At 63.0% G+C, this 85,450-nt stretch carries 73 protein-coding genes, 1 tRNA gene and 2 riboswitches (1 of these 76 running past the window's edge); of the genes, 18 read left to right on the top strand and 56 right to left on the bottom strand.

Annotated elements, in window-relative coordinates; all coding sequences use genetic code 11:
- Window positions 1–670: 670 nt before the first annotated feature.
- The 10 genes from AWB79_RS03265 to flgB form a co-directional block, all read right to left on the bottom strand.
- Window positions 671–1,423, bottom strand: coding sequence for a flagellar brake protein (locus tag AWB79_RS03265; RefSeq protein WP_061165889.1), 753 nt, complete (start codon window positions 1,421–1,423; stop codon window positions 671–673).
- A gap of 293 nt (window positions 1,424–1,716) precedes the next feature.
- Window positions 1,717–2,766, bottom strand: a complete 1,050-nt coding sequence (flgJ, locus tag AWB79_RS03260) for a flagellar assembly peptidoglycan hydrolase FlgJ (protein WP_061165888.1) — start codon at window positions 2,764–2,766, stop codon at window positions 1,717–1,719.
- Window positions 2,767–2,779: 13 nt separating this feature from the next.
- Window positions 2,780–3,907 (bottom strand): flagellar basal body P-ring protein FlgI, encoded by a 1,128-nt coding sequence (locus tag AWB79_RS03255; RefSeq protein WP_061165887.1) that lies wholly within the window; start codon window positions 3,905–3,907, stop codon window positions 2,780–2,782.
- 6 nt (window positions 3,908–3,913) lie between these two features.
- On the bottom strand, window positions 3,914–4,609 hold the full coding sequence (locus tag AWB79_RS03250) for a flagellar basal body L-ring protein FlgH (RefSeq protein ID WP_061165886.1): 696 nt from the start codon (window positions 4,607–4,609) through the stop codon (window positions 3,914–3,916).
- A 75-nt stretch (window positions 4,610–4,684) separates the two neighbouring features.
- Window positions 4,685–5,473, bottom strand: coding sequence for a flagellar basal-body rod protein FlgG (gene flgG, locus AWB79_RS03245; protein ID WP_061165885.1), 789 nt, complete (start codon window positions 5,471–5,473; stop codon window positions 4,685–4,687).
- A gap of 36 nt (window positions 5,474–5,509) precedes the next feature.
- Window positions 5,510–6,262, bottom strand: a complete 753-nt coding sequence (flgF, locus tag AWB79_RS03240; RefSeq protein WP_061165884.1) for a flagellar basal-body rod protein FlgF — start codon at window positions 6,260–6,262, stop codon at window positions 5,510–5,512.
- A 37-nt stretch (window positions 6,263–6,299) separates the two neighbouring features.
- A complete protein-coding gene (gene flgE, locus AWB79_RS03235; RefSeq protein ID WP_061165883.1) occupies window positions 6,300–7,553 on the bottom strand; it encodes a flagellar hook protein FlgE in 1,254 nt (417 codons plus the stop codon).
- A gap of 47 nt (window positions 7,554–7,600) precedes the next feature.
- Window positions 7,601–8,263 carry a flagellar hook assembly protein FlgD gene (locus AWB79_RS03230; RefSeq protein WP_269767914.1) on the bottom strand — a complete coding sequence of 221 codons (663 nt, stop codon included), beginning with the start codon at window positions 8,261–8,263 and terminating at the stop codon, window positions 7,601–7,603.
- Between the two features lie 88 nt (window positions 8,264–8,351).
- Window positions 8,352–8,777: a flagellar basal body rod protein FlgC gene (flgC, locus tag AWB79_RS03225; protein WP_061165881.1), complete on the bottom strand. Its 426-nt coding sequence runs from the start codon at window positions 8,775–8,777 to the stop codon at window positions 8,352–8,354.
- Window positions 8,778–8,796: 19 nt separating this feature from the next.
- The gene (flgB, locus tag AWB79_RS03220; protein ID WP_061165880.1) at window positions 8,797–9,276 is read right to left on the bottom strand and encodes a flagellar basal body rod protein FlgB; all 480 of its coding nucleotides are present in this window, start codon (window positions 9,274–9,276) and stop codon (window positions 8,797–8,799) included.
- Between the two features lie 268 nt (window positions 9,277–9,544).
- On the opposite strand from flgB, the gene flgA reads away from it, so the two are divergent.
- The 5 genes from flgA to flhA all read left to right on the top strand — a co-directional run bounded on the left by flgA (window position 9,545) and on the right by flhA (window position 15,461).
- Window positions 9,545–10,888, top strand: coding sequence for a flagellar basal body P-ring formation chaperone FlgA (gene flgA / locus AWB79_RS03215; RefSeq protein ID WP_061165879.1), 1,344 nt, complete (start codon window positions 9,545–9,547; stop codon window positions 10,886–10,888).
- Between the two features lie 172 nt (window positions 10,889–11,060).
- Window positions 11,061–11,396, top strand: a complete 336-nt coding sequence (flgM, locus tag AWB79_RS03210; protein ID WP_082862251.1) for a flagellar biosynthesis anti-sigma factor FlgM — start codon at window positions 11,061–11,063, stop codon at window positions 11,394–11,396.
- A 106-nt stretch (window positions 11,397–11,502) separates the two neighbouring features.
- The gene (locus AWB79_RS03205; protein WP_061165966.1) at window positions 11,503–11,937 is read left to right on the top strand and encodes a flagellar protein FlgN; all 435 of its coding nucleotides are present in this window, start codon (window positions 11,503–11,505) and stop codon (window positions 11,935–11,937) included.
- A gap of 213 nt (window positions 11,938–12,150) precedes the next feature.
- The gene (gene flhB / locus AWB79_RS03200; RefSeq protein ID WP_061165878.1) at window positions 12,151–13,359 is read left to right on the top strand and encodes a flagellar biosynthesis protein FlhB; all 1,209 of its coding nucleotides are present in this window, start codon (window positions 12,151–12,153) and stop codon (window positions 13,357–13,359) included.
- Window positions 13,356–15,461: a flagellar biosynthesis protein FlhA gene (flhA, locus tag AWB79_RS03195; RefSeq protein WP_061165877.1), complete on the top strand. Its 2,106-nt coding sequence runs from the start codon at window positions 13,356–13,358 to the stop codon at window positions 15,459–15,461. The genes flhB and flhA overlap by 4 nt, the downstream gene beginning before the upstream one ends.
- Here flhA and AWB79_RS39305 read toward each other — a convergent pair whose 3' ends face one another.
- The 7 genes from AWB79_RS39305 to AWB79_RS03155 form a co-directional block, all read right to left on the bottom strand.
- Window positions 15,462–16,451 carry a DUF7946 domain-containing protein gene (locus AWB79_RS39305; RefSeq protein ID WP_157695683.1) on the bottom strand — a complete coding sequence of 330 codons (990 nt, stop codon included), beginning with the start codon at window positions 16,449–16,451 and terminating at the stop codon, window positions 15,462–15,464.
- 106 nt (window positions 16,452–16,557) lie between these two features.
- Window positions 16,558–17,946, bottom strand: a complete 1,389-nt coding sequence (locus AWB79_RS03180) for an L-serine ammonia-lyase (RefSeq protein ID WP_061165874.1) — start codon at window positions 17,944–17,946, stop codon at window positions 16,558–16,560.
- Between the two features lie 21 nt (window positions 17,947–17,967).
- Entirely contained in the window at window positions 17,968–19,071 is a 1,104-nt protein-coding gene (locus AWB79_RS03175; protein WP_061165873.1) for an alginate lyase family protein, read from the bottom strand.
- Between the two features lie 127 nt (window positions 19,072–19,198).
- Window positions 19,199–22,129, bottom strand: a complete 2,931-nt coding sequence (gcvP, locus tag AWB79_RS03170; protein WP_061165872.1) for an aminomethyl-transferring glycine dehydrogenase — start codon at window positions 22,127–22,129, stop codon at window positions 19,199–19,201.
- 58 nt (window positions 22,130–22,187) lie between these two features.
- Window positions 22,188–22,568, bottom strand: a complete 381-nt coding sequence (gene gcvH, locus AWB79_RS03165; protein WP_061165871.1) for a glycine cleavage system protein GcvH — start codon at window positions 22,566–22,568, stop codon at window positions 22,188–22,190.
- 55 nt (window positions 22,569–22,623) lie between these two features.
- Entirely contained in the window at window positions 22,624–23,748 is a 1,125-nt protein-coding gene (gcvT, locus tag AWB79_RS03160; RefSeq protein ID WP_061165870.1) for a glycine cleavage system aminomethyltransferase GcvT, read from the bottom strand.
- A gap of 116 nt (window positions 23,749–23,864) precedes the next feature.
- Window positions 23,865–23,994, bottom strand: a riboswitch (glycine riboswitch).
- 24 nt (window positions 23,995–24,018) lie between these two features.
- Window positions 24,019–24,133: riboswitch (glycine riboswitch) on the bottom strand.
- Between the two features lie 86 nt (window positions 24,134–24,219).
- Window positions 24,220–25,266 (bottom strand): oxidoreductase, encoded by a 1,047-nt coding sequence (locus tag AWB79_RS03155; protein WP_061165869.1) that lies wholly within the window; start codon window positions 25,264–25,266, stop codon window positions 24,220–24,222.
- A gap of 161 nt (window positions 25,267–25,427) precedes the next feature.
- Here AWB79_RS03155 and AWB79_RS03150 point away from each other — a divergent pair, with 161 nt between their 5' ends.
- The gene (locus AWB79_RS03150) at window positions 25,428–27,515 is read left to right on the top strand and encodes a UvrD-helicase domain-containing protein (protein ID WP_061165868.1); all 2,088 of its coding nucleotides are present in this window, start codon (window positions 25,428–25,430) and stop codon (window positions 27,513–27,515) included.
- Between the two features lie 73 nt (window positions 27,516–27,588).
- Here the strand turns inward: AWB79_RS03150 and AWB79_RS03145 are convergent, their stop codons facing one another.
- A complete protein-coding gene (locus AWB79_RS03145) occupies window positions 27,589–28,485 on the bottom strand; it encodes a c-type cytochrome (protein WP_061165867.1) in 897 nt (298 codons plus the stop codon).
- 331 nt (window positions 28,486–28,816) lie between these two features.
- On the opposite strand from AWB79_RS03145, the gene AWB79_RS03140 reads away from it, so the two are divergent.
- A tRNA-Arg gene (locus tag AWB79_RS03140) sits at window positions 28,817–28,892 on the top strand.
- Between the two features lie 123 nt (window positions 28,893–29,015).
- Here the strand turns inward: AWB79_RS03140 and AWB79_RS03135 are convergent.
- Window positions 29,016–30,029 carry a Rieske 2Fe-2S domain-containing protein gene (locus AWB79_RS03135; RefSeq protein ID WP_061165866.1) on the bottom strand — a complete coding sequence of 338 codons (1,014 nt, stop codon included), beginning with the start codon at window positions 30,027–30,029 and terminating at the stop codon, window positions 29,016–29,018.
- Window positions 30,030–30,221: 192 nt separating this feature from the next.
- Here AWB79_RS03135 and AWB79_RS03130 point away from each other — a divergent pair, with 192 nt between their 5' ends.
- Window positions 30,222–31,316, top strand: a complete 1,095-nt coding sequence (locus AWB79_RS03130; RefSeq protein ID WP_061165865.1) for a GGDEF domain-containing protein — start codon at window positions 30,222–30,224, stop codon at window positions 31,314–31,316.
- Window positions 31,317–31,359: 43 nt separating this feature from the next.
- On the opposite strand, the gene AWB79_RS03125 is transcribed toward AWB79_RS03130, so the two are convergent.
- From AWB79_RS03125 to flhF, 3 genes are read right to left on the bottom strand one after another with little or no spacing between them, the layout of a single operon-like run.
- Complete coding sequence (locus AWB79_RS03125; RefSeq protein ID WP_061165864.1) at window positions 31,360–32,091, bottom strand: RNA polymerase sigma factor FliA; 732 nt, start codon at window positions 32,089–32,091, stop codon at window positions 31,360–31,362.
- Between the two features lie 18 nt (window positions 32,092–32,109).
- Window positions 32,110–33,027, bottom strand: a complete 918-nt coding sequence (locus AWB79_RS03120; protein WP_061165863.1) for a MinD/ParA family ATP-binding protein — start codon at window positions 33,025–33,027, stop codon at window positions 32,110–32,112.
- Window positions 33,020–34,795 carry a flagellar biosynthesis GTPase FlhF gene (flhF, locus tag AWB79_RS03115; protein ID WP_061165862.1) on the bottom strand — a complete coding sequence of 592 codons (1,776 nt, stop codon included), beginning with the start codon at window positions 34,793–34,795 and terminating at the stop codon, window positions 33,020–33,022. The genes AWB79_RS03120 and flhF overlap by 8 nt, the downstream gene beginning before the upstream one ends.
- A 291-nt stretch (window positions 34,796–35,086) precedes the next feature.
- Here flhF and AWB79_RS03110 point away from each other — a divergent pair, with 291 nt between their 5' ends.
- The 4 genes from AWB79_RS03110 to AWB79_RS03095 all read left to right on the top strand — a co-directional run bounded on the left by AWB79_RS03110 (window position 35,087) and on the right by AWB79_RS03095 (window position 38,570).
- A complete protein-coding gene (locus tag AWB79_RS03110) occupies window positions 35,087–36,778 on the top strand; it encodes a thiamine pyrophosphate-binding protein (protein WP_061165861.1) in 1,692 nt (563 codons plus the stop codon).
- Between the two features lie 78 nt (window positions 36,779–36,856).
- Complete coding sequence (locus tag AWB79_RS03105) at window positions 36,857–37,120, top strand: PepSY domain-containing protein (RefSeq protein WP_061165860.1); 264 nt, start codon at window positions 36,857–36,859, stop codon at window positions 37,118–37,120.
- A 4-nt stretch (window positions 37,121–37,124) separates the two neighbouring features.
- Complete coding sequence (locus tag AWB79_RS03100) at window positions 37,125–37,649, top strand: cytochrome b/b6 domain-containing protein (protein ID WP_061165859.1); 525 nt, start codon at window positions 37,125–37,127, stop codon at window positions 37,647–37,649.
- Between the two features lie 135 nt (window positions 37,650–37,784).
- A complete protein-coding gene (locus tag AWB79_RS03095; RefSeq protein WP_061165858.1) occupies window positions 37,785–38,570 on the top strand; it encodes a MipA/OmpV family protein in 786 nt (261 codons plus the stop codon).
- 74 nt (window positions 38,571–38,644) lie between these two features.
- Here the strand turns inward: AWB79_RS03095 and AWB79_RS03090 are convergent, their stop codons facing one another.
- Window positions 38,645–39,790, bottom strand: coding sequence for a branched-chain amino acid ABC transporter substrate-binding protein (locus AWB79_RS03090; protein ID WP_061165857.1), 1,146 nt, complete (start codon window positions 39,788–39,790; stop codon window positions 38,645–38,647).
- Between the two features lie 110 nt (window positions 39,791–39,900).
- Window positions 39,901–43,836: a trifunctional transcriptional regulator/proline dehydrogenase/L-glutamate gamma-semialdehyde dehydrogenase gene (gene putA, locus AWB79_RS03085; RefSeq protein WP_061165856.1), complete on the bottom strand. Its 3,936-nt coding sequence runs from the start codon at window positions 43,834–43,836 to the stop codon at window positions 39,901–39,903.
- Window positions 43,837–44,147: 311 nt separating this feature from the next.
- On the opposite strand from putA, the gene AWB79_RS39300 reads away from it, so the two are divergent.
- Window positions 44,148–44,303, top strand: coding sequence for a hypothetical protein (locus AWB79_RS39300; protein ID WP_157695682.1), 156 nt, complete (start codon window positions 44,148–44,150; stop codon window positions 44,301–44,303).
- Window positions 44,304–44,360: 57 nt separating this feature from the next.
- Here the strand turns inward: AWB79_RS39300 and AWB79_RS03080 are convergent, their stop codons facing one another.
- Both AWB79_RS03080 and hemE read right to left on the bottom strand, forming a co-directional pair.
- Window positions 44,361–46,601, bottom strand: a complete 2,241-nt coding sequence (locus tag AWB79_RS03080; protein ID WP_061165855.1) for a primosomal protein N' — start codon at window positions 46,599–46,601, stop codon at window positions 44,361–44,363.
- 459 nt (window positions 46,602–47,060) lie between these two features.
- Complete coding sequence (gene hemE, locus AWB79_RS03075; RefSeq protein ID WP_061165854.1) at window positions 47,061–48,158, bottom strand: uroporphyrinogen decarboxylase; 1,098 nt, start codon at window positions 48,156–48,158, stop codon at window positions 47,061–47,063.
- 182 nt (window positions 48,159–48,340) lie between these two features.
- Here hemE and AWB79_RS03070 point away from each other — a divergent pair, with 182 nt between their 5' ends.
- Window positions 48,341–49,186 carry a transporter substrate-binding domain-containing protein gene (locus AWB79_RS03070; protein WP_061165853.1) on the top strand — a complete coding sequence of 282 codons (846 nt, stop codon included), beginning with the start codon at window positions 48,341–48,343 and terminating at the stop codon, window positions 49,184–49,186.
- Window positions 49,187–49,188: 2 nt separating this feature from the next.
- Here the strand turns inward: AWB79_RS03070 and AWB79_RS03065 are convergent, their stop codons facing one another.
- The 27 genes from AWB79_RS03065 to AWB79_RS02935 form a co-directional block, all read right to left on the bottom strand.
- Entirely contained in the window at window positions 49,189–50,136 is a 948-nt protein-coding gene (locus tag AWB79_RS03065) for an alpha/beta hydrolase (RefSeq protein WP_061165852.1), read from the bottom strand.
- Between the two features lie 623 nt (window positions 50,137–50,759).
- A complete protein-coding gene (locus tag AWB79_RS03060; protein WP_061165851.1) occupies window positions 50,760–52,490 on the bottom strand; it encodes an AMP-binding protein in 1,731 nt (576 codons plus the stop codon).
- 278 nt (window positions 52,491–52,768) lie between these two features.
- Entirely contained in the window at window positions 52,769–53,194 is a 426-nt protein-coding gene (locus tag AWB79_RS03055) for a F0F1 ATP synthase subunit epsilon (RefSeq protein WP_061165850.1), read from the bottom strand.
- 75 nt (window positions 53,195–53,269) lie between these two features.
- On the bottom strand, window positions 53,270–54,664 hold the full coding sequence (atpD, locus tag AWB79_RS03050; protein WP_061165849.1) for a F0F1 ATP synthase subunit beta: 1,395 nt from the start codon (window positions 54,662–54,664) through the stop codon (window positions 53,270–53,272).
- A 38-nt stretch (window positions 54,665–54,702) separates the two neighbouring features.
- The gene (gene atpG, locus AWB79_RS03045; protein WP_061165848.1) at window positions 54,703–55,587 is read right to left on the bottom strand and encodes a F0F1 ATP synthase subunit gamma; all 885 of its coding nucleotides are present in this window, start codon (window positions 55,585–55,587) and stop codon (window positions 54,703–54,705) included.
- A 62-nt stretch (window positions 55,588–55,649) separates the two neighbouring features.
- A complete protein-coding gene (gene atpA, locus AWB79_RS03040) occupies window positions 55,650–57,191 on the bottom strand; it encodes a F0F1 ATP synthase subunit alpha (RefSeq protein WP_061165847.1) in 1,542 nt (513 codons plus the stop codon).
- Between the two features lie 57 nt (window positions 57,192–57,248).
- Window positions 57,249–57,791, bottom strand: coding sequence for a F0F1 ATP synthase subunit delta (locus AWB79_RS03035; RefSeq protein ID WP_061165846.1), 543 nt, complete (start codon window positions 57,789–57,791; stop codon window positions 57,249–57,251).
- Window positions 57,792–57,793: 2 nt separating this feature from the next.
- Window positions 57,794–58,264 carry a F0F1 ATP synthase subunit B gene (locus tag AWB79_RS03030; protein WP_061165845.1) on the bottom strand — a complete coding sequence of 157 codons (471 nt, stop codon included), beginning with the start codon at window positions 58,262–58,264 and terminating at the stop codon, window positions 57,794–57,796.
- Window positions 58,265–58,400: 136 nt separating this feature from the next.
- A complete protein-coding gene (atpE, locus tag AWB79_RS03025; protein ID WP_007180033.1) occupies window positions 58,401–58,670 on the bottom strand; it encodes a F0F1 ATP synthase subunit C in 270 nt (89 codons plus the stop codon).
- Between the two features lie 94 nt (window positions 58,671–58,764).
- Window positions 58,765–59,616 (bottom strand): F0F1 ATP synthase subunit A, encoded by an 852-nt coding sequence (gene atpB / locus AWB79_RS03020; protein WP_061165844.1) that lies wholly within the window; start codon window positions 59,614–59,616, stop codon window positions 58,765–58,767.
- Window positions 59,617–59,793: 177 nt separating this feature from the next.
- Window positions 59,794–60,351 (bottom strand): ATP synthase subunit I, encoded by a 558-nt coding sequence (locus tag AWB79_RS03015; protein WP_061165843.1) that lies wholly within the window; start codon window positions 60,349–60,351, stop codon window positions 59,794–59,796.
- 224 nt (window positions 60,352–60,575) lie between these two features.
- Window positions 60,576–61,712, bottom strand: a complete 1,137-nt coding sequence (locus tag AWB79_RS03010; protein WP_061165842.1) for an SLC13 family permease — start codon at window positions 61,710–61,712, stop codon at window positions 60,576–60,578.
- Window positions 61,713–61,722: 10 nt separating this feature from the next.
- The gene (locus tag AWB79_RS03005) at window positions 61,723–62,628 is read right to left on the bottom strand and encodes a ParB/RepB/Spo0J family partition protein (RefSeq protein ID WP_061165841.1); all 906 of its coding nucleotides are present in this window, start codon (window positions 62,626–62,628) and stop codon (window positions 61,723–61,725) included.
- A gap of 45 nt (window positions 62,629–62,673) precedes the next feature.
- Window positions 62,674–63,453 (bottom strand): ParA family protein, encoded by a 780-nt coding sequence (locus AWB79_RS03000; RefSeq protein WP_061165840.1) that lies wholly within the window; start codon window positions 63,451–63,453, stop codon window positions 62,674–62,676.
- Window positions 63,454–63,530: 77 nt separating this feature from the next.
- Window positions 63,531–64,196 (bottom strand): 16S rRNA (guanine(527)-N(7))-methyltransferase RsmG, encoded by a 666-nt coding sequence (gene rsmG, locus AWB79_RS02995; RefSeq protein ID WP_061165839.1) that lies wholly within the window; start codon window positions 64,194–64,196, stop codon window positions 63,531–63,533.
- Window positions 64,193–66,157, bottom strand: a complete 1,965-nt coding sequence (gene mnmG, locus AWB79_RS02990) for a tRNA uridine-5-carboxymethylaminomethyl(34) synthesis enzyme MnmG (protein WP_061165965.1) — start codon at window positions 66,155–66,157, stop codon at window positions 64,193–64,195. The genes rsmG and mnmG overlap by 4 nt, the downstream gene beginning before the upstream one ends.
- Before the next feature lie 158 nt (window positions 66,158–66,315).
- Window positions 66,316–67,083, bottom strand: a complete 768-nt coding sequence (locus AWB79_RS02985; RefSeq protein WP_061165838.1) for an ABC transporter ATP-binding protein — start codon at window positions 67,081–67,083, stop codon at window positions 66,316–66,318.
- A complete protein-coding gene (locus tag AWB79_RS02980; RefSeq protein WP_061165837.1) occupies window positions 67,083–68,867 on the bottom strand; it encodes a branched-chain amino acid ABC transporter ATP-binding protein/permease in 1,785 nt (594 codons plus the stop codon). The genes AWB79_RS02985 and AWB79_RS02980 overlap by 1 nt, the downstream gene beginning before the upstream one ends.
- A gap of 4 nt (window positions 68,868–68,871) precedes the next feature.
- Window positions 68,872–69,927 (bottom strand): branched-chain amino acid ABC transporter permease, encoded by a 1,056-nt coding sequence (locus AWB79_RS02975; RefSeq protein ID WP_061165836.1) that lies wholly within the window; start codon window positions 69,925–69,927, stop codon window positions 68,872–68,874.
- A 157-nt stretch (window positions 69,928–70,084) separates the two neighbouring features.
- A complete protein-coding gene (locus AWB79_RS02970; protein WP_061165835.1) occupies window positions 70,085–71,257 on the bottom strand; it encodes an ABC transporter substrate-binding protein in 1,173 nt (390 codons plus the stop codon).
- A gap of 281 nt (window positions 71,258–71,538) precedes the next feature.
- Complete coding sequence (locus AWB79_RS02965; RefSeq protein WP_061165834.1) at window positions 71,539–72,717, bottom strand: ABC transporter substrate-binding protein; 1,179 nt, start codon at window positions 72,715–72,717, stop codon at window positions 71,539–71,541.
- A gap of 511 nt (window positions 72,718–73,228) precedes the next feature.
- Window positions 73,229–74,200 (bottom strand): branched-chain amino acid ABC transporter permease, encoded by a 972-nt coding sequence (locus tag AWB79_RS02960; RefSeq protein ID WP_061165964.1) that lies wholly within the window; start codon window positions 74,198–74,200, stop codon window positions 73,229–73,231.
- Complete coding sequence (locus AWB79_RS02955) at window positions 74,200–75,084, bottom strand: branched-chain amino acid ABC transporter permease (RefSeq protein WP_061165833.1); 885 nt, start codon at window positions 75,082–75,084, stop codon at window positions 74,200–74,202. The genes AWB79_RS02960 and AWB79_RS02955 overlap by 1 nt, the downstream gene beginning before the upstream one ends.
- A gap of 96 nt (window positions 75,085–75,180) precedes the next feature.
- The gene (locus AWB79_RS02950) at window positions 75,181–76,398 is read right to left on the bottom strand and encodes an ABC transporter substrate-binding protein (protein WP_061165832.1); all 1,218 of its coding nucleotides are present in this window, start codon (window positions 76,396–76,398) and stop codon (window positions 75,181–75,183) included.
- A gap of 75 nt (window positions 76,399–76,473) precedes the next feature.
- Window positions 76,474–77,235, bottom strand: a complete 762-nt coding sequence (locus tag AWB79_RS02945; protein ID WP_061165831.1) for an ABC transporter ATP-binding protein — start codon at window positions 77,233–77,235, stop codon at window positions 76,474–76,476.
- On the bottom strand, window positions 77,232–78,011 hold the full coding sequence (locus tag AWB79_RS02940; RefSeq protein WP_061165963.1) for an ABC transporter ATP-binding protein: 780 nt from the start codon (window positions 78,009–78,011) through the stop codon (window positions 77,232–77,234). The genes AWB79_RS02945 and AWB79_RS02940 overlap by 4 nt, the downstream gene beginning before the upstream one ends.
- Before the next feature lie 363 nt (window positions 78,012–78,374).
- On the bottom strand, window positions 78,375–80,051 hold the full coding sequence (locus AWB79_RS02935) for a GMC family oxidoreductase (protein ID WP_061165830.1): 1,677 nt from the start codon (window positions 80,049–80,051) through the stop codon (window positions 78,375–78,377).
- 137 nt (window positions 80,052–80,188) lie between these two features.
- Here AWB79_RS02935 and AWB79_RS02930 point away from each other — a divergent pair, with 137 nt between their 5' ends.
- A complete protein-coding gene (locus tag AWB79_RS02930) occupies window positions 80,189–81,091 on the top strand; it encodes a LysR family transcriptional regulator (RefSeq protein WP_061165829.1) in 903 nt (300 codons plus the stop codon).
- Window positions 81,092–81,207: 116 nt separating this feature from the next.
- Entirely contained in the window at window positions 81,208–81,738 is a 531-nt protein-coding gene (locus AWB79_RS02925) for a class IV adenylate cyclase (RefSeq protein WP_061165828.1), read from the top strand.
- Here AWB79_RS02925 and AWB79_RS02920 read toward each other — a convergent pair.
- Window positions 81,696–82,199, bottom strand: a complete 504-nt coding sequence (locus AWB79_RS02920) for an Lrp/AsnC family transcriptional regulator (RefSeq protein ID WP_061165827.1) — start codon at window positions 82,197–82,199, stop codon at window positions 81,696–81,698. The genes AWB79_RS02925 and AWB79_RS02920 overlap by 43 nt on opposite strands.
- 248 nt (window positions 82,200–82,447) lie before the next feature.
- A complete protein-coding gene (locus AWB79_RS02915; RefSeq protein WP_061165962.1) occupies window positions 82,448–82,678 on the bottom strand; it encodes a DUF3717 domain-containing protein in 231 nt (76 codons plus the stop codon).
- Between the two features lie 217 nt (window positions 82,679–82,895).
- Between AWB79_RS02915 and AWB79_RS02910 the strand changes: the two genes are divergently transcribed.
- Together AWB79_RS02910 and AWB79_RS02905 are read left to right on the top strand one after the other, a co-directional pair.
- Window positions 82,896–83,582: a response regulator transcription factor gene (locus tag AWB79_RS02910; protein WP_014192702.1), complete on the top strand. Its 687-nt coding sequence runs from the start codon at window positions 82,896–82,898 to the stop codon at window positions 83,580–83,582.
- An 80-nt stretch (window positions 83,583–83,662) separates the two neighbouring features.
- Window positions 83,663–85,117, top strand: a complete 1,455-nt coding sequence (locus AWB79_RS02905) for a sensor histidine kinase (RefSeq protein ID WP_061165961.1) — start codon at window positions 83,663–83,665, stop codon at window positions 85,115–85,117.
- Between the two features lie 51 nt (window positions 85,118–85,168).
- Here the strand turns inward: AWB79_RS02905 and AWB79_RS02900 are convergent, their stop codons facing one another.
- On the bottom strand, window positions 85,169–85,450 hold the 3' portion of the coding sequence (locus AWB79_RS02900) for an SET domain-containing protein (RefSeq protein ID WP_061165960.1). Its footprint extends 189 nt past the window's final position; only the last 282 of its 471 coding nucleotides appear in the window; its start codon lies off the right edge, out of view; its stop codon occupies window positions 85,169–85,171.

Raw genomic sequence — 85,450 nt, 5'->3', positions numbered from 1 at the left:
CTGTTGATACTGAGTTCTTTCGTGCATCGCAACACCTTATACGAAACAGGTGTTGCACTTCAGATTTGAGGCCGCCCACCAAAGAAAGCAGCTTTCTAGACCCGGAGTGCTCCAAACGGGCTCGTAGTCCTCGTTCTGATTGGCCCGGCCTCTCAGTGTCTCCCTCGAAGGTCTGACGCAAAGTGGATCGCGCACGGTCTGACGAGCTAGAACGTCAAAGTGGCTGGTTCAGCGCCAAATAGCACCGGCACAGCGCTACGCGCTGCCGCTGGGTCTGCAAGGGAAACCGTCGGTGAGCAAATGCCGCGCGATGGCGGCGTTAGTAAAGAAGCGCGCGCGGACCCGATTGACCGGTCGGCGGCGCGCAGCGCAGCGCCGGAGCTATCAGGCGCTGCACCAGTCAGTTAAACGGTGCGATGTGGCAGTGGGTCCGCGATCCAAGCCCGGTGGGGCCTATGAGGGCGACACTTAGGCGAGGGCCACGGGGAAAGAATAAGTGTGGCCAAATTGCGTGTGACCGCGGGCCTGAAAAGCTGCTTTCTTTGGTGACTTTCTTTGCAGCAGCAAAGAAAGTTACCCCCGCCCCGGGGAGGGGCAGTGCTAATAGACCGACACGAATTCAGGATTTCACGATATCCGAATCCAGCGACATGCGAAGCGCCAGCAAAACCTACTTCGCCAATGACCGCCGTTTCATTTCGAGCTGAGTAATCAGCCGCTGCAGCGTATTTTCCGCCGATCCCGGCATCGAAGTGAACTTGAACCCAATGGTATATCGACGATCACCCTTGGCGTTAGTCGATTCCCGATGCGAAACCAGCATCATATCCACCGTGACCTTGCCGTTCGCGCTGAAGTGCAATTCAGCATCCTGCAACACGATGCCCATTTCCAGATTCGCCACACGCTCATCCGTCGTGCGCAGCGCAACGCCACCCAGCGAAAGGTCATGCACCTCGAAACGGAAGCGTTCCCCATCCGGCAAGGTGCCCGAGCAAATATACGGATCCAGCACCGGCGCCTCGACACGGAAATACTCGCGACGCTGCATGTAATACAGCACAGACGGAAACTCCACCTCGAACGCGGGCCGGCCATCGAACACCGTCTCGCGAGGCGTCGGCGTCGTGAATTCCACACGCACGCCCTCCGGCGCCGCGTGAAACACCAGCCTGTTCGATGCAAGCACGCCACGGTTCTGTTCCGCAACGCCGCCCCAGTCGAAAGTAAAACGATGCGCAGTCACATCGACGTCGAGCAGACGCGTGACGATCTGACCGTCGCCATATTGCGCCGTAAGGAAATCGCCGCGATTCGCGAGATTCCGCAGCGCCACGCCGATTTCCAGCGGATTGCGCCTGCCGAAATCCACGTTCGGTGCAATGTCCTCGTCGGCAACGTCATGCTTGTGATTGGTGTTCATGGTGCTAGCCGTGTTCAATGTGCTCGCACGCCGTTCAAATCCCCGAACATCGTGCGTCGATCCGGATCGATATTGATCCGGCACTTCGATTATTCAGGTTAGCGGCATACCACTTTAAAAGTTTAGGGTCGCCCGGCGAAAAATGTATGTGGTGCGCCGTCCCCATGCACGTAAAACGTTTGCCGTCAAAAGTCCGATCAATCGCATTTTGCGCGTCGCGAAAACGCGCGTGCGACCGGCTCTTCAGCAAGAACGCGGCCGCAATCATCCGGCGAATACGATGCGCCTCGTCGTCAGACGATCTGGCGCATGATCGAAATCAGCTTCTTCGCGTATTGCGGGTCGGTCGCGTAGCCCGCCTTCTGCATGCCGTGCGCGAAGCCCGCGACGTCGCGCGAAGCCTGGATCACCGGCGCATAGCGCGGATTGTTCTTGATGACGCTCGCGTAATCGGTGAGCGCGTCCTCGTACGAATCGTAAGCGCGGAATTTCTCCACGACCTTCTGCGGCTGGCCGTTCACGTATTCCGTGGTGACGGAATTCACCGTCTTGCCGGTCCAGTCCTTCGTCGCTTTCACGCCGAAAATGTTGTGGCTCGACGTGCCATTCGCGTTCTTGATCTCGCGCTTGCCCCAGCCCGATTCCAGCGCCGCCTGACCGATGATGAAACGCGCCGGAATGCCCGTCGCCGCGCTCGCGGCCTGCGCCGGCACCGCGAGCTTGTCGACGAATGCGTTGACCTTGTCCGAGCCGTTGCCGCGCGCCGGCGGCTCCAGCGAATCCGCCGCCGAATAACCCCTGCCCGCGAGCGTCGCCTGGCTCTTGTTCGCCTGAGCCGCCGCGTAGGCTTTCGCCATCGCGTTCATCGCGGCGAGGTTGCCCGCGTTGCCGTCGATATCGCCGCCGCCCCCCGACATGCCGCCGAGCGCCTGCATCGCGTTCATCGCGCCCGAACCGCCTGCCGCGTTCGAGCCGGTCTGCGCGCCCGAGTTGCGCATCAGCTGCTTGAGCATCATGTCCGCGACGCCAATGCCCTTCGACGACATCTGCTGCGACAACTGCTGATCGAGCATCGCCGTGAACGACTTCGTATCGTTCGATTCGAACGGGCTGTCCGACGGCGTCGCGTCGCGCATGCTCTTCAACATCATCTGCGTGAAGACGGCGTCGAACTGCTTGGCCGCTTCCTTCAAACCTTGCTGCGGATTCGCGCCGGCCTGCGCGCGCAATGCGTCGAAGCCCTGTGTATCGAGCGCGAAACGGTTCGACAGGTTCGACAAGCCGCTCGTCGTATCGGTCGATGCCAGCGCGGCGCTGGCGATGCCGGTCGTGTTCGAGTTCATGAGCCTTCGTCCCTTAGATGATTTCGAGGTCGGCGCGCAGCGCGCCGGCGGCCTTCATCGACTGAAGGATCGAGATGAGATCCGCCGGCGTCGCGCCGAGCGCGTTGAGCGCCTTCACGACATCCGCCAGATTCGCGCCCGCGTTGAGCATCTTGAGCGCGCCGCTGTCCTGCTTGAGCTGAATCGACGACTCCTTCGCCGCGACCGTCTGGCCGTTCGAGAACGGACCCGGCTGGCTCACCGCCGTCTTCGTGTTGATGACCACCGACAGATTGCCGTGCGCCACGGCGCAGTTCTGCAACGTGACCATCTGATTCATCACGATCGAACCGGTGCGCGCGTTGAGGATCACCTTCGCGGCGGCCTGCGCCGGACGAACGTCGATGTTCTGCAGCTCCGCCATGAACGACACCTGCTGGCTTGGGTCCTGCGGCGCGCGCAACTGGATCGTGCGGCCGTCGAGCGCGAGCGCCGTGCCCATGCCGAACTGGTTGTTCACTGCCGCGACGATGCGCTGCGTCGTGTCGAAATCCATCTCGCGCAGTTCCATCTGCATCACGCCGCCCTGCTGCTGCAGCGCCGAAGGCACCGCGCGCTCGACGATCGCGCCCGCCGAAATGCGGCCGACCGCGAGCTGATTGACCTGCACCTTGCTGCCGTTCGCACTCGCGCCCGCGCCGCCGACGACGAGATTGCCCTGCGCCATCGCATACACCTGACCGTCGGCGCCCTTCAGCGGCGACATCAGCAGCGTGCCGCCGCGCAGGCTCTTCGCGTTACCGAGCGACGAAACCGTCACGTCGATCGCTTCGCCCGGACGCGCGAACGGCGGCAGCGTCGCGGTCACCATCACGGCGGCGACGTTCTTCAACTGCATGTTCTGCGTGGTCGCCGAGTTCACCGTGATGCCGAGATTGCCGAGCATGTTGGTGAGCGACTGCGTGGTGAACGGCGTCTGCATCGTCTGGTCGCCGGTGCCGTCGAGACCGACGACGAGGCCATAGCCGATCAGCGGATTGTCACGCACGCCCTGGAACGACACGAGGTCCTTGAGGCGCTCGGCGTGCGCCTGATGCGCGGAACCAATTGCGACGAGCGCAGCGGCGAGCGAGAACGAAACGAAACGGAGAAGCGGATTCATGATCGGTCAGAACGGCGCGACGTTGAGGAAGAAGCGTTGGAGCCAGCCCATGTTTTCCGCTTCGTCGATATAACCCTTCGCCGAGTATTCGATCTTCGCGTCGGCGACTTGCGTGGAGAACACGGTGTTGCTGCCCGAGATGGTGGTCGGATTGACGACGCCCGAGAAGCGCACGAATTCGTTGCCCTGGTTGATGAGCATCTGCTTCTCGCCGCTCACCATCAGGTTGCCGTTGGACATCACTTCCGTGACGGTCACGGTCAGCGTGCCGCTGAACGTGTTGGCCGCGCTCGCGCCGCCCGCCGCGGTGAACTTGTTGGCGCCGGTCGCCGACAGGTTCGTGTTGTTGAACAGGCCGCCGAAGATGCCCGGCGTCGTCGGCACCGCGAACGAGGCGTTGCCGCCGCGATTCGTGTTCGCCGCCGACGACTTCGTCGCGTTGACGTTTTCCGAGATCACGATGGTCAGAATGTCGCCCACGTTGCGCGGACGCTGGTCTTCGAACAGCGGCCGTCCGGCATAGCCCGCGTTGTAGATCGCGCCGGGCGAACGCGTGCCGACCGGCGGTTGCGGCGGACGCGCGGTCATCGGCTGCTGGACGATCGGCTCTTTCGGCACGAGACCGCATGCGACGAGCGCCGCACCGAGCGCAGCAACCGAAGCGAGGCGCGAAACCCGCGCGGCGAGATGAAGTGACGACATCGTGATAACTCGTTTGAAGCGAAATGAGCGTTAGTGTGACGCCATCATCGCGATTCCTATCCGTCGAATAGAGGGTTAAACCTGCATCTGCGAGAGCGTCTGCAGCATTTGATCGGACGTCGTCACGGCCTTGCTGTTGATTTCGTAGGCGCGCTGCGTCTGGATCATGTTGACCAGTTCCTGCACCACGTTCACGTTCGACGCTTCCACATAACCCTGTTGCAGCGAACCCGCGCCGTTCAGTCCCGGCTGCGACACGTTCGGCGCGCCCGAGCTGCCCGTTTCCGAGAACAGGTTCTCGCCGCGCGCTTCCAGACCGGCCGGGTTGATGAAGGTCGCGAGCTGGATCGCGCCGACCGTCGTGCTGGCGGTGCTGCTCGGCTGCGTGATCGACACCGTGCCGTCCGAGCCGATGGTGATCGAGGTCGCGTTCTGCGGAATCGTGATCGCCGGATTCAGCTGATAGCCGCTCGACGTGACGAGCTGGCCCTGCGCGTTGGTCTGGAACGAGCCGTCGCGGGTGTAGGCCGTCGTGCCGTCGGGCATCGTCACCTGGAAGAAGCCCTGGCCGTTGATCGCGACGTCCTTCGAATTGCCGGTCTGCTGCAGATTGCCCTGCGTGTAGAGACGTTCAGTTGCGACCTGCTGCACGCCGGTGCCGAGCTGCACACCCGACGCGAGTTCCGTTTGCTGCGTCGAGTTTGCGCCCGGCTGGCGGGTGGTCTGATACAGCAAATCCTCGAACACCGCGCGCGAGCCCTTGAAGCCGTTCGTGCTCACGTTGGCGAGGTTGTTCGAGATCGTGTCCATTTGCGCTTGCTGCGCATTCATGCCGGTCGCGGCGATGTAGAGAGAGCGATTCATGTTCTTTCGTGTCCGATGTAGCCCGCGTGCGCGGCTTTAGGAGAAATTGAGCAGCTTGTTGGCCGACTGTTCGTTCTGGTCGGCCGATTCCATCAGCTTGGTCTGCATCTGGAATTGCCGGGCGTTGGTGATCATCGAGACCATCGCGGAGACCGGGTTCACGTTGCTGCCTTCGAGCGCGCCGCCGGCCACGACGACATTCGGGTCCGCGTCGGCGGGGTCGCCGCTCGCGGTGCGGAACAGGCCGTCGTCGCCACGCGTGAGCGACGCCGGATCGGGATTCACGAGCTTCAACTGGTCGACGACCGCGATCGCCGTCGGCGGGTCGCCCGGGATCAGCGCGGAGATCGTGCCGTCCTTTCCGATCGTCACTTCCGCGCCTGGCGGAATCGACAGCGGACCGCTGTTGCCGAGCACCGGCAGATTGTTCGCCGTGACGAGCTGGCCGTTCTGATCCACATGCAGATTGCCCGCGCGCGTGTAAGCCTCGCTGCCGTCAGCCGCCTGCACCGACAGCCAGCCCGGGCCCTGCACCGCGACGTCGAGCGGATTGCCGGTCTGCTGGATCGGGCCTGCCGAGTAGTCCGCGTTCGGCGTCGACGAGAGCACGAAAGTGCGCGTCGTGCCATCGGCGGACTGGTTCTCGAACGACATCGGCACCTGGCGGAACGCCGCGAGCTGCGCCTTGAAACCCGTGGTCGACGTGTTCGCGAGGTTGTTCGCCACGACGGCCTGCTGCTCGAGCGCCTGGCTGGCGCCGGTCATCGCGGTGTAGATCAGACGGTCCATGAATCGCTTCCTTCTAGCCTATGCGTGCGGACGTTGCTTACAGATTGATCAGCGTCTGGTCGACGGTCTGCTGCGTCTTGATCGTCTGCGCGTTCGCCTGATAGTTGCGCTGCGCGGTGATCAGATTCACCAGTTCGCTCGTCAGATCGACGTTGGAGTTTTCCACCGCGCCGCCCTGCAGCGTGCCGTGGTTGGTCGAGCCGGGCACCGACACCTGGGGCGCACCCGAAGCCGCGGTCTGCGCGTACACGTTGCCGCCGAGGTTCTGCAGGCCGTTCTGGTTGTTGAAGTTCGCCAGTGCGATCTGGCCAAGCGCCTTCGTCTCGCCGTTCGAGTAGTTACCCGTCAGCATGCCGTCCGTGCCGACCGTGAAGCCGGTCAGCTCGCCCGTGCTGTTGCCGTCCTGATGCAGGTTGTTGATGCCGCTCTTCGCGCCGTACTGCGTCGTGCCGGTCAGGTCGAGCGTCAGCGTCTGCTTGGTGTTGCCGGTCGGGTCGGCGCCGTTCGGGATCGTGAACGTGAAAATGCCCTTGTCCGACGAGCTCACGCCGGCCGTGGTGTTCGCCGTCGTGCCGTTCAGCGTCCCGCTCGAATCGAACGTGATCGAGCCGAGATCGGTCTTTTGCGTGACCGGATCGCCGTAGCCCGCCCATGCTTCCCATTGGCCGGTCGTCGTCTTCTGGAAATAGACGGATACCTTTTGCGTGCCGCCGAGCGTGTCGTACGTGTCGACCGAAGTCGACGCGTTGTACGTGTTGCCGTTGGTCGGATCGAAGGTCATCGTCTGATCGGCGTCCTGCGAGTTCAGGTTGAACTGCGCAGTGATCTTCTTCGTCGCGGTCGGCGAGATGTTCGCGGTCGGCACCGTCAGCGGCACCGTGCTCGCGCTGTTCACCACGCCGCTCGAATCGGCCGCGTAACCCATCAGCTGCATGCCCGACGAGTTGACGATCTTGCCGCTGTCATCGAGATGGAACACGCCGTTGCGCGAATAGACGATCGAGCCGTTGTTCGACAACTGATAGAAACCGTTGCCGTTGATCGCGACGTCGAGCGCCTGGTTGGTCGTCGTGATCGTGCCTTGCGAGAACTGCTGCTGCACTTCGGACAGACGCGTGCCGATACCGATCTGGTTGCTGACGGCCGTGGCCATGGAGTTGGCGTACATGTCGGCGAACTGCGCCGCGCCCTGCTTGAAACCGACCGTGTTCGCGTTCGCGATGTTGTTGCCGATGACGTCCAGGTCGCTCGATGCGGCGCCCAGACCGCTCAGTGCTTGTTGATAGCTCATGTGATGTATCTCCGTGACGAGATCGCGCTCGTCCTAAAAACGTTGACTTAAAGGATCGAGGCGACGCTCGACAGCGCAACCGTGGAACCGTTCGAGAGCTTGAGGCCCGGCGCGCCGCCGGACATCTGCACGACGCTCTGCACCTGCGAGGCCGCGAGCGTCGTGGCCGTCGCCTGCTGGCCGTTGATCGTGCCCTGCGCGGTGATCGTGTAGCTGCCGTCGGCGAGCGTGTTGCCCTTCGAATCGACCGGCGTCCAGCCCGTGACCGGCACGACGCCCGCGCCTTGCGCGCCGAGATCGAGCGTGTTGACGATCTGGCCCGACGAGTTCTTCACGACGATCTGCAGGTCGCTGACATCGTTCGCGAGCTGCACGCCGAAGCTCGACGACGCGCCGCTCGACACCGTCACGTTGCTGCCCGCCGCGAGCACGTTCGAGCCAATCAACAGCGCGGCCTGCGTCTGCTGGCCGGCGGAAAGCTGCGTCGCGAGCGAGGACAGCGAGGTGTTCAACTGGCCGATGCCCGTCACCGTGTTGATCTGCGCGAGCTGCGAGGTCATCTGCGAGCTGTCGGCGGGATTGGTCGGGTCCTGGTTCTTCAACTGCGTGACGAGCAGCGTGAGAAAGGTGTTCTGCAGATCCGACGCCGACTGCGTGCCGGTCGCGGAGCTCGACGAAGACGTCGACGAACTCGACGACGCGCCGTTCATGGTGTCGAGCAGCGTCTGCGAGACGGTCGTGCCGTTGCTGCCGATGGTTGTGCTGGAGGAGCTCACGTTGTGTTCCTTGAAGTCTCTATCAGGTGCCGATGGTCAGGGTCTTGAGCATCAGCTGCTTGGCGGTATTGAGCGTTTCGACGTTCGCCTGATAGGAACGCGACGCGGAAATCATGTTGACCATCTCCTGCACGGGATCGACGTTCGGCATGGTGACGTAGCCGTCCGCGTTGGCCGCGGGATTGCTCGGGTCGTAGCTGGTTTTCATCGGGCTCGGATCGTCGACGACTCCGGTCACCTGCACGCCGCCGACCTGCTGGCCCGACGCGGTGCGCGCGCCGCCGAGCGGGTCGACCGCGAACACGACCTGCTTGGCCTTGTACGGCTGGCCGTCCGGGCCGGTCGTGCTGTCCGCGTTGGCCAGGTTCGACGCGGTGACGTTCAGGCGCTGCGCCTGGGCCGACATCGCCGAGCCGGCGACGTTGAAGATGTTCATCAGGGAAGGCATGGTTTCTCTTTGGCCTCGTTCAACTGTTCGACGTGATCGCCGAGAGCATCGATTTGATCTGCGACGACAGCACGGTCATGCCCGCTTCGAAGTGCAGCGCGTTGTCCGCGAACTGCACGCGCTCGGCGTCGAGATCGACCGTGTTGCCGTCGAGCGAAGGCTGGCTCGGCACGCGGTAGGCGAGCTTGCCGTAGTCGTCGCTCGAACCGCCCGATGCACTCAAGGTCGAAGTGCCGCTCATGTGGCCTTTCGCGGTCACGGCCATGCCGCCGCTCGTGCTCACGCTGACGGGCTGCGCCATCTTGAGCGTCGTGTTGTTCGTGGCGCCGCCGCCCTGCTTGAGCGCGCCCGCGAGCGCGCTCGAGAAGTCGACGTCGCGCGCTTTGTAGCCGGGTGTGTCGGCGTTGGCGATATTCGACGACAGCAATTCCTGCCGGTAAGCGCGCACATCGAGCGCTTCACGGCCAAAGGCGAATTCCTTGTCGAGTCTGTCTAGCATTCCGGTTTCTCCTGTCGGGCAACGCCGAGGCCTTTTTGCATGACACGCATCTTAGGAGCGCCGGGCAAGAACTAATCCGACGAATAACCGGGAAACGGGGCCTCTATTCGACGCTTCCGCGCGGCGGGCACTCACTAGAATTCGTTTTTGTGGCCGATGGCGGGCGTTTTTTCCGCAAGCTTCGGCCGATGCAGTCGCCGCGCAGTCCACGGCGCTTTTGAATCTGGAGACGTCGCGTGTCAGATAGGCGGCGTGAGGGAGAGATGGGATGAGCAGGTCGGCGAAGCGTGCATCGAACCCTACGGCTCGCGCCGCAGCGACGTTCGCACGCCGCACGTGGCGCGCCCTCGCGGGTGTGTCGCTGTTCATGAGCGTCGCGGCGGCTGCGTATGCGCAGTCGAGCGACGGCATGATCGTGATTCCGGGCAACGCGGAGACCAATCCCGCCGCCGCGGCCGACATGGCGAAAAGCCTCAATGCGCCGGCCGCGCGTGCGTCCACGCCGGTCGCGACTGCTGTCGCGCCGGCTCCCGTGCGTTCGAGCGGCTATCGCGCCGCGACGAAAGCAGCCGATGCCGCCATGCGCAACGCCGCGCTCGATCTCGAAGCCCGCGCGGACGCGGCCGATGATTCGATGAACGACGCGAGCGGCATGATCGTCATTCCCGGTCCGGCTCAGGCGAAGCCTGCGCGCGCGGTTGTGGCCCAGGCTCCGGCTCCGGCTCCGGCTCCGGCTCCGGCAATTATCAAAGTCCCCGCTGCATCCGCATCGCGCGATGTGATGCCGGTCGTCGTCACCCGCGATGACGCCGCCGCCTCGCGCACCATGAATACGCGGCCCGTCGCGGCCGGCACGGCGGTTCCCGCCGCGAACGCCGCGTCGCCGATGCGGCGCGTGAGCTTCAATCCGTCGTCGTCAGCGGCAACGGCCGCGACGCCCGCCGCCGCGACATTGCCGCCAGCGCCCGGAACGGCCGCCACGCCCGCAACGATGCAGGACGGCGAATCCATCCGCGTAGCCGCGCTGAATTTCCTTCAGCAGCAAGCCGCCGGATTGCCCGGCAAGGTCGAGATCACCGTCACGCCCGTGTTTCCGCGCGGCTTGGCCGCGTGCTCGTCGCTCGATCCGTTCCTGCCGACCGGCGCGCGCCTCTGGGGCCGCATGACGGTCGGCGTGCGCTGCGTCGGGGAGCGGCCGTGGACGCTCTACGTGCAGGCGCGCGTCTCGATCAACGCCACCTACTATCTGGCCGCGCGCGCCATCGCGCCGGGCGAAGTGCTCGGCCAGGCCGACCTGATCGCCCGCGACGGCGACATCACCGCGATGCCGCAGGCCATCGTCACCGATCCGGCGCAGGCCGTCGGCGCAGTCGCGCTGTCGCGCGTGCCGGCCGGCCTGCCGCTGCGCACCGACATGCTGCGCGCCGCGAGCTCCGTCGCGATCGGCCAGAACGTGCGCGTGGTCGCCGGCGGCTCGGGTTTCTCCATTTCCGTCGAAGGCAGCGCGATGAACAACGCCGCGCCCGGCCAGCAGGTCCGTGTAAAAACCGCCGGTGGGCAGATCATCACCGGCATCGTGAAAGACAGTCAGACCGTAGAAGTTTCGCTGTAAAAACAGCGATTTGTTCGCCCCCCCACGTTTGTTTCATTTTGTTGCAAATGTGCTCGAAGCCCGCCAGATAAGGCTTTTAGCGCGATGAGCACGGCGAGCGACAGTTGGCGGTCCATCGGCAGGGTAAAGTTTTCAACACCCGTCGCCGTTAAAGGACTCAACACGTTCGGGAATGGACATCGTGAAGATCGAATCGAATAGCAACACCACTCTGGCAAGCCTTCAAGACAACCTGCCGCGCGCGTCGCAAAGCGACGCCAAGGCGGCCGCGAGCACGACCCAGCAATCGGGCGCGAGCCCGGCGCAGAACTCGACGGTGAACCTGTCGTCGTTGTCGAGCGACCTGCGCGCATCGAATGGCTCGGACATCGACACGGCGAAAGTCGATTCGATCAAGGCGGCGATTCGCGACGGCAGCCTGAAGATGGACACCAGCAAGATCGCCGACGGCATTCTGAACACCGCCCGCGACCTGCTGCAAACGAGAACCCCGCCGACCGGCGGCTGAACGCAGTGATCCGGCCGCGCCGCTCAGAAAGCAGGCGCGCGGGCGGCGCAGCGGCGTTCATCGCACGGCGGCTTTTTGAAACCGCTTCTGCTTTATGAGCGATGCAATGAAAGACGCCCTGCTTGCCACCGTCACTGAAGAAGTCGCCGCCGTTCAGGCCTTCGAATCCCTCCTCGTCGACGAGGAAAAAGCGCTGATCGCCGCGCAGCCGCTTCCGGCGCTGCCCGGAATCGTCGAGAACAAGACCGTGCTGACCGAGCGCATCTCGGCGCTCGAAAAAGAGCGCGACGCCCAACTGGCGGCGCTCGGTTTCCCCACTGGCTTCGTCGGCATGGAAGCCGCCGCAGCGGGCGATGGCCCGCTCGCCGAGCAATGGGCCCTGCTCACCGCCGCCGCTCGTCGCGCGAAGCAAGGCAACAACAACAATGGCGTGCTGATCCGCACGCGCATGGAATACAACCGCAAAGCGCTCGCCGCGTTGCAGGTCGCGCCGTCGAAGGCCGGTTTCTACGGTCCGGACGGGCGCCTGCCGGGCACGTGATCGCTTTCGACGCTACAACCATAAAACGGCGCGTGCCTCATGCGGGGTATGCGCCGCTTTCGTTTCCCGCGCTTTCATCTACCGAATAACCCCCTTTTCCCCGGCCTTATCCGCCGATGGTCGCTCGACGCCTTCCGCAATAATCGGTTTCATCAAAAAGCGGCTCCGTGCCGCTTGCATGTGGAAACGATTGAAGGAACGGAGTAAGGCCCGGTGGCAGAAGAAAGCGATCTCGAAAAAACCGAATCAGCCACTCCCAAGCGCCTGGAAAAGGCGCGGGAGGAAGGCCAGGTTGCGCGTTCGCGGGAGCTCGCGTCGTTCGCGCTGCTGGCGGCGGGATTTTTCGGTGTTTGGGGCCTGTCGGGTCCGATCAGCCAGCATTTGCAGTCGATCCTGCGCGGCGCGTTCACCTTCGATCACGCGATGGTGCTCGACACGCACCAGATGATGATCGGCGCGGCGAACGCCAGCAAGGAAGGTTTGTTCGCCGTGCTGCCGGTGCTGCTGCTGACGGCCTTCGCCGCGCTGGCCGCGCCGATGGCGCTCGGCGGCTGGCTCATCACCACCAAGCCGCTCGCGCCGAACTTCGGCCGGCTGAATCCGATCAGCGGCCTGGGCAAGATTTTCTCGGTGCAGGGCCCGGTGCAGCTCGGCATGTCGCTCCTGAAAACGATCGTCGTCGGCGGCATGGCGGGCTCGGCGATCTGGAGCCGCAAGGCCGAAGTGCTCGGCCTCCTAAGCAAGCCGATCAACCTCGCGCTCGCCGACGCGATGCACCTGATCTTCGTCTGCTGCGGTATGGCGATCGCCGGGCTGTTTCTCGTCGCGGCAGTGGACGTGCCGTATCAGCTGTATTCGCACGCGAAGAAGCTTCGCATGAGCAAGGAAGAAGTGAAGCGCGAGCACAAGGAAAGCGAAGGCGATCCGCACATCAAGGGCAAGATCCGCCAGCAGCAGCGGGCGGCCGCGCGTCGCCGGATGATGCAGGCGATCCCGACCGCCGATGTGATCGTCACCAACCCGACGCACTTCGCCGTCGCGCTGAAGTACGCGGACGGCGAGATGCGCGCGCCGAAGGTCGTCGCGAAGGGCGTGAATCTGGTGGCGGCGCGCATCCGCGAGCTGGGCCGCGAGAACAACGTGCCGCTTCTCGAAGCGCCGCCGCTGGCGCGCGCGCTGTATCACAACGTCGAGATCAACCGCGAGATTCCGGGCGCGTTGTACGGCGCGGTGGCGCAAGTGCTGGCGTGGGTCTATCAGCTCAAGCGCTACAAGGAAGATGGCGGCATCAAGCCGGACGAACCGTCCGATCTCGATGTGCCGAAGGAACTCGACAAGGGCGGCGTATCCGACGCCGACGCCGATCAGGAAGCCTCCGAAGTCCTGTCCGGCGACAACACTGACAATGGAGCCGCAGCATGAACGCGCGCGCTGGATTTTTCGCCAAACGCCCCGACGCGCTGGGTACGCAGAACCTTCGAGCCTTAGCCGGCCCGATCCTGATCTGCATGATCCTGGGCATGATGATTTTGCCCTTGCCGTCGTTTCTGCTGGACTTGCTGTTCACCTTCAACATCGCGCTGTCGGTGATGGTGCTGCTCGTCAGCATGTACACGCAAAAGCCGCTCGACTTCGCGGCGTTCCCGAGCGTGCTGCTGTTCTCCACGCTGCTGCGTCTTTCGCTGAACGTCGCGTCGACGCGCATCGTGCTGCTCGAAGGTCATACCGGTCCGGATGCGGCGGGTCAGGTGATCGAGTCGTTCGGGCACTTTCTCGTCGGCGGGAATTTCGCGGTCGGTATCGTCGTGTTCGTCATTCTGATGATCATCAACTTCATGGTGATCACGAAGGGCGCGGGACGTATCGCCGAAGTGGGCGCGCGCTTCACGCTCGATGCGATGCCCGGCAAGCAGATGGCCATCGACGCCGACCTGAACGCCGGCCTGATCAACGAGGAAACCGCGAAGAAGCGCCGCCAGAGCGTGGCGCAGGAAGCCGAGTTCTACGGTTCGATGGACGGTGCGTCGAAGTTCGTGCGCGGCGACGCGATCGCGGGCTTGCTCATCATGGTCATCAACGTGGTGGGCGGGCTGATCGTCGGCATGCTCCAGCACGACATGGACTTCTCGCACGCGGCGACCAACTACACGCTGCTGACCATCGGCGATGGTCTGGTCGCGCAGATTCCGTCGCTCATCATTTCGACGGCGGCGGGCGTGATCGTCTCGCGCGTGGCGACCGAGGAAGACATCGGCACGCAGCTGACCGGCCAGTTGTTCCAGAACCCGCGTGTGCTGATGATCACGGGCGTGATCATCGGCGTGATGGGACTGATTCCGGGCATGCCGCACTTCGCGTTTCTGCTGCTCGGCGGCGGCCTCGTGTACGCCGCGCGGTCGATGAACAAGCGCGCCGAGGCAAAGAAGAAGAGCGCCGTCACCGATGTCACGCCGCTCGCGGCAAGCGCAGCGGCTGCTTCGGCCGAGAATGCCGAAGCGAGCTGGGAAGATGTCGCGCTGATCGATCCGCTCGGGCTGGAAGTGGGTTATCGCCTGATTCCGCTCGTCGACAAGAACGCCGATGGCGAGCTGCTCAAGCGCATCAAGGGCATTCGCAAGAAGTTCGCGCAGGAAATCGGCTTTTTGCCGCCGGTCATTCATATCCGCGACAACCTGGAACTGCGGCCGAACGGTTATCGCATCGCGCTGAAGGGCGTGGAAGTGGGTGTCGGCGAAGCGTTCCCGGGTCAGTGGCTCGCGATCAATCCGGGCCAGGTTTCGGCCGCGCTGCCCGGCGCGCAGACGCAGGACCCTGCGTTCGGCCTGCCGGCGGTGTGGATCGACACGAATCTGCGCGAACAGGCTCAGGTGTACGGCTACACGGTGGTCGATGCGAGCACGGTCGTCGCGACGCATTTGAACCATCTGGTCGTCACGCATGCCGCCGAGCTGCTCGGGCGTCAGGAAGTGCAGGCATTGCTGGAGCGCATCGGCAAGGACACGCCTTCGCTCACGGACGATCTGGTGCCGAAAGTTCTATCGCTCACGACGCTGCAAAAGGTGCTGCAAAACCTGCTCGACGAAAGCGTGCCGATCCGCGACATGCGCACGATTCTCGACGCGCTGCAGGAACACGCGCCGAAGATGTCCGACGCCTACGATCTCACGGCGGCGGTGCGTCTCTCGCTGGGGCGCGCGATCACGCAGCAGTGGTATCCGGGCGCGGACGACTTGCAGGTGATGGGCCTCGATCCGACGTTGGAGCGTGTGTTGTCGCAGGCGCTTTCGACAGGCGCGAATCCGGGGCTGGAGCCCGGGCTCGCTCAGACGCTGATGAACTCGACGCAGAACGCGATCATGCGTCAGCAGAATCTCGGGCTTCCGCCGGTGCTGCTGGTGCAGCATTCATTGCGCGCGATGCTGGCGCGGTTCCTGCGGAGGAGCCTGCCGCAGTTGAAGGTGCTGTCGTATGCGGAAGTGCCGGATACGCGGAATGTGAAAGTGGTTAATTTGATCGGGGCGTGATTACTCCACGGCGAGTTCCGTTTCAAGCTCCGACGAGTCGGAAATATAAAGCTTGATGAGATTGCTCTCCGAGTCCAGGCCCGCCTTCGCGAGAAAGCGGATCGGGTTGGCCGACGCCATCGCTCGTACGTAGCGGTTGTTCGGCTGATTGAACACCGGATCGATCACGAGTGCAGCGATGCGTGCGGTGTCACCGTGTAGCGTGACTTTGCACGCGCCCGTTGCCATGTCGAACTCGGAGATGACGCCGACATATGGCGCGATCTCGGATATCGCAGTGTCTGCTTTCTCGAACGCGCGTTTGTGGTCCGAACTCAACGTCATGAACCGGTCTCCTTCGCTGTAGAGATCGATACGGCTGCAAGAGCGGTCGATGGGACTGAGCGCCTGACGCGCGGCAGGACGAAGAACATCGGTGAGCTTGTCGATGAGAGACACGAGCTTGTCAGCCACGCTTACGACACTCTCGGTACTCGCCTGATTGTTTCGCAGCGCAACCTGCAACGCATCATGGAAATGCTTCAAGCTTTCGTTGACGTATTTCGCTTGATCTTGTTCGCGGCGGGACGATAGTTCGTCGTATCTCACTTGAGCTTGCTCGCGGCGAGACAATATTTCGTTGACGTATTTCATTTGATCTTGCTCGCGTCGAGACAATACATACTGAACCACGACAGCAAGCACGGCGCCAAACGCACCGGACCAAAGTTCCTTGCTGATCGCCATACTTTTCACCATCGCCAAGACCTCGAAGCAGCGATGTTCCGCGACGGGAGAACAGACTACGCGGACATCAAGCGCTTCGAGACGAGTACTGATCTCTCCCGTCAGCAAGGCATTGGAGCACAACGCGAAGACGCGTGCTAAGCCCTGAATCGACTGCCCGAGCTGATTCAGATCTATCTCATGCGATGCGGCATCTTTGCCTTCGTATCGCACGCTGATGGTGGAAAGGCAGCGCCACTCCTTTACTTCGGTAACTTCAAACATTGCTTGTTCCGTCGATGACTCATGTCGTCATCCTAAGCAATGAATGCGGCGTGGGTAATCGGCCGAACGGCCGACTTGCGTCGAACGCCGCCCCGCTTATGTCCCTTCAACACTCCACAATATTCACCGCCAATCCGCCGCGCGAAGTTTCCTTGTACTTGGTCTTCATATCCGCGCCCGTTTCGCGCATGGTCTTGATGACCGAATCGAGCGAAACGTAGTGGGAGCCATCTCCGCGCATGGCCATGCGCGCCGCGTTCACGGCTTTCACCGAGCCCATCGCGTTGCGTTCGATGCACGGAATCTGCACCATTCCGCCGACCGGATCGCAGGTCAGCCCGAGGTTGTGCTCCATGCCGATCTCCGCGGCATTCTCCACCTGCGCCGGCGTTCCGCCGAGCACCGCGGCGAGCGCGCCGGCCGCCATCGAACAGGCGACGCCCACCTCGCCCTGACAGCCCACTTCCGCGCCGGAAATGGACGCGTTCATTTTGTACAGAATGCCGATGGCCGCCGCCGTCAGCAGAAAGTCGATCACGCCTTGTGTATTCGAGCCGGGAACGAACCGATCGTAATAGTGCAGAACCGCCGGAATGATGCCCGCCGCGCCGTTCGTCGGCGCCGTCACGACTCGTCCGCCGATCGCGTTCTCTTCGTTCACCGCGATCGCATAAAGGTTGATCCAGTCGATCATCGACAAAGGATCGCGCAGCGCCTGTTCCGGCTTTTCCGCCAGCGCCTTGTACAACTGCGGCGCGCGCCGCTTCACCTGAAACGGTCCGGGCAGATTCCCTTCTGCCTCGGGGTTGTTGATGCCGCATCCACGCGCGACACAATCCTGCATCACGTCCCAGATGCGCAAAAGCCCGCTGCGGATCTCTTCTTCGCTGCGCCAGACGCGCTCGTTTTCCCACATCAACTGCGCGATGGATTTGCCCGACTCCGCGCACATTTTCATCAGCTCGTCGCCGGTCTGGAACGGATACGGCAACTGCTCGTGCGCGGTCAGCACCGCCGTGTTCGCCGCGCCCGCCGTGACGACGAAGCCGCCGCCTACCGACAGGTACGTCGCTTCGCGCAACTCCGCGCCGCTTGCATCGAACGCGAAAAGCTTCATGCCGTTCGGATGCTCTGGCAGCGCCTGCCGATAGAACGCGATGTGCTCCTTGAGCGTGAACGGAATCTCGTGCGTGCCGAGCAGCGCGAGCGTCTTCGCCGTGCGCACCTGCCCGAGACGCGACACGATGCTCGATGCATCGACGGTGTCGGGCGCGTCGCCCATCAGGCCGAGCATCACGCCGCGATCGGTGCCGTGGCCCTTGCCCGTCGCGCCCAGCGAGCCGTAAAGCTCGCATTTCACCGAGGCCGTCGATGCCAGCAGCCCGTCGCGCTCGAGCCCTTGCGCGAACATCAGCGCGGCGCGCATCGGCCCGACGGTGTGCGAGCTCGAAGGGCCGATGCCGATCTTGAAGAGGTCGAATACGCTGACTGCCATGACATCACCTAGCTGGAAAGATTAACGCGCCGGCAGCGGCAGACACACCGCGAGCCACGCGGGCGGCGTCGGCGCGAGCCGCAGCGCCACCGGCGCGTAGCGGCCGTCGAGACGCGCCGCCAGATGAAAGAGTTCCGCCGCGTTCTTCGGGTCCCATTGACCCGAGTAACCCGGCAGTCCCGCCTCGCGACGCTTGGCGTCGAAAGGCACTGAAGACTTCACGAATTCGTCGTGCGTTTTGGTGCCGAGCGCATACGGTGTGAGCCAGTTGAGCGCTTCCGCGAGCGTCGCGCCCGATTGCGCGCGCTCCGGCAGCCAGTTGCGGTTATGCCGGCGCGCCGCGAGCGCGGCCGTCACGAGCGGCTGAAGGTCGTACGTGACATAGCGCAGCGCATCGCGTTCGGCGAAATCCACCGTCGAGCCATCCGGCGCGATGTTGTCGCCGATATGCTCGACGAACAGCCGCTGCGCCGCATTGATCATCTTGCGATCGTCGATGGTGAACGCGCCCATCGCCACCAGCTTCACTCGATGACTCTGCCAGTTGTTCCGATAGTTGCCCGTGAGCGGGCGCGGCTGCTTGTCCATATCGGCGATATAGCCGCTCACCATCTTCGTGATGAACGCATTCGCCGTGTTGCGCGTCTTCACCGGCAGCGCGCTCGCGGTGAGGTCGTACGCGAGGATCAGCGATTCGAAGTTCGTCTCGTCGATCGGATTGAAGCTCGGCTGATAAGTCGTCGTCCACGCGAACAGAAAGCGGTCGACCAGCCGCAGATAGCGCTCGTCGCCGGTCGCGCGCCACGCCAGCGCGGCATCGCGCATCAGGCCAAGATCCTTTTCCGCTGCGACGCTCTCGTCGTAGATGCCTTCGTGCGGCAGCGTGCCTTCCGTGTGCAGCTTCGCGCGCGGCTTCGGCTGGTCGTTGACGTGTGATTGCACCATCTTCACCAGCGCCCGCACTCCGGGATCGGCGTTCGTGCGCTCGCTCGTCTGCATTGCGGGCGCGGCGCAGAAATTCATCGCGGCCTGCGCGGACGATGCGGCGAGCAGCATCGCCCCGAGCATCGCTCGCGCCGCGCACGCGCGGCTCGTCCCTTTCACCTCTCGCACCTTGAACGCCATATGAACTCCCTGTTTTGGCTTTTTGGTCCGGGGTGAGATGTTAGCTGTTCTGGAACGTGCCGCAAAACCGCCCGACAATGCTTTACGCTTTCGGGCGGCCGTCTCTCAGGTTCTTGCGCCTGCCGTTTTACTCGTCCGTGTATTCCGAAATCGGCACGCACGAGCACATCAGGTTGCGATCGCCATACGCGTTGTCTGCGCGGCCGACCGGCGACCAGTACTTGCGCGTCACCAGCGATTTCAGCGGATAAGCCGCCGATTCACGCGTGTACTTGTGCTCCCACGCATCCGAAGCGACCACCGCCGCGGTATGCGGCGCGTTCCTCAACACATTGTCCTCGCGGTCGGCGCGGTCCTCTTCCACCGCGCGGATTTCCTCGCGGATCGCGATCATCGCGTCGATGAAGCGGTCGAGTTCTTCCTTCGACTCCGATTCCGTCGGCTCGACCATCAGCGTGCCGGGAACCGGGAAGCTCATAGTCGGTGCGTGGAAACCGTAGTCGATCAGGCGCTTGGCCACGTCTTCCACCGAAATGCCGCTCGATTCCTTGATCGGCCGCACGTCGAGAATGCATTCGTGCGCGACCAGCCCGCCCGCGCCGCTGTACAGAACAGGATAGTGCGGCGCGAGACGCTTCGCGACATAGTTCGCTGCAAGAATCGCGTTTTCGGTGGCGGCGGTGAGGCCGCTCGCGCCCATCATCGCGATATACATCCAGGAAATCGGCAGGATCGCGGCCGAGCCATACGGCGCCGACGACACCGCGCCGATACCCGCGTCATCGCGCTTGTAGCCGGTGGACGCCTGATTCGGCAGGAACTTCGCCAGATGCGCGCCGACCGCGACCGGACCGACGCCCGGTCCGCCGCCGCCGTGCGGAATGCAGAACGTCTTGTGCAGGTTCAGGTGCGAAACGTCGCCCCCGAACTGGCCCGGCGCGCAGAGTCCGACCATCGCGTTCATGTTGGCGCCGTCGACATAGACCTGACCGCCGTGCGCGTGCACGATCTCGCAGATTTCGCGGACATTGCGCTCGAACACGCCGTGAGTGGACGGATACGTGATCATGATCGCCGCGAGATTCGCCGAATGCTTTTCGGCCTTCGCCTTCAGGTCTTCGATATCGACGTTGCCGTTCGAATCGCACGCGACGACGACGACCTGCATGCCCGCCATCTGCGCCGACGCCGGATTCGTGCCGTGCGCGGACGCCGGAATCAGGCACACATTGCGATGCCCTTCGCCGCGCGACTCGTGATACGCGTGAATGATGAGCAGGCCCGCGTATTCGCCCTGCGAGCCGGCGTTCGGCTGCAGCGAAACCGCCGCGTAACCCGTGCACGCGACGAGCATCTGTTCGAGCTGGTCGATCATCGTGCGATAGCCGACCGTCTGCTCATTGGGCGCGAACGGATGAATCTGCGCGAACTCGGGCCACGTGACCGGCAGCATTTCGGAAGTCGCGTTGAGCTTCATCGTGCAGGAACCGAGCGGGATCATCGTGCGGTCGAGCGCGAGGTCCTTGTCCGCGAGACTGCGCAGGTAGCGCAGCATTTCGGTTTCCGAGTGATGTCGATTGAAAACCGGATGCGTGAGGAATTCGCTCGTGCGATGCAATTCGGCCGGCAGCGAATCCTGCGCGGCCTGATCGAGCGCGTCGATGTCGAAGGTTTCGGTTTTGCCCGCGACTTCCGCGAACAGCGCGAAGAGCTTGAGCAGATCGTCGCGCGTGGTGGTTTCATCGAGCGAGACGCCGACTTGCGTGGCGCTCACGCGGCGCAGGTTGATATGCGCCGAATACGCCGCCTGATGCAGCGCGGTCGTGTTCGCGCCGCTATCGATGGTGACGGTGTCGAAGAACGTCTTGTTCGCCACGGCATAGCCGAGCTTCTCGACGCCGGCCGCGAAAACGGAAGCCACGCGATTCACGCGCAGCGCGATGGTCTTGAGCCCGCGCGGGCCGTGATAGACCGCATACATGCTCGCCATGATCGCGAGCAGCGCCTGCGCCGTGCAGACATTCGACGTCGCCTTCTCGCGGCGGATGTGCTGTTCGCGCGTCTGCAGCGCGAGACGCAGCGCGGAATTGCCTTGCGCATCGACGGTCACGCCGACGAGACGGCCCGGCATCTGGCGCTTGAACTCGTCGCGCACGGCCATGTACGCAGCGTGCGGGCCGCCGAAGCCGACCGGCACGCCGAAGCGCTGCGTGTTGCCGATCGCGACGTCCGCGCCCCACTCACCCGGCGGCGTGATGAGCGTCAGCGCGAGCAGGTCCGCTGCCGCGACCACGTGGCCGCCCGCCGCGTGGATCGCTTCGGCCAGCGCGCGATAGTCGCGCACATCGCCGTTCGCGCCGGGATATTGCAGCAGCACGCCGAACGCGTTCGCGCTGGCGGCGTCCGCTGCGGGACCGACCTTCACTTCGATGCCCGCCGGCTTCGCGCGCGTCTTCACGACTTCGATGGTCTGCGGCAGCACGTCATCGGCGACGTAGAAGATGTTCGACTTCGGCTTGCCGACGCGTTGCACAAGCGTCATCGCTTCGGCCGCGGCGGTGGCTTCGTCGAGCAGCGAGGCGTTCGACATCGCCAGGCCGGTCAGGTCCATCACCATTTGCTGGAAGTTCAGCAGCGCTTCGAGGCGCCCTTGCGAAATCTCCGGCTGATACGGCGTGTAAGCCGTGTACCACGCCGGATTTTCGAGCACGTTGCGCAGGATTACCGCCGGCGTGTGCGTGCCGTAGTAACCCTGGCCGATATAAGTCCGGAACACCAGATTCTCGTCCGCCAGCTTGCGCAACGAAGCGAGCGCTTCCGCTTCGCTCTTCGGCTGCGTGAACGCGCCGAGCGGCAGCGTTTCCTTGCGGCGGATCGATTCAGGAATCACCGCGTCGATGAATGCCGCGCGCGACGCGAAACCGAGCGCGTCGAGCATGGCGCGCTGGTCCGCATCATCGGGGCCGATGTGCCGCTCGGCGAATGCGTCGTGACATTCGAGCGCGGCGAGTGACAGGGATGTGCGGTTCATCAGGCGATCCGGGTGTTCGAGCTTCATGTGAATTCCTGCGAATGGCGGTCCTTGCTTTCGAAGAACCGCCTTCGTCGATTAAAAGTTATTCGCCGATCGACTTGCCGTAACCTTCGGCATCGAGCAGCTTGTCGAGACCCGCGTCGGAGGACGGCTTGATCTTGAAGAGCCAGCTTTCGTAGGGCGCGCCGTTCACTTGATCCGGCGCGGAAGTCAGCGCGTCGTTCGATTCGATGACTTCGCCCGAAACCGGCGCGTAGATGTCGGATGCGGCCTTCACCGATTCGATCACCGCGATGGCGTCACCCGCCGCGACGGCCTTGCCGGCTGCGGGCAGTTCGACGAACACGATGTCGCCGAGCGCTTCCTGCGCGTGGTCGGTGATGCCGATGGTCAGCGTGCCGTCGGCTTCGGTGCGGACCCATTCGTGCGATTCGGTGTATTTCAGATCGGCCGGGATGCTCATTGGATGCTCCTTGCGTGGTTCTTTCTAGAGGTTCGTGATCGGTGGGCGCGCGCTGTCAGGAAAGTTCCACGAGAACCTTGCCGTTGCGCACGAACGGAAGTTTTACCACGCGCGCGGGAAGCTGTTTGTCGCGGATGACGACCTGAACGGTATCGCCCGTTTTGGTCTCGACGGGCACCCGTGCGAACGCGATGGATTCCTGCATCGACGGCGAAAACGTGCCGCTGGTGATCTCGCCCTCGCCGTGTTCGGTGACGACTTTCTGATGCGCGCGCAGCACGCCGCCCGCCTTGCCGTTTTCCTTGATGAGCACGAGGCCGACGAAATTCGCCTTCGACCCGTGCGCCTCGAGCGCGCTGCGGCCGACGAAATCGCGTTCCGATTTCAGATCGACGGTCCACGCCAGGCCTGCGTCGAGCGGCGAGACCTTTTCGTCCATGTCCTGGCCGTACAGATTCATTCCGGCTTCCAGGCGCAGCGTGTCGCGCGCGCCGAGACCTGCCGGCTTGATGCCCGCTGCAGCGAACCCGTTCCACAGCGCTTCGACCTGCGTCGCCGGCACGACGATTTCGAAGCCGTCCTCGCCGGTGTAGCCGGTGCGCGCGAGCATCAGCTCGCCAAATTGCGTGTTCGGGAAAACGACCGCGTTGAACGGCTTGATGTCCTGGGTTTGCGCACGCGTGTCGGGCAGCACTTGCCAGACTTTCTCGCGCGCGTTCGGGCCTTGCACGGCGATGATCGCGAGATCGCGGCGCGGCGCAATCGACAGGTTGAATTCGCCCTCGGCGTTCAACTGGCCGAACCAGGCGATGTCCTTCTCCGCCGTGCCCGCGTTCACGACGACGCGAAAACTTGTCTCGGAGAAGTAATAGACGATCAGATCGTCGATGACGCCGCCGTCGCCATCGAGCAGGCACGAGTAGAGCGCCTTGCCCGGCGTCGTCAGCTTGTCGACGTTATTGGCGATCGCGTACTTGAAGAATTTGCGGGCGGCCTCGCCTTCGAAATCGACGACGCGCATGTGCGACACGTCGAACATGCCGGCATCGGTGCGCACCGCGCGATGCTCGTCGATCTGCGAACCGTAGTTGACGGGCATGTCCCAGCCGCCGAAATCGACCATGCGCGCGTTGAGCGCGAGGTGGGCGGCGTGCAGGGGCGTGTGTTGAAGAGAAGTCATCGGGGCCTCGGTTCGCGAAACAAAAAAGGCCACGCAGCGCACTTTTAGCTCCTGCAATGCGCCTTTCGTGCTGCCGGAAGCAGCGCGCAAGGCTCATGCCGCGAGCGATTGCGATGCGTGACCCCTCTGTCCTCGGTACCTGAGAGATTGCGCGAACCGTGCTCTTGCTGACGGTTCGGCGCGCGCCCCTTCGGTGGGCAGCTGATCTTCGGACGAAAACCGCTGCCGCTCTCCAGAGTGCGAGGAAATCGACCCAAAAGAGTGAATTCCTCGACGCGGTCGGTCCTTTTGCCTGAGAGTTTGCGGGTATGCCCCTTCGGCGGCGCGGCCTTCGCTGTCGTTTCACTGGAACAACAGCAGCCACGCGCTCTCCCGACGCGTGCGGCAGAATTTACGCGACCGGATTGGCGTTGTCAAACGGATTCGGGCGCCTCCGATGGACAGCGCACACGCCCGCCGGACGGCGCTTTTCTACCCGATCCGCTGGAACGGAATGCTGCGCTTCTCCCGCTCGCTCTGCATCGCCAGTTCGATGATCGTCATCACGTCGACGGCGTCCTGCGCGCTCACCGGAAACGGCTTGCCATCCTGAATCGCCGCTGCCAGCGCGCGATAAAACTCGATATACGCGCCATCTTTCGTGGCGAATTCGTGACGCAGGTCCAGGTCGCCATCGACTTCGCGCAAAAGACCCGGCGGATTCTTGCCGAACTCCGGATTGCCCGGCCGCATGCCCGAACGCAACTGATCTTCCTGCGTGTCCAGCCCGTTCTTGACGTAGCTGCCGCGCGTGCCGTGAATCGAGAAACGCGGCGGATCGAGCGCCGTCAGCGCGCTCGCGTGCAGGATGACCTCGTGGCCATCGTAGCCGAGCACGAGATGCACGTAATCCGGCGCGTGCGCGTGATCCCGATGCGCCTTCACGAAGGCCGTCACGGTCTGCGGCGCGCCGAACAGCGTCAGCGCCTGATCGATCAGATGCGGCCCGAGATCGAACAGCAGACCGCCGCCGCGCTCGGCTTCCTCGCGCCAGCGCTGCGGCACCTTCGGGCGAAAGCGGTCGAAATGCGATTCGTAATGCGCGATGCGCCCGAGCCGCCCGCTTTCCAGCAGCGCGCGCACCGTCATGAAATCGCCGTCCCAGCGGCGATTGTGGAACGGCGCGAACAGCAGCCCTTTCTGTTGCGCGAGATCCGCGAGCGTGCGGGCGTCGGCGGCGGAGAGCGTCACCGGCTTGTCGACGACGACGTGCTTGCCCGCCGACAGCGCCCGATGCGCGAGATCGAAGTGCGTGTCGTTCGGCGTCGCGACAACGACGCATTCGAGGCCATCGACCGCGAGCAGCGCATCGAAATCCGGGACGATCCGCGCGTTCGGATAGTCGGCCTGCGCGCGCTCGGCCTGGCTGGTCGCGATCGCCGCGACTTCCGCGCGTCCGCAATGCTCGATGACGGGCGCGTGAAACGTCGCGCCGGCAAGGCCGTAGCCCATTACGCCGACTTTCAGTGCTGTGTCCATGCTGGCATCGTTCTGTCGTGATCGGTTCGATATTGTGGCACGCGCGCCCGCGCCGATCGACGACATGGGGCCAAAACCGCACCCGTCCCGGCGTGTTAACATCGCGCACTCCTCCATGCGCCGGCTGTTGCCGCGCGCCTCAGAATCCAAAGCCCAGAACGATGTCCGCAGGTCTGAACGCCGCGCAAAGCGAAGCCGTGCGCTATCTCGACGGTCCCTGTCTCGTGCTCGCCGGCGCGGGCAGCGGCAAGACGCGCGTGATCACGCAGAAGATCGCGCACCTGATCGAAGGAAAAGGCTTCGAGCCGAAGCACATCGCCGCGCTCACCTTCACGAACAAGGCCGCGCTCGAAATGCGCGAGCGCACCGGGAAGCTGCTCGAAGGCAAGACGCTGACGACGCCCGGCAAGGAAGGCCGCAAGATTCCCGTCAATCAGTTGACGGTCTGCACCTTTCACTCGCTCGGCGTGCAGATCATGCGGCAGGAAGCTGAGCATGTCGGGCTGAAGCCGCAGTTTTCCATCATGGATTCGGATGACTGCTTCGGCATGGTGCAGGAGCAGCTCGGCACGACCGACAAGGGCTTGATCCGCAAGATCCAGTCGATCATCTCGCTGTGGAAGAACGGCATGGTGTCGCCCGATCAGGCGGCCGTGCTCGCGAACAACGAGGACGAGCATCAGGCGGCGATCGTCTACCGGAGTTACGCGGCGACGCTGCACGCGTATCAGGCGCTCGATTTCGACGATCTGATCCTGCGCCCCGCACAGCTTTTCGCGGAGAACGAGCAGGTGCGCGACAAGTGGCAGAACCGGCTGCGTTATCTGCTGATCGACGAGTATCAGGACACGAACGCGTGCCAGTACGAACTGGTGAAGCTGCTCGCCGGTCCGCGCGCCGCGTTCACGGCGGTCGGCGACGACGATCAGGCGATCTACGGCTGGCGCGGCGCGACCATCGAGAATCTGGCGCAACTCGGCAAGGATTTCCCGAAGCTGCATGTCATCAAGCTGGAGCAGAACTATCGCTCGACAGTGCGCATTCTGACGGCGGCGAACAACGTCATCGCGAATAATCCGAAGCTGTTCGAGAAGAAGCTGTGGTCCGAGCACGGCATGGGCGACACGATCACCGTGACCGGCTGCAACGACGAAGAGCACGAGGCGGAATCCGTCGTGTTCCGCCTGTCGGCGCACAAGTTCGAGCGACGCGCGCAGTTTCGCGATTACGCGATTCTTTATCGCGGCAACTTTCAGGCGCGCATCTTCGAACAGGTGCTGCGGCGCGAGCGCATTCCTTATGTGCTGTCGGGCGGGCAGTCGTTTTTCGATCGCGCGGAGATCAAGGACATCATCGCGTATCTGCGGCTGATCGCGAATCCGGACGACGATCCCGCGTTCATCCGCGCGATCACGACGCCGCGGCGCGGAGTCGGCAACACCACGCTCGAAGCGCTCGGCGCGTTCGCGGGCGCGGCGAAGGTGTCGCTGTTCGAGGCGGTGTTCATGGGCGGCATCGAGGCGCGGCTGTCGGCGCGGCAGGTCGAGCCGCTGCGCACGTTCTGCGAGTGGATTCGCCGCCTGTCGGACCGCGCCGCGCGCGATCCCGCGACCGAAGTGCTCGACGACATGATGGAGGCCATCCACTACGAGTCGTATCTCTACGACGCGCACGACGAGCGCCAGGCGCAATCGAAATGGCAGAACGTGCTCGAGTTTCTCGAATGGCTCAAGCGCAAGGGCACGAAGCCCGACGCCGCGCCGGGAGCAGAGCAAACCGGTTACGACACCGCCGACGGTTTAGCCGATGAAGGCAAGAACCTGCTCGGCCTGATCCAGACAGTCGCGCTGATGTCGATGCTCGAAGGCAAGGAGGAAGATCCGGACGCGGTGCGGCTTTCGACGGTGCATGCGTCGAAGGGGCTGGAATATCCGCACGTGTTTCTGGTGGGCGTCGAGGAAGGCATCATGCCGCATCGCGGCGGCTCGGACGATGACGCGCCCATCGACAATTCGCGCATCGAGGAAGAGCGCCGGCTGATGTATGTGGCGATCACGCGGGCGCAGCGCAGCCTGCATCTGAACTGGTGCAAGAAGCGCAAGCGCGCGCGGGAGACGGTGGTGTGCGAGCCGTCGCGCTTCATTCCCGAGATGCTGCTCGACGATGCGCCGCCGCCGACGGCCGAGGAAAAGCCGCTGTCGCCGAAAGACCGCATGGCGATGCTGAAGGCGATGCTGCAGAAGGGCTGAGCCTCGCTTTTCGCCCGGCATGAAAAAACCCTGCGACGCTCGCGCGTGCAGGGTTTTTTTATCGATGCCCGGATTACTTCGCCGCGTTCGCCATGTAATCGACGGCCGCCTTCACGTCCGCGTCCGACGCGTTCGATCCGCCCTTCGGCGGCATCGCGCCCTTGCCGTGCAGCGCGTAGTTGTAGACGGTGTCCATCGGCTCCTTCAGACGCGGCGCCCACGCTGCCTTGTCGCCGAACTTCGGTGCGCCGAGCACGCCTGCCGCATGACACGCCTGGCAAACCTGTTCGTAAAGCGCCTTGCCGGCCTGCGCGGCGTCCGCGCTTTGCGCGCCAGCGGCCGGTGCCGCCGATGCTTGCGGCACCGATGCGAGCGCGGCGACCGCTGCAGCCGCTTGCGCGTTTTCGTTCGAACTCGCTGCGGCGGGCGCTGCCGCGCCGGATGCCGCTGCCGCGCTTGCCGCCGCGCCCGGTGCGGGCTGCGCCGGTTCAGCGAGCTTGCCGCCGCTGCCGTTCGCCATATAGACGACCGCGCGCGCGATTTCGAAGTCGCTGTAGTCGTCGGGACTGGTGCCGCCGCGCGCGGGCATGGCGCCCTTGCCGTTGAGCGCGTTGTGCAGCAGCGTGTCGTAACCTTCGCCGATGCGCGGGGCCCAGGCGCCTGCATCGCCGAACTTGGGCGCGCCCGCGGTGCCTGTCGCGTGACAGGCCGAGCACACGGCCTTGAATACTTCCTCGCCGGTTTTGTAGACGCGTGGCGCGTTGGCGTCGCGGACATCGACTTGTGCAACCGGCGCGATGCGCTCCTTCACCGATTGTTCGATGTCGGTGCCGGCGCCGGTACGCGTCGAGTTGTTCACATACACCGCGAGCAAAATGATGATGGCGACCGGGATGCCGAATCCCGCGATGACCGCGGCGATGAGTTGACCGGGCGTCTTGATCGGGGCTCCGTGGGGTGCTTCGCTCATGCTTGTCTCGTCTCCCGTTTTTTGGTGTGAGTCGGTTCAGTGACAGCGTGACAGCTACGGCATTGCATTGCGCACAGGCGCGCGCCTTGGGGAAAGGCACGGTCGATTATAGACGGAACACTTAACTGTCGGCGCGAGGCGGTCGGGGCGGCGGAACGGGCGTTTACCCGAATCGTGTGATGCTTGCGGAATCGTTCCACGTAGAGGCCGTAGCCCCGTGCGATGGACGAAGTCATGGAAAACAGGTATTCTCTCGGATTCGCATGGGCCTTGCCGCCGCCTTTCGGTCTTGTCACCGGGCGCGCTTTCCTCCGCAAAGCCCTTCTCAGATGCGCCCGTAGCTCAATGGATAGAGTACTGCCCTCCGAAGGCAGGGGTTGCTGGTTCGATCCCAGCCGGGCGCGCCAAATGATTCCTTAAGATTCGAAGCTCTTCCCGTCCCGCGCGCCGCGCGCGAATCGAATCGCGCGCGCCAAATTCGCTCGACACTCAAGCAACACCCGCTACCGCCCAACAGCCGGTAAAGAAATTCACGAAGAGCGAACACCCTCTTCGGAACTGTCAGGCACCGTGCCGTAGCCAAACCCCATCCCCGCCAGCCACCGGCGGTAAGCCACCGCCATCCGATCGCACCTCTGATGCAACTCCGCATCGAGATCCAGCGGCAGACGCTGAGGCCATTGCGACTCCACAATCGGCGTGTCCTGCATCAGGATCTCCATATTGAAGTCGTATAGCTCCTGATCGGAATGCGTCGCGTCATCCTCGTGAATGGAAACCAGCCACGCGCGCGTCTCCGCCTCCGTCACGGGCGACGCCGCCAGCATGATATGCAGCGCGCCCAGCCCGCCGCCCGCCATCTTCGTGAGGCTCGCGATCAAAGGCCGCTTCACGCGATACACATAGTCGATCATCGCGCCGCCGCCCTGCCCCGGAATGCCCGCAGGCTGCCAGTAACGACATCCGCGCGCCTCGAGCCCATCCTGTCGAACGATGACTTCGTAGTCGGGCACTTCCGTATGCGCGTCCTCGCCCAGAATGCCCACATGCACGAACGAAAAGTGCGCCATGTCCAGAAAATTCTCGACCACACGCGGCCCCGACGACCTCACCGTCTGTGGCGCGAGATTGATCCGTCGCGCGCCGGGAATCACGGCTTCGGGAAAGAAATCGAGGGGATAAGCGGGTTCATCAAAACACATCCAGATGACGCCGTATTTCTCCTCGCAGAGGTAAGTCGTCGCGCAAGCCCGCTTCGACGGCCGCAACGAAGGATTCGACGGAATCCGCAGACACTGCCCTTCGATGTCGTAACTCCAGCCGTGATACGGACACACGATCCGGTCGCGCATCACGTGCCCGAGCGACAACTGCGCGCCGCGATGCGGACAGTAATCGCGCCACACATGCGCCGCGCCGATGCTGTCGCGCCACACGACGATCCGCTCGTCCGCCACGATGAACCCGCGTGCGCCGCCTTCCGGCACGTCCACGCCATTGCACACCGGCAGCCATTCACCCGCCAGAGAAGTTCTTTCACGCATCGCCAATGAACGAGTAATAGATGTCCGAAAGAGGTTCTTACACGAAACACAGTGTCTTCGCAAAACGTTGCAAAATAGCGGATCGCTCGCTCGGTGAGACTCTATGCAGCACCATTTCGCCGATGCCATGCGACGGGGCCGCATTACATAACAGCACGAGAAAATAAAGAAATCACGATCCAGGGGTGCAGTATGGAGCAGGCGCATCAAGCGGACCGACGGGCCTATGCCTCGGCATTGTCCGGGCATCGGAATCCCGAACGCGAGCAGGCCACGCTGCGGGTCTGGATGGGCGCAGTGGTTCTTCTGGCCTACGGCATCTTCGCGTGGCTGCGCCCGTCGCACGATGCATCGATGGTCACGCGACTCATCGCGATCTATGTGACCTACGGTGTCATTACGCTGCTCATCGTGAGCCGCATGAAAGCGTCGTCCGGAAAGCGTCTCACCGTCACGACCATCGCCGATCAGGCGCTGCTCGGTCTCGCGCTCGGCTCAGGCGGCGCCACCGCGCTGCCGCTCATCTGGGTCATGTTCTGGTTTCTGATCGGCTCGGGATGTCGCTATGGCAAGCGCACGCTCGCCGTCTCGTGCGCGACCGCGTCGTGCGTGATCGCCGCGCTCGGCATCTGGCAGCCGTGGTGGAGCGAGAATCTGCCCGCGGCGATCGGCCTGGGACTCAGCGTGCTGGGCGCATCGGTGTATCTGAGCGTGCTCGTCGACCGCCTCGGCAACGCGAATCGCGATCTCGCGCGTCAGGCATCGACCGATCCGCTCACGGGTTTGTCGAACCGCTACGCGCTCGAGCAGATCGTCGATCGCGCGATGGCGACGCCCGAAGCCGGTGACCGGCAAGCGACCGCCCTGCTGCTGATCGACCTCGACGGCTTCAAGGAAGTGAACGACACCTACGGCCATGCGGTCGGCGACATGCTGCTGCAGTCCTTCGCGCAGACCCTCGCAAAACGCATGCGCAAGACCGACACCATCGCGCGTCTGGGCGGCGACGAATTCGTCGTGCTCGCGCATCAGGTGCGTGACCGCGCCGCCGTGCTCGCGGTAGCCGACAGCATTCACTCGGTGCTCGGCGCAATCACGTCGGTGCAGGAGCGGCCGGTGTCGGTATCGGCGAGCATCGGCGCATGTCTGCTTTCCAGCGCGACGGCCGCGCGTCAGTCGGGCATGACCGCCGTGCTGCGCGCCGCGGACCGCGCGATGTATCGTGCGAAAAGCCTCGGCGAAGGTAAAACGGTATTCGCCGAAACCCGCGACTTCGAAAGCAACTAAAAAAATGCCCGCATCGCTGCGGGCAAACCTCCTCGAATCTGAATCACGCCTCGACGCTGGTCCACGCCTGCTCGCGCAGCTTGGTACGCAGGCGCGCGACCGCCTGGCTGTGCAACTGGCACACGCGCGATTCGCTCACTTCCATCACCGCGCCGATTTCGCGCAGGTTCAGGCCGCGTTCGTAGTAAAGGCTCATCAAGAGCTTCTCGCGCTCCGGCAGCTTGTCGATGGCTTCGATCAGCGCGCCGCGCAGGCTGTCATCGAGCAGCGCGGACAGCGGGTCCGAACGGTCGACGCAATAGCGGTCGAGGAACGGCTCGTCGTCGGCGGAGCGGTCGAAGTCTTCGTAGTAGATCAGCTGGCTGCCGTGCAAGTCCTGCAGCATCGACTGATATTCATCGAGCGGCAGATTCATGTGCTCGGCGATTTCCGTCTCGCTCGCCGAACGGCCGAGGTTCTGCTCGACCTTGTGCACCGCCGATTCCACTTCGCGCGAAGTCTTGCGCATGCTGCGCGGCAGCCAGTCGTTGGCGCGCAGCTCATCGAGCATCGCGCCGCGAATGCGCTGGCTCGCATACGTCTCGAATTGCGCGCCCTGATCTTCCTTGTAGCGGCTCGCCGCGTCCATCAGGCCGATCATGCCGGCCTGGATGAGATCGTCGAGATCGACGCTCGCCGGCATCTTGGCGACGAGCTGGAGCCCCAGCCGGCGAACGAGCGGCGCATATTTCGTCAGCACGTCCGACTGTGAGAGTTTGCCTTGGGCGTTATACATCTTGGTCACCTATCTTGATCACATCGACGCCGTGCTGCTCATTGCGAAATCGTGAAGCGCAGCCGCACGTTGCGACGCCTCCCGCGCGCCCTTGATCGGGTCGCCAACTGGAATCTGCGTGTCTGCCTGTCCGCCCGCCGCCCGCATGTACGGCGCGGGGCGCATCGGCCAGTGCAGGAGCTCCGCCGCGATCGCGCGGTAGTCGCGTGCCGCGGCCGTGGCCGGGAACGCTTCGACTGCGCAGCGAGAAAGATCCTTCGCCCGAGCGACGCGCGCATCCTCGGACACATAACCCGCCTGCACGAGCGACACGGCCAGATACCGGCTCGCGACACCCGACAGGTTGTCGAACGCGACCGCCGCGTCGGCCGGGTTCTGCACGTGATTGATGAGCACGCGGAACTGGCCGATCGCATGGGCGTAGTGCAGGCGCTTCATGCACGCATACGCCTCGGTGATCGCCGACGCGGCCACCCGCGTCACAATCAGAAAGTCATGCGCCTGCGCCGCGAGCGACGAGAGCGCGCCATGTCGATCGAGTTGCGCATCGATCAGCACGATGTCCGCCGGGCCGTCGAGCAGCGCGCGGCATTGCGCGGCGTCATGGCTGATGCGTTCGTCGCGCGGCGCGGCGATCAGCGAGAAGCCGAACGGCGTGCGCTGGACGGCATCCGCGAGGGCGCGTCGTCCCGACATCACCGATGCGAGCGCGCCCGCGTCTTCGATGCCCGCGAGACGGCCGGCCGATCCCGCGTTGCTGTGCTCGTCGATCACGAGCACGTCCTTGCCGTGCACGGCGAGCGCCGCGCCCAGATTCACCACCGCCGACGTGCAGCCGATTCCCGCCGGCCCGCCCACGATCGCCACCACGCGCGCACCGGCGCGCGTGAGGAGACGTCGCAGACCTTCCGCCTGGTCGAGCACGAACTTATCCAAAGTGCACCCCATGCATTTCGGTGGAAGCGCGCGCGGAAAGCGCGGAGAGCAGCGCCGGCACTTCTTCTTCCTGCGGCACGAACGGCGAGCCGTCGCGCGGAATGCAGAACGCGCTCTTGATGAGGAATCGCTTGGTCGCGACGTACAGGTTCTCCGGCACCTTCTGGCCCGTCGATACGTAATGCACCGGCAGCTTGTAGCGGATGACCGTGTCGAGCACGCCGCCGAGATTGGTGGCTTCGTCGAGCTTGGTCAGAATGCAGCCCGCGAGCGGCGGCTGATCCGGCGCGCTCTTGTAGGCCTGCACGACTTCGTTGAGCGTGTCGCCGTGGCTGGTCGCGTTGAGCAGCAGAATGCGCTGCACCGGGTGACCCGCGCCGCACAGCATCGCGATCTGGTCGGAAACCATGCGATCGCGCTGGCTCATGCCGATCGTGTCGATCAGCACGATATGTTTGTTGCGCAGCTCGGAGAGCGCGAGCTGGAGATCAGCGGCGTCCTTCACCGCGTGAACCGATACGCCCAGGATCTTGCCGAAGATGCGCAGTTGCTCGTGCGCGCCGATACGGTAGCTGTCGGTCGTGAGCAGCGCGACCTTGCTCGCGCCGAAGCGCATCACGCAGCGCGCCGCGAGCTTCGCCGTGGTCGTCGTCTTGCCGACGCCCGTCGGGCCCATCAGCGCGAACACGCCGCCGCGCTCCATCAGCGCGTCTTCGCTGTCCATCACCGGGATGTTCGCTTCGAGCACTTGCTGCACCCACTCGAGCGCGCCTTCGACGCTTTCCATCTCCGGCATGTTGTCCATCATCATGCGCACGAGCTGCGCGGAGAAGCCGGCGGCGAACAGGCGCTTGGTCAGCGCGCCGCCCGTCGCGTTGCGGCGCTGGCGCTCGCCCCACAGCAAGCCGGAAAAGTGCTCTTCCATCATCTCGCGCATCGACGAGAGTTCGTTCATCACCGTTTCGTTGACAACCTGCTCCATGCGGGCGCGGATGGCTTCGGTGACGACGGCCGCCGCGTTTGCGGGCAGGCCTTCGAAGGCGTTTTCCTTCGCTGCCGGAGCGGCGCTCGCTTCAGGCGCGGCGGCTTGGGGCGCGGCTGCGTTGATCTTCTGCGCGGCGCGGCGTGCTGCGACCTGCGCGGCTTCGCGCGCCCAGTCCGGCGTTTCGACCTTCGGCTCCACGATGGGCTCAGCGCGCTTCGCCTGCTGGCGCATCGCGTACTTTCCCGTTTCCGGCTGCTCGGCGCGCGGTTTCGGCGCGCTCGCCGTCACCGGCACGCCCATGCCGCGCGCAATGGCGGCGGACGGCGTGAGCGGACGATTCGACGGCATCGATGCGTTCTGCGCGATGCGCTTCGCATGCTCGATCAGCCACGGATTCGAATCGGCCAGCGTGTGCGGCGCCTCATCGGCGGATGCTTGGTGTTCTTGCAGTTCGTCGTCTTCATCGGTGTCCGTGTTCGCGCCGAACACCGACGAGAACACGTCGCCGCTGGCGTACGGATTCGCGGCAGCTTGCCGGGCGGGCATCGCGGCGGCGGCGGCGGCGGCGGCCAGCGCGGCGCGCGACGAACCGCCGGAGCGCACGGCCTGTTCCTTCGCGGCTGGCGAAATCGAAGCGATATCGCTGTCCGCGACACCCACGATCTCGACGGAGCCATCATCCAGCGTGCGATTCGACAGCACCACGGCATCGGGTCCGAGCGCTTCACGAACCTGGCGCAATGCGTCGCGGCTGTTCGCGCCGATGAATTTACGAATGTTCAAACTTGCCCCCGATGAGGTATGAGACTGCGATCTTTGCGTAGCGGAAGCCACTGGCTTATTGCCGTGCCCGCTTTTCAGTGAAGCCATTATTGCGAACTTGAGCGTTCGCCCATCGCTGGATAAGGGGCGAGAAAAAGGGGTATTTCGGCTGATGGAAACGCGCGGCGTGTCGAGGACGCGAGGGTTCGTCGGAAAAAGATTCCGCTTCGCGCGTTTCCGTGCGTGTGCGCGAGGGCGTAAGCTTCAGGGTCATTTCCCGTGCAAAGCCGGACATTCAAAGGAGTTCTTCGCATGACGTCCGCTGTCCCTTCTTCGCAGGATCAAACCACCGGCGCGCGTCTCGTCGTCGACGCGCTCGTGCATCACGGCGTCGAGCGTGTGTTCTGCGTGCCGGGCGAGAGCTTCCTCGCCGTGCTCGATTCGCTGCACGACGAAACCTCGCAGATTCAGACCATCGTGTGCCGCCACGAGGCGGGCGCGGCGAACATGGCCGAAGCCGTCGGCAAGCTCACCGGACGGCCGGGCGTCGCCATCGTCACGCGCGGGCCGGGCGCCACGCACGCGTCGATCGGCGTGCACACCGCATTTCAGGATTCGACGCCGATGATCCTGCTCATCGGCCAATGCGCGCGCGAGCATATGGATCGCGAGGCGTTTCAGGAGATCGACTATCGGCGCATGTTCGGCCAGATGGCGAAATGGGTCGCGCAGATCGACGATCCGCGCCGCGTGCCGGAATACATGAGCCACGCGTTTCATCTCGCGACATCGGGCCGTCCCGGTCCGGTCGTGCTCGCGTTGCCGGAAGACATGCTGACCGAAATGGTCGATGCCGCGCCGCCCGCGCCGCGTTATCAGCGCGTGGCCGCTTCGCCTTCTTCCGCGCAGATCGAAAAACTCCGCGACCTGCTCGCGAATGCGAAGAAACCGTTCGTGATCGCGGGCGGCAGCGGCTGGACCACGGAGGCGACGCAGGATTTCGCGCGCTTCGTCGAGCAATGGCAGTTGCCGGTGGGCTGCGCGTTCCGCTATCAGGACACGCTCAACAACGAGCATCCGGACTATGCGGGCGATGTCGGTCTCGGCATCAACCCGGTGCTCGCCGCGCGCATCCGCGACGCCGACGTGCTGTTCGTGCTCGGCCCGCGCATGGGCGAATCGACGACGAGCGGCTATACCCTGCTCGACATCCCGAAGACGAAGCAGACGCTCATCCACGTTCATCAGGGCGCGGAGGAACTCGGGCGGGTGTACAGCGCGGATCTGCCCATCGTCTCCGGCATGCCGGAAATCGCGTCGATGCTCGCGGGCCTGAAGCCGCCATCGGCGATCGCATGGAGCGGCGAAGCCGAGGCCGCGCACGCCGCGTATCTCGAATGGCGCAAGCCGCGCCCCATGCTCGGCGACGTGCAACTCGGCGAGATCATGCGCCAGCTCGCGGAAACGATTCCCGCCGATTCGATCCTCACGAACGGCGCGGGCAATTACGCGACGTGGCTGCATCGGCATTATTCGTATCGGCATTTCCGCTCGCAGGTGGCGCCGACGAGTGGCGCGATGGGCTACGGCGTGCCCGCCGCCATCGCCGCGAAGTCGCTGTATCCGGATCGCACGGTGATCGCGCTCGCGGGCGACGGCTGCTTCATGATGTCGAGCCAGGAAATCGCCACGGCGATGCAGTATCGGCTGCCGGTGATTTTCATCGTCGTGAACAACGCGCAGTACGGCACGATCCGCATGCACCAGGAGCGGCACTATCCGAATCGGCAGCACGGCACGCAGCTCACGAATCCGGATTTCGCCGCCTATGCGCGCGCGTTCGGCGCGCATGGCGAACTGGTCGAGACGACGGACGCGTTCATGCCTGCGTTCGAGCGCGCGCGGAATTCCGGCCTCCCGGCCGTCATCGAAATCCGCATTCCGCAGGATCAGAGCACGCCGGGCGCGACACTCGAACAAATTCGCCAGCAAGGCAAGCGTTAGGGGACAAACTTTCAATATGCTTGCGACGCGCTCCCGGTGGCAGTAGAGTAACCAGTTCGAAAACACCGGGAGTTAGCGATGCTTAAGGTTTTGGCTTTGTCGTTGGCGTTGGGTTTCTCGGGCGCGGCGTTCGCGAAAGCGGATTGCACGGCGCATCCGAAGAGCGAGTGGATGAAGGAATCGGATGCGAAGGCGCAACTCGAGTCGCAAGGCTACAAGATCCGCAAGTTTAAGGTCGATGGCAATTGCTACGAGATCTACGGCCACGACAAGGACGGCAAGAAGGTCGAGATCTATTACGACACCAAGACGCTCGCCGTCGTGAAGTCGGAAGTGGAATAAGCCGATGTCCGCCCCGCGCGTGAAGGTCTGGGACATCTGGGTCCGGCTCACGCACTGGATCGTCGCAGCCATCGTGCTGTGGAATCTGTTCGGACCGACGGATTCCACGCATCGGCTGCTCGGATATGTCGCGGCGGGGCTGGTTGTCGCGCGCCTGATCTGGGGTTTCGTCGGTTCGAGCCACGCGCGCTTTTCCGCGTGGTGGCCGACGCCGTCGCATCTCGGCGAATACCTTCGCTCGCTCGCGAAGGGCAAGCCCATGCATCACGTCTCCCACAATCCGCTCGGCGGCTTGATGGCGCTCTTGCTCTGGTCTCTGATTCTTGCCCTTGGCGTGTCCGGATGGATCATGCGGCTCGACGCGTTCTGGGGCGAGGACTGGCCGCAGGAACTTCACACATGGCTATCCGTGGCGCTCGAGCTTTGCGTCTGCGTGCACGTCGGCGCGGCGGTGCTGATGAGCGCATGGACGCGGGAGAATCTCATTGGAGCGATGGTGACGGGACACAAAAACAAGGACGGCTCGTAACCGAACGATGGACACCGCTTTTGTCCCTAGATCAATTTTTACCTGACGCACGTCCGCTTTAGTCCGATTCCGGAGTCCGGTAGCGACGCCTGTCGCTAGAATCCGCGCGTCTTTCAAAAGTTCGCGTGAAGTGTCATGAAAATCGCCAGCAATGGTCCCTGCCTGCTCGCATCGCTCGCGTTGCTGGCCTGTTCGACTGCACATGCCAACGAGCAAGCGCCCGAAGCGCAGTCCGAATGGAAAGTTTCGATTGGACCAGGCGTGATGGTCGCGCCCAAGTATCCGGGCTCGAACAAGCTGGAAGTCCTCCCGCTTCCGGCGCTCGACATCTCCTACGACGACCGATTCTTCTCGCAAGGCCTCGACGTGCTCGGCGTCAACGTATTGCGTGACGAGAATTATCACGTCGGCGCGGCGGTCAGTTTCGACTTCCAGTCGCGCAACGAAGCCGACGACCCACGCCTGCGTGGTCTCGGCAATGTGCATTGGGGACCGAAGCTCAAAATATTCGCGGACTATTCCGTGTCGATGTTCACGGCGTCCGCCGCGCTCTATCAGGACATCGCGGGAACCGGACAGGGCCTGCTCGCGAGCGGCGATCTCGCAATCAATATTCCCTATCCGAAGGGCTGGATCTTCTCCTTTGGCCCTGGCGTCACATGGGCCAACGCCACCTACATGCGCACGCTCTTCGGGGTGTCGCCACAGCAAAGCGCGGCCTCCGGTCTGCCCGCTCATCAGACCAGTTCAGGCGTGCGCGACGTTCATCTGAACGCCTATGCGAGCTACGATTTCTCGAAGCACTGGACAGGGTCGCTTCAAGTGACGGCGGGACGGCTGCAAGGCTCAGCCGCGAATAGCCCGATCACCCTGCGGAAAACGGAATTCAACGGTTTCGCCGCGCTCAGCTATCGTTTCTGAGCGATTCTCGCGTCGGGCTCAAAAAAAAGCCGCTTCGAATCGAAGCGGCTTTTTCCATTTCAGGCGTGTGAGACTTACTTCCCGCCCACGCTCTGCAGCGTCGTCCACTTCCCGCCGACGACCTTGTACAGCGTGATGCCGCCGTTCTTCAGATCGCCCTTCGAGTCGTACGACAGGTGCTTCGCCGTCACGCCCTGCATGTCGGTCTTCGCGAGGAACGGCAGATACTTCGCCGGGTCGGTCGAGTTGGCCGACTTCATCGCGGTGAACATGGCCATCGCGCCGTCGTACGCATACGGCGAGTAGGTCTGCACGTCTTCGTTGAAGCGCTTCTTGTACTTCGCCGAGTAGTCCGCGCCGCCCGGCATTTCGTCCATCGGCAGACCGGCGAGCGATGCCACCGTGCCATCAGCCGCGTCGCCCGCGATCTTCAGGAACGTGTCCGTCTTCACCATTTCGCCCGCCATCAGCGGTGCGCGGAAGCCCAGCGTCTTCATCTGCTTGACCATCGGGCCGGCTTGCGAATCGGCGCCGCCGTAGTACACGAGGTCCGGATTCATCGACTTGATCTTGGTCAGAATCGCCTTGAAGTCGACGGCCTTGTCGTTCGTGTATTCACGATCGACGATCGTGCCGCCCGCCGCCTTCGCGGCCTTCTCGAACTGGTCGGCGAGACCCTGGCCGTAAGCCGTGCGGTCATCGACGATCGCGATCTTCTTGACCTTCAGGTTCTTCACCGCGAATTCGCCCGCGACCGAGCCTTGCTGCGTGTCGGAGGTCATCATGCGGAAGGCCGTCTTGAAGCCTTGCGTCGTGTATTCCGGCGCGGTCGCCATCGCGATTTCGGGAATGCCCGCGTTCGCGTAGATGCGCGATGCCGGAATCGTCGTGCCCGAATTGAAGTGGCCGAGCATGCCCTTGATGCCGTCGTCGACGAGGCGCTGCGCCACGGTCGTGCCCGTGCGCGGGTCGGCCTGATCGTCCGCCGATTCCAGCACGATGCGCACCGGCTTGCCGCCGATCACCGGCTTGGTCGCGTTGAAGTCTTCAACCGCGAGCGTGATGCCGTTCTGCATGTCCTTGCCGTAGTGCGCCTGCGCACCGGTCAGCGGTCCGGCATAGCCGACCTTCACGTCTTCTGCCTGCTGTGCAACTGCGGTCCCCGCGAACAGGCCGGCGAGCGTCATGGCTGCCGCCAGCTTGGTCATCGTGTGCTTCATAGCTTCTCCTGGTTCCAGTGTGGATGGCAGCCCGTGCCGGGATCGCCGTGCCTGCTGCCGATTGTTTGAATTCGTTTGAATTCGTTTGAATCGAGCGTTCGAGGGGTAACTCAACCGATCGTCATCAAATTCGCATTGCCGCCCGCCGCCGCCGTGTTCACGCTCACCGAGCGCTCCGTCAGCAGGCGTTCGAGCGCGTAGTCCTCGCCGTCGTGGCCTGCGTTGGCGAACGCTCCCGCCGCCACGCCCTGCACCGATACGATCGGCCCCGGGCGCTTCGCGACTTCCTTCACGAGGGACAGCAGTTCGTCGCTGTCGCCTTCGAACAGCACGGCATCGAAATCGGCCGCGGCGTCCTTTTTCACCGATGCATAAGGCTTCAGCGACGCCGGCAGCGACGCCACCAGTTGCTCGCCCGCCGATCCGCTGAACAACGCGCGATTGCCCGTCGCCAGCACGGCGGCGAATTGCGCGCGCGCGCCGCTCTCGGTCGCCGCCACGCACAGCACCGTGCCGCGCGCGCCGAGCGTGTACGTATTGCGCTCGCCGGTCGGGCCCGACAGCACCGCCGTCGCGCCCGCCATCACGTGTTGCAGATAGCCGTCGCAACGCGCGGCGGTCTGCGGATCGCGTTCGCCGATCGCCCAGTCGCGCAGGGTCGTGAGCGCGGCGGCGGGCGTGTCCTTCGCGGCCGTCTGATCGACGACGAGCGTGCTCGCGAGCGACTTCGGCAAGCCAGTCGGGCGCTTGGCCAGCAGACGCTGCAGATACAGCGCACCGCCCGCCTTCGGACCCGTGCCTGACAATCCTTCGCCGCCGAACGGCTGCACGCCGACCACCGCGCCGATCACGTTGCGGTTCACGTAGATGTTGCCCACGTGTGCCCGCGAGATCACATGCGCGATGGTTTCGTCGATACGCGTATGGATGCCGAGCGTGAGCCCGTAACCGGTCGAGCGAATTTGGTCGAGGAGTTTATCAAGGTTCGAACGGCGATAACGCACCACATGGAGCACCGGGCCGAACACTTCGCGCTTGAGCTCGTCGATGCCGTCGAGTTCGATCAGCGTCGGCGGCACGAAGGTGCCTTGCGCGCAGTTGTCGGGCATCGGCAACTGCACGACCTTGCGGCCCTTCTCGCGCATCGCGGCGATGTGTCCGTCGATACCGCGTTTCGCGTCGGCGTCGATCACGGGACCGACGTCGATCGACAGCCGATCCGGATTGCCGATCGCGAGCTGGTTCATCGCGCCGGTCAGCATTTCGAGCGTGCGATCGGCGACGTCGTCCTGGAGGCACAGCACGCGCAGCGCCGAGCAGCGCTGGCCGGCTGAATCGAACGACGACTGCAGCACGTCCGCGACCACCTGTTCCGCGAGGGCCGACGAATCGACGATCATCGCGTTCTGGCCGCCGGTTTCGGCGATCAGCGGAATCGGGCGGCCGTCCGGATCGAGGCGCTCGGACAGCGTCTTGTTGATGAGGCGCGCGACTTCCGTCGAGCCGGTGAACATGACGGCGCGCGTGCGCGGATCGGCGACGAGCGCCGCGCCCACGGTTTCGCCGTCGCCCGGCAGCAGTTGCACCGCGCCCGCCGGCACGCCGGCTTCGCGCAGAATGCGCACGGCTTGCGCTGCGATCAGCGGCGTTTGCTCGGCGGGTTTAGCCAGCACCGGATTGCCGGCCGCGAGCGCGGCGGCGACCTGACCCATGAAGATCGCCAGCGGGAAGTTCCACGGGCTGATGCAGACGACCGGACCCAACGGGCGATGCGTATCGTTCGAGAACTCGGCGCGAATCTGCCACGCGTAGTAACGCAGGAAGTCGATGGCCTCGCGAATCTCGGCGATCGCGTTCGGCAGCGACTTGCCGGCTTCGCGCACCACGAGGCCCATCAGAGTGTGCATTTGCGCTTCGAGCAGATCGGCGGCGCGCGCGAGGCAATCGGCGCGATCCTCGACGGGCGTGGCCTGCCAGATCGGCGCGGCGGCGACCGCGTTCGCGATCGCTGCGCTCACCTGTTCCGGCGACGCTTCCACGACCGTGCCGACGATATCGCGCAGATCCGACGGATTGCGCACATCGTGCGGCTTCATGCCGTTCTCGATGATAGTGCCGCCTTCGAGCATCGGCTCTGCGCGCCACGGATGATTCCCACTCGCCAGCAACGCCGACGACAGCGACGCCAGGCGATGCTCGTTCGAAAGATCGAGGCCCATCGAGTTGGAGCGCTCGTTGCCGTAGAGCTGACGCGGCAGCGGAATCTTCGCGTGCGGCGCACCGAGCGGCGTGATGGCTTGCGCTTCGTCGATCGGATCGCGCACCAGTTCCTTCACCGGAATCGATTCATCGGCAATACGGTTCACGAACGACGTGTTCGCGCCGTTCTCCAGCAGGCGGCGCACGAGATACGCGAGCAGCGTTTCATGCGTGCCGACCGGCGCATACACGCGGCACGGACGGTTCAGCTTGTCGCGGCCGGTCACTTCTTCGTAGAGCGGCTCGCCCATGCCGTGCAGGCACTGGAACTCGTACTGTCCGGGATAGTAATTCTGTCCCGCGAGGTGATAGATCGCGGAGAGCGTGAACGCGTTGTGCGTCGCGAATTGCGGATACACGGCGTCCGGCGCGCCGAGCAGCTTCTTCGCGCACGCGAGATACGAGATGTCCGTATAGATCTTGCGCGTGTAGACCGGATAGCCTTCGAGGCCATCGACTTGCGCACGCTTGATTTCAGTATCCCAGTACGCGCCCTTCACGAGACGGATCATCAAACGATGGCGGCTGCGGCGCGCGAGATCGATCAGATAGTCGATCACGAACGGGCAGCGCTTCTGATAACCCTGCACCACGAAGCCGATGCCGTTCCAGCCCGCGAGTTCCGGATCGAAGCACAGCGCTTCGAGCAGATCGAGCGACAGTTCGAGACGATCGGCTTCTTCAGCGTCGATGTTCAGGCCGATGTCGTAACGGCGCGCCAGTTGCGCGAGCGAGCGCACGCGCGGCAGCAGCTCGTTCATCGTGCGTTCCTGCTGCGCGCGCGAGTAGCGCGGATGCAGCGCGGAGAGCTTGATTGAAATGCCCGGGCCTTCGTAGATGCCACGGCCGCCCGCCGCCTTGCCGATCGCGTGGATCGCCTGCTCGTAGGACGCGTAGTAGCGCTGCGCGTCCTCTTCGGTCGTCGCGGCTTCGCCGAGCATGTCGTAGGAGTAGCGGAAACCGCGGGCCTCGTACTTGCGACTGTTCGCGAGCGCTTCGGAAATGGTTTCGCCGGTGACGAACTGCTCGCCCATCAGGCGCATCGCCATATCGACGCCCTTGCGGATCAGCGGCTCGCCGCCACGACCGATCAGACGGGTCAGCGCGGACGAAAGCCCCGCTTCGCTGTTGGTCGTCACGAGCTTGCCGGTGATCATGAGGCCCCACGTCGCCGCGTTCACGAACAGCGACGGCGCCTGGCCCATGTGCGATTTCCAGTCGCCCTTGCTGATCTTGTCGCGGATCAGCGCGTCGCGTGTCGCGCGGTCGGGAATGCGCAGGAGCGCTTCGGCCAGGCACATCAGCGCGACGCCTTCCTGGCTCGACAGCGAGAATTCGTGGATCAGGCCCTCGACGCCGCCACCCGAGCTTTTCGCGCGCAGCGCCTCGACGAGCTTGGTCGCGAGTTTTTCGGTTTCCGCGGCAACATTCGACGGCAGACGCGCCTGTCCGATCAGAAACGGCACGCACTCCGGCTCCGGCCGTCGATACGCGGCCGTGATCGCCGCGCGCAGCACGGACTGCGGCTGCACGTTCTGCGCGAAATCGAGGAAAGGATGTGGCGCGCCGTCTTCGTCGCTATCCGCCGAAGCCGACTCGGCCAGTTCGGAAGAGCCGTTCGCACCCGACAGCTCGGGCGGCAACTGGCCGTGCTCGATGCGCTCCAGGTACGCGAAGATCGCCTGCTTGATCAGCCAGTGGGGAGTGCGCTCGAGGCGCGTCGCGGCATCTTTCAGCCGGGAACGCAGCAGATCGTCGACTTTGACGCCTAAGGTTGTGCTCGCCATATTTCCTTCGTATGCCGGTCGTGCCCACCCGGCGAGAGACCTGAAAAGTTGGCGAATCGTACTCCGCTGATATAAAAGGTGCAACCGAGATTTTCGCTAAGGTTGCACCACAATGAAACCCTTATGCGACAAGGCTTTGCGCGGTGCGCCGCCGGACGGCGCGTGGCGTTTTCGGCCTAGTAGTTTCCCTAACCGAAATTTTTTTGGGATACGCCCTAAGTAACTCCCCCGATGCAGCCGATATAACCCCAGTGCGCGCCGCCGGCGCGGCATTCGCGGCCAGACCACCGCGCATCGGGAGAATAACGAGCATGAGCACTTGGATGATGGTAGCCAGCGTTTGGGCGATGTTCGCAGTCTGCATCGTATTGTTCGTGCGAGGCGCGTCGCCGCGCGTGCACGGTTCCGACGAAGCCCGCGACGAGCGCGGCTCGGAGCGCGCGAGCGTTTCCCGCGCGAAAGTCTGATCGGCATGAATGAGGAGGCCGGTTGCGTCGGGGGGCGCGGCCGGCATCACAACCAAGTCACACGTCCAGCGGATCGACTTCGACGTTCCAGCGCAGCACGCCCTTGAGCGAGCGCAGCACCGGTTGCCACGCGCGCAGCGACGCCTGGAGCGCCGCACGCGACGCGCTTTCGAGCAGCAGTTGCGCCCGATGCACATTGAACACTTTCACGATGGTGAGCGGCACCGCGTCATAGACGGTCACGCGATCCGCACCCGGCAAAGGCGCGAACCCCGCCGCCGCTTGCTCCAGAAACGCCAGCGCCGCTTCCAGCGTGCGGCCTTCGGCGCGCAGCATCGCCTGATAGACGAAGGGTGGCAGGCGCGCGTCGCCCCGCTCGGCGAGCGTCGAATTGGCAAATCCCACGTAGTCTTGCCGCGTCAAAGCCTGATATAGCGCGTGACGTGGATAACGCGTCTGGATCATCACCTCGCCGGGCAAACCGGCGCGGCCCGCACGGCCGCTCACCTGCGTGAGTTGCGCGAAAAGCCGTTCGCTCGCGCGAAAGTCGTGGGAGAAGAGCGCGGTGTCGGCATTCAGCACGCCGACGAGGGTCACGCGCCGAAAGTCGTGGCCTTTCGCGATCATTTGCGTGCCGACCAGAATGTCGACCTCGCCGGCGTGCACGTCTGAAAACAGCGCCTGCGCGCTGCCCTTGCGGCGCGTGCTGTCGGCGTCAATGCGCAGCACGCGTGCGCCCGGCACCACGGCCGCGAGCGTTTCCTCGACCCGTTGCGTGCCACGGCCCATCGGCGCGATATCGATATTGCCGCAGTCCGGGCACGACTTCGGAATGCGCGATTCCCATCCGCAATGGTGACAACGCAGCGCGCGCTCCGGCTTGTGCAGCACGGCGTAGGCGCTGCAACGCGGGCAGCCCGCGACCCAGCCGCAGGCGTCGCACGAAAGAATCGGCGCGTAGCCGCGCCGGTTCAGGAACACGAGACTCTGTTCGCCGCGCTCCAGACGCGCCTTCAACGCGGCGATCAGCGGTCCGGCCAGCCCTTCCACCGATGCGCGCCCGCGCTGTCTTTCCTCTTCCAGGTCGATGAGCCGCACGGTCGGCAGCGCCGCATCGGCCACCGCACGGCGCGTGAGCGTGAGCCGGGTGTAGCGGCCCTGCTCCGCCTGGTGCCAGGTTTCGAGCGACGGCGTCGCCGATCCCAGCACGACCGGAATATCGAGCTGCTTCGCGCGCCAGACGGCGAGATCGCGCGCGGAATAGCGCAGGCCTTCCTGCTGCTTGTAGGCAGGATCGTGCTCCTCGTCGACGACGATCATCGCGAGCTTCGGCATCGACGCGAGAATCGCGAGGCGCGTGCCGAGCACAATGCGCGCGCCGGCCGTATGCGCCGCGAGCCAGTTGCGCGCGCGCTCGCCTTCCGCAAGACCGCTGTGCATCGTGACGATCGAACCGTGCGCGAGCGCCGCGAAACGCGCGCGGAACGCGGCTTCGAACTGGGGCGTCAGGTTGATTTCGGGCACGAGGACGAGCGCCTGCGCGTCGGGACGGGCGGCCAGCAGCACCGCGAGCGCGTGCAGATAGACCTCGGTCTTTCCACTGCCGGTCACGCCATGCAGCAGGAACGGCGCGAAGCCGCGCGCATTCGCGATGGCCTCTACGGCGTCGCGTTGTTCGTCCGTCAGCACGGGCAGCGGAGCGGCGATCGACGGTGCATCTGACTCCGGCATATCCGGCGCCTCGAGCGTCGCGGGTTCGATCCAGCCGCGCGCGAGCCAGTCGTCGAAAGTCGCGCTGGCTTTGGGATGCAGCGCGCGGGCGTCGGACAGGCCGAGCGTCGGCCGTTCGGCAAGCGCTTCGGCGAGGCGACGCAAGGCGCTCGCACGCGCGGGCAGCGCGTCCGGAAGCTGCGCGCGGCCTTCCGGCACAAGCCGGTAATGCGGCTCGACCGCGAACAGACGACTCCAGCGCGAGGCGTCGCGCAACGCCTGCGGCAGCGCCGGCAACGCGACTTCGCCCAAACCGCGCTGGTAGTAATCCGCCCCGAATCCCGCAAGCGCGAGCCACGCTTCGGAAAGCGGCGCGCATTCGCTGCACACGGCGGTGACGCTGCGCAGCTTGTCGGCGGGCACTTCGGTCGTCGCGGCGATCTCGCAGATCAGGCCGACTACCTCGCGCCGCCCGAACGGCACCTGCACCAGCAGGCCGACAGCGGGTGCGTCGGAAAGCGCATAGCGGTAATCGAACAACACGTGCATCGGCTGATCCACGGCAACTCGCACGAAGACGTCTGTCATGGTGCATGACCCCGTGGACAGTCGTACGACGGAAGTGCGAGCCTGACGCGGGCGAAGTTAAAGTGAAACATCAGAATCGCCGGTAAGCCGCAGATTATTTTTAGATTTCCGATGCTTTCCACAGGCCTGTGGATAACTTTGTTGAGAAGTGCGTTCGAGATCGCCGCAAACAATGCCACGAGCCCCTTATGTGCGCTGGCCCACATTTCGGGCAAGGCTGCCGAAAATCATTTAAAAACATGGATTTGCGACGCATATAGAGAGACGTTATTGGTTGCCCGCAGCCATACGTCTGATGGCGCGCCGCAGCGAATGAACTGTGTATAAGTCACTCTTGACATCGCGGGACGCGGCCTGAGGCGGGCGATCCGGACGAAATGGTGCAGCGACTGACAACCCATGCCGGTGCATCGATGCTGCAATGCGGCAGGCGTCCGAAAGCGCCACTTTCGGACGCACTCAGCGCACGGGCTGTCCGGCACGGATAGCACGGCTGTGACGATGAACCTCGTCCACGAGCTCGGCGACGTGCTCGGGCGGCGTGAATTGCGATATGCCGTGGCCCAGATTGAAGACATGGCCCGGAAAATTCCCGAAGCTGTCGAGGACGGCGCGCGCTTCCGTGCGAATCGTCGCGGGCGGCGCGAACAGCACGCTCGGATCGATGTTCCCTTGCAGCGCCACACGCGATCCGACTTTCTCCCGCGCGATACCAAGGTTCATGGTCCAGTCGAGGCCGACGGCGTCCACGCCCGTCGCGGCGATCTGTTCGAGCCACAGACCGCCGCCCTTCGTGAACGTGATAACCGGCACGCGTTCGCCCTCATGCTCGCGCTTCAGGCCCGCGACCACCTTCGCGATGTATTCGAGCGAGAAGCGCTGATACGCGCCGTCCGCAAGCGCACCGCCCCAGGTGTCGAAAATCATCACGGCTTGCGCACCGGCTTCGATCTGCGCGTTCAGGTAAGCCGTGACGGCTTGTGCATTGACCTCGAGGATGCGATGCATCAGATCGGGCCGCGCATACGCCATCGACTTGACCGTGCGGTGATCGTCCGAGCCGCCGCCTTCCACCATGTAGCACGCAAGCGTCCACGGACTGCCGGAAAAGCCGATCAGCGGCACGCGCTGGCGCCCTTGCGCGTCGGTGAGCGCGCGACGGATCTGGCGCACGGCGTCGGTGACGTAGGACAGCGTCGCGCCGATGTCGGGCACCGCGAGGCGCTTCACGTCGTCCTCGGTGCGCACGGTGCGCTCGAAGCGCGGGCCTTCGCCTTGCACGAAATTCAGACCGAGGCCCATGGCGTCGGGCACGGTGAGGATATCGGAGAAGAGAATTGCGGCGTCGAGCGGGAAACGTTCGAGCGGCTGAAGCGTCACCTCAGTGGCGTAATCCGGATTCTTTGCCAGTCCGAGAAAGCTGCCCGCACGCGTGCGCGTTGCGTTGTATTCGGGCAGATACCGGCCTGCCTGGCGCATCAGCCAGATGGGCGTGTAGTCGGTCGGCTGGCGCAGGAGCGCGCGCAGGAAGGTGTCGTTCAGAAGAGTGTGTGCCACGTCGCTCGATGCTGAAGGCAAAGAATCGTTCATTCTACCGGACCAGCCTCGTGTTTACGCCGGCTGAGGACGGCAATTCAGGAAGTCACATGGGATGCGGCTTATGACGTTTGGCCGAATGTTCGGGGGCGCCGTCGGCTCGCTATCATTCACGGGCGCACACAAAACAACCAGGAAAATCGATGAACCGCACGTCTGTCCGTCTCGCCTCGACCGCTTCCGCCATCGCGATCTCACTCGCCGTTGCCGGAGTCGCGCAGTCTCAAACGATCCAGGCCGGCACTGTCTCGGGCGCGCAGCCCGCCGCACCGGCGCCGGTTGTCACGCCCACGCGGCTCGACGATGTGCTCGCGCGCCACACGCTGCGAGTCTGCACCACGGGCGACTACAAGCCGTACTCGTTCCTGAAGCCGGACGGGCAGTTCGAGGGCATCGACATCGATCTCGCGAACAGCCTCGCGAAGTCGCTCGGCGCTCAGGCGGAGTTCGTGAAGACGTCGTGGTCGAACCTGATGAACGACTTCATCGCGAAGTGCGATATCGCCGTGGGTGGCGTCTCGACCACGCTGGAGCGGCAAAAGCGCGCGTTCTTCACGGCGCCCTACATGGAAGATGGCAAGACGCCCATCGTTCGCTGCGAGGATGTGGAGAAATATCAGACCGTGGCGCAGATCGATCAGCCGGGCGTGCGCACCATCGTCAATCCGGGTGGCACGAACGAACGCTTCGCGAAGCAGTTCTTTCCGCATTCGCAGCTGATCGAGTATCCGGACAACGTGACCATCTTCAAGCAAATTCTCGAAGGCAAGGCCGACGTGATGGTCACGGATGCATCCGAGACCTTACTGCAGCAGAAGCTCAACCCCGGCCTGTGCTCGGTGCATCCGGACAAGCCATTCCAGTTCGGCGAGAAGGCGTATCTGCTGCCGCGCGGCGACGTGCCGTTCCAGCAGTATGTCGATCAGTGGCTGCATCTCGCCCGTTCGTCGGGCGAGTTCCAGGCCGTGTACGACAAGTGGCTAAAATAACGCTAGCGCGCGGCGCGCACCAGTTCGCGGGTGCGCTCGCCGATCCTGCGCAGCCAGCCGTGCGCCGCTTCGGATTGTGAATGCATGCGCGCGAAGCCGTGCGTCATGTCGTGCGCGTCGATCATTTCGACGCGGCCGCCGTTCGCTTCCAGAAAGCGCTTGAGTTCAATGGCGTCGTCGTAGAGCGGATCGTAGGCTGCCGCCACGACGAGCGCGGGCGCCGGCGTGCGCTCGAACGGCTCTGAGAGCGGGAATGCGCGGACGTCGTGGTCGTGCGGCGTCTCGCCGGAAAGGAACTGGGTCCAGTACCACTTCATCTCGTCGTTGGTCAGGCCGGGACCGTTCGCGTTGGCAATGCAGCTCGGACTCTCGAACTGGCGGCGCATGACCGGATAGAGCAGCACCTGCAAGCCGACGAGACCCGCCACGCGCTCGTTTGCGGCGCGCGCCGCCACCACCGCCAGGTGAGCGCCCGCGCTGTCGCCGCCGACGGCCAGCCGATCCGCCGCGAAGCCGAGCCGGGTGCGGTGCTCCGCGAGCCAGATCAGCGCGTCGAGCGCGTCGTCGCATGGCGCGGGAAACGGGTGCTCGGGAGCGAGCCGGTAATCGACGCTCACCACTGCGCAGTGCGAATCGTGGGCAAGGCGCTCGACGAGGCCGTCGTGTGTGTCGAGGTCGCCGACTACCCATCCGCCGCCATGGAAATAGACGAGCAACGGCAGTGCGCCATGTCCCGCGCTCGGCTTATAGAGGCGCGCAGCCAGCGTGCGGCCAGGTAGCGGAATCTCCATCTCTTCGCTCATGACTGCGTCGCCGCGGTCGCGTGCGTAGGTTTTGGCGACGTCGCTGAACCGGGCGCGTACCGCGGCGGCGGCGGCGTGAGGCGCCAGAAGTGGAAAAGCCTCCGCAATCGCGCGATAGTAGCGAAGCAAGGCGGCGTCGATGGTCATACATGTCTCCAAAGCGTTCTAAGGTGATGACAAGGATCGGTATGAGACGACATTTGCATATCGATTTCATGCGTCTGCCCGTTCGATTTTTCCGGAAGATTAGAATAATCGCACTAGTCCGAAAATCGGCATTTAACCTTCGCTGCGGGCCGAACGGGTAAATCAGCCTCATAACAGACAATATATTCGCGAAAATCTGACCAACCGCGCGAGAATATTTCCTCTAAGCCTTACGCGGCGAGGGTTACAACCTGAAACACTTTGTTACGGCGACCCGGATTCAATTCGCCCACAATCTGTTCAAACGGTTTCAACACGGATGTATTCGGGTGCGTCGTGCGAATGCCGCGTGTCCGGTGGTCGACTCTGATCGAAGCTCTCAAAATTTGGGGCATCCTTGTTGGGATCGTTCTTCGAATGCAAGACATTCGAAACATCCCACGTTTGGTCTCCTCGCGCTAACCCCGTAGCGTGTGGTTTTTAGCGGGCTCCAGGCCCGCTTTTTTTTCGTCTCGACAAACGTTTGCGCTCCATGCAAGTTTCAGGGTGCGAACATTTCATCGCATGACAAAAAAGGGAGCGCCGAAGCGCTCCCTTTGCTTTTTGCGAGTCCCTCGCCGGAATCAGGCAGTTTTCGCTTCGGCGAGTTTCAGTTCGTCAATCATGCGGGCCCGCATGACGAACTTCTGGGCCTTGCCAGTCACTGTCATCGGCAGCTCGTCGACGAATCGGATGTATCGCGGAATCTTGTAATGCGCGATTTGCCCTTGGCAAAACTCGCGAATGTCCTCCTCGCTGGCGCCCTCGCCCGGGCGCAGCACGATCCAGGCGCAGACTTCCTCTCCGTATTTCTGATCCGGAACACCGAATATCTGCACCGACTGCACCTTCGGATGACGGAATAGAAACTCTTCGATCTCGCGCGGATAAATGTTTTCCCCGCCGCGAATCAGCATGTCCTTCAACCGCCCGACGATATTGCAATAGCCTTCCGCATCGATCGTCGCGAGATCGCCGGTGTGCATCCAGCCGTCGACGATTGCTTCGTTGGTCTTCGCCTCGTCGTCCCAATAGCCTTTCATCACGGAATAACCGCGCGTGCAGAGCTCGCCTGTCTCGCCTACTGGCACGATATTTCCAGACGGACCGACGATCTTAACTTCGAGATGCGGCTGAATGCGCCCGACGGTAGTCGTGCGCTTGTCGAGCGGGTCGGTGGTCGAACTCTGAAACGACACCGGGCTCGTCTCCGTCATGCCATATGCAATCGTGATCTCGGACAGGTGCATCTTCGAAACGACGCGCTTCATCGTTTCGATCGGGCACGGCGAGCCGGCCATGATGCCCGTGCGCAAGCGGCTCAGGTCGTACTTGGCGAAATCCGGGTGATCGAGTTCGGCGATGAACATGGTCGGCACGCCGTGAAGCGCCGTGCATTGTTCCTCGTGGACGGCGGCAAGCGTCGCGCCCGGGTCGAACGCCTCACCCGGAAAAACCATCGTGCAGCCGGTCGACACGCACGCGAGCACCGCCAGCACCATGCCGAAGCAGTGATAGAGCGGCACCGGAATGCATAGCGAATCCTGCTCGGTCAGCCGCATCGCCATGGCGATGTAACGCGCGTTGTTGACGATGTTCCGGTGCGTGAGCGTCGCGCCCTTCGGATTGCCGGTCGTGCCGCTCGTGAACTGGATATTGATCGGATCGTTCGCGTCGAATTTCGCTTCGAGTGCGTCGAGCTTGGCGCCATCGACCTGTTCGCGGCCGGTGCGCATGACATCGTCGAAATTCAGCATGCCCGGCGTCTTGCCCTCGCCCATGCGGATCACGGCGCGCAGTTCGGGCATTTTCGCAGCGTGGAGCAAGTTCGGCTCCGCAGTAGAGAGTTCGGGCGCGAGCGCCTGCAACATCTCCAGATACTTCGAGGTCTTGAAGTGCTCCGCCGCGACGATCGCCTTGCAGCCGACCTTGTTCAGCGCGTACTCGAGTTCGGCCAGGCGATACGCCGGATTGATGTTCACCAGCACGGCTCCCATGCGCGCCGTCGCGAATTGCGTGAGCAGCCATTCGACGCGGTTCGGCGACCAGATGCCGACGCGATCGCCCGCCCGGATTCCGAGCGCGAGCAGCCCGCTCGCCAGTACATCGACTTCGTTCGCAAACTGGCGCCAGGTCCAGCGAACGTTCTGCTCGCGAAACACGACCGCCGGGCGATCGGGAAATCGATCCGCCGTCTGGAGAAGAAAGCGCGAAACGGTCGCGTCGCTCAACGCGATGTCGCTTGCGCCGCGAACATAGGAAACGCCGTCGCGCGGTTCGATCTGCGCGCCGGCCTGCGTCGGTTCAGTTGCCATCGATGGTCTCCGCCAAGGTGATTCATCGCCCGATGAAGGCTAAATGGAGGCCATTGTGCATCGCGGAGACGCGCGCCGACATTGAGTGTTTCCCCGCAATGGTCTTTCGGTGCAGTCGCGGAAAACATCATTGAATCATCGAGTTAGATGACGACGACCAAAGCGTCACATAACCGATATGCAGATATGCATGCGCGATTTGCCGATTTGGGGCATAAAAAAAGCAGCCCGAAGGCTGCTTTCTTTGACCTGCTGAACGCCGCGCGGACGTCACACGCTCAATGCTTCGCGTGAGCCTTGCGCAGACGTTGAATCGCTGCGAGCTGAGCGGTAGCGTAGGCGAGCTCTGCTTGCGCGGTCGCGTATTCGAGTTCGGACTTGTTGTCCTGAATCGCTTCCTCGGCGCGCTTCTTCGCTTGCTCGGCCTTCGCTTCGTCGAGATCGGCGCCGCGAATGGCGGTATCGGCGAGCACGGTCACGATGCCCGGCTGGATTTCGAGAATCCCGCCTGCAACGAACACGAACTCTTCCGAACCGTCTTCCGCCTCGATGCGCACCGCGCCCGGACGAATGCGCGTGATGAGCGGCGTGTGGCCAGGCAGAATGCCCAGCTCACCAGCTTCGCCCGGCAGCGCGACGAACTTCGCCTGGCCCGAGAAGATCTGCTCTTCCGCGCTGACGACGTCTACCTTGATGGTTGCCATTTATGTCGACTCCTGAGGGCAGTGTATGGGTGGACGCCAGCTTTTGACTGACGCCCGCATCGATACACCCGACCTTTACTGGATCTTCTTGGCCTTTTCGAAGGCTTCGTCGATCGTGCCGACCATGTAGAACGCCTGCTCCGGCAGATGATCGCACTCACCTTCGACGATCATCTTGAAGCCGCGGATGGTTTCCTTCAGCGGCACGTACTTGCCCGGCGAACCCGTGAACACTTCAGCGACGTGGAACGGCTGCGACAGGAAACGCTGGATCTTACGAGCGCGCGACACCGACAGCTTGTCTTCCGGCGACAGTTCGTCCATGCCCAGAATCGCGATAATGTCGCGCAATTCCTTGTAGCGCTGCAGCGTCTGCTGCACGCCACGCGTGATCGAGTAGTGCTCTTCGCCGATCACGTGCGGGTCGATCTGACGCGAGGTCGAATCGAGCGGGTCCACTGCCGGATAGATACCCAGCGATGCAATGTCACGCGACAACACGACGGTTGCGTCAAGGTGGCCGAAGGTCGTAGCCGGCGACGGGTCGGTCAAGTCATCCGCAGGGACGTACACGGCCTGAACCGACGTGATCGAGCCGGTCTTCGTCGACGTAATGCGCTCTTGCAGCTTACCCATTTCTTCAGCCAGCGTCGGCTGATAACCCACTGCCGAAGGCATACGGCCGAGCAGTGCGGACACTTCCGTACCCGCCAGCGTGAAACGGTAGATGTTGTCCACGAAGAACAGCACGTCCAGACCTTCGTCACGGAAGTGCTCGGCCATCGTCAGACCGGTCAGCGCGACGCGCAGACGGTTGCCCGGCGGCTCGTTCATCTGGCCGTACACCAGCGCGACCTTGTCCAGAACGTTCGAGTCCTTCATTTCGTGATAGAAGTCGTTCCCTTCACGGGTACGCTCACCCACACCGGCGAACACGGAATAACCGCCGTGTTCCTTCGCGATGTTGTTGATGAGTTCCATCATGTTCACGGTCTTGCCCACGCCTGCACCGCCGAACAGACCAACCTTACCGCCCTTCGCGAACGGGCAGATCAGGTCGATAACCTTGATGCCCGTTTCGAGCAGTTCGGTCGACGGCGACAGCTCGTCGAACGCAGGCGCGTTCTGGTGAATCGAGCGCATCGTTTCCGATTCGATCGGACCGGCTTCGTCGATCGGACGGCCGAGCACGTCCATGATGCGGCCGAGCGTCGGCTTGCCGACCGGCACGCTGATCGGCTTGCCGGTGTTCTTGACCATCGTGCCGCGGCGCAGGCCGTCGGATGCACCCAGACAGATGGTGCGGACCACGCCGTCGCCCAGCTGCTGCTGGACTTCAAGCGTCAATTCCGTGCCTTCCAGAATGAGCGCGTCGTAAATCTTCGGCATTTGCGCACGCGGAAATTCCACGTCGATAACGGCGCCGATGCACTGTACGATCTTGCCTTCTACCAAAGCAGTAGTACTCATCGCATTTCCTTTAGATACTGTGTTCTTTCACGCGGCCATCAGACCGCTGCGGCGCCGCCGACGATTTCCGACAATTCTTTCGTAATCGCGGCCTGGCGGCTCTTGTTGTAGACGAGCTGCAGTTCGTTGATCACGGTCTTCGCGTTGTCGGACGCGGCCTTCATCGCGACCATGCGCGCGGATTGCTCCGACGCCATGTTTTCCGCGACCGCCTGATAGACGAGCGCCTCGACGTAGCGGACCAGAAGCTCGTCCACCACGGTTTGCGCGTCCGGCTCGTAGATGTAATCCCACGAGGTCTTCGGCGTCTCGCCGTCTTCGTCCTTCGCGTGCAGGTCTTCCGCCGACAACGGCAGCAGCTGCTCGATCACCGCTTCCTGCTTCATCGTGTTGATGAAGCGCGTGTACGCCAGGTACACCGCGTTGATCTTGCCTTCCGAATACAAGTCGAGCTGCACCTTGATCGCGCCGATCAGCTTTTCCAGATGCGGCGTGTCGCCCAGCTGCGTGACTTGCGACACGACGTTTGCCTTCAGGCGATTCAGGAACCCGAGTCCCTTGCTGCCGATCGCCGAAGCCTCGATCTTCACACCGCTCTGATCGAGTTCCTTGATCTTGCTCAGCGACGCACGCAGGATGTTCGTGTTCATGCCGCCGCACAGACCCTTGTCAGTCGTGACGAGGATCAGGCCAGCCGTCTTCGCGCCCTGGTTCTCCAGCATGAACGGATGGCGATACTCCGGATTCGCCTTGCTCATGTGGGACGCGATTGCGCGGACCTTGTCGGCATACGGACGGGCGGAACGCATGCGCTCCTGGGCGCGGCGCATCTTCGATGCGGCGACCATTTCCATCGCTTTCGTGATCTTGCGCGTGTTCTGCACGCTCTTGATCTTGCCGCGAATTTCCTTCATTCCAGCCATTGCTTACTCCTTGATCGAAGCCGCGCGGCGTTCAAGCGCCGCGCGTTGCCTCTGAGTCCCGATCAATAAGCGCCCGACTTCTTGAAGTCCTTCAGCGCGGCATGCAATGCGCCTTCGTCGTCCTTCGACAAGTCTTTATTGTCTTCGATGCGCTTCACCAGGTCGGCGTGCTTCGCCTTCAGGAATTCGCGCATGCCCTTTTCGAACGGCAGCACTTGCGAAACTTCCAGGTCGTCGAGGTAGCCGTTGTTCGCTGCGAAGAGCGACACCGACAGCTCCCACACCTGCAGCGGCTGATACTGCGGCTGCTTCAGCAGTTCCGTCACGCGGCGGCCGCGCTCGAGCTGCTTGCGGGTGGCTTCGTCGAGGTCGGATGCGAACTGCGCGAACGCAGCCAGCTCGCGATACTGCGCCAGGTCGGTACGGATACCGCCCGACAGCTTCTTCACGACCTTGGTCTGAGCAGCACCACCGACGCGCGACACGGACACACCGGCGTTGATTGCCGGACGGATACCCGCGTTGAACAGGTCGGTTTCCAGGAAGATCTGGCCGTCGGTAATCGAGATCACGTTCGTCGGAACGAACGCCGTCACGTCGCCGGCTTGCGTTTCGATGACCGGCAGTGCCGTCAGCGAGCCGCTCTTGCCTTTCACTTCGCCGTTGGTGAACTTCTCGACGTACTCTTCCGAGACGCGAGCCGCACGCTCGAGCAGACGCGAGTGCAGATAGAACACGTCACCCGGATACGCTTCGCGGCCCGGCGGGCGGCGCAGCAGCAGCGAGATCTGACGGTATGCCCACGCTTGCTTGGTCAAGTCGTCATAGACGATCAGCGCATCTTGACCGCGATCGCGGAAGTATTCGCCCATCGTGCAGCCGGCGTACGGCGCGAGGTATTGCATCGCGGCCGATTCCGAAGCCGAAGCCGCCACGACGATGGTGTAAGCCATCGCGCCGGTTTCTTCGAGCTTGCGCACCACGTTCATGATCGACGAAGCCTTCTGGCCGATCGCGACGTAGATACAGATGAGGTCCTTGCCCTTCTGGTTGATAATCGCGTCGACGGCCACCGCGGTCTTGCCGCACTGACGGTCGCCGATGATCAGCTCGCGCTGGCCACGGCCGATCGGCACCATCGAGTCGATCGACTTCAGGCCCGTTTGCACCGGCTGCGACACCGACTTACGCCAGATCACGCCCGGAGCGATCTTTTCGATTGCGTCCGTTGCCTTCGCGTTGATCGGGCCCTTGCCGTCGATCGGGTTGCCGAGCGCATCGACCACACGGCCAATGAGTTCCGGGCCGACCGGCACTTCGAGAATGCGCCCCGTCGTCTTGACGATGTCGCCTTCCGAGATGTGCTCGTACTCACCGAGAATAACGGCGCCGACCGAGTCACGTTCGAGGTTCAGCGCGAGGCCGAAGGTGTTGCCCGGAAACTCGAGCATTTCGCCCTGCATCACGTCCGACAGGCCGTGGATACGCACGATACCGTCGGTCACGGAGATCACGGTGCCCTGGTTGCGAACGTCCGCGCTCGCTTCAAGGCCCTGGATCCGGCTCTTGATCAGCTCGCTGATCTCAGAGGGATTGAGTTGCATTATTCGCTCCTGATAGTCAATTCTGTTGCGTGCCAGCTAAGGCGCTTCCTGGAAGCGTCAGGCGGTCAGAGCCGTCTGCATGCTGGCGAGGCGCGCGCGGACCGAGGTATCGAGCACTTCGTCGCCAACCGTCACGCGAACGCCGCCGATCAGCGACGGATCGACTGTGACGACGGGTTTCAGCTTGCGCTGGAACTTGCGTTCGAGGCTGGCGACCAGGTCGTTCAACTGTGCGCCTTCGAGGGGGAACGCGCTCACGATGAGCGCGTCGGCCGCACCTTCACGGGCGTTCTTCAGTTCGTCGAACTGGACGGCGATTTCCGGCAGCAAGGCCAGACGATGATTCTCGACCAGCATGCCGACGAAGTTCTTCGCCTGAGCATTGCCAGTAGCCAGCGGCGACTTCACTGCGGCGAGCAGGAGGTCGACGACTTGCTGACGGCTCACCTTCGGGCTCGAGGCGACCGATTCCACTTCGGGCAGACGCGCAACCTGAGCCAGCTCTCCGACGAAGGTTGACCAGCCCGCGAGATCGCCGCTTTCGGCCACGCGGAACAGCGCTTCTGCGTAAGGACGAGCGATGGTTGCAAGTTCGGCCATGATCAGAGCTCGGTTTTGAGTTGATTCAGCAGATCGGCGTGAGCCTTCTGATCGACTTCGCGCTTCAGAATTTGCTCGGCGCCCTTGACGGCCAGCGCCGCGACTTCGCCGCGCAGTGCTTCGCGGGCTTTCACGATTTGCTGGTCGGCGTCCGCCTTGGCTTGCGCGACGATGCGCGCGGCTTCGGCTTGAGCGTTGGCCTTGATTTCTTCTGCGACTGAGGCAGCGCGCTTTTCGGCGTCAGCGATACGTTGCTGGCCGTCGTTGCGTGCCTGGGCGAGTTCCTGGTCGACGCGCTTGTGCGCAGCTTCGAGTTCCGCTTTGCCCTTGTCGGCGGCGGCGAGGCCGTCGGCAATCTTCTTCGAGCGCTCGTCGAGGGCGTTGATCAACGGCGGCCACACGAACTTCATCGTGAACCACGCGAGGATCAGAAACACGACCATTTGCGCAAACAGGGTTGCGTTGAGATTCACGGTGTTTCCTTAAACGTTGCTTGATCGGAGGTGAAACGGTTAAAAGGCGCTCATCGGCTTGTTGAGCTCGATCAGCGCCTCACCCGTTCCGTTCAGCGTCCTGTCAAAAAGATCAGACGCATACTTCCGAGGAACCTCAGCCTGCGAGCTTCGAGAGCAGCGGGTTCGCGAACGCAAACAGCATTGCCACACCAACGCCGATCAGGAACGCCGCGTCGATCAGACCAGCCAGCAGGAACATCTTGGTCTGCAGCGGGTTCATCAGTTCCGGCTGGCGGGCGCATGCTTCAATGTACTTGCCGCCCATCAGACCGATACCGATACAGGCGCCGATTGCACCCAGGCCGATGATGATGCCGATACCGATGGCGGTCAGACCCTGGATGTTGGCGATGAAAGCTTGCATGATCACTCCTTTGATTAAAGACTTTGGAACTGGATTTATAAAAATTGAAACTTAAAACCTTGAACCTGAACGATTCCGGAACGTGGCAGCAGCGTTAGTGCGAGTCATGCGCCTGGCCGATGTACACCAGCGTCAGCATCATGAAAATGAACGCCTGCAACAGCACGATCAGAATGTGGAAGATCGCCCAAACCGTGCCCGCGACCACGTGGCCGATGAAACCGAGCACAGAAGCGTCCGCACCGAACGTCCACATGCTGCCCAGAAGGGCGATCAGGAGGAACAGCAGTTCGCCGGCGTACATGTTGCCGAAAAGCCGCATGCCGAGCGAAACCGTCTTGGCGACGAACTCGATGATGTTCAGCGCGAGGTTGGGGATCCACAGCAGCGGATGCGCGCCGAACGGAGCGGACAGCAGTTCGTGCACGAAGCCGCCGGCGCCCTTGATCTTGAAGTTGTAGTAAATCATCAACACGAACACGCCGAGCGCGATGCCGAGCGTGCCGTTCAGGTCAGCCGTCGGCACGATGCGATGGTGGGGCAGGACGTGTTCGAGACCGAGCCAGCCGATGATGCGCGGCGGCAGATCCACGGGGATGAAGTCGAGCGAGTTCATCAGGGCGACCCAGACGAACACGGTCAGCGCGAGCGGAGCGATGAAGCGGCGGCTGCCGTGGATCATCGACTTCGACTGGTCTTCGACCATTTCCACCAGCATCTCGACGGCACACTGGAAACGGCCCGGCACGCCGGACGTCGCCTTGCGCGCCGCAAGGCCCAGAATGACGATGGTCACGACGCCGCATACGATCGACCAGAACAGCGTGTCGAGATTCCAGACGTGAATGTCGAAGATCGACGTCTGTGCGTGCGTGGAAAGATTCTGCAAGTGGTGCGCAATGTACTCGGACGGATCCAGAGCGTGCGTTCCTTCGCTAGCTGCCATATCGTTAAAGCCACCCAAATTGTCAAAAATCTTTCGCCACCTGTCGTTTCCGAGCCGCCGCTTCGCGTCGCGGCTCCAGATCGAGAGGCCCGAGTGCGGAACGCGGTCCGCACTTATCTATACGTGATGCTACTTACAACTCGCGCTGCAGGCACTTACCTGGGACGTCAAGATTCGTCACCGCAGCGCCATTGCCACCCAGTAAGTCTTCAAAGCGACGATGTACGTGACGAGCAGCGGCAACCACAACGCGCTCTTGTACCAGTACGCGACCGCCACGAACATGGCGATCGTCGCTCCCATCTTGAGCGCCTCGCCGATCATCCAACTCATGATCGTCTCCGCGCCGCTCTTCGCCTTCAGCCGCGTGGCGAACAATGCAGCCGGCACCCAGCAGATTGCTCCACCCAGGAATGCGGACAGCGCAGCATCGCCCGGCGGCTTGTAGAACAGCCACCACAACAGCGTCGCACCCAGGGACAAAACCATTTGCGCTGCCACGACCTTGAACGGCGTGACACGCGATGGACGACTCACCTCGGGCCCAAACAGCTTCTGTGCCTGATCCCGCGTGAGCGGAACGATATTGTTATCTTGCGCCTCGGCATCCCACGAGTCGGCAGACGAGCTGCGCGGCTGATTTCCGGAGGGATTCGCGTCGCCGGTTCTGTGAGCGTTCGACTGCGTGTTCCGATCGCTCTCCGGCGCTCGATTTTGCTCTCGCACCGTCTTCAAACCTTCAACCAAAAGTCCCGGGGAAATCACCTTGCGCTTTCGCTGCGCTTTCGAGGTGGCCTAGCTGATAAATCCGGGCGATTGTAAGCGATTGTTGTCACGGATTCAATAGTTTAGGTGTGTCAAAAGCCAACCGGACGAACCTTAAAAAACGGTCTCAAAAGCGAGATTTTTCTTGCAATTGCAAGGAGATTTTCACCTGCGGCCGGAGCCTTCGGTGAGTGTCAGACGAGCGCCCAACCGATGAGCGCCGCCACGATCCAGAACGGGATCGACACCATGTGAAACGGCACCCACATGCCCTTCTCGCCCGACAACCTTACAGCGATGAGATTGGCGAGCGACCCGATCGCCACGCCGAAGCCGCCCACGCTCACGCCGAAGGCGAGCGCGCGCCAGTCCTTGGAAAACTCCGCGAGAACGATCGCCGCGGGCACATTGCTAATGGCCTGCGACAGCACCGCGCCGGCCGCGTAGGCGCGCACCGGCGTGCCGATGCCCAGATGCGCGATGCCATCGTGGATCGAAGGCAACGCGGCCGCGTGGCGCAGTACGATGAACATCATCACGAAGATGAGTAGCAGCAGCCAGTCGATCTTGAAGACGACCTCGCGCCGCCATAGAAGGAAGAGAACCGCGAGCACGGCGAGGGCCGGGCCGGCATGATGCGCGTCGGCGGCGGCGACGAAGCCCGCGAACGCGAGCACGCTCACGCCGCACAGCACACGATCGACGCGATGCTCTTCGACATCGCTCGAAAGGTCGAGCGGCGCGGCGCGGAACATCGCGAAGGTCACGACGCCGAGCAGCGCCATCAGCGCGGCGCACAGGGGCAGCAACGCCCACACGAAGCCAGGAAAGCCGACGCCGCTCGTCTGCCAGAGGAACAGGTTTTGGGGATTGCCGAGCGGCGTGAGAATCGAACCTGCATTGACCGACAGCGCGATGACGATGACGAGGCGCTTGATCGGCAGCGGCGCGAGTTTGTGCAGCGATAACGTCAGCGGCACGACCGCGAACAGCGCGACATCATTGGTGAGCACCGTCGACAGACCCGCCGCCAGCGCGACGAGCAAAAGCGCGAGCGTGCGCTCGCCATGAATGTGATGCACGAGCCGATGCGCGGCCCACATTAGGAATCCTGACAATTCGATGGCTTTGGTCAGGATCAGCAAGCCGGCCAGCGTGAGCACCGTCTGCCAGTCCACGAGTCCGGGCAAGGACTTCCACGGCCGTGGATGCGCGATCTGCAATGCGATCAGCGCGACGACGAGGATCGACAGAACCGGCTCCTTGCAGACGGTTCTCCAGACACGGGCGATGAGATCGGGCCGCGTGCGCTTGATGTTAAATTCCGACAAGAGCGCGCGGTCAGGCGGCCGTGCTCGACGCGTCTTCGATGCTGCCACGCAGCTTCGTCAGAATGCCTTCTAGCGAGTCGAGATTGCCGAAGTCGATCGTGACCTTGCCGCGCCCTCTTCCGCCGAGTTTGATTTTCACATTCGCAGACAACAGGTCCGACAGTTCTTCTTCCAGACGACGCGTATCGCGGCCGCCGTCGTTCGCCACACGCGCTTTTTTCTCGGGCACCTCACGGGTCGTCGCGGCGACAAGCCGTTCGGTTTCACGCACGGACAAACGGCGATTGACCACGTGATTGGCCAGCTGAATCTGCGTTGCGGCATCGACAGCGAGCAGTGCGCGCGCATGGCCCATATCGAGGTCGCCGGCGAGCAGCATCGTTTGCACGGGCGTGGCGAGATTCAGGAGACGCAGCAGGTTCGACACCGCGCTACGCGAACGTCCGACCGACTCGGCCGCCTGTTCGTGCGTGAAGCGGAATTCGTCGAGCAGACGCTGGATGCCCTGCGCTTCTTCCAGCGGATTCAGATCTTCGCGCTGGATGTTCTCGATCAGCGCCATCGCCGCGGCGGCCTGATCTGGCACGTTTTTTACGAGAACCGGCACTTCATCGAGTCCGGCCAGACGCGCCGCGCGGAAACGCCGCTCGCCCGCGATGATTTCGTAGTGGTCGTCGCCGACCGAGCGCACGAGAATGGGCTGCATCAGACCTTGCGCGCGGATGCTCGCCGCGAGCTCCTGGAGCGCGCCCTCGTCCATGCGCGTGCGCGGCTGGTACTTGCCGGCCTGCAGCTTGTCGAGCGGCAGCACCGAGGGCGTGCCCTCGCCGCGCACGGCCTCCGTAATGTCGACGCTGCCGCCGAGCAATGCATCCAGGCCTCGGCCCAAACCCTTTTTCTTCATTACAGCGCTCATTTCGGTTCCTCCGTCGGCGTTCTCTGCCGCATCGAATGGGGTTTGTCAGTTCACGTCGAGCGCACGCACGCGCTCGATCATTTCCGTGCCGAACTGGATATAGGCTTGCGCGCCGCGCGACGACTTGTCGAACACGACGCCCGGCAGCCCGTAACTCGGCGCCTCGGCAAGGCGCACGTTGCGCGGGATCACCACGTCGAACAGCTTGCTGCCGAAGTGTTCCTTCAACTGATCCGACACTTGTTGCTGCAGCGTGATGCGCGGGTCGAACATCACGCGCAACAATCCGATGACCTTCAGATCGCGGTTGAGGTTCGCGTGAACCTGCTTGATGGTGTTCACGAGATCCGACAGACCTTCGAGCGCGAAGTATTCGCACTGCATCGGAATCACGACGCCATGCGCCGCGCACAGCGCGTTCAACGTCAGCAGGGAAAGCGCTGGGGGGCAATCGATAAGCACGAAGTCATAGTCATCGACTACTTCTTCGATGGCGCCGCGAAGAATGCGCTCGCGATTCTCCATGTCCACCAGCTCGACTTCCGCGCCCGCAAGCTCGCGATTCGCCGGCAGCACGTCATAGCCGACTGCCTCGGGACGCGTGCGCGCCTCGCTCAGCGTGACGCCATCGACCAGCACTTCGTAGACCGTGTTCTCGCAGGCAGCCTTGTCGATGCCGCTGCCCATCGTGGCGTTGCCCTGCGGGTCAAGGTCGATCAGCAATACTCGCTGACCGAGCCCCGAGAGGCTCGCCGCGAGATTGACCGCTGTCGTGGTCTTTCCAACGCCGCCCTTCTGATTTGCGACGCAGAAGATTTTTGCCATCGTTTAGTGTCCTCGTTTTCTCGCTGTCAGAAGATCAGCGTGCCTGGAATGCCGGATGGAAACCGTGCGGCGGACCGTCATTCTGGCGCGACGGCAATCTCGACGAGATGCCGCTCGGCGTCGAGCATCGGAACGCTCAGGCGCTCAATGCCCAGCACCGTGGCGCCCGCCGGCACACGCGCGGCTTCGGCTTCCGGCTTGACGCCTTTCATCGCCAGAATCCGCCCATCGACTGCAACCAGATGACGCGAAAGTGTAACGAAATCGGAGAGTTCTGCGAATGCGCGCGACACGATTACATCGAATTTTTCTGGTACTTCGATACCCGGACGTAAACTTTCGACTCGACCCGTGATAACCGCCAGGTTAACAAGTTCGAGTTGCACCTTCGCCTGCGATTGGAACGCGGTTTTCTTATGAACGATATCGTTCAAAGTGACTCGCAAATCCGGCAGCGCGATTGCCAGGACGATGCCTGGAAGGCCGCCGCCCGAGCCAACGTCGAGCGCGGTTCTCGCATTTCGCGCGGCTACTGCAGGCACGATCGCCAGCGAATCTAGAATGTGCTGAATCATCATCTGCTGCGGGTCTCGGATCGCGGTCAGGTTGTACACCGAGTTCCACTTGCCGAGCAGTGCGACGTAATCGAGCAGTTTTTGCTTCTGTGAAGACGACAGATCAAAGCCGAGTTCGGCGACGCCCTGATCGAGCGTCGTCGCCAGAGATGTATTGCGCTCCGTCATTGAACCACCGTCGTATTACCGCTCGCTGAATCGTCGCCAGCCGATCCGCGGCCGCGTCGTCCGATCCCGCGCTTCAGATGAACCATCAGCAGCGAAATTGCGGCCGGGGTGATGCCGGAGATACGCGAGGCTTGGCCGATCGTCTCCGGGCGATGCTGAATCAGCTTTTGACGCGCTTCGAAGGACAATCCGCGCACTTCGTTGTAGTCGATGCCTTCGGGCAAGCGCGTGTTTTCTTGCGCGCCGTTGCGGACGATTTCGTCGGCCTGCCGATCGATATAGCCTTGGTACTTCACCCCGATTTCGATCTGTTCCTTGATCTGCGCGAGCAAGACCGGATCATCGGCGAGTTCGGTTTCAGGACCGCAAGCGCCCTCTCGCAGCGCGCAAATTCCGTCATACGATACGCCCGGACGGCGGAGCAGATCGGCAAGGCTGTACTCGTGATCGATCGGCTTTCCGAGCAGCACTGTCGCTTCTTCCGCCGGCAGCGTCTTCGGATTGACCCACGTCGAACGAAGTCGTTGTGTTTCACGTGAAACAGCATCGCGCTTGCGGCTGAACGCGTCCCAACGGATGTCATCGACGACGCCAAGCTCGCGGCCAACCTCCGTCAGGCGCATATCCGCGTTGTCTTCGCGCAGCGACAGGCGGTATTCCGCACGGCTCGTGAACATTCGATACGGCTCGGACACGCCTCGCGTGACGAGATCGTCGACCAGAACGCCGAGATAAGCCTGATCGCGCCGCGGCGACCACGCTTCTTTCCCTTGCGTTTGAAGGCCCGCGTTGATCCCAGCCAGAAGCCCTTGTGCGGCGGCCTCTTCGTAGCCAGTCGTACCGTTGATCTGACCGGCAAAGAACAGGCCGTTGATCGCCTTCGTTTCCAAAGAGGCCTTCAGCGCGCGCGGGTCGAAGTAGTCGTATTCGATCGCGTAGCCAGGACGCAGGATATGCGCGTGCTCCAGACCGCGCATCGAGCGCACGAGATCGAGCTGTACGTCGAACGGAAGGCTGGTCGAAATGCCGTTCGGATAGAACTCGTTCGTGGTCAGCCCTTCCGGTTCCAGGAAGATCTGGTGGGCTTCCTTCGACGCGAATCGATGGATTTTGTCTTCGATGGAAGGGCAATAACGCGGCCCGACGCCTTCGATCACCCCCGTGTACATCGGTGAGCGGTCCAATCCGGAGCGAATGATGTCGTGCGTCTGAGCATTCGTATGCGTGACCCAGCACGGCAACTGACGCGGATGCTGCTCCACGCGTCCGAGGAACGAGAATACGGGAATGGGATCGAGATCGCCCGGCTGCTCTTCCAGCTTCGAAAAATCGATCGTGCGGCCGTCGATTCGCGGCGGCGTACCCGTCTTGAGGCGGCCTTGCGGCAGCTTCAGCTCCTTCAGCCGCGCGGACAGCGACACCGCTGCGGGATCTCCCGCACGGCCACCCACGTAGTTATTCAGACCCACGTGGATCTTGCCGTCGAGAAAAGTGCCCGCCGTCAGCACCACGGCGCGTGATCGGAAACGCAGTCCGACCTGCGTCACGGCACCGACAACGCGGTCGCCTTCGACCATCAGATCATCGACGGCCTGCTGAAAGAGCCACAAATTTGGCTGATTTTCGAGCCGCGAACGAATCGCCTGCTTGTACAAAAGCCGATCCGCCTGCGCGCGGGTAGCCCGGACGGCCGGGCCCTTCGACGAATTGAGAATACGGAACTGAATGCCGGATTCGTCCGTGGCCGCGGCCATTGCCCCTCCCAGCGCATCGACTTCCTTGACCAGATGACCTTTGCCGATGCCGCCGATCGATGGATTGCAGCTCATCTGACCCAGCGTCTCGATATTGTGAGTCAGAAGTAGCGTTTTACAGCCCATGCGCGCTGAAGCGAGTGCGGCCTCAGTGCCTGCGTGACCGCCGCCGACGACGATCACATCGAATTCTGTGGGATAAAGCATGGAGATCTCGTGTGCGAACGACACGAACCTGAAGAGGGAATAGCTTTGAATTATAACGGCTTCTACTTCGTCACGAATTCGCTCGATCGAACATTGGGCGAAAAAAATGGCGTGTTTCACGTGAAACACGCCACCGAACTACAGTCGAAAAGTGGGACTTAAGCGACTTTTTTCGTCAGACCAAGATAAGTCTCGATAACTTGCGGATTATGCTGAAGCGCATCCGCATTGCCTTCCAGTGCAAACTCGCCGGTCTCCAGCACATAGCCGTAATCGGAGATTTGTAGTGCCGCGCGGGCATTCTGTTCGATCAAAAGCGTGGCCACGCCAGTCTGACGCAGCGCGCTGATGATGTGGAAAATCTCCTTCACGATCAGCGGCGCAAGACCGAGGCTAGGCTCGTCGAGCATGAGAAGTTGCGGCTTGCCCATCAACGCACGGCCCACCGCGAGCATTTGCCGCTCGCCGCCCGACAGCGTACCGGCAGCCTGCTTGCGCCGCTCCTTGAGACGCGGGAACAACTCGAACACATGCTCGAGTTGATCGAGATAATTCCGCTCGCCCGCCTTCTTGCGCCGATACGCCCCGAGAACCAGATTGTCTTCCACCGCCATCGTGGCGAACAGCTCGCGCTTTTCCGGCACGAGGCACATTCCACGTGACACGCGACGTTCGATGGCGACGGCCGAAACGTCCTCGCCGAGATACCGCACCAACCCTTTTGCGTGACCCGTCTGCGGCAACGCGCCCATGATTGCGTTGAGCAGCGTCGATTTCCCTGCGCCGTTCGGCCCAATCACCGAAACAATTTGCCCTGCTCCGACCGTGAGCTTGCCGTCGTGCAACGCCTCGACCTTCCCATAACGCACGGACAAACCTTCCACCTGAAGGATTGCGTCGCCCACCGTGTTGGTTTCCTTTGTCATCACTCCACCCCGCCCAGATATGCTTCTAGGACCGCCGGATCTTTCTGGACGTCCTTCGGCAGGCCTTCGGCGATCTTCGTGCCGAACTCCATCACCACCAGCCGATCCGTGAGATTCATCACGAAGTCCATATCGTGTTCGACCAGCAGAATACTCATGCCCTCGGCGCGCAGCTTGCGCAGCAAATCCGCGAGTTGCAGCTTTTCCTGATATCGAAGCCCCGCCGCCGGTTCGTCGAGCAGTAGCAAGGTCGGATCGCAGCACAGCGCCCGCGCGATTTCCAGAATCCGCTGCTGACCCAGCGCCAGGCTCCCTGCTTCGCTATAAATATGCTTATCCAGCCCGACGCGCTCGATCTGCTTCGCCGCCTCCGACATCAACCTCGCTTCCTCGGCTGCATTCAGTCGCGCTATGCTGCGCCACACGCCGGTATTGCCGCGCAAATGCGCGCCGATCGCGACGTTCTCCAGCACCGTCATCCCCGGCAGCATCTTCACGTGCTGAAACGTCCGTCCGATGCCACGCTTCACGATGTCGCGTGACGTCAGCTTCTCGATACGTTCACCGTGAAAACTGATCGCGCCACTCGTCGCCTGAAGCACGCCGGTGACGAGATTGAACGTGGTCGATTTGCCCGCGCCATTCGGTCCGATCAACCCGATGATCTCCCCCGCCTTCACCTCGAAACTGACATCGTTGACGGCGACCAGCCCGCCGAACTGCTTGCGCGCCTTTTCGACGACCAGCAACGACTCGCCCGTCGTCGGTTTGCTGCGCTGCGGCAACGGTTCCTGATGATCCGGCACATGTGCACGCGGCCCGCGCGGAAAAATGCGCGCGACGAATGGCCACACGCCCTGACGTGCGTACTGCAGCAGCAAGACCATCACGACACCAAATACGATGATCTCGAAATTGCCATTCGCGCCGATCAGCTTCGGAAGCAAGGTCTGAAGGTAGTCCTGCAGAACGGTGAGGATCGTCGCGCCGAGAATCGCACCCCAGACATGCGACACGCCCCCAACCACGGCCATGAACAGGAACTCGATGCCGTGATTCAGACCGAACGGCGTCGGATTCACCGCGCGCTGCAAATGGGCGTACAGGAAGCCCGAAACGGCCGCCAGAACCGCGGCGTAGATGAAGATCACCACGCGCATCCACGCGGTGTTGACGCCCATTGCCTCGGCCATCGTGCCGCCGCCGCGCAGCGCCCGGATCGCGCGTCCAGGCCGGCTATTAAGCAGGTTTTGAACGGAAATCACCGCGAGCAGCACGACCACCCAGATCAGGTAGTAGATGCTGCGGCCCGATTCCAGCTCCCAGCCGAACAGACTCAGCACCGGAATGCCGTTGATGCCGTCGTACTTGCCGAGCATCTCCATGTTGCCGAACAGATAGAACAGCGACAGCCCCCACGCGATCGTCCCGAGCGGCAGAAAATGCCCGGAGAGCCGCATGGTAATCAGCCCGAGCAGCAGCGCGATGAACGCCGTCAGCACGACGCCCGCGATCAGCGCGAGCCACGGCGAGACGCCGTAGCGCGTCGTCAGAAACGCGGTCGCGTACGCGCCGACGCCGACGAACGCCGCCTGTCCGAAGCTCGTCATGCCGCCAATGCCCGTCAGCAGCACGAGCCCGATGGCGACGATCGAATACAGGCCGATGTAGTTCAGCAGCGTGATCCAGTACTCGGGCACCGCGACCGGACGCGGCAGAATCGGCAGCGCGAAGACGACGATCAGGAACAACCAGAAAAATCGATATCGATGCAGGAATTTCATGGCCTTACTCCTCGTCCTCGTCCGAATGCGGGCTGGCGAGGCTCCGCCACAGCAGCACCGGAATAATCAGCGTGAAGACGATCACCTCCTTGTACGCGCTCGCCCAGAACGACGAATACGATTCGAGCAGACCCACCAGCAGCGAGCCCGCGGCCGCCAGCGGATAGCTCACCAGACCGCCGACGATCGCCGCCACGAAACCCTTCAACCCGATCAGAAAGCCCGAGTCGTAGTAGATCGTGGTGATCGGCGCGACCAGCACGCCGCACAGCGCCCCGAGGCCTGCTGCGAGCGTGAATGCGAGGCGCCCCGCCTGCGTCGTGCCGATGCCGACGAGGCGCGCGCCCAGCCGATTCACCGACGTCGCGCGCAGCGCCTTGCCGGAGATGGAGCGGTCGAAATAGAAGTACAGCGCGACGATCAGCACGACCGCCGTGCCGACGACCCATAGGCTTTGCCCGGAAATCGACACGCTGCCGAGATTGAAGTTGGCGTCGGAGAAGGCCGTCGTGCGCGAGCCCTCCGCGCCGAACATGACGAGTCCGAGCCCGACCATCGCGAAGTGCACCGCGACCGCCACGATCAGCAGCAGCAGCGTGCTCGCCTCGGCAATCGGCTCATAGGCGAGCCGATAGACGAACGGGCCCATCGGCACGACGATCAGGAGCGTCAGCGCGATCTGCACGATCATCGGCAGGTTTTGCGCGACGATGGCCTGCGTTAGCGCCCAGATCGCGACGGGAAACAGCAGATACTTGGCCGCCAGCACCGCGATCGTTCGCCCGATCTGGTGATATCGCGACGGATGCCGCACGATGCCTGCAAGTTCAGCGACGAAACATCCGACGCCCATCGCGATCAGCAGATAACAGGTCGCGGGCAGCTTCTGCGTCTGCAGCGCGGCCAGCGTGAGCGCGCCATACGCGACGAACTCGCCCTGTGGAATGAAAATGACGCGCGTCACGGAAAACACGAGCACCAGCGCGAGCGCGAGCAACGCGTAGATCGAGCCCGTGGTGATCCCGTCCTGCGCGAGGATCGCCGCAATCGATAAGTCCATACTTCCTCTTCGGAGCTACTTTGAAACAGGCGAACCGGAAAAGCGTCCGCCGGAACATGGTCAAAGCGGCGCGCCGTTGCCGGTGCGCCGCCAGGTCATCTTGAAATTAAGAAACATCGAGAAACGAGAACGCGCGATGAGGCGCGTCCGTTGAAACTCAGTCGTTCAGCAGCTTCCACTTGCCGTCGACGATCTGCACCATCACGCGTGCGCGATTGTCGAAACCGTTGTGATCGGTCGGCGTCATGTTCATGATGCCGTGCGACACGGGCAGGTCCTTCAGGTTTTCCAGCGCGGCGCGCAGCGCTTCGCGGAATTCCGGTGTGCCCGGCTGGCCCTTCTTCAGCGCTTCGGGAATCGCGCGCTGAAGCATCTGGCCCGCATCCCACGCGTGACCGCCGAAGGTGGACAGCGAACCCGCGCCGTACGCCTTCTCATACGCGTCCTTGTACGCCGCCGACGACTTCTTCACGGGATTGCTTTCCGGCAGTTGCTCGGTCACGAGCACCGGACCGGCGGGCAGAATCTCGCCCTCGCAGTCCTTGCCGCACACGCGCAGGAAGTCGTTGTTGGCGACGCCGTGCGTCTGATACACCTTGCCCTTGTAGCCGCGCTCCTTCAGCGCCTTGGCCGGCAGCGCGGACGGCGTGCCCGCGCCCGCGATCAGCACCGCGTCCGGATTCGCGCCCATCGTCTTGAGCACCTGGCCGGTCACGGACGTGTCCGTGCGGTTATAGCGCTCGTTCGTGACGATCTTCAGCTTGTGCGCGGCCGCCGCCGTGTTGAAGACGTTGTACCAGCCGTCGCCGTAGGCATCCGCGAAGCCGATGAAACCCACCGTCTTCACGCCGTGCTTCTCCATATAGGAGGCGATGGCATCGGCCATCAGCGCGTCGTTCTGCGGCGTCTTGAAGACCCACGCCTTCTTCGCGTCCATCGGCGCGATGATCGCGGCGGATGCGGCCATCGAGATCATCGGCGTCTTGGCGGCGGCGACCGGGTCGATCATCGCGAGCGAGTTCGGCGTCACCGTGGAGCCGACGATCGCATCGACGTGATCCTCGTCGATCAGCTTGCGTGTGTTCTGCACGGCGCGGCTCGTGTCGGAACCGTCATCGAGCACGATCCATTCGACCGACTTCCCGCCGATCTCCTTCGGCAGCAGCGCGACGGTATTTTTCTCGGGAATCCCGAGCGATGCGGCCGGTCCCGTCGCCGAGAGCGTGACGCCGATCTTCACTTGCGCGAACGCCGCGCCCGCGCCTGCCAGCGCGCTGCTCGCGATGGCGAGCGCGATGCCCGTCCTGATCCATGCCTTCTTCGTTTTCATTGCTTGTCTCCAAACGCGACTTGCTCGTTTTGCCAACACGCATCGTGGATGCGCTGCTGCGAGTTGTTATCGATCCGGCTTTCTGGGCCAACCGGAAAGCCGACCCAATCTATTTACCGCGTTACTGCATGCCAAGGCTGGTTTTCCCCAACCGTTGCGCGGCTGCATACGAGGCTTCGCGCCCTCTTCTTTCGCCGCCCTTCTTGCCGCGCCGCACAGAAAAAAAGGCGCGTTATCTTGCAACGCGCCTTTGTCTCCGATTCAGTTCACATGCGATTTCGTCAGTTGCCCGAGAGCTTCCACTTGCCGCCGACGATCTCCACCATCACGCGCGCGCGCTGATCGAGTCCGGAGTGGTCGTTGGCGCTCATGTTGAAGATGCCGTGCGACGCAGGCAGATTCTTCGTCTCTTCGATAGCCGCGCGCAGCGCTTCGCGGAACGCCGGCGTGCCGGGCTGACCCTTCTTCAGCGCGATGGGAATCGCGCGTTGCAGAATGAGGCCGGCGTCCCACGCATGACCGCCGAAGGTCGAAACCGAGCCCGCGCCGTTCGCGCCTTCATACGCCTTCTTGTACGTGAGCGCGGCCTGCTTCACGGGATTGCTGTCGGGCAACTGCTCCGCGACCAGAAGCGGACCCGAGGGCAGGAACGTGCCTTCGCAATCCTTGCCGCACACACGCAGAAAGTCGTTATTGGCGACGCCGTGCGTCTGATAGATCTTGCCCTTGTAGCCGCGCTCCTTGAGCGCCTTCTGCGGCAGCGCGGCCGGCGTGCCCGCGCCCGCGATCAGCACCGCGTCCGGGTTCTGCGACATCATCTTGAGCACCTGGCCCGTAACCGATGCGTCGTTGCGCGCAAAGCGCTCGCTCGCGACGACCTTCACCTTGGCGAGATCGGCGGCTTTCGAGAATTCCTTGAACCAGCTCTCGCCGTACGCATCCGAGAAGCCGATGAACGCGACCGTCTTGATGCCGTGATTCGACATGTGCTGCGCGATCGCGGTCGCCATCAGGATGTCGTTCTGCGGCGTCTTGAAGACCCACGCGCGCTTGCTGTCCATCGGTTCGACGATGCTCGCGGCGGCGGCCATGGAGATCATCGGCGTTTGTGTTTCGGAGGCGATGTCGATCATCGCGAGAGAATTGGGCACGACGGTCGAACCGATGAGCGCATCGACGTGATCTTCGCTCGTGAGCTTGCGCGCGTTCTTGACCGCCTGCGTGGAATCCGTGGCGTCGTCGAGGACAATGTATTGCACCTTCTGCCCCGAGACTTCCTTCGGCAACAGCGCGACGGTGTTCTTTTCCGGAATGCCGAGCGACGCCGCCGGACCCGTTGCCGAGACCGTCACGCCGATTTTCACGTCCGCCAGAACGGGATTGCTGAATGCCGCCGAGAAACCGATGGAAACTGCTGCGACGGCCATTGCGACCGCCTTACCGCGTAAAGCCCACTTCATTGATTTGCGCCCCGTAAATCGTATTTCTGCGTGAAAGCTGCCTGGATTTCGCCCGCGATTTTGCGCCGCCCGAGAATGACCGACCAGCGGGTCGGGAAATGCAGTTTAGCGGACCAAAGCGCCGTGCAGCAAGCGTTTTGAAGGGTTTCCAGTGCGCGCCGCCGCATTTTGAACACACGGCTTCACACGCCTTTTTGCCTCTAATGGAAAACCCCGCCTTAAAATGCGTGGCGGGATTTATTCGTATTATCGACGGGCAAATAAAAAAGCGCTGTTGGACTCATCCAACAGCGCTTTCGGTCGGGCACTTTGTGCCTCATGTCTCCTCGTTCTCCACCTCAAAAAATCTGGGTGCAACAGAACTAGGACGCATGTTAAAGAACGCAACACTGCACGGCAACCTAGCATTTACCCTAGTGGTGCAGAAAAGCACCTCATCGGGGCGTATTTCTTGCGATACAGCGCGTATCTCGCAAAGTGCCGGTTGCTTCGCATGGCGAAGCAACTTGCGTCACCCTTGCAGCGGCCGAACCCGCGCGATGATCTCTCCGACAATCCCGCGCCGGAACGCCAGCACGCACGCGATGAAGATGAGACCGGTCACGATCGTCACCGACTCGCCGAGCGAGTTGAACCACGACACGCCCGTGACCCGCGCGATGCCGCTGCCGATATCGCCGAGCCGGTCTTCCAGCGCGACGATGATCGCCGCCCCCAGCAGCGGCCCGAACATCGTGCTCATGCCGCCGACGAGCGTCATCAGCACGACAAGGCCGGACATGGTCCAGTAGGCGTCGCCGAGCGTTTCGAAGCCGAGCACGACCGTCTTGAGCGAACCGGCCAGCCCCGCGAGCCCCGCCGACAGCACGAATGCGAGCAGCTTGTAGCGCGAGGTGTCGTAGCCGAGCGAAACCGCACGCGGCTCGTTCTCCTTGATCGCGATCAGCACCTGCCCGAACGGCGAGTGCACGATCCGCACGATCAGCGCGAAGGCGAGCACCATCACGACAAGCACGACGTAATACAGCGTGATGTCGCTGCCGAGATCGACCACGTTGAAGAGCTTGCCGCGCGGCACGCCTTGCAGACCGTCCTCGCCATGCGTGAACGGCGCCTGCAGGAACACGAAGTACACCATCTGCGCGAGCGCGAGCGTGACCATCGCGAAGTAGATGCCCTGACGGCGAATCGCCAGCAGCCCGGCGGCGAGGCCGAGCAGCGTCGCCGCCGCCGTGCCCGCTATCACGCCCAGTTCGGGCGTGAAGTTCATCGACTGGATCGCGTAGCCGGTGACGTAGCCGGCGGTCGCGAGGAACATCGCGTGACCGAACGACAGCAGCCCTGTGAAGCCGATCAACAGGTTGAACGCCGCGGCGAAGAGCGCGAAGCACAGCACCTTCATCATGAACAACGGATACACGCCGATGAACGGCGCCGCGATCAGGCCGATCAGCAACAGCGTGTAGAGCGCTTTTCTCTGCATCATTTTTCCTTGCCGAAGAGTCCTGCCGGGCGAATCATCAACACGATCGCCATGATGACGAAGACGACCGTCGCGGACGCTTCCGGATAGAACACGCGCGTGAAGCCTTCGACCACGCCGAGCAGCAGACCCGTCAGGATCGAGCCCATGATCGAGCCCATGCCGCCAATCACGACGACCGCGAACACGGTGATGATCATCGACTGGCCCATCAGCGGCGACACCTGAATGACCGGCGCGGCGAGCACGCCCGCGAACGCCGCGAGCGCGACGCCGAAGCCATAGGTAAGCGTGATCATCAGCGGCACGTTGACGCCGAATGCCTCCACGAGCTTCGGGTTCTCCGTGCCCGCGCGCAGATAGGCGCCCACGCGCGTCTTCTCGATCACGAACCACGTCGCGAAGCACACCGCCAGCGACGCGACCACGACCCACGCGCGATAGTTCGGCAGGAACATGAAGCCGAGATTGGTCGCGCCCTGCAGCAGCGACGGCACGTCATACGGCTGGCCCGACGAACCGTAGATGGAGCGGAACACGCCTTCGATCACGAGCGTGAGACCGAAGGTGAGCAACAGCCCGTAGAGATGATCGAGCTTGTAGAGCCAGCGCAGCATCGACTTTTCGATGAGCACGCCGAACACGCCGACCACGAGCGGCGCGAGCACAAGCATCGCCCAATAGGGAATGCCGAGGTAGGAGTAGCCCATCCACGCGAGCATCGCGCCCAGCATGAAGAGCGCGCCATGCGCGAAGTTGATGACGTTGAGCAAGCCGAAGATCACCGCGAGCCCGAGGCTCAGGATCGCGTAGAACGAGCCGTTGACCAGCCCGAGCAACAGCTGGCTCATCATTGCGGCGAGCGGGATGCCGAAGATTTCCATTGAACCTGCCGTCAGAAACGTGTTGACGCGGTTGCCGCGGCAAGGCGGCCCTCATGGCCGCCCGCCGCGCGAACGCGCTGAATCACTACCGAACGCTTACTTCCACAACTTGCAGCGCGACTCCGCCTTCGTGCCGAACGCCTGATCGCCGGGAATCGTCGCCTTGATCGTGTAGTAATCCCACGGCTCCTTCGACTCCGACGGCTTCTTCACTTCCATCAGGTACATGTCGTGGATCATCGCGCCGTCTTCGCGGATGTAGCCCTTCGCGTAGAAGTCGTCGATCTTCGCCTTCTTGAGCTGCTCCATGACCTTGTCGCTGTCGGTCGTGCCCGCGGCCTTCACCGCGTTCAGGTACGTCGTGACGGCGGAGTAGTCGGCTGCCTGCAGGCTGCCCGGCATCTTCTTCATCTTCGCGAAGTAGCGCTTGGCCCACGCGCGCGTCTTGTCATCCTTGTTCCAGTACCAGCTATCCGTCGCGACCAGACCTTGCGTCGTCTCCAGACCGAGCGAGTGGATGTCGGAGATGAAGATCAGCAGCGCGGCGATCTTCATCGACTTGGTGATGCCGAATTCCTTCGCGGCCTTGATCGAGTTGATCGTGTCGCCGCCCGCGTTCGCGAGGCCCAGCACTTGCGCCTTCGAGGCTTGCGCCTGTAACAGGAACGACGAGAAGTCCGATGCCGACAGCGGATGACGCACCTCGCCCAGCACCTGGCCGCCGTTCGCCTTCACGACGTCTGCCGTGTTCTTTTCCAGCGCCTTGCCGAACGCGTAGTCGGCCGTCAGGAAGTACCAGGTCTTGCCGCCCTGCTTGGTCACCGCGGAACCGGTGCCTTTCGCGAGCGCCATCGTGTCGTAGGCGTAGTGGACCGTATAGGGCGAACATTGCTCGTTGGTCAGGTTGTCCGCGCCCGCGCCGATGTTGATGTACGGCGTCTTCTTCTCAGCCGCGACCTGCGCGCTGGAGAGGGCCGTGGCCGAGTTCGTGCCGCCGATGATCGCGTTCACGCCGTCGCGGTCGATCCATTCACGCACGCGCGAGGCCGCGATATCGGCCTTGTTCTGGTGATCCGCGTAGACGACTTCGATGTTCTTGCCGTTCACCTTGCCGCCGAAGTCCGCGACCGCCATGCGGATCGCTTCGAGGCCGCCTTGCCCGTCGATATCGGCGTAGAGGCCCGACATGTCGGTGACGAAGCCGATCTTCACGGTGTTGCTGTCGGCGGCGTGGGCGCTGCTCATCACCGCCACACTCGCCGCCGCAGCCGCAAAGCACAGAGTAGAGAGGCGCGCGAGGGTCTTCTTTTTCATTCCAGTCTCCATGAGTTTTGATTTGATGCGGTATTACTGGTGTTGCCCTTCTCAACCTGCCCTGCCGCGCGACGCTCAGACTCCGAGCAATTCGTGCAGCACCGGCATCTTCGCTTCGAGTTCCCCCGCGCCGAAATGCTCGACGATATTGCCGTGCTCCATCACGTAGAAGCGGTCCGCGAGCGGCGCCGCGAAACGAAAATTCTGCTCGACCATGACGATGGTGTAGCCGCGCGACTTGAGCATCAGGATCATGCGCGCGAGTGTCTGCACGATGACCGGCGCAAGACCTTCCGAGATTTCATCGAGCAGCAGCAGATTCGCGCCCGTGCGCAGAATGCGCGCGACGGCCAGCATCTGCTGCTCGCCGCCCGAAAGACGCGTGCCCTGGCTGGCGCGACGTTCCTTAAGGTTCGGGAACATCGAGTAAAGCTCGTCGAGCGACATCGCGTCTTTTGCCGGGCCGATCAGCGGCGGCAAGAGCAGGTTTTCCTCGCAGGACAGGCTCGAAAAAATGCCGCGCTCCTCCGGACAATAGCCGACCCCGTAATGCGCGATCTTGTGTGTGGCCAGCCCGATGGTTTCATGTCCCGCGATACGAATCGAACCTGTCCGTCTTCCGGTGAGACCCATGATGGCGCGCAAGGTCGTGGTGCGGCCCGCGCCGTTGCGGCCAAGCAGCGTGACCACTTCGCCGCGATTCACCTTGAGGTCCACGCCATGCAGGATGTGCGATTCCCCATACCACGCCTGCAGACCCGATATTTCCAGCGCGGGCGCATTGTTCGCCCCGCCGTTCGCATTGAGCGAGCGGCGCTCCTCCACGATCGTACTCATGCATGCGCTCCGGTGAGCGCCGCATCGGCGCTGCCCATGTAGGCTTCCATCACGAGCGGATTCTTCGACACTTCCGCGTAGCTGCCTTCGGCCAGCACTTCGCCGCGCTGAAGCACGGTGATGGTGTCGGAGATGCCCGCGATCACGTTCATGTTGTGCTCGACCATCAGGATCGTGCGGCCCGCCGATACTTTCTTGATCAGCGCCGTCACGCGGTCGACGTCCTCGTGGCCCATGCCTTGCGTGGGTTCGTCGAGGAGCATGAGTTCGGGCTCCATCGAAAGCGTGGTGGCGATTTCGAGCGCGCGCTTGCGGCCGTACGAAAGCTCGACGGTCTTCGTGTCGGCGAAATCGGTGAGGCCCACTTGCGTGAGCAAATCCATTGCGCGGTCGTTGAGCTGATCCAGCGAACGCTCGCTGCGCCAGAAATGAAACGACGTGCCCAATTGACGCTGCAAGCCGATGCGCACGTTCTGCAGCACCGTCAGATGCGGAAACACAGCGGAAATCTGAAACGAGCGGATGATGCCGCGCCGCGCGATATGCGCCGGGCGCTCGCGCGTGATGTCGGTGCCGTTGAAAACGATCTGACCCGCAGTGGGCTCGAGAAACTTCGTGAGCAGATTGAAGCAGGTGGTCTTGCCCGCGCCGTTCGGTCCGATCAGCGCATGGATCGAGCCCCGGCGAACGCGCAGGTTCACGCCGTTCACGGCTGTGAAGCCCTTGAATTCCTTGGTGAGGCCTCGCGTTTCCAGAATGGTGTCGCCGAGAATCATGTCCCCTTCCATGCGAAGTGAGGGCGCTGAGCGAACGGTGTTCGCCTGCGCTTTAATTTTTCTTTCCGCGCGCACCCGAACGTTGTCTCCATCCCGGTACTGCTTCGCTCCGTGCATCGCTGTTGCGGCCGCACAAAGTGTGCACGAGGTATGCCGAGCATCACTTGATCCGGGGCCATTGTCGCGCCAATGATGCAGCGCAATCATTGGGATTTGCACTTACTAACGAATGGCTTATGGCCTTCGCGGATGCACGCTTTGAGGGCACGGCAAGTGCTTGTTCGCCGCGCATATATGCAATGCGTCACGCGCGCGCCATGCACATGTCATCTCAACATGTGAAGCGCGCGATTCATCGTCCTGTCATGCAAGCGCCGTCGCGATCACTTCCTGCGCTTCGATGCCGCGCCGGTCTTCACGGATCATGTCGCTCGCGCGTTCGGCGATCATCAGCGTCGGTGAATTCGTGTTGCCCGATGTGATCGTCGGCATGATCGACGCATCGACCACGCGCAGACCGCGCACGCCGATCACGCGCAGGCGGCTATCGACGACCGCGCCCGGATCGTTGTCGGTACCCATGCGGCAGGTGCCCACCGGATGAAAGATCGTCGTGCCGACATTGCCCGCGGCTTCGACCAGTTCTTCCTGCGTCTGATACTTGATGCCGGGAAGAATCTCTTCCGGCTTGTATTGCGCGAGCGCGGGCGCGCTGACGATGCGCCGCGTGAGACGCAATGCATTCGCCGCGACTTCACGATCTCGGTCTGTGGAAAGATAGTTCGGCGCGATCAAAGGCGCCGCATGTGCATCGGGCGATTCGATATGTACGCTGCCACGCGATGTCGGCCGCAAGTTGCACACCGACGCGGTGAACGCATTGAACGCATGCAGCGGTTCGCCGAAGCGTTCGAGCGACAAGGGCTGAACGTGATATTGCACGTCGGGCCGCTTGATCGATGCATCGTCGGGATTGGATTTTGCGAAGGTGCCGAGTTGCGATGGCGCCATCGACATCGGGCCGCTTCGCATCAGCGCGTACTGCATGCCGATGAAAAGCTTGCCCCACCAGTGCGCAGATAAAGTGTTGAGCGTGCGCACGCCATCGACCTTATAGGCCATGCGCAATTGCAAGTGGTCCTGCAGATTTTCACCGACGCCGCGCAGGCTCTTCACGACATCGATTCCGAGCCGCTGCAGACGCGCGCCATTGCCGATGCCCGAGAGTTCGAGGATCTGCGGCGAGTTCACCGCGCCCGCGCTGAGAATGACTTCGCAATGCGCTCGCGCGATGTAATCGACATCGCCGCCGCGATACTCCACCCCGACACAACGCACGCCTTCGAACACGAGACGTTGCGTGTGCGCGCCGGTGATCGTCGTGAGATTGGGACGCTTCATCGCTTCGCGCAGAAAAGCCTTCGATGCATTCCAGCGAATGCCGCCGCGCTGATTCACTTCGAAATAACCGACGCCGGTGTTGTCGCCGCGATTGAAGTCATCGGTGGCGGGAATGCCGCTTTGCTGCGCGGCCTGCGCGAAGGTTTCGAGAATCTTCCACTTCAGACGCTGCTTCTCGACGCGCCATTCGCCGCCCGCGCCATGCCATTGATTACCGCCGCCGTGATGATCCTCGCTGCGCATGAACAAGGGCAGCACCGAGTCCCATGACCAGTTCGGATCGCCGCAGATGTGCGCCCAGTCGTCATAGTCCTCGCGCTGTCCGCGCATGTAGATCATGCCGTTGATCGACGAACATCCGCCGAGCACGCGCCCGCGCGGATACGACAGCTTTCGGCCGTTGAGACCGGGTTCCGCCTGCGTCTTGTAGAGCCAGTCCGTGCGCGGATTGCCGATGCAATACAGATAGCCGACCGGAATATGAATCCAGTGATAGTCGTCCTTGCCGCCCGCTTCGAGCAGCAGCACGTTCACGTTCGGATCTTCGGTGAGGCGATTCGCGAGCACGCATCCGGCGGTTCCCGCGCCGACGATGATGTAGTCGAATTCGCCTTCAAGCTTGCGCGCGTTCTGTTTCATCGCTTGTCTCCTGTCGATTCCGTTCTGCTTCGCGACGGCTTTTATGTTTTGTCTATTTGGCGAGCGTACCGCTGCACGCGCTGCACAATCCAATCAGATATCTTCAATAGCGATATAAGTCGCGCTAATATCAGCCGATGGACTACACCCTCTTGCGCGCCTTTCTCACCGTCGCACGCGAAGGCAATCTCACGCGCGCGGCGGCGCAACTGCATCTCACGCAGCCGGCCGTCAGCCTGCAGATCAAGAATCTGCAGGAGATGCTGGGCGTCGTGCTGTTCTCGCGCACGTCGCACGGGCTTTTGCTGACGCGCGACGGCGAAGCGCTCCTGCCGCACGCGGAACGCGCGCTCGCCGCCGCCGCCGATGTCCAGCGCGCCGCCGCAGCGCTGCGTCACGAAGTGAGCGGCACGCTGCGCATTGGCACGATTCTCGATCCCGAATTTCTGCGGCTCGGCGGCTTTCTGCGGCAACTGGTGGAGACACATCCGCGCATCGAGACGTCGCTGCGGCACGGCATGTCGGGCTGGGTGCTGGAGCGGGTGAAGGCGCGCGATCTGGATGTCGGTTACTACATCGGCGATCCGGCTATTGACGGCACGCGCGACGGCGAACGCTTTCACGTCGTGCGGCTTACGCCGTTCGGCTATCGCGTGCTTGCGCCGGCCGGCTGGCACAACCGCGTGAACAAGGGCAAACGTAGCTGGGCCGCGCTCGCCAAGCTGCCGTGGATCTGGACGCCGCCCGAGTCCGCGCACAACCGCCTGCTGTCGCGCATCTTCCACGAGGCAGGCGCGATGCCGGTGATCGTCGCGGAAGTGGATCAGGAGCCGTCGATGCTGGATCTCGTCAAATCGGGCGTCGGCCTTACGCTCGCGCGCGACTCCATCGCGCTGGCGCAGGCGCATGCGCACGCACTGACGATAGTCGATGGCGTCACCGTGCCGACGCAGTTGTCCTTCGTCACGCTGACGGAACGCCGCGAGGAACCGGCGATCGCGGCGGCGTTGCGGCTGATCGACGCGCAATGGTCCGTTTGAGCGACGTGGTAAGGGCAAATCCCGACTTCGCGCGCAAGGCCATTCAAGCGGGCTTCATCGATCGTCTGCTAGTCTGAGCCCTCGTTTTTTCATCCAACCGCGTTCGAGGAGTCTTCATGGCACGCAACATCGAAATCAAGGCGCGCGCACATCAGTTCGACCAACTGCGCGAGCGCGCCGCCGCGCTCGCGCCCGATGCGCCGCTGGTGTTCCGCCAGCAAGACTTCTTCTACGACGTGCCGACCGGCCGTCTCAAGCTGCGTCAATTCGACGACGGCACGCCGTCCGAGCTGATCTTCTATCAGCGCGACGACCGCGACGGCCCGAAGGTTTCCTACTACACGCGCAGCCCGGTCACGAATCCGGAAGCGATGCATGCGCTGCTCGCGCAGGCGCTGACGACGCGCGGCATCGTCTCGAAGGAACGGCACGTGTATCTCGTCGGGCGCACGCGCATCCATCTGGATCGCGTGGACGGCCTCGGCGATTTCATCGAACTGGAAGTGGTGCTCGGTCAGGAAGACGACGAGGCCGGCGGCGAGCGGGAAGCGCACGACATGTTCGCGCGCCTGGGCGTGGGCGAAGCGGATCTCGTGCCGCTCGCTTACGTGGATTTGCTCAATCCTGCGGAATCGTCGGCGAGGTGAGAAAGAGGTAAGGGACCGTTGCGCTTGAATGTCGTGAGCACGATGTTCGAGCGCACGCTGTCGACGCCGGGCACGCGCATCAGCTTCTTCATCACGAAGGTCGAGAGCGCGTTCAGATCCGGCGCGACGATGCGCAGAAGATAGTCGGCGTCGCCCACCGTGGCGTGGCATTCGAGCACTTCGGGCAGCGTCTCGATCTGCTGCTGAAACTGCTCGATGACCGAATCGCCGTGATGCTTGAGCTTCAGGCTCGTGAACGCCGTAACGCCCAGGCCGAGCTTTTCCGGGCGTAACACCACGCGATATCCCTCGATCACGCCGGTCGATTCTAGCCGCTGCAAACGCCGCCCGATCTGCGACGGCGACAGCGGCACCTGCTCGCCCAGTTGCTGATGCGTGGCGCGGCCCGAGCGCTGAAGCACGTCGAGCAGGGCGAGGTCGAAATGATCGAGTTCGAGCATGAGGCGATTGCGCGCAAGAGCGAAGATGAACGCGACTTTATCGCACTGAGGCGCCGCCGCTCACAAACCCTTCGCGCGAAAGGGCCGTTTGGCGCGCACTTTAATAATTGCTTACGGCGGCAAACAAGGTAACGTTCGTGTTACCAACCATGACACCGCCGAAAGGCGAAAGCGGTCCCGATTCGACGGGATCGCGAATTTTGGAAGCATTCGAAAAGCGAAAAGTAAGCAAAAAGACCTTTAAACTTTCAGTCCCGAATGCCATTCTTGAAATGCTCGTAAGCTTCCCAGGCGGCACGGGCTTCGTCGTCCAGTTGCTCGGCCGGCAGGCTTGACTGACGCTGTACAATCAGCAGCGCATAGGGCCTGGACAGCGCGCTCGCCTCCTTGCAGAGACTGAGTTCGTCGCCGCTAGACGGGGAGCGGCCGCGCCAGTAGTTGATCGCGGCTTCGAGTTCGTTGATCGAGATGACAGCCATGTCCGGGCAGAAATACATTCGGTGTACGGCCGCTCGCGGCTACTATGAAACGGTCGCGCGACGCCGCATGAGATGTGAGTTTTAAACCGGCTCGAGCCCGCGCCGCCTCGTCGTGCAAGTTGTGCGAGTCGTGCATTCCGTGCGTGTCTTCAACGCATGGAGCATGTCTCCGAGGCCCCGCCCGCTTGAGCTCAAACCATTGTACTTGAGCGACTCCATGCGAATCCTTCTGATCGAAGACGACCGCCCCATCGCGCGCGGCATTCAAAGCAGCCTCGAACAATCCGGCTTCACGGTCGACATGGTGCACGACGGCATCTTCGCCGAACAGGCGCTCGCGCAGAACCGCCATGAGCTCGTCATTCTCGATCTCGGCCTGCCCGGCATCGACGGCATGACGTTGCTTTCGCGTTTCCGCCAGAGCAACCGTCATACGCCGGTGATCATCCTCACCGCGCGCGACGAACTGCACGACCGCGTGCAGGGCCTGAACAGCGGCGCCGACGACTACATGCTGAAGCCCTTCGAGCCGCAGGAGCTCGAAGCGCGCATCCGCGCAGTCATGCGCCGCAGCGGCCCGCATGGCGACGTGCCGCGCCCGGAGGTATCGCTGGGCGGCCTGCGCCTGTCGGGCGTCGATCGCCGCATCTTCAACGACGAGCGTCCGCTCGAGCTTTCGCCGCGCGAATTCGCCGTGCTCGAAATGCTGCTGCTGCGTCACGGCCGCGTCGTGAGCAAGGCGCAGTTGCAGGATCATCTGACGCACTTCGGCGGCGATCTGGGCGATACGGCCATCGAAGTGTATGTGCATCGCGTGCGCAAGAAACTCGAAAACACGCGCGTGGAGATCGTCACGGTGCGGGGCTTCGGATATCTGCTTCAGGAGATCCGGCAAGCGGCGTAATGCTTCTGCCGTAATACGTTTTGCGATTTCCCACCCGACGCGCGGGCGATCAGCGTTTCGCCCGCGAAGACTGGCTCGATCTGGCGCGCTCGAAAGCCGCCGAGACGCCGGCGCCACCGAGCCTGCGGCGCACCTTGCTGCGCCGGCTCGCCGCGCCGCTTTCCTTGCTCGCGCTGATGTCCGGCCTCATGGCCTACTGGCTCGCGTGGCAGTACACGCAGCACGTCGTGGACCGCTCGCTCGCGGATCTCGCCACGGCCATTTCCAAGCAGATCCAGCTCGCGGGCGTCGATGCGCCGGTCACCGTGCCGCCGCTCGCGCAGGCGATGTTCTCCGATCCGGTCGAGCAGCTCATCTACCGCATCAGCACCGGCGAGGATGAAATCGCCGGCGAACCCGATTTGCCGCTCACGGGCACCAACGTCCGGCGTATCCATTACGCCTACGTGTTCGAGACGCACTTTCAGGGCGTCAGCGTGCGCGCGGCGCAGGTGCGCGTGCCGCAGCCGACCGGCAATCCGATCGTCGTGGAAGTCGCGCAGCGGGTAGGGTCGAGATATCGCATTGCGGTGGAGTTTCTGATCGCCATCATGATGCCGCTCGCGTTGCTGCTGCTCGCCGGCTGGGTGATCGTGTGGCGCGTGGTGAACCAGCAGTTGAACCCGCTCACCGATCTCGCCGACGCGCTCAACCAGCAGACGCACATCTCGCTCGAACCGGTCGATGAAACCTATGTACCCGGCGAAATCCGTCCGCTCACCAGCGCGATGAACGGCCTGCTCGTGCGCCTGCAAACCGCGCTCGACGCCCAGCGCAAATTCATCGCCGATGCCGCGCATCAGTTGCGCACGCCGCTGACGGCCGTCAAGCTGCACGCCGAACAGGCGCTCAGTTCCCGCGATCCCGCGAAGGCGGTGGAAGCGGTGAAGGAATTGCGCGCATCGGCGGATCGGGCGGTGCGGCTGTCGAATCAGCTGCTTTCGCTCGCGCGCGCGGAACCGGGCGAACAGGCCGCGCGTTTCGCCGATTTCGATCTCGCCGCGCTCGCCTTCGAAACCGGCGCGGAATGGGTGCCGCGCGCGCTCGCCGCGAGCGTCGATCTGGGCTTTCAGCGGATCGACGATCCCGACAACGAGCATCCGATGATCGTGCGCGGCAACATCGTGCTCGCGCGCGAAGTGCTCGCGAATCTGATCGACAACGCGCTCAAGTACATTCCGCCGTTCCGCAGCGAAGGCGCGCGCATCACGCTGACCGTGAACGAATGGCACGACGAGAACGGCCGCCGCTTCGGCGAGGTCGTCGTGGAGGACAACGGTCCGGGCGTGCCGCCGGATCAGCAGCCGGACCTGTTCAAGCGCTTTTTCCGTGGCGATGGGCAGAACGTGGAAGGCGGCGCGGGTCTCGGGCTTGCGATCGTCCACGACATCATGGTGCTGCACGGCGGCAGCGTGCATTACGAGGATGGGCCCGAAGGCGGCGCGCGATTCATCGTGCGCATGCCGCTGAAGGAAGTGAAGCCGGACGCCGAATGAAACAAAGCCAGGACATCGCTGCCCTGGCTTCTTCGATTCACCGCAGGCCGCTTACTTCTTTTTCTTCGCTTTCTCTTTCTTCACCGCGAGCATCGTGCCGCGGCACTTCTTCGCCCCGCAGCGGCACTCGTATTCCTTCTTGAGCTTCTTCGTGATGCGCCCTTCGATCACGAGTCCGTAGTCGTAATTCAGCTCTTCATCCGGCTCGATGTCGCGCAGCGCGTGAATGAACACGCGGCCTTCGACTTCCTCGGCTTCGCAGTTCGGCGCGCATGAATGATTGATGAACTTCGCGCTGTTGCCTTCGATCTTGCCGTCGATCACGCGGCCGTC

It is taken from the genome of Caballeronia hypogeia (assembly GCF_001544875.2).
GTDB classification, from domain to species: Bacteria; Pseudomonadota; Gammaproteobacteria; order Burkholderiales; family Burkholderiaceae; genus Caballeronia; species Caballeronia hypogeia.
Note: the sequence above shows the minus strand (reverse complement) of the source record. Positions and strands in the feature narration are given on the sequence as shown.

What these genes read in the sequence shown, in the direction of transcription:
- AWB79_RS03265 (WP_061165889.1), bottom strand. Translation starts at nt 1,423, where the DNA reads ATGAACACCAATCACAAGCATGACGTTGCCGACGAGGACATTGCACCG.
- flgJ (WP_061165888.1), bottom strand. Translation starts at nt 2,766, where the DNA reads ATGAACTCGAACACGACCGGCATCGCCAGCGCCGCGCTGGCATCGACC.
- AWB79_RS03255 (WP_061165887.1), bottom strand. Translation starts at nt 3,907, where the DNA reads ATGAATCCGCTTCTCCGTTTCGTTTCGTTCTCGCTCGCCGCTGCGCTC.
- AWB79_RS03250 (WP_061165886.1), bottom strand. Translation starts at nt 4,609, where the DNA reads ATGTCGTCACTTCATCTCGCCGCGCGGGTTTCGCGCCTCGCTTCGGTT.
- flgG (WP_061165885.1), bottom strand. Translation starts at nt 5,473, where the DNA reads ATGAATCGCTCTCTCTACATCGCCGCGACCGGCATGAATGCGCAGCAA.
- flgF (WP_061165884.1), bottom strand. Translation starts at nt 6,262, where the DNA reads ATGGACCGTCTGATCTACACCGCGATGACCGGCGCCAGCCAGGCGCTC.
- flgE (WP_061165883.1), bottom strand. Translation starts at nt 7,553, where the DNA reads ATGAGCTATCAACAAGCACTGAGCGGTCTGGGCGCCGCATCGAGCGAC.
- AWB79_RS03230 (WP_269767914.1), bottom strand. Translation starts at nt 8,263, where the DNA reads ATGAACGGCGCGTCGTCGAGTTCGTCGACGTCTTCGTCGAGCTCCGCG.
- flgC (WP_061165881.1), bottom strand. Translation starts at nt 8,777, where the DNA reads ATGCCTTCCCTGATGAACATCTTCAACGTCGCCGGCTCGGCGATGTCG.
- flgB (WP_061165880.1), bottom strand. Translation starts at nt 9,276, where the DNA reads ATGCTAGACAGACTCGACAAGGAATTCGCCTTTGGCCGTGAAGCGCTC.
- flgA (WP_061165879.1), top strand. Translation starts at nt 9,545, where the DNA reads ATGAGCAGGTCGGCGAAGCGTGCATCGAACCCTACGGCTCGCGCCGCA.
- flgM (WP_082862251.1), top strand. Translation starts at nt 11,061, where the DNA reads ATGGACATCGTGAAGATCGAATCGAATAGCAACACCACTCTGGCAAGC.
- AWB79_RS03205 (WP_061165966.1), top strand. Translation starts at nt 11,503, where the DNA reads ATGAAAGACGCCCTGCTTGCCACCGTCACTGAAGAAGTCGCCGCCGTT.
- flhA (WP_061165877.1), top strand. Translation starts at nt 13,356, where the DNA reads ATGAACGCGCGCGCTGGATTTTTCGCCAAACGCCCCGACGCGCTGGGT.
- AWB79_RS39305 (WP_157695683.1), bottom strand. Translation starts at nt 16,451, where the DNA reads ATGTTTGAAGTTACCGAAGTAAAGGAGTGGCGCTGCCTTTCCACCATC.
- AWB79_RS03180 (WP_061165874.1), bottom strand. Translation starts at nt 17,946, where the DNA reads ATGGCAGTCAGCGTATTCGACCTCTTCAAGATCGGCATCGGCCCTTCG.
- AWB79_RS03175 (WP_061165873.1), bottom strand. Translation starts at nt 19,071, where the DNA reads ATGGCGTTCAAGGTGCGAGAGGTGAAAGGGACGAGCCGCGCGTGCGCG.
- gcvP (WP_061165872.1), bottom strand. Translation starts at nt 22,129, where the DNA reads ATGAAGCTCGAACACCCGGATCGCCTGATGAACCGCACATCCCTGTCA.
- gcvH (WP_061165871.1), bottom strand. Translation starts at nt 22,568, where the DNA reads ATGAGCATCCCGGCCGATCTGAAATACACCGAATCGCACGAATGGGTC.
- gcvT (WP_061165870.1), bottom strand. Translation starts at nt 23,748, where the DNA reads ATGACTTCTCTTCAACACACGCCCCTGCACGCCGCCCACCTCGCGCTC.
- AWB79_RS03155 (WP_061165869.1), bottom strand. Translation starts at nt 25,266, where the DNA reads ATGGACACAGCACTGAAAGTCGGCGTAATGGGCTACGGCCTTGCCGGC.
- AWB79_RS03150 (WP_061165868.1), top strand. Translation starts at nt 25,428, where the DNA reads ATGTCCGCAGGTCTGAACGCCGCGCAAAGCGAAGCCGTGCGCTATCTC.
- AWB79_RS03145 (WP_061165867.1), bottom strand. Translation starts at nt 28,485, where the DNA reads ATGAGCGAAGCACCCCACGGAGCCCCGATCAAGACGCCCGGTCAACTC.
- AWB79_RS03135 (WP_061165866.1), bottom strand. Translation starts at nt 30,029, where the DNA reads ATGCGTGAAAGAACTTCTCTGGCGGGTGAATGGCTGCCGGTGTGCAAT.
- AWB79_RS03130 (WP_061165865.1), top strand. Translation starts at nt 30,222, where the DNA reads ATGGAGCAGGCGCATCAAGCGGACCGACGGGCCTATGCCTCGGCATTG.
- AWB79_RS03125 (WP_061165864.1), bottom strand. Translation starts at nt 32,091, where the DNA reads ATGTATAACGCCCAAGGCAAACTCTCACAGTCGGACGTGCTGACGAAA.
- AWB79_RS03110 (WP_061165861.1), top strand. Translation starts at nt 35,087, where the DNA reads ATGACGTCCGCTGTCCCTTCTTCGCAGGATCAAACCACCGGCGCGCGT.
- AWB79_RS03105 (WP_061165860.1), top strand. Translation starts at nt 36,857, where the DNA reads ATGCTTAAGGTTTTGGCTTTGTCGTTGGCGTTGGGTTTCTCGGGCGCG.
- AWB79_RS03100 (WP_061165859.1), top strand. Translation starts at nt 37,125, where the DNA reads ATGTCCGCCCCGCGCGTGAAGGTCTGGGACATCTGGGTCCGGCTCACG.
- AWB79_RS03095 (WP_061165858.1), top strand. Translation starts at nt 37,785, where the DNA reads ATGAAAATCGCCAGCAATGGTCCCTGCCTGCTCGCATCGCTCGCGTTG.
- AWB79_RS03090 (WP_061165857.1), bottom strand. Translation starts at nt 39,790, where the DNA reads ATGAAGCACACGATGACCAAGCTGGCGGCAGCCATGACGCTCGCCGGC.
- putA (WP_061165856.1), bottom strand. Translation starts at nt 43,836, where the DNA reads ATGGCGAGCACAACCTTAGGCGTCAAAGTCGACGATCTGCTGCGTTCC.
- AWB79_RS39300 (WP_157695682.1), top strand. Translation starts at nt 44,148, where the DNA reads ATGAGCACTTGGATGATGGTAGCCAGCGTTTGGGCGATGTTCGCAGTC.
- AWB79_RS03080 (WP_061165855.1), bottom strand. Translation starts at nt 46,601, where the DNA reads ATGACAGACGTCTTCGTGCGAGTTGCCGTGGATCAGCCGATGCACGTG.
- AWB79_RS03070 (WP_061165853.1), top strand. Translation starts at nt 48,341, where the DNA reads ATGAACCGCACGTCTGTCCGTCTCGCCTCGACCGCTTCCGCCATCGCG.
- AWB79_RS03065 (WP_061165852.1), bottom strand. Translation starts at nt 50,136, where the DNA reads ATGACCATCGACGCCGCCTTGCTTCGCTACTATCGCGCGATTGCGGAG.
- AWB79_RS03060 (WP_061165851.1), bottom strand. Translation starts at nt 52,490, where the DNA reads ATGGCAACTGAACCGACGCAGGCCGGCGCGCAGATCGAACCGCGCGAC.
- AWB79_RS03055 (WP_061165850.1), bottom strand. Translation starts at nt 53,194, where the DNA reads ATGGCAACCATCAAGGTAGACGTCGTCAGCGCGGAAGAGCAGATCTTC.
- atpD (WP_061165849.1), bottom strand. Translation starts at nt 54,664, where the DNA reads ATGAGTACTACTGCTTTGGTAGAAGGCAAGATCGTACAGTGCATCGGC.
- atpG (WP_061165848.1), bottom strand. Translation starts at nt 55,587, where the DNA reads ATGGCTGGAATGAAGGAAATTCGCGGCAAGATCAAGAGCGTGCAGAAC.
- atpA (WP_061165847.1), bottom strand. Translation starts at nt 57,191, where the DNA reads ATGCAACTCAATCCCTCTGAGATCAGCGAGCTGATCAAGAGCCGGATC.
- AWB79_RS03035 (WP_061165846.1), bottom strand. Translation starts at nt 57,791, where the DNA reads ATGGCCGAACTTGCAACCATCGCTCGTCCTTACGCAGAAGCGCTGTTC.
- atpE (WP_007180033.1), bottom strand. Translation starts at nt 58,670, where the DNA reads ATGCAAGCTTTCATCGCCAACATCCAGGGTCTGACCGCCATCGGTATC.
- atpB (WP_061165844.1), bottom strand. Translation starts at nt 59,616, where the DNA reads ATGGCAGCTAGCGAAGGAACGCACGCTCTGGATCCGTCCGAGTACATT.
- AWB79_RS03005 (WP_061165841.1), bottom strand. Translation starts at nt 62,628, where the DNA reads ATGAGCGCTGTAATGAAGAAAAAGGGTTTGGGCCGAGGCCTGGATGCA.
- AWB79_RS03000 (WP_061165840.1), bottom strand. Translation starts at nt 63,453, where the DNA reads ATGGCAAAAATCTTCTGCGTCGCAAATCAGAAGGGCGGCGTTGGAAAG.
- rsmG (WP_061165839.1), bottom strand. Translation starts at nt 64,196, where the DNA reads ATGACGGAGCGCAATACATCTCTGGCGACGACGCTCGATCAGGGCGTC.
- mnmG (WP_061165965.1), bottom strand. Translation starts at nt 66,157, where the DNA reads ATGCTTTATCCCACAGAATTCGATGTGATCGTCGTCGGCGGCGGTCAC.
- AWB79_RS02985 (WP_061165838.1), bottom strand. Translation starts at nt 67,083, where the DNA reads ATGACAAAGGAAACCAACACGGTGGGCGACGCAATCCTTCAGGTGGAA.
- AWB79_RS02980 (WP_061165837.1), bottom strand. Translation starts at nt 68,867, where the DNA reads ATGAAATTCCTGCATCGATATCGATTTTTCTGGTTGTTCCTGATCGTC.
- AWB79_RS02975 (WP_061165836.1), bottom strand. Translation starts at nt 69,927, where the DNA reads ATGGACTTATCGATTGCGGCGATCCTCGCGCAGGACGGGATCACCACG.
- AWB79_RS02970 (WP_061165835.1), bottom strand. Translation starts at nt 71,257, where the DNA reads ATGAAAACGAAGAAGGCATGGATCAGGACGGGCATCGCGCTCGCCATC.
- AWB79_RS02965 (WP_061165834.1), bottom strand. Translation starts at nt 72,717, where the DNA reads ATGAAGTGGGCTTTACGCGGTAAGGCGGTCGCAATGGCCGTCGCAGCA.
- AWB79_RS02960 (WP_061165964.1), bottom strand. Translation starts at nt 74,200, where the DNA reads ATGCAGAGAAAAGCGCTCTACACGCTGTTGCTGATCGGCCTGATCGCG.
- AWB79_RS02955 (WP_061165833.1), bottom strand. Translation starts at nt 75,084, where the DNA reads ATGGAAATCTTCGGCATCCCGCTCGCCGCAATGATGAGCCAGCTGTTG.
- AWB79_RS02950 (WP_061165832.1), bottom strand. Translation starts at nt 76,398, where the DNA reads ATGAAAAAGAAGACCCTCGCGCGCCTCTCTACTCTGTGCTTTGCGGCT.
- AWB79_RS02945 (WP_061165831.1), bottom strand. Translation starts at nt 77,235, where the DNA reads ATGAGTACGATCGTGGAGGAGCGCCGCTCGCTCAATGCGAACGGCGGG.
- AWB79_RS02940 (WP_061165963.1), bottom strand. Translation starts at nt 78,011, where the DNA reads ATGATTCTCGGCGACACCATTCTGGAAACGCGAGGCCTCACCAAGGAA.
- AWB79_RS02935 (WP_061165830.1), bottom strand. Translation starts at nt 80,051, where the DNA reads ATGAAACAGAACGCGCGCAAGCTTGAAGGCGAATTCGACTACATCATC.
- AWB79_RS02930 (WP_061165829.1), top strand. Translation starts at nt 80,189, where the DNA reads ATGGACTACACCCTCTTGCGCGCCTTTCTCACCGTCGCACGCGAAGGC.
- AWB79_RS02925 (WP_061165828.1), top strand. Translation starts at nt 81,208, where the DNA reads ATGGCACGCAACATCGAAATCAAGGCGCGCGCACATCAGTTCGACCAA.
- AWB79_RS02920 (WP_061165827.1), bottom strand. Translation starts at nt 82,199, where the DNA reads ATGCTCGAACTCGATCATTTCGACCTCGCCCTGCTCGACGTGCTTCAG.
- AWB79_RS02915 (WP_061165962.1), bottom strand. Translation starts at nt 82,678, where the DNA reads ATGGCTGTCATCTCGATCAACGAACTCGAAGCCGCGATCAACTACTGG.
- AWB79_RS02910 (WP_014192702.1), top strand. Translation starts at nt 82,896, where the DNA reads ATGCGAATCCTTCTGATCGAAGACGACCGCCCCATCGCGCGCGGCATT.